The sequence below is a fragment of the Micromonospora sp. NPDC050686 genome, from assembly GCF_040654475.1.
Classification (GTDB): domain Bacteria; phylum Actinomycetota; class Actinomycetes; order Mycobacteriales; family Micromonosporaceae; genus Micromonospora.
This window is the reverse complement of record NZ_JBFAID010000017.1, coordinates 1-107,311: the sequence shown is the minus strand read 5'-3', so window position 1 is coordinate 107,311 and position 107,311 is coordinate 1. Positions and strand designations below refer to the sequence as shown.

Genomic DNA, 107,311 nt, shown 5'->3' with positions numbered 1-107,311 from the left:
CGTGGCCTCCATGGTCATCGTTGCTTCGCAACGTCGATCATGGACACCCTCGCTTCTATTCGCTGCCCCGTACCCCTTGGAATAGATCGTCTAGGCCGGCAGCTCCACCCCGGAGCGCGGCCCGCGCCGCTGCGCCGGCAGCTCACCGGCCGGCGGTCCACCCAACGCCGGCAGCTCGTCGGAGCGGCCGGGCAGCGCCGGCGCCTCGTCCGGGCGGCCGGGCAGCGCGATCGGATCGAGCCCCGGACGCGACCCGTCGCCGCGAAACTCCGCCGGCTCGTCGGCCCGGACCAGTTCGCCGACCGGCACGGCCTCGCGCCGAGGCACCACCACCGGGAACTCGGCGGTCTCCGTACCGCCCGCCGCGGCCGCCATCACCGCCGCCGCGGCCAGGTCCGCCACCCGCTTCGCCTCGGCCTTGACCCGGGCCCGGACGTCCTTGGCGTGCCGCTCCACGTGGTCGGCCGCCCGACGGGCCTCCTCCAGCCGGGCCACCTCGCCGCCCAGCTCCCGGCGCACGTCGCCGAGCTGCTGCCGGGCCTGGTTCAGCTCCCGCCCGACGGTCGCCTCATCCTCCCGCAGCCGGGCCAGCTGATCCTGGGTGACCTCCAGCTCGGACCGCACCTGGCTCAGCGTCTGCTGCCGCTCGCCGAGCTCCTGCTGCACCGAGGCGAGCTGGTCGTGCAGCAGGCTGGCCTGCTCGTCGGCGCGCTGGCGGACCTCGGTGGAGTACTGCTGGGCCTCCGCGATCAGCGCGGTCATCTGCTGCTCGGCGGCACTGTGCTGATTGGCCAACTCCTGCTCGGACGCGCTCCGCGCGTCGGCCAGCTCCTGCTCCGCGGCGGCCCGCCGCTCGTCCAGCTCCTTCTCCACGTTCGCCCGCCACTGGGCCAGCTCCTGCTGGCTCTGCGTACGGGCCGCCTGGATCTCCTGCTGGATCTGCGTCCGCGCCGCCTTGGTCAGCGCCTCGCTGGCCGCCCGGGTCTGGGTGATCTGCCGGGCGCTCTGCTCGCTGATCCGCTTCGCCTCCTGCTGGGCCCGCTCGTGCGCGGCCTCACCGTCGGCGCGCAGCTTCTCCGCCCGCTCCCGGATCGCGGCTAGCTCCGCCTCGGCGGCGGCCCGCCGCTCCTCCTCGGCCCGGTCCTGCTCGGCCCGCCGCGCGGCCAGCTGCTCCTCCAGCTCGCGCAGCGTCTCCGCGCCCCGCTCGCGCGCCTCGGCCAGCACCTTCTCCGCCTCGGCGTGCAGCTTCTCGGCCCGCTCCGTCGCGCCCTGGGTGATCTGGCCGGCCTGCCGTTCGGCGAGCTCGAGGATCTGGTCCACCATCGGACCCAGGTCACGGAACGAGGCCCGCTCCACCTGGGGCGTCCGCTGGCGCGCCTCGGCCACCTCCGCCTGCAACCGCTGCACCTGGCCGGTCAGCTCGGTGACCCGCGCGGCCGTCCGCTCCCGCTCCGCGGTGAGCCGGGCGAGCCGCTGGTCCAGGTGCTCGACGTGCCGGTCCACCTGTCGCTTGTCGTAGCCGCGCAGGGTGAGATCGAAACTCGGCCGCGACCCGCTGTCGTCGCGCACCGTGAACGGCTGCTCGCCGTGGGACATCCGCCATCCTCCGTACCGTCGAACGCCAACCGCGGCCGGCGAAAGCCGCCGGCGGACATGGCGTGGCGCCACGCTACCGCCCGCCCCCGCCGCGATTGAAGCCCCGGCCCGCCGATCGCCGACCGACCGACCGGCCGGCCGCCGCGGTCCACCGTCGCCGGTGGCCGATTGCGGCCAGGTCCACGATGGGCGCGGGCGGCCCCACCGGCCGGTCGGCGTGGTGGTGACGGTACGGCGACGGCACCGCGACGCGACCGGTGACGATCACGAGACACCCGCCCCGCCATCCTCTGCCGTGTACGGCCTGGCATCGAGGGGGGAGCGGCGTGGACTTCGTGGACTCCATGCTCGTCCGGCTCGGCGACCCGGCCACCCGCGCCGGGGTCCTCGACAACGACGCGCTGGCCAACCTGGTGGCCGCCGCCTACGACACCAAGGCGATGCCGGTCGGCCCGCCCTACGCGGCGGTCTTCGACCAGCTGACCGTCGGGTACGTGACCCCGCAGGTCACCCTCGCCGAGGGCGAGTGGATGGGCGCCGGCGGGCACGAGCGCACCGAGCTGCGGCTGCGGCTGCACGGCCTCGGGCCGGCGCCGCTGCGCGTCGACGCGCTCTGGCGGGGTGGCCTGGTGGTCCGCACCGCCGCCGCCCGGGACCGGGTCGAGGCGGTGGAGCTGGCGCTGCCCTCCTTCGACGTCGACCCGGACATCGTCGCCGACCTCGGCGCGCTGCCCGCCGACCCGACGGTGCTGGAGGCCGAGCGGCGCACCCGGCTGGCGGCCCGGGTACGCGCCGGTCTGGACCAGCCGGCCGCGTTCACCGACGCGCACCTGGACCGGCTGCTCGTCGCCGCCGGCGCCGGCAGCGCCTCCGACCTGGTCACCCGGGCCCGCGGCCAGGCCGGCACGGCGACCGTCCAGCTGCGCTACGCGCCCCCGCCGGCCGCCGCGCCGGCGCCGCGGCGGCTGCCGTTCGCCGCCGCGGTGTTCGTCCGCGCGGCCGGCTTCTCCGTCGCCGACCTGCTGGTGCAGAGCCGGCTCGCCCGCAGCCGGGCCGAGGAACTGGGGCTGGAGGTGCCGGCCACCGACGACGTCCGGCGGCGGCACCGGGTGGTCGCCGTCTGGATCGTGCCGGAGGCCACCTTCGACGACACCGCCTGGCCGGGCGGCGAGACCGGCAGCGCCCAGCAGCGGCGCGCCGACCGGTATGCCCGCGCCGGCCGGTGGCTCGCCACCGAGGGCGTCGGACTGGCCGCCGTGCCCACGTCCCGGCCCTGACCACCCTGAAGACCACGCACCGCATCCGCTGGGAGGACCCGTGCCAGTAACCGCAGCTTTCCCGTACATCGAGGTCCGGATCGTGCCACCGGCGCCGCCACTGGCGCAGCGCTCGCCCGGCGTCGTCGCCGTGGTCGGCAAGGCGCCCGCGAACGCCGACGGCGGCGCCGCCCCGGCCAACACCCCCGTGCGGATCGAGACCCTCGACGACGCGGTCACCAACTTCGCCCGCCGCAACGCCGGCAACGTGCTCCGCAACGCGCTCTACAACTCGCTGGAGCTGGCCCTCCTGCAGAGTCCGCGCCCGGCCAAGGTGTACGGCGTCAAGGTCTCCGGCGACAACTACGCCGCGGCGCTCGGCGGCCTGGAGGCGGCCGACGACGTCACCATGGTGTCGCTGGCCAACGAGGCGACCGTCGGCAACCCGGCCGCCGGGGCGAACCCGCCGACCGGCCTGCACGCGCTCAAGGCGCACGTGGAGGCGATGTCGGCGGCCGGGCAGGCGCGCATCGGTTTCGCCATGACCGACCCGGCCGGCGCGAAGAGCCCGACGTACGTGGCGGACACTGTGGCCGCCGTCGCCGGGCTGAAGAGCAGCACCAGCCGGATGATGATGGTCGCCGCCCGGGGCGCCGACGGCGACGCCGCCACGGCCGCGATGGCCGCGGTGGCCGGGCTGCCGGTGCACCACAGCATCGTGCTGAAGAAGGTCCGGGGGCTGGCCGTCCCGGTCGCCCGGCAGTACGCCCCGGCCGAGATCAAGGGCCTCTCCGAGGCCGACATCGTGCCGCTGATCGACTCCGACATGATCGTCGGGGAGAGCCTGCACTTCGCCGACGGCCGGCTGTTCACCACCGACGCCAGCCTGCTGTACATGGACCTGGTCCGCACCCTCGACCAGATCACGTTCATGCTGCGTGCCGGGCTGATCGGGCTGATCGGCGACGCGCGGATCACCAAGCCCGGGATGACCCTGCTGAAGACCCAGGTGGAGGGGATCCTCGGCCCGCTGAAGCGGTCGGCGGTGATCGACGACTACGCGGTGCAGATCCCGGTGCTGGACATCCTCAGCCTGCCGGAGTCGGCCCGGGACACCACCGACAACGCGATCGTCACCGCCGCCCGGGCCGACCGCACGGTGGACCTGGTCGTCACGGTCACCTACGGGCCCGCGGTGAGCCGGCTGCTGGTCACGCTCGTCGCCAAGTTCTGAGGAGAAACCCGTCATGGAGTGGAAGACCCGACTCGCCGTCCAGTACACGAAGGACTCGGAGACGGTCCTGATCAGCCCGATCGACTCGTTCACCCCGTCGTTCTCGCTCAACGTCGAGGCGTTGCACTCGTGCGAGGTGACCCACATGGGCGCCATCTACGCCCCGGTGACGATGAACTTCACCATGACGGTGAAGGCGATCGGGGACGTCGCCGGCCGGCTGACCAAGCTGGCCCTCGACGGGCAGCTGTTCGACATCTCGCTGCTGGAGCACACCGGCGACGACTGGTCGTTCTCGTCGTTCGTGCTGCGGGACTGCCTGATCACCAGCGCGACCCCGAGCACCGCCACCATCTCCGGCGCGCCGGCCGCCACCTTCAGCGGGTTCAGCCTCGGCGCCGAGGTGGACCCGAAGGTCGGCGACAAGTCGACGCTGCCTCGGTGAACCGTCCGGAGCGGAGGGAGGACGGCGGTGGCGACCGGTGAGGCACGTGCGGCACGGGTGACCCGTACCGGGCTGGCGCTGGTGCACGCGGGCGAGCTGGTGCTGCCCGCCGCCGGCAGCGAGGCCGAGGCGGAGCGGGTGGCCGAGGACGACCGGGCGGTGATCTCGTACCACTTCCCGGTCGAGATCGAGGTGGTGGCGGCCGGCGTCGAGCTGGACCCGGACGCCCTCGCCGACCTGGCGCTGAGCCGCCTCGCCGAACACCTCGAAGGGCGGGTGTGACCGGTGCCGGTGCAGGTGCGGATGCCCGTCCGGGTACGCCTCGACCCGCGGTCGCTGGCGCAGCGCCCCGACCGGGTCGCCGAAGCGGTGGCCGTGGCGCTGGCGCGTGCCCTGGACCGGTCCCGGCGGGAGGCGGTCGAGCCGCGGGGCGGCTACCTCGGGGTGCGTACCCTCGACCCGGTCTTCAGCTGGACGGGCGACGCCGCCGCCGGGGTGCCCGGGCCGGCCCGGCGCGACTTCGAGGCCCGGCTGCGCGCGGTGGTCGCCGACGCGGTCGACGCGGCCCGGCTCGATCCCGGCCTGCCCGAGGGAGTGGTGCTCCCGCTGAGCGAGCCCGCCGCCGAGGTGGCCGACCCGATGCGGGAGAGCGCCCTGCTGCGCACCTACGAGATCCCGTCCTACCAGGGCGGTGGCGCGCCCGAGGTGATCGACTTCAGCGACGAGCCGGCGGTGGTCGTCCCGGTGGTGCACGACTGGGTGCTCCGCCCGGCCGCCGACCTGCGCGAGCACCTGATGGACGTGATCCGCGAGGCGGTCCGGCAGTTCGGCCCGCTGCCCGCCGACGCGCCGCGCGGCCTCATCGTGAAGACCACCGACCCGTCCGGCCGCCCCGCCTGGGCGGTCGTCATCTTCACCACCCCGTGGACGACCTTCTCCTTTCCCGGCTTCGGGGAGCTGGTCCTGGTCCCCGGCCCCAACCCGCGCTTCGAGGAGCGGCCGTCCGACCCGCCCGCGGTGCCCGGCACCGCCACCCGCCAGCTCATCACCGACCGGGCCGCCCTGGTCGCCGCCACCGCCGACCTGATGGGCCCCGACATCCGGGCCCGGATCATGCGGGCCCAGCCGCAGGGCGAGACCACCAGCAACGACGAGTACCAGCGGCGGGTCGACGCCGCGGTGGACGCCGAGGTCGTCCGGCGGGTCGACGGGGTGCTCGCCGGCACCGGCGGCGCCGCACCCACCTCACTGGTGGTGGTCCGCCTCGGCGGGTCCTTCATGCTGCTGGTCAGCACCGAGAGCACCGACGCCGGCCTGCACTGGGACGGCACCGCGAACCTGCTGCCGGTCACCGTGGAACGCCCGCGTGGGCGGGCCGGCGGCGACGCCGGGGGCGGCGGGACGGCCGGCAGCGGCGGGGGCGGTTCGGGCGCGGCCGGCACCGGCGGCGCGACCGGCGCGGGCGGCAGCGGCGCGGGTGGCGGCGACGGGGACGGCGACTCCGGCGGCGCGGGTGGCCCCAGCGTCGGCATCGGCAGCGGCGCCGGCGGCGGGTCCTTCGTCTACGACCCGACCGCGCCGACCGCGCCAACGGCCCCGCCGGACAAGGAGGCCAGCCGGTTCCCGGTGGTCCGCCGCCCGGGCCTGCCCCGTGGCGAGCCGCGCGGCTGCGCCCCGTTCAACGGCGAGCCGTCCCTGGCGGAGCTGGGCTCGGCCGGCGACGGGCTGCGCCGGGCCATGGAGGACATCGCGTTCCGGCTCCAACTGGGCAAGATCTGCGAGTACCCGGCCAACTTCTGCCTCCAGGCCGCCGAGGCCCTGTTCGACCGGGCCGCCTCGATCAGCGCGTACATCAGCGTGACCGAACGCGACGGGTTCACCCAGCCGACCCCCGAGGGCGACGGCGCGCTCGGGTCGTTGAACTTCCGCCCGGTCGCCTCGCCGGCCGTGCAGTTCCTCCGCCATCTGGCCGGGGTGGTGCCGCCGCTGCACCGGCTCGCCCTGGCCGTCATGCGCACCTACGAGCAGCCGGAGCACTGGGCCAAGGTGCACGGCGGCTGGATCGACTCCCCGGCCTCCTGGGACCTGCACTTCCTACGCGAGTTCACCCCGGCCACCGAGGCGGCCGTCGGGCAGGTCCTGGTCACCGGCAGCCAGGCGCTGCTGCTGCAACTGCTGCTCAGCTCCCGGACCGGGATCAACGCCCGGATCACCAACTTCGACCGGTACGCGCCGATCTTCGAGCGGCTGCTGGTCTCCCAGCTCTCCGACTACGTCGAACTCCAGGACCTGCGGGACAGGCTGCGCCGGCACGGCACCGCCACCTGGATCCAGGACCACACCGGGTACGCCGGTGGCGCCGTCGCCGCCGCCTCGGCGGTCAACCCGGCCACCGCCTGGTTCGGCGCGGCCCGGTCGCTGTCCGGGGCGTTCCTCGTGGCCGAGTCGGCGTTCGCCACGCCCGGCGCCGCCAAGGAGATCGTCACCACCGACGGGGTGGTCCGGATCCGCGACTCGCACGGGGTGATGTGGACCGAGGCGGAGCTCGAACAGGCGATGGTGATGCAGCGCGGCCAGGCGGAGGGGATCGACCCGCTGGTCAAGCAGGTCACCGACCTGCCCGACGTGATCTGGCGGTTCCGCACCGACCCGACCGCGATCCGCCGGGAGCTGCGCCGGCTGCTCACCGAGATGAGCGACAACAACACCGAGATGATCGGCAAGGTACGCGCCGACGCCATGTTCGCCTTCCGGGCCAGCCGGATCCGGGACAACATCCCGTCCGCCACCGTCCCCGGCAGCCGGTACGCCCTGCAGGGCGTCCACCTGGTGGTGCACCAGGAACTGGGCGAGTTCTTCGCCGGCGACTCCTTCTACGCCCTCGGCATCGACGCCCTGTTCAGCGCGGAACTCGGCCGGGAAGAGCTGATCGGTTTCGGGCTCAACGTGGGCATCGTGCTGCTGTCGGTGCTCTGCCCGCCGCTGGGTTTCCTGGCCGGCGTGGTGGTCGCCGCCAACGACGTGCGGCACGCCAAGGAACGGGAACGCCTCTACGGCTCGATGCTCGACCCGGAGCTGGTGCTGACCCGCGCCGAGGTGGAGGCGGAGCTGTTCGCCGCGTACCTCGGGATGGCGCTGTCCCTGGTGCCGGAGGTCGGCACCATCGGCGGCGCGCTGGCGCGCGGCGGCCGGGTCGCCCTGCGCGCTGGCTTCCGCTCCGGGCTGCGCGCCGCCCGCGGGTACGTGGCCCGGCGGATCAGCCGGCAGATCATCGAGGCCGCCTCCCGCGACCTGCTCCAGGCGTTCATCACCGAGATCCTGATGACCGAGGTGCTGGGCCGGATCATCCAGAAGGCCCTGGAACCGGTGCTCGCCCACATCGAGCGGGAGGCGATGCTCACCCAGTCGGTCGGCGGGCCGGAGGGCGCCCGGTTCATCCTGATGGTGCTCGACCAGGAGCGGGCGGGCGCTGCCCCTGCCGCCGGGGCGGTCGGCGCCCCGGTGGTGCGGCCGTGACGCCGCCCCGCCGGTTCCGGGTCGGCCGGATGCTGGACGGCGCGGCGGTGCGTGCGGCGGCGGACGCCCACCCCCGGCTGCGCGCGTTCATGCGGACCATCGCCGAGCGCAGCGAGCGGGGCGAGCCACGTTCCCGCGCCCTGATGGAGTTCATGATCAGGCGGGTGGCCGACGACGTAGGCCAACTGCACCTGGGCAACGCCACGGTCCGGCTGGAGCGGATCCAGGTGTTGCGGGAGAACATCGCCGCCATCCTCGACCACGTCCTCGACGGTGGCGACCTGCCCGAGGGCATCCGGATGGAGACGCTGGGGGATTACTTCGAGCAGCTCAACACCGAGATGCGGGAGCTGTCCGGCCCCCGGGAAGCGATCGTCGGCGACGGCCCGCTGCCGCTGTACGACAACGCCGCGGCGTACGCCCAGTCGCTGCTGCGCGAGTTCGAGGCCGCGCAGGGCGGCCATCCCGGCGGCGTCCACGTGGAACCGTCGGCGGAACTGGCCGCGGCGTTCCACCGGCTGCCCCCAGACCAGGCGGCGGCGCTGCGCCGCGCCAGCGCGCTCGACCATCGCGGCGTGTGGCGCCGGATCTCCGCCGAGACCGAATCCGGCGCCCGGCAGGCCGGCAGGGAACTGGAGGCGGCCCTCGCCGGCCGGATGACCGCCGACGAGCTAGCCCGGCTGCGGTCGGCGCTCGACGAGATGGGCAAGGCACGCAACACCGCGTTGCAGATGAACTCGGCCCGGCTCGCCGAGGCGCTGGCCCGCCTCGGCGACGCCGACCTGCGCGCGGTGGTGGCGAGCGGGGACGTCTGGCTGCTGCAGCAGGTCGCCGCGCACAACCCGCAGGCGCTGACCGAGCTGTGGCAGAACTTCCGCCGCAACGGCGGGGCCGCCGGCGACGCGGGCGGCTTCCGGGCGTACGTCCGTAGCGAGATGACCCACTACGGCCGGGCGGCCGTCGGAGAGTACACCGCCGCCTTCTCGCTGAGCAGCATCAAGCGGTTCCTGCACGGCCCCGACGCCGACGTGCGGGTGCGCGGCATCGACCTGATCGGCATCGGCCACGACGGCTGGTTGTGGTTGATCGACGACAAGTCGCACGCTGCCGGCAGCGTCTCCTCGGTCACCGCACTTACCGACAACCTGACCACCAACCTGCGCAACAGCGCGGCCGACATCGCGGCCGTCCTGGACGACCTGTCCGCCCGGGAACCGGGCTTCGTGCCCGATCCGCAGGTGCTCGACGCCCTCCAGCGGATGCGTGACGCCGCCGCGGAGGTCGACCGGATCAACCGCACCGGCAAGCCGACCAACCGGCCGGCCCGGATCGCGCAGGCGCTGGAGGACCGGCGGCTGCGGCTGCGGGTCACCAGCGCCGCCGGCCAGGTCACCGAGCTCAGCCGGGCGCTGCGCGAGCTGGGCCTGGCTGTCGAACCCGCCGGCATCACCGTGCCATGGCCCAACCCCGGAGGGCGCTGACGATGGGCTTCACCAGCAGCTTCATGAAGTACGGCACGGTGCCGTCGGCGGTGATCAGCGACGGTGTGCTGCCCGTCCCACTGTGGGCGGTCACCGCGATCTCGCTGTCCCAGACGTACCACCTGCCGCCGATCGGCTCGACCGCGCACAAGGCGATCATGGCCACCCACGACGACACCGTCACCCTCACCGGCGTCTTCGTCGGCGGCGAGCGGTACGCCTGGAAGCTCGCCCTGGAGACGATGGCCGAGGCGAGCAAGCGGGGCACCGCGCTGGCCGCGTACTCGGGCGGCCGGTTCGGCGGGCTGATCCTGGTCACCTCGATGACCATCCGGACGGACATGCAGGTGCAGTCGCTGACCGTCTCCGCCTCGGCCGCCCGCCGGGACGTGCTCGACGTCAGCCTCACCATGGCCCACGTGCCGCGGCCCAGCCTGCTCGGCAAGCTGCTCGACGTGGCCAGCATCGGGGTCGGCGCCCTCGCCGACGGGTTGGGGTCGTGATGAGCTTCCCGATCGAGCGCTACCTGCTGCCGGAGGCGCCCTCCGGGCCGCCCGCCGGCTTCACCGAGGTGCGCCGGCCGCTCACCGCCGGCCTGCCGCAACGGATCGACCTCGGCGCCGCCGCGCACGCCGTGCTGATCCTGCCCACCGGGCTGGCCCGGCAGTGGCTGGCCGCCGACCCGCTCGCCGTGGTCACCACCTCCGCCGACGAGTCGGCCCCCCGACCGGTCCCGGCGCCCCGGCCGCTGCCGGCGCTGGGGGCCCGGGTGCCGCTGCGGCTGGTGGTCCGGCAGGGCACCCGCGTCCTCGGGTCGGTGCCGTTCGCCGCCGGCCTGCGCCGCCGCTGCGGGCCGCTGGAGGTGGTGGTGCTGGGCTGGCACCTGACCGCCGGGACGGTCCGCGGCTCCGGTGACTACGGCTCTTGGCTGGCGGTGGGCTGGCGGGCGGCCGACGTCGCGGTCGACCAGTTCGGGCCGCCGCCGATCAACGTGTTCGTCTGGCGCCGGCGGCCACCGGCCCAGCGCATCGAGTCCGAGCAGGGCGCCGCCCGGCTGCGGTACCACCACCGGTTGCTGGACAAGAAACTGCGGAGGGTCGTGCGATGACACTCACCCCGTTCCAGTCGAGCCAGGTCAACCAGGGCGCGGTCGGCAACGACGCGGGCTGGACCCTGGAGTTCCACCGGCAGACCCCGGCCGGCCTGGCGCCGCTGCCGCTGACCCTCTCCAGCAGCAGCTACTACGCCGCGATCGACGCCACGCTGGAGGAGGGGCTGCGGCCCGGCGCCTTCAAGATCACGATCGAGGGGCTGACCGACGAACACTTCGCCCTGTTACGCGCCGGCGAGGCCCCACTGGTCGCCAAGCTGCACCTGTACTGGCGGGACGCCAACACCAGCGTCGGGGCGTTCTTCACCAACCTGGTCGGCCTCAACGCCGGACCGTCCGCCGAGGAACTGCACCAGTCGCTCGTCGCCGAGCTGCGGGTCAAGAAGATCCGCCGGATCTCCGGCGACAAGACGTACGACACCGAGCTGACCCTCATCGAGCAGGCGTACGCCCGGCTCGGGCAGCGGGTCGCCACCCGCTTCGAGGCGGCGAACTTCTCCGCCGCGGTGGCCGCTATCGGCCAGCGGACCCGGGTGTCGCTCACCACCTGGGAGGCCAACCCGGACGGCACGATGACCCGCCCGACCGGGGAGGCGACCGGCGCGGAACGGGTCGTCCTCGGCCAGGGACTGCTCTACACCTCCGCGCTGGAGCGCATCGGCGAGGCGCTCGCCCACTCCCGCAACCGGTACGGCCGGTCCATGCTGCTGATCCGGGACGGCACCGTGCACGTGGGCGCGCGGCCCATCCCGTACCCGGAGGGCGAACCGAAGCCGCTCACCCTCGCCACCGGCCTGCTGGAGTGCACCGAGGACGAGCCGCGCGGCTCCGACCCGTACGCCGCCACCGAGTCGGCGGGCACCGCCGCGCCGGCCAAGCCGGCGTGGACGCTGACCTGCAAGGGCCGCCCCGACCTCAAGCCCGGCGACGTGGTCCGCTTCGACCCGCCGCCCGGCAACGAGGCCACCACCCTGGGCACCGTCGGCGCCGCGCTGCTCGGCTCGTTCGCCGCCCCGTTCGCCCCGTCCACCGGCGAGCTGGGGCCCGACGCCAAACTGCTCTACGTCAGCTCGGTGCGGCACCAGCTGTCCAAGACCGCCGGCTTCGCCACCGAGGTACACGGCGTGGAGATCCCGGCCACCGGCGCGGCGGCCTGGGACACCTGGTCCGACGCCACCCCGGCGGCCGGCGCGGAACCGGCCGCCGGTGCCGGGTCACCCGGCACCGCCGCCGCCGAGGCGGTCCGCCGGGCGGCCCGCGCCGCCACCGGCGAGGCCCGCGGGCTGGAGGTCGGCGAGGTACGGGCGGTGGCCACCAACGCCTCCGGCGCGGTCGAGCCGCCCGCCCAGACCGAGACCGTGTGGGAGGGACTGGTCCGCCCGGACGGCCGGCCCAACGGCGTCCGGCGGCTGCCGCCCCGCCGGGAACAGCCCACCCCGCTGCCCGGCGTCAGCTACCTCACCCCGTTCGCCTGGGGCGGCTGCGGCCTGGTCCTGCCCCGCTACCCGGGCACCCGGGTGGCGCTGGCCTACCGCAACGGGCGCCCCGACGACCCGGTCGACGTGGGCGCGCTCTGGCCCTCCGGCCACGCGCCGGTCTCCGAACCGGGGGACTGGTGGCTCTCGCTGCCCGTCGGGGTGGCGACGGGCGACCGGTCGTCGGTGTCCGACGGCGCGGTCCCCGCCGACCACGCCGGCAAGGTGGCCCACGACCTCACCGACGGCGACGGCAACCGGGTGATCGAGCTCGGCGAGCTGACCGTCCGGGTGGGCCGGGCCAAGCTCCAGGGCCGCGGCCACCGGCCGGCCCGGGCCGCCGACGCGGACAGCATCACCATCGAGCACGCCGGCGGCGGCTCGAAGATCGTCCTCAAGCAGGACGGGTCGATCACCATCACCGGCAAGCGGATCGACCTGGACGCCGGCAGCGGAAACATCAACCTCACCGCCGCGAACGTGGACGTCCACGTCAGCGGCTCGATGAACGTCCACTGAGGAGCAGCCGTGGCAAAGGTCCTCATCAGCTCCAGCAGCGTGACCTGCCCGGGGCAGGGCAAGGTCAGCCCGGCCGGGCGGCCCCGGCTCACCGTCGGCGGGGTCCCGGTGGTCCGGCTCGACGGCATCAGCGGCAAGTCGGTCTCCGACTGCACGACCCCGGACGACCCCAACACGTCCAGCGTGAAGTGCCGCGCGGTCGTCTCGGTCGGCGGCCCCGCCGGCAAGCTGAAGGTCGACGGGGCGGGGGTCGCGCTGGACACCAGCACCGGCAGCACCGCCGGCAGCCAACCCAAGCTGGCGTTCAGCGCCGGGCAGAGCAAGTTGACGGCGGTCTGAGATGGACCGCACCGAACGCGAACGGGAGACCGCCCGCAACCGCTACCTGGGCTGGGGGCTCGCCTTCACCGAGACCCTGCCCGGGATCGACATCGCCCGCGACATCTCCTTCACCACCGGGCCGAACGGCCGCACCCTGGACCTGGTCCGCGGGCCGGACAACGTCAGCCAGGCCCTCGCGGTCGCCCTCACCACGCTGCGCGGCGCCAACGTCTTCGACGCCGAGTTCGGCTTCGACGGCCTCAACGCCCTCGCCGAGGACCTCGAACCGGTGCTGATCCGCGAGCAGGTCCGGGTCGCCGTCATCACCCTGCTGCACCGCGACCCACGGATCCGCCGGATCGTCGACGTCAACCTCGACGACGGCCGGCTGGGTGCCGGCGCCGACCCGGCGCTGCGCGCCTCGCGCACCCTGCGGGTGGAGGTCCAGTTCGAAACCATCACCGACGACCGGCTCGCGGTGCGACTCGGGGAGCTGCCCAGTGTCTGAGCCCATCCTGCCCACCGAACCGGCCGACGTGCTCGCCGTCGACGCCGAGGCGCTGCGCACCACCGGCTCCGCCGGCTTCGGCGTCGTCGACACCGGCTTCGTACCCAAGTCCTTCGCCCGGCTGCTGGCCGAGAAGCTGGCCACCGCCCGGCTGCTCTTCGGCGACGACGTGGACCTCACCACCGGCTCGGTGCTGCGCAAGGTCTTCGAACTCGCCGCGCTGGAGGACGCCCGGCTCTGGGCCACCTGCGGCGCCGTCTACGACAACACGTACGCCGTCTCCGCCGTCGGCGACGGGCTGACCCGGCTCGGCGAGGACCTCGGGATCCCCCGGCCCGACCTGCAGGCACGCGGCACCGTCACGCTGAAGCTGGCCGGGGCGCTGCCGGCCGGGCGGACCGGGATCACCCTGCCCCGCGGGGCCCGGCTGTCCACCCCGGGCGGGCACCACGTGGCGCTGGACGAAACCGTGGTGCTCACCGCCGCCGCCCCGCAGCGCAGCCCCGCCGTGGCGGCCTTCCACCCCGGCCCGTCGCACAACCTGGACCCGGCCCGCCCCGACCAGCGCATCGACCGGTGGAACCGGGCTGACACCCTGCTGACCGACCTGGACGACGCCGAGCAGGCCGCCGGCGCCGAACTCGTCCAGATCACCCACACCACCCCGCTCACCGGCGGCGAACTCCAGGTCAGCGACGCCCGGTACCGGCAGCTGCTGCTGGCCGCGCCCCGCTCGGTGTGGACCTCCGAGGCGATCGGCCTGGCCGTGGCGACCGTGCCCGGCGTACGGCAGGTGCAGGTCTTCGACGGCCGGGGCGGGCTGGACCTCAACCAGTCAATCTTCGGCAACTTCAACTTCATCGAGCGGGTCTTCAGCACCGAACGCGACCTGGGCAACCCGTACTACTTCTCGGTGCTGGTGGCGCCCACCGCGGCGGCCATCTGGGAGGGGCCGGACGGGTTGCAGGCCGCCGTCGAGTCGGTCATCGAGGACCTGCGCCCGGTCGGCGTCTTCGCCGCCGTGGAGCGCGCCGAGGAGGTCGGCATCGGCGTCGAGGCGGACCTGGTGATCCGGGGCCTGCCGCTGCCCACCGGTTCGAAGGAGACGGTCAACGCCTCCACCGCCGCCGCCGAGCTGCGGGCCCGGCTGCACGCCCGGCTACGCCGCTACGTCGACGAGCTGCCCTTCGGCGAACCGGTCCGGGTGGCCGAGGTGATCTGGACGCTGATGAACGAGCCCGGCGTCGCCGACGTCCGGGACCTGCGGCTGGTCCGCTTCCCCGCCGACTCGGCCGTCGTGGTCACCGCCACCGCGCCCGCCGGGGACGGCGTGCAACGGCTGGCCGTGGGCGCCAACGCCGTGCTCGCCGCCAACCAGGTGCCCGTCTACGTCGACCGGGACGACCCCCGGCCGTTCCGGATCGTGTGAGGTGACCATGACCGACCTGCGGATACCGGTCGACGGGGCCGACCCGTCCGTCGAGCGCAACGTCGTCGACCAGCTGGAGGGCCCCTGGGCGGGAACCGTGCGGCGGGTGGTGCTGCCGCTCGCCGCCGACGGCACCGCCGACGTCGACTGGACCAGCCGGCACCCGCTGCTGACCGCGGTGCTGCGCCGCGACCTCGGCGAGGAGACCGTCCGGGTCCGGGTCACCCCGAACGGCGGCGGCCCGCTGCCCGCCGGGGTGTTCGCCCCCTGGTCCGCGGCCGGGGCGTCGGTCCCGGTGCTCGCCCCGGACACCGCCGCCGAGCCGCTGGTGCCCGCCTTCCGGGTCGCCGTGCTGGTCGAGCGGGCCGGCGAGAACGGCACGTACGCCGCGGTCACCGGCGCCGCCGCCCGGGACCTGGTGGAGCTGGCCGTCGTCGAGGGCAACCTGGGCCGGCTGCTGTACGCGGTGACGTACGAGAAGAACCGGCTGCGCCGCGCGCTGCGCGAGGTGCACGCGTACCGGACGCTCGGGCACGCCCGGCGGGACGCGCTGGACCGCATCGGCGCCGACGTCGGGGTGCCCCGGTTCATCGACGAGCTGGTGCACGACGACGCCACCGGCGAGGTGTACGCCCGCCGGCTGCCCGACCCGGGCCGGGAACCCGACGCCGCGTACGCCGCCCGGCTCGGCCTGTACCGCCGGTTCCTGCTGCCCACCCCCGGCGCCGTACGCCGGCTGCTGAACGGACCGGGCGCGCCGACCGACCCGAACACCGGGCTCTTCGCCGACCTGCCCGGCGGCGCCCGGTTCACCCTGCGCGAGGAGGACGACCAGTTCGCGGTGGCGGTCGCGCTGGTCGCCGTGGGCGGCGCCCAGCACCGCACCAACTTCCTCGCCCAACTGCGCCGGGACCGGCTGATCCTGCCGGCCAACACCCCGCCCAACAACACCACCCACGCCGCCCGGGCGCTGCCCGCCCGGCGGCTCGCCGAGATCACCGCGCTGCGGGCCAGCCTGCGCCAGTCGTACGCCTTCGACAGCGCACACGGCGTCGCGCCGCCGCTGGCGGTCGCCCTGGACCGCGCCGGCCGGGTCTGCCGGGCACTCGGCGCGAGCGTGACCTGGCAGGTCAAGCGGGCCCAGGACGACGCCGGCGGCAGCCGGTACGAGCTGGGCCTCGGGGTGAACCTCACCCCGCCCACCGGCGCCCAACTGGCCGACCTGCGCGGTCGGATCCTGAACACCGGCCGGGCGGTGACGGCCGACGCCACCGCCGAGGCGCTGATCGTCGCCGCCCGGGCGGCCGGGGTGCCCACCGCCACGGCCGACCCCGAGGCGGCCTGGCTGTGGCGCGCCTGCGGGCTGCCCACCGCGCACCGGGTCGACAGCGCCACCCTCTACCTGTCCCACCTACCCACCCGGGGGCTGGCCGTCACCGCCCCGGCCACCGCCGCCGTGCAGGCCGCGGTGCCGGTGCAGGCCCGGTTCCACGCCCCCGGCGACCCGGGCGGCAACGCGCTGCTGCTCGCCGGACTGGCGGACGCGGCGGCGGCGTGGACCGGAGGCGGCGAGACCGCCTGGGCCGGGCTGACCGACGCGCAGGCCCGGACCCGCTGGGCCACCGTGCCCGCCCGACCGGCGGGCCAGCCGGTGCTGCTGGCCCTCGCCGCCGCCGGGCTGCCCGCGGTCGGCGACCCCGGGCCGGTGGTCGCCGCGCTGAACCAGCTGCCCGACGAGCTGGTCGAGACCGTCGAGCTGCCCGCCGCGTTCGCCGCCGGCCTGGTCGCCAACCAACCGGCCGCGGTGCAGCGGCTGGCCCGGCTGGTCGGGGTGCTGCGGGACAACCGGCTCGCCGCCGTGCTGCCGCTGGTCGACGCCGGCAACCGGGTGCTGCTCGTGGTGAGCGTGATCGGCCTGCCGGAGGCCGGGATCAACCTGTCCGAGCGGCGGGCCACCGGCTTCCGCTGGTACACCGTCGGGCTGGGCGGGGGAGCGGGGGAGATCAAGGCGGTGGGCAGCCGCACCGTGCTCCGGCCGACCGCGCCCGGCCTGGTCGCGGTGGTGGCGCTCTCCTACGTGCGCACCGGCCTGACCGACCCGTACGAGTTCCGGGTGGAGCTGCCCGACGGGGTGGCGCTCACCCTGGCCCAGTACGAGCGGCTGATGAACGTGCTCACCCGGGTCTGCCCACTCGGCGTGGAGGTCAACACGTACGCCCTGCGCCGCGACCACGTCGACCTCGACGGGGACGGGGCGGCCGAGCCGCTGCGCCCGGCCGTGGCCCGCACCTTCCGCCAGTACCGGCAGCGCCGACAGCGCGGCGTGTACGACCAGCTCTGAGAGGACCACCATGGCCATCGAGATCAACTACGACGGGCTGACCGTCGGTGAGCTCTACGAGACCTTCACCAAAGCCGGGATCGACAAGTCCGAGGCCAGCGTCCTGGTCTCCTCCTGGATCTTCGAGAACGTCGGCACCGCCAAGCGGGTCTTCAACTACGCGGAACCGTTCCCGGCCGTCGAGCCGTCCTGCGCGCCGCCGTCGTTCGTCCGGACGTTCACGCACAGCGACTGGGTGGACGGCGAGGACGTGGTGCAGGCCGGGCAGACCACCGGGGAGCTGGGCTTCAACGAGCGCTTCCACCGCATCGAACACGACCTGGACCACCTCGGCACCGACGTGGCCAAGGCGTTCTCCTGCCTGGCCGCCATGCGGGTCAGCCTGCGCAAGCTGCTCGACGAGATCCGCGCCGAACTGAACCGGCTCAACGCCACCACGCACGACTCGGGCGCGATCACCGGCGGGCCACTGGTCGTCGACAAGTACCCGAACTATCCCCTCGCGGCGCTGGACTTCGGCCGGTACATGGGCACCACCATGTTCCTCGACAAGAAGGTGAGCGTCTGGCAGACCCGACAGGGCACCGTCGTGCTGCCGGCGGTGGAGACCGTCGGGGTGGACGCGGTCGCCGGCACCAAGCTCAAGGGCGCCGCCCAGCTCAACCGCTACTTGTTCGAGCGGGACGACCCGCGGCGGCGCTTCCCCCAGCAGGTGCGGGTCGAGGAGTTCGTCCGGGTCTTCGGCGACGAGGTGCTGACCGACGGGCGGACCGTGCGCGACGTGCTGCGGACGCTGCCCGCCGACGGGGTCTACGACAACCTCGACCGGATGGTCGTCGAGCTGGGCGAGCGGGAGGCGGCGATGGTGCGCACCACCACCGGGGCGCCGGCCGCGGTGGCTGCCGCGCTGGGCGTCGACACCGCGTTGCAGAGCGTCTCCGACGGCGACGTGGCCACGCTCACCGCGGTACCGACCCGGGCCCGGCAGGCGCTGGTCAAGGCCGGGATCAACACCATCGGGGCGCTGGCCAAGACGCCGTCGGAGAAGCTGGTGTCCATCATGAAGGAGAACCAGGTCGGCGCCACCATGGGCGACGCGGCGGAGTGGACGGCGTACGCGCAGACCCTCACCCGGCTGCGCTGAACGGGTGAGCCGGGGCACCTGTTCGGGTGCAGCCCGGGTCATGGTCGCGACACAGCGTTGACCGGCGGTCTCCGCTCGGCGGAACGTGGGAGGCCCGAGGCGGGATCACCGAAGGGCTCTCCATGGTTCCGACGCAACGTGTCCCGTACCACCTGCGGCTGCTGGGCGGCTTCGCGCTGGACCGCGACGGCCGGTCGCTGCCCAGCCCGCACAGCGTGCGCCGACTGCTCGCCCTGCTGGCCGTGCACCCGCAACGTGCCCGTGCCGAGGCGGCGGGCCTGCTCTGGCCGGACTCCGGCGAGGAGCGGGCCCGCGCCAACCTGCGTACCGCGCTGTGGCGGTTGCACCGGCTGACCCCGGTGCCGCTGGTCACCGGCGACGAACGGCTGGCGCTCTCCGACGTGGTGGAGACCGACGTCGCGGTGCTGGCTGCCACCGCCGGCCGGCTGGTCGACGGTACGGCCGTCGACCTGCGCGCCGGCCACGTCCTCGGCGGCGAGCTGCTGCCGGGCTGGTACGACGACTGGGTCCTCGCCGAGCGGGAACGGCTGCGGCACCTGCGGCTGTCCGCGCTGGAGGCGCTCGCCGCCCGGCTCACCGCCGAACGCCGCTTCGGCGAGGCGATCCAGGTAGCGCTGACCGCCGTGCACCTGGAGCCGCTGCGGGAGAGCGCCACCCGGGCGCTGATCACCGCGCACCTCGGCGAGCACAACTACGCCGAGGCGGTCCGCCGGCTGGAGGTGTTCCGGGCGATCCTGGACCGGGAGTTGGGGGTGCGCCCCACCCCGGACCTCGAGCGCCTGGTCCGCGCCGACGCCCTGCTCGCCGGCTGACGCCGCACCACCCCGGGTCCGTCCCGGCCCGCGTCCGTCCCGCCGGCCGGGGCGCCGTGGACCGCCGGGTGCTCACGGTCGAGTGGCACCCGGGCCGGCGGGTGCTCCCGTGGCGGCCCACCCGGCCACCGTCGCGCCCTGATCGCGCCGTGCCGGGCCGTACGTCGGTGGCGTGTCGGGCCGTACGTCGGTGCCGGGCCGTACGTCGGTGGCGCGCCCGGGTGCCTCTTGATGCCTACCAACTTGATGACGCAAACGAATCACGACGGCCGTCGATGCCGTCTCGTCTCGTCGGGGCCATGCCATGCTGCCTGCGAACTCGACGCGCCGACGAATCACGGCTCCTGCCGACGTGGTCGAGGATGATTCGTTCACGTCATCAAGTTGGTAGCGTGCGCGAGAGGTTCCCTCAGCCCGCGCCGCCCCGGGCCGCAGCCGCGCCGGGCCGGGCCGCAGCCGCGCCGGGCCGGGCCGCAACCGCGCCGGGCCGGGCCGCAACCGCGCCGGGCCGGGGCTCCGCCGATCGCATCGCGCCGTCGCCCCCTGCTCAGCCGGCGAACGCGGCGAGGAACCTGTCCCGGAAGGCGTCCATCGGCCAGACCGGCGCGTCCGGCCCGGGGCGCAGGCCGTCCTGCCAGCCCCAGCCGGCGATCCGGTCCAGCACCGCCGGATCCCGGGCCACCACCGTGATCGGCACCTCGCGGCCGGCGTCCGGGCCGGTGACGATCGGCGCCGGCTGGTGGTCGCCGAGGAAGACCAGCACCAGGTCGTCGTCGCCGTACCGCTGCAGCCAGGAGATCAGGACACCCACCGAGTACTCGATCGACCGGCCGTACGCCGACCGGACCCGCGCCGGGTCCTGCCAGACGGCCTCCGGCGACTCGCCGTGCGCCGGCATGCCCAGGTACGCCGCGCCGTCACCGGCCCGCGCCCAGTCGACCGGGCGGGGCAGCGGTGCCCACGGGGTGTGGCTGGACACCAGCGGGATCTCCGCCATCAGCGGGGCGTGCCCCGGCCGGCCCCGTTCCAGCCGTTGGAAGGTGGCCAGGGTGTACTGGTCGGGCATCGGCGCGTAGCTGAACCTGGGGCCCCGGTAGCCGAGCCGCTCCGCGTCGTAGTAGCGGTCGTAGGTGTAGAAGCTCCGTTGCGGCCAGGGCTGGGTGGCGGCCGGCAACACCCCGACGGTCTGCCAGCCGGCCCGCCGGAACGCCCCGTTGAGGGTGAGTCGGTCGCTGGCGAGCAGGTCGGTGTGCCGCTGCTCGTTGTCCACCCACAGCCCGGACAGCAGCGTGGCGTGCGCCAGCCAACTGCCCCCGCCGGCCGTCGGCGAGGTCAGCCACCCGCTGCGTGTGGCGAACCCGGCGGCGCGCAGCCGCTCGGTGCCGTCGTCGAGCACCCGGTTCACCCCCGGGGCGATCCGCGGGTCCTGCACCGCCACCCGCCCGTAGCTCTCCACGAACGTGACGACCACGTCCTTGCCGCGCAACCCGCTCAGCAGCCGCTCGTCCGGGACGTCCCGGAAGGCGTCCACGCCGATCCGGGCGGCGAAGGCCGCCCGGTCGTGCAGGCCCGCCCGTACCCCGGCGGCGTGCTCGTGGACGAGGGCGGTGGCGCTGGCGTCGGCTACCGCGACCCCGGGCGCGGTCCGCACGCCGAGCAGGGCGCAGACCGTCCACACGACGGTCAGCGCCGCCACCGCCCGGGTGGTGCCGGCGGGGTGCCGGCGGGCCAACCGGGTCAACCGCAGCACCGACCGGGCGGTCGCCAGCACCAGCCCGGCGGCGAGCAGTACCGCTGCCACCGCGGCGGCGATCGCACCGGCCCGGCCGACGGAGTCGGTCAGGAAGCTCAACCCGTCGTCGAGCATCGCCCAGTCCAGCACCAGGTCGAACGGCCGGGCCCGGGCCTCGAAGAAACCCATGTCGAGCAGCTTGAGCACGGCCAGCAGGCCGAGCGCCGCGCCGACCAGCGCGGCCACCACCCGGCCGGCCCGGCGGGGCAGGGCGAGCAGCAGCGCGGTGGCGAGCAACGCCTCGAGCGGGATGCGGACGAACGCGGCGGGTCGCAGCGCGTCGATCCGGTTCGGCGCGGTGAGCGCGGCCAGCACGAGCAGCGCCGCCAGGCCGGTCGCCGTCGCGGCCGCGAACCGACGACCACGGCCGGCCCGTGCCGGGTCACCGTCCGGCCCGGTTCGGGCCGGGTCACCGTCCGTTTGGGCCGGGTCACCGTCCGGCCCCGTTCGGGTCGGGTCACCGTCCGGCCCGGTCGGTTCCGCGTCGACGCCGGGGCCGGCGCCGGCCAGGCCGTCGGCGTCCACTTCGGTCCGGCGAGGGTCCGCCGGCGGCGCAGCGCCCTGGTCGGCTGGTCCGGGACCGTCGGGGATATCGGATGTCGCGTCGGTGCCCACGGCGTTCTTCCTGGTCGCAGGGGTGTGCTGGGTCAGGCGGCCTGCCGCGCCGGTGTCCGGGCCGCAGCCTGCCCCGGCACCACCGCCCCGGACCGGCCGGCCGGCGGCACGGGATGACCGGCCGCCGCCGCGGGCCGGCCGTGGGCCGTCGCCGGGTGTACGGTCGGCGGTGCGGAGTGGCCGGGGCGGGGGAGCGACCCGACGGCCTCGCGGGAGGCGCGGTGCCGCCACAGCCACCACACGTCCCGGGCGAACGACTCGACCAGCAGCGCCAGCGCCGCCGCCACCAGCAGCGCGTCCAGCGGGCCGGGCAGCACTGCGGCGGCGGCCACCACCAGGGCGACACCCTGCACGGCGGCCACCACCTTGCGCCACTGCCGCGCCGGCAGCGAGCCGCGCAGCCAGGGCAGCGGCCAGCTCGCCGCGACGAAGGCGTACCGCATGGCGCCGATCGCGAGGGCCCAGCCGCCGACGGCCGGTGCGACGTACGCGCTGAGCACCAGGATCAGGAAGGCGTCGACCTCCATGTCGAAGCGGGCGCCGAACCCGCTGGCGGTGCCGGTGCCCCGGGCCACCCGGCCGTCCACCCAGTCCAGCGCGAGCGCCACCGCGGCCAGCGACACCGGCACCGCGGCCGGCACCTGCCCGCCGGCGAGGACGTCCGCGGCCAGCGCCGTCACCCCGCCGACCAGGACGGCCCGGGCGAGGGTCACCCGGTCGGCCGGGCGCAGCCCGGGGGTGCCGTCGAGGCGCAGGCCGTGCCGCAGCAGCCCGTACTGCGCCAGGCCGTGGGCGAGCCCGACCAGCCAGCCCGTGACGCCGAGCCCCACCGCTGCGGCGAGGACCGCCAGCAGGACGACCTGGCCGGCCAGGCCGGTGACCGGGCTGTTTCGAACCGTCCGCACCGTTCCTCCGTGACTATGATCGACAAACCCCTGACCATCAACACGGAAAACGTGACCGAACGGTTCGGTCTGAAACCCGAAGGCCCGGGTGGGATGCCGACGAGGGAGGAACGAGCGGTGAGGCGACAGGCCGAGGCCTTCTGGCTCCGCTCACCCGGAGCGGGCGAGATCCGGCCGGTGCGACTGCCCGAGCCCGGCCCGGACGAGGTGCTGGTTCGGGCCCGCTACTCGGGGGTGAGCCGGGGCACCGAGACCCTGGTTTTCGCCGGCGCGGTCCCACCGAGCCAGTACGCGGCCATGCGCGCCCCGTTCCAGTCCGGCGACTTCCCGGCCCCGGTGAAGTACGGCTACCTCAGCGTGGGCGAGGTGGAGGCGGGCCCGGCCGAGCTGCGTGGGCGGACCGTCTTCTGCCTGCACCCGCACCAGAGCGCGTACGTGGTGCCGGCCGACGCCGTGGTCCGCGTACCCGAATCGGTGCCGGCGGCGCGGGCGGTGCTGGCCGGCACGGTGGAGACCGCGGTGAACGCGCTGTGGGACGCGCCGCCCCTGGTCGGCGACCGGGTCACCGTCGTCGGGGCCGGCATGGTGGGCTGCTCGGTGGCCGCCCTGCTGGCCCGCTTTCCCGGGGTCCGGGTGCAGCTGGTGGACACCGACCCGGGCCGGGCGGCGGTCGCCGCCGCGCTCGGCGTCGACTTCGCCGCCCCGGGCGACGCCGCCGACGGGCGTGACCTGGTGGTGCACGCCAGCGCCAGCTCCGCCGGGTTGCAGCAGGCCCTGGACCTGCTCGCGCCCGAGGGCACCGTGCTCGAACTGAGCTGGTACGGCGACCGCCCGGTGCAGGTGTCGCTGGGCGGCGCGTTCCACTCGGGGCGGCTGACCGTACGCAGCAGCCAGGTCGGCATGGTGGCACCCGCCCGCCGCTCCTCCCGCACGTACGCCGACCGGCTGGCGCTGGCCCTGGAGCTGCTCGCCGACCCGGTGTTCGACGCGCTCATCACCGGGCGGTCCGCGTTCCGCGAGCTGCCCGACGTGCTTTCCCGGCTCACCGCGGGCAGCCTGCCCGCGCTCTGCCACCTCATCACCTACGACGGAGAGTGACCCGTGTTCAGCGTGACCGTCCGTGACCACATCATGATCGCCCACAGCTTCCGGGGTGAGGTGTTCGGCCCGGCCCAGCGACTGCACGGGGCGACCTTCGTCGTCGACGCCACGTTCCGCCGGCCCGACCTCGACGAGAACGGCATCGTGGTCGACATCGGCCTGGCCACCGACCAGCTCAAGGCGGTGCTGGGCGAGCTCACCTACCGCAACCTCGACGAGGAGCCGGCGTTCGCCGGGGTGAACACCACCACCGAGGTGCTGGCCCGGGTCATCGGCGACCGGCTCGCCGACCGGGTGGGCGCGGGTGACCTGGGCCCGGGGGCGCAGGGGCTGACCGGCATCACCGTCACCCTGCACGAGTCGCACGTCGCCTGGGCCAGCTACGACCGGTCCCTGTGAGCGCGAGGAGTGAGCCGGGGTTGCGAGCCCCGCAGTCGCGAACGAGGGCGATCCTTTGAGCCGGGTGCACGTGGTGCTGCCCGCCGGGGTGGACGATCCGGCCACCCCCAGCGGCGGCAACACGTACGACCGGCGGGTCTGCGCGGGGCTGGCGGCGGCCGGCTGGTCGGTGTGCGAGCACCCGGTGCCCGGCGACTGGCCCCGGCCCACCCCCGCCGACCGGGCAGCGCTGGCCGGGCTGCTGGCAGCGCTGCCCGACGGGGCGACCGTGCTGCTCGACGGGCTGCTCGCCTCGGTGTCGCCGGCGCAGCTCACCCCGCACGCCGGGCGGCTGCGGCTGGTGCCGCTGGTGCACCTGCCGCGCGACGACGAGGCCGAGGCCCGCGCCCTGGCGGCGGCCACCGCGGTGGTAGCCACCAGCGAGTGGACCCGGCGACGGCTCGTCGAGGCGTACGGGCTGGCCGCCGACCGGGTGCGGGTGGCCCACCCGGGCGTCGACCCGGCGGCGGAGGTGCCCGGCTCGCCGGGCGGCACGGAACTGCTCTGCGTCGCCGCGGTCAGCCCGCACAAGGGGCACGACGTGCTGGTCGAGGCGCTCGCCGCGGTGGCCGCGCTGGACTGGCGGTGCACCTGGGTGGGGGCGTTGACCCGGGCGCCGGAGTTCGTCGACCGGCTGCGCGCCCGCCTGACCGGGGCGGGACTGTCCGGCCGGGTGCGGCTGGCCGGCCCGCTGGTCGGCGACCGGCTCGACGCCGCGTACGCCGCCGCCGACCTGCTGGTGCTGCCGTCGCGCGCCGAGACGTACGGGATGGTGCTCACCGAGGCGCTGGCGCGGGGCATGCCGGTGCTGGCCAGCGCGGTCGGCGGCGTGCCGGAGGCGATGGGCCGCGCTCCGGACGGGCGCCGGCCGGGCCTGCTGGTGCCCCCGGCGGACCCGGTGGCGCTGGCCGGGGCGCTGCGCGACTGGCTCGGCGACGCCGCGCTGCGCCGCTCGTTGCGCGCCGCCGCGCGCGGCCGGCGCGGCACCCTGACCGACTGGACGGTCACCACGGCGTCCCTGGCGGGCGCCCTGACGGAGGGTGCCCCGGCATGACCGAGGACGATCCCGCCGGCTTCGCGGCGTGGCTGCGGTTGCGGGAGGCCGCCGACGCGACCGCCCGGGCGCCGGAGTTCGTGGCGCTGCTGCGGGCCCGGCCCGTCGCCGCCGGCCCGCTGGCGGTGCACGACCTGGGCTGCGGCGTCGGGTCGGTGCTGCGCTGGCTGGCCCCGCAACTGCCCGGGGCGCAACGCTGGACCCTGTACGACCGGGACGCCGCCCTGCTGGCCCGGGTCGCCGCGGCGCCCGACCTAGTCGCCGCCGACGGCGCCCCGGTGCGGGTGCGCACCCACCGCGCCGACCTGACCCGGCTCACCGCCGGCGACCTGGCCGGCGCCGGTCTGATCACCGCCTCCGCGCTGCTGGACATGCTCACCGCCGAGGAACTGGACCGGATGGTCGACGCGTGCGCCGGCGCCGGCTGCCCCACCCTGCTGATGGTCTCGGTGACCGGCCGGGTGGCGCTCACCCCGGCGGAGCCGCTGGACGCGGAGGTCGCCGCCGCGTTCAACGACCACCAGCGGCGCACCGTCGACGGGCGCCGGCTGCTCGGCCCGGACGCGGTGGACGCCTGCGTGGCGGCGTTCGACCGGCGCGGCGTCGGCGTGCGCCGCCGACCCAGCCCGTGGCGGCTGGGCCCGGACGACGGCGAGCTGATCGCCGCCTGGTTCACCGGCTGGCTGGCCGCCGCCTGCGAGCAGCGGCCCGACCTGGCCGGGCCGGCGCGGGCGTACGCCCGGCGGCGGCTGGACCAGGTCGCGGCCGGCCGGTTGCGGGTGGAACTGGGCCACGACGATCTTCTTGCCGGCCTGGGCTGAACCGGTCGGCGTCGTGGCCCGTACCGGTGGGTGACGGTACGGCTGGGGGAGGACCGGTGGATGCGACGTGTGCCGCGCTCGTGCCCGCCGCGACGGCGCGGCCCGGGATCGGGCGGGTGCTGCGCGTCGCGGTCCGCCCGCTCGCCGGGCTGGTGCTGCTCGCCGGGCTGCTGTGGGGGGTGGGCGTCGGCCCGTTCCTGCACGGCCTGCGGCTGATCGACGGCCCGGCGGTCGCCGCGGCGCTCGGCATCGGCGCGCTGACCACCGTCTGCTGCGCCTGGCGGTGGCGGCTGGTGGCCGGCGGGCTCGGGGTGCCGCTGCCGCTGGTCGGGGCGGTGGCGCACTGCTACCGGGCGGTGTTCCTGAACGCGACCCTGCCCGGCGGGGTGCTCGGCGACGTGCACCGGGCGGTGCGCAGTGGACGCGACGCGGGGGACGTCGGCCGGGGCGTGCGGGCCGTGGTGTGGGAGCGCACGGCGGGTCAGGTGGTGCAGGTGGCGCTCGCCGCGGCGGTGCTGCTGGCCTTCCCCTCGCCGGTCCGCCCGCTGCTGCCGATGGTGCTCGGGCTGCTGGCCGCGGCCCTGCTCGGCGCGGTGCTGCTGGCCCGCTCGGCACCGGCGCGCGCCCCGGCCCGGTGGGTCCGGCCGCTGCGGGTGGCCGCCGCTGATCTGCGCTCCGGGGTGCTCGCCCGCGGCACCTGGGCCGGGGTGGTGCTGGCCTCCGTGGTGGCGGTCGGCGGGCACCTGGCCACCTTCCTGGTGGCGGCGCGCACCGCGGGCGCCACCGCGCCGCTGGCCGAGCTGCTGCCGCTGACCCTGCTGGCGCTGCTGGCGATGGCGGTGCCGGCCAACGTCGGCGGGTTCGGTCCGCGGGAGGGGGTGGCGGCGTGGGCGTTCGGCGCGGCCGGCCTCAGCGCCGCCCAGGGGGTGGCCACCGCCACGGTGTACGGGGCGCTGGTGCTGGTGGCGAGCCTGCCCGGCGCGGTGGTGCTGGCGACCCGCTGGCGGCCCGGTCGGGAGCGGGGCGGGCAGGGAGCGCGGATCGGTGGTTGAGTGGGTAGGTGACCTTGCGTCGGGTGACCGCCCCCGGCGCCGCACGGAGGAGACACATGGACCACTCGCTGCCCCTTGCCACCATCCGTACCCAGGTCTCGGTGCCCCTGCGGTTCCCCGACGGGTACGCCACCACCGGCCGGGTCTTCACCTTCGACGGACTGGTCGACGCCCGGGAGCACCTCGCGTTCGGCCTGGGTGACTTCGCGGCCGCGGTGCGGCGACAGGCGACCGGTGAGCCGCCGCTGGTCCGTCCGCACAGCGAGTGCCTGACCGGGGACGTCTTCGGCAGCCAGCGCTGCGACTGCGGGCCGCAGTTGCGGGAGGCGGTGGAGCGGATCGCCGCCGCCGGCGGTTTCCTGCTCTACCTGCGCCAGGAGGGGCGGGGCATCGGCCTCTACCCAAAGCTCGACGCGTACGCGTTGCAGGACGCCGGGCTGGACACCTACGAGGCCAACGTGGCCCTGGGGCACCAGGAGGACGAGCGGGACTACGCGGTGGCCGCGCAGATGCTGGTGGCGCTGGAGGTACGCCGGGCGGCGCTGCTGACCAACAACCCCGACAAGTCCGAGCAGCTGCGGCGGTACGGGGTGACGGTGGCCGGGCAGGTGGCGACCGGGGTGTTCCTGTCCCCGGCCAACGCCGGTTACCTGGCCGCGAAGGCCAGCCGCGGGGCGCACGTGGCCGACCTGCCCACCGTCGGCTGAGCGGCGGTGTCCGCCGTGGGCCGCCGCCCGTACGTGCTGCTCAGTTGCGCCATGTCGATCGACGGCTACATCGACGACGCCACCGACGAGCGGCTGCTGCTCTCCAACGACTCCGACCTCGACCGGGTGGACGCGGTCCGGGCGGAGGCCGACGCGATCCTGGTCGGGGCCGCCACCGTCCGCCGGGACGACCCGCGGCTGCTGGTCCGCTCGCCCGGGCACCGGCAGCTGCGGGTGGCGCGCGGGTTGCCGCCCTCACCGGCCAAGGTCACCGTGACCGGCAGCGGCGACCTGGACCCCGCGGCCCGGTTCTTCACCGTCGGCGACGCCGACAAGATCGTCTACTGCGGTTCCGCGGCGTGGGACAAGACCCGGGAGCGCCTGGGGCACCTGGCGGCGGTGGTCGACGGCGGTGAGCCGGTCGACCCGGCCCGGGTGCTCGCCGACCTGGCCGGGCGGGGCGTGGGCCGGCTGATGGTGGAGGGCGGCGCGCAGGTGCACGCCCAGTTCCTCGCCGCCGGCCTCGCCGACGAGCTGCACCTGGTGCTCGCGCCGTTCTTCGTCGGCGACGGCCGGGCGCCCCGGTTCGTCGGCGACGGGCGGTTCCCGTGGCATCCGGGCCGTCGCGCCCGGGTGGCCGAGGTACGCCAGATCGACGACGTGGTGCTGGTCCGCTACGCCCTGTCCGACCGCTGCCCGGCGGGCTGACGGGCCCCGCGGCGGCGGCCGGCGGTCCCGGAAATCCACTGTTGACCCATCGATCGATGCATGTCAGTGTGTGCTTCCCGGGTCGACCGCCGTGGCCGCCCCCGAGCCGCCTCGACCCCCACCCGCCCCGTCACCCGGGAACGGGATCGTCGGACCCGGACACCCACCCCCGCACCGAGGAGCCCCATGAGACGCACAACGTTGACCGCGGGTGTCACGCTCGCCCTCGTCGCCGCCACCACCACGGTGACGCTGGCCGCGCCGCAAGCCTCCGCGACCACCCTGGCGAAGCCGGTCACCGCGGCCGCGCCGCTGGCCGCGCTGGCCGCCCCGGACATCTCGATCACCAACGTCCAGGCCCACCTGACCCAGTTCAACAGCATCGCCACCAGCAACGGCGGCAACCGGCGGGCCGGCTCCGCCGGCTACACCGCCTCCGTGGCGTACGTGAAGGGCAAGCTCCAGGCCGCCGGCTACACGGTGACCGAGCAGACCTGCACCTCCTGCACCTACCCGGGCAGCAACCTGATCGCCGAGTGGCCGCAGGGCCCCACCGACCAGGTGGTGATGTTCGGCGCCCACCTCGACAGCGTCGCCGCCGGCCCGGGCATCAACGACAACGGCTCCGGCTCGGCCAGCCTGCTGGAGAACGCGCTGGTGCTGGCGAGCCAACGCCCGACGATGACCAAGCGGGTCCGGTTCGCCTGGTGGAACGGCGAGGAGCAGGGCCTGCAGGGCTCGAAGTTCTACGTCAACTCGCTGTCGACCACCCAGAAGGGCTACATCAAGGGCTACTACAACTTCGACATGGTGGGCTCGCCCAACGGCGGCTACTTCATCAACCGGATCACCTCCACCACCGCGGCCCCGCTGAAGGCGTACTGGGACTCGTTCGGGCTCCAGCCGGAGGAGAACACCGAGGGCGCCGGCCGCTCCGACGACTACTCGTTCAACAACGCCGGCATCCCCACCTCCGGGTACGCCGCCGGGGCCAGCTACACCAAGACCTCCGCCCAGGCCAGCAAGTGGGGCGGCACCGCCGGCGCGGCGTACGACGGCTGCTACCACCGCTCCTGTGACACCACCAGCAACATCAACACGACCGTCCTCAACCGCAGCGCGGACGGCATCGCGTACGCCATCTGGCAGCTCGCCGTCGGCTCCGGCACCCCCACCAACGACTTCTCGGTGTCGGTCAGCCCGACCTCGGGCAGCGTCGCCCGGGGCGCCGCCACCACCGCCACGGTCAGCACCGCCACGACCAGCGGCAGCGCCCAGACCGTGACGCTCTCCGCCAGCGGCGCGCCCAGCGGCGTGACGGTCTCCTTCAGCCCCTCGTCGGTGACCTCCGGCGGCACGTCGACGATGACGGTCAGCGCCTCGTCCACGGCCACCACGGGCACCTTCACCGTCACGGTCACCGGCACCGGCTCGGTCACCCGGACCGCCACCTACAGCCTCACCGTCACCGGCACCGGCGGCTGCGCCGGCGGCCAGGTGGTCGGCAACAGCAGCTTCGAGTCCGGCACCGCCCCGTGGACCGCCAGCTCGGGCGTGATCACCAGCTCGGCCAGCCAGCCGGCCCGCACCGGCTCGTACAAGGCCTGGCTGGACGGGTACGGCACCAGCCGCACCGACACGCTGTCCCAGTCGCTGACCGTCCCGGCCGGCTGCTCGACCTACACCCTCGCCTTCTACCTGCACATCGACACCGCCGAGACCACCAGCACCACCGCGTACGACAAGCTCACCGTGCAGCTCGGCACCACCACCCTGGCGACGTACTCGAACCTGAACCGCGCCAGCGGCTACCAGCTGCGCACGTTCAACGCCGCCGCGTACGCCGGCCAGACCGTCACCCTGAAGTTCACCGGGGTGGAGGACGCCTCCCTGCAGACCAGCTTCGTCATCGACGACGTGACCCTGCAGGCCAGCTAGACCCGCGCGCCGGAGGGGACGGGCCGTGCGCGGTCCGTCCCTTCCGGACGGTCGGGCATCGATTGTCGTACCCCTGGTGCAGCATGACGGCATGGTTGCCACCGCCCCCGCGCACCACCCCGACCAGCCTCGCTCCGTGCCGCTGCGCGAGGCCCGCACCCGGCTCACCCAGCTCGTCGCGCTCGCCGAGCTGACCGACGCGGTCACCGTGCTCACCCGCGACCGCGACCACCGCCCCGTCGCCGCGATCGTCCCGGCCGGCGCCGCCCGCACCGGCGCGCAGGCCCGCGCCGACGCCGACCGGGTCGCCGCCGTCACCGCCGGCTGGGCCCGGCGCCTCGACCAGGCCCACCGGCAGAGCGCCCGCCGGCACGCCGCCGAGTTGCGCGCGGTCACCGCCGCTCTCGCCGAGGCCTGGGCGGAGCTGGACCGCCGGGCCCGTCCCGGCGGCGACCCGGCGCTGGACCGGCTCCGCGCCGCCCACGCCGACCTGCTCCGCGACGGCACACCGCCGGCCGACGCCGCCCGCCCGACGGGCTGACCCGGCCCGGCGGCTCCGCGCGCGGCGCCGGTCAGCCCAGCCGGGCCAGGTCCGCCTCGGACAGCCGCAGCGCCCCAGCGGCGACGTTCTGCGCCAGGTGATCCGGGTTGCCGGTGCCGGGAATGGCCAGCACGTGCGGCCCCTGGTGCAGGGTCCAGGCCAGTCGCACCTGGGCCGGCGTCACCCCGTGTCCGTCCGCGATCTCGCGCGCCGCGGCGTCGTCGGCGACCCCGCCGCCCTCCCGCCCCTCACCGGTGATGGCGAAGAACGGCACGAAGGCGATGCCCAACTCGCCGCAGCGGCGCAGCAACGCGGCGGAGCGGCGCTGGTGCAGGCCGTACTGGTTCTGCACGCAGACCACCGGGGCGATCTCCAGGGCCTGCTCCAGGTGCTCCGGCCGGACGTTGGACAGGCCGAGGTGCCGGATCAGTCCGGCCGCGCGCAGCTCGGCGAGGGCGCCGAAGTGCTCCGCGATCGAGTCCAGGCCGGCCTGCCGCAGGTTCACCACGTCCAGGTGGTCGCGTCCGAGCTGGCGCAGGTTCTCCTCCACCTGCCCGCGCAACTGGTCCGGCCGGGCCAGCGGCAACCACCCGCCGGACGGATCCCGGCCGGGCCCCACCTTGGTCGCCACGACCAGGTCGTCCGGGTACGGCGCGAGCGCGCGGTTGATCAGCTCGTTGGCTGAGCGCTGCGCCGAGAAGTAGAAGGCGGCGGTGTCCACATGGTTCACCCCGAGTTCCCGCGCCCGGTGCAGCACGCCGACCGCGGTGTCCCGGTCACTGGGGGAGCCGTCGGCCTTCGCGGTGAGCCGCATCGCGCCGAAGCCGATCCGTCGTACGGTTGCGTCGCCGAGGGTCCACTCACCCGCCGCGGCGGCGCTGACATCGTTTCCAAGCATCCGGCGAAGCTAGGCCACCGGCCGCCCGTTGCGCAGTCGGCCGGCCACCCGATGGTGCGGCGGCCCCGGCGCTGATAGCTTTCTATTGTCGCCGAGCCGCTGCGGGCTTCGGTTCCCGCACCCCGTCGGCTGCTCGCTCGGCGCCGCCGGTGGGCGGGCGGGCGGGCACGAGCGGGGCGTCCCGGCCGGTGCCACCCCGGCCGCTCGACGTCGTCGTCTTCTGTTCGTGGTAGTCCTGCTCCACGTTGACCGACCAGACGTCGTGCTCCCTGCCGTGCGCGATGTTCTCCGCCACCAGCATGGCGGTCAGCATCGAGTGGTCCTGGTTGTTGTAGCGGTGCATGCCGTTGCGCCCCACGGGGTGCACGTTGGGCAGCTCCCGGGCCAGCCAGCCCCGGATGGCGTCCACGTTGCGCTGGTAGCGCTCGTCGTACACCGGGTAGGCCTTCGGCATCCGCACCACGTGGCCGCCCGCCACGCAGCCGGGCCGGACCAGGCCCAGGCGTTCCAGCTCGGCGGTGCCCAGCGCGATCAGGTCCTCGTCCGGGGTGCGCCACATCTCGTCGTCCTCGAAGACGAAGTACTCCAGGCCCAGGCAGGTGCGGCCGTCCTTGACCAGGTACGGCGACCAGGAGCCGAAGTTCTGGATCCGGCCCACCTTCGCCGTCGGGTCGTGCACGTAGATCCAGTTGTCCGGGAAGGAGAACTCCTCCGGGACGATCAGCGCCACGGTCAGGAAGTCGCGGTACCGCAGGTCGTCGGCGGCGGCGCGGACCTGGGGCGGGGCGGCCGGCCGGATGGCGTGCACCAGCGCCGAGATCGGCATCGTGGAGATCACGTGGTCGGCCGGTTCGGTCCGTTCGCCGTCCGCGTCGACGACCGTGACGCCGGTGGCGCGGCGTGCCGCTGGGTCCCGGTGCACGGCGGTCACCCGGCTGTTCGTGCGGACCGCGCCGCCCCGCTCCCGCACCAGTTCGGTGCACCGCTCCCACATCATCCCGGGGCCCAGCTTCGGGTACTGGAACTCCTCGATCAGGCTGGTCACGTCCGTGCGGTTGCGCCGGGGCAGCAGCGCGTTGCGCACCGCCGTGGCGAGCGACAGGTTCTTGATCCGCTGCGCGGCCCAGTCGGCCTGCAACTGGTCGGCCGGCATTCCCCAGACCTTCTCGGTGTACGTCTTGAAGAAGATCGAGTACAGCCGCCAGCCGAACCGCGCCGACACCCAGCCCTCGAAGTGCGACTGGTCCTTCGGCGGGCGCAGCCTTGCCCGGCCGTACGAGGCGACGCAGCGCGCCGCCTCCAGCAGGCCCAGGTTGCGCAGCGCGTTGCCGGCGTTGAGCGGGTAGTCGTAGAGCGCCCCGCGGTAGTAGATGCGGCTCATTCTCGGCCGGAGCAGGAAGTCCTCGTCCGGCAGGATCTCGTGCCAGAAGTCCTCGACCCGGGAGACCTTGGTGAAGAACCGGTGCCCGCCGATGTCGAAGCGCCAGCCGTCCCGCTCCACCGTCCGGCTGATCCCGCCGACCACGTCGTCGGCTTCGTGGACCCGGACCGCCTCGCCGTGCCGCAGCAGCTCGTACGCGGCGGTCAGCCCCGCCGGTCCCGCACCGATCACCAAGGTCCCGTCGCCGTCACCCATGCCGCCCCCGTCCCCCGCCTGCGCTGCGGCAGCGCCCTTACCCGTCCCGGCCCGCAACTCACCTGGCCGGCCCCGTTTTCCCCCCGGCGGCCGGAGTTCTCCGCCGGGTTCGGTGGTCGCGGGTGTGAACCGGCGCGTAACGGGGATGTCGCGCCGACGGCCCGCGCACCGACGGTCGGTCGCGGGACGATCGGGCGGGGGCGGCATGGCGGACGATCGGGCGGCACGCCCGAGCGACAGCTCCGCCCGGCTGTCGCGGCCCGGCCTCCGGGGCCGGCTGGCGGCGTCGGCCGGGCGGATACCCGAGCCGTGGGGCTTCGTGCTCGCCGCCTTTGTCATCTCGAAGACCTTGCTCACCCTGGTCGGCGTGCTGGTGCTGGCCGCCTGGGACGGGGTGTCCGGCGCGCCACCGGCCGACGAGACGTCGATGCGGTTCGAGCAGGACGCCATCTCACCGCACCGCTGGTTCTCACTCTGGTTCGCCTGGGACTCGTTCCTCTACGACCACCTGGCCCGGCTGCCGCTGGACCGCCCCTGGACCGACTTCGGCTTCCCACTGCTGTATCCGTTCCTCGCCCGGTCGCTCGCGCCGCTGCTGGGCGGCCACACCGCCTGGGCGCTGCTGCTGGTCAGCAACGTCGCCCTGATCGCGCTGCTCTACTACGCCTGCCGCCTCGGCGGTCGGCTGCTGGGGACGGGGGAGGGCGGCGATGCGGCGGGTGGGCGCCGGTTCACCCGCTTCCTGCTGCTGCTGCCGACCGCGTTCCTGTTCCAGGCGGCACTGACCGAGTCGCTCTTCGTCGGCCTGGCCCTGGCCGCCTTCTGGTACGCCGAGCGGCGCCGCTGGCTGCTGGTCGGGATCGTCGGCTACTTCCTGGCGCTGAGCCGCTCGGTCGGCTTCCTGGTGGTGCTGCCGCTGGCGCTGGTGCTGGTGAACCAGCTCGGCCGCCCGCGCGACGCCCGCGGACTCGCCCGCTACCTGCGGACCGGCTGGCCGCTGGCGCTGGTGCCGGCCGGCTGGCTGACCTTCATGGCGTTCTGTCGCTGGCAGAGCGGCGACTGGTTCGCCTACCAGCACACGCAGGAGCGGGGCTGGGGGATCCGCCTGCAGGACCCGTTCTGGGTCGCCTGGCACGGGCTGACCGGCGGACACGCCGCCGACGCGCTGCGCGTGGGGGGTGCGGTGGCGGTGCTGCTGGTGGCCGCGGTCGGGCTGCGCCGGCGGGCCGAGCTGCCCTACCTGCTCTACACGGTGATCGTGGTGCTGGTGCCGCTGTCGATGGGCCCGCCGGTCTACAAGAGCCTGCTGCGCTACCTGCTCGCCGCCTTCCCGGTGGCCCTGGTGCTGGCCCGCTGGGCCGGCCGGTCCGGCGCCGATCGATGGCTGACCGCCGGCCTGGCGGTGCTCCAGCTCGCCCTGTTCGCACTCTGGCTGACCTACTGGACACACTTCATCATCTGAGCGCGGCGGCTCGCCGACGGCGGCGGCGCGCGACACGCGTTCCAGAATGGGCGGCTCGGTCGGGTTTGCCGCGTCCGGTCGGGGGGACACCATCCCCGTTCTCGTCGACGGAGGTTGCTGTCATGGCCAACAGGTCCGGAACGCCGGCGCGCGCCGCCGCGTCTCCCGTCCGGCGAGCCGCCCAGGTGGTCGGCATCGTCTTCGTCGTGGTGGGCATCCTCGGGTTCATCCCGGGCATCACCACGCACTACGGCACCATGATGTTCGCCGGGCACGAGTCGCAGGCGAAACTGCTCGGCCTGTTCCAGGTGTCGGTCCTGCACAACATCGTCCACCTGCTCTACGGCGTGGTCGGCCTGGCGCTGGCCCGAACCGTCTCCGGCGCGCGGGCGTACCTGATCGGTGGTGGCGTCATCTACCTGGTGATCTGGCTCTACGGCCTGGTCGTCAACCACAACAGTGGCGCCAACTTCATCCCGCTCAACAACGCGGACAACTGGCTGCACCTGCTGCTCGGCATCGGCATGATCGCCTTGGGCGTGGCGCTCACCCGCCGCCCGGCCGCCCGCCGCTGACCCGCGTACCCGCCGGCGGCGCCGCGACCGACCGGTCGTGGCGCCGCCCGCCGTGCCCGGTGGGTCGGTTCCCGGGCGGCGGCTCCTCTGTCGTGCGCTCGGCAGCCGGCCGCCCGGCCCACGTCGTGGTGATGAGGTACAGCGCCGCGACGTAGCTGACCATCACCGCCAGTTCCCGCCCGGGCAGCGCCAGCCCCGCCGCGCCCGCGCCGATCAGCGCGTCGGAGAGCAGGAAGAGCGCGCCGCCGGCCGCCGCCCGCCGGGAGACCCCGACCGCGGCGGCGGCCATCAGGCTCAGCGCCAGGCTGTAGCCGAGCACCGGCAGCCGCAGCTCGCCCAGCCGCGGCCAGAGCAGCGCGTTCGCGGCGACCCACAGCGCCAGGTAGCCGGCCACGGCCGGCGCCGGTGGCCGGCGGTGCCGCCGGAACGCCACCAGCAGGCAGAGCTAGGTGCCGAGGAAGCAGCCCATCCCGGCCAGGAAGGCGGGCGTGCCGGGCAGCAGCAGCGCCACGTCACCGGCCGTGGCGAACACCAGGCCCGTCGCCACCAAATCCCAGTGCCGGCGTACGGCGAGCAGCCGGACCAGCAGCAGTGGCGCGAGCAGCGGCTTCGCCGCCCACTGCAATGCCGGCTGGTCGAGCGCGACGCCGGCCAGCTCGACCGCGACGACCAGCCCGAACAGGACGGGCCAGGCCCGCCTCATCGGACCGGCTGCCAACCGGGACGGCCGAACAGGTAGCCGAGCCGGTGCCGCCACGACGGGGCCCGGCGCACGTCGGCCCAGATCGCCGCGTACTCGTGGGTGGCGACCCGCAGCGGGTTGTAGGTGCCGATGTTCTTCGTCAGCCCGTACCGGACGGTGGTGCCTTCCGGCTCGAAGGTGCCGAAGAGCCGGTCCCAGACGATCAGGATGCCGCCGTAGTTGCGGTCGAGGTATTCGCGGTTGGCGCCGTGGTGCACCCGGTGGTGCGACGGCGTGTTGAAGACCCACTCGATCGGCCGGGGCAGCCGGCCGACCCGCTCGGTGTGCAGGAAGAACTGGTACAGCAGGCTGATCGACTGCTGGAGGAGGATCATCCATGGCGGGATGCCGAGCAGGGCCAGACCGAGCCAGAACGGCAGCGAGGTCATCGGCGTCCAGCTCTGCCGCAGCGCGGTGGAGAAGTTGTAGAAGGTGCTGGAGTGGTGCACCACGTGGCTGGCCCAGAAGAAGCGCACCTCGTGGTGGACCCGGTGGAACCAGTAGTAGGCCAGGTCGTCGGCGAAGAAGAGCAGCACCCAGGTCCAGACGCTGGTGGGGGAGAGCTGCACCGGGGCGATCGACCAGAGCGCCGCGTACAGCCCGATGGTGAGCAGCTTCCACGGGAAGCCGATCACCTGGCTGCCGGCGCCCATGGTCAGGCTGGTGGCGGTGTCGCGCAGTTCGTAGCCGCGTTCGTCGTCGTCCGGCGCGAACCGGTACGACAGCGCCTCGACGACGACGAGCAGCAGGAACGCCGGTACGGCATAGAGCACGGCGGGGATCATGCTCGGCCTTCCTTCAGGTGATGGGGGTGGTGAGGGCGGCGGTGAGCAGGTCGTACGCCTCCCGGCCGGCGTCGGCGCCGCGCCCGGTGACGATGGCCTCGGCGAGGCGGCGGTGCCCGGCGACGTCCAGCAGTTCGGCGGCGCGCCGCTCGGGCGGCACGTCGCCGACGGCCACCGCCCCGGCGACCAGGCTGTTGAACGCCAGCAGGTACGCGGTGTTGCCGGAGCCGTTGACGATCCGCCGCCAGAGCGCGATGTTCGCCTCGCCCATGGCGGGCAGGTCGGGGGCGAGCGCGGCGAACTCCTCGACCATGGCGACGAGGTTGCGCCGCAGCTCGTCCGGCGCGCGCTCGGCGCAGAGCCGGGCCGCGTCGACGCCGATGCAGGCGCGCATCTCCAGCATGTCGCGGACCAGGTTCTCCACCGGCAGCACGTCGCCGGACTGGGCCAGCGACAGGGCCAGGTCGAGGCCGGCGTGCACCCGCCAGTCCAGGACGCGGGTGGCGCCGCCCTGGCTGACCCGGACGAGGCCGAGCTGCTGGAGGCGGCGCAGCGCCTCGCGCACGGCGTGCCGGTTCACCGCGAAGGCGGCGGCCAGCTCCCGCTCGCCGGGAAGCGTGTCCTCGGGGCGGTAACGGCCGCTGACGATCGCGTCTCTGAGCTGGGCGAAGACGTGGTCGGAGACGGATGCGCGGGGGACGGGGGCGAAGGCCACGCCAGCAGTGTGACGGCCGGCACATCAACCCGTCAACTGGTTGGACCAGCTTTTCGTACCCGGGAAACGGCGGCCGGGTCGCGGGGACCGGGCCGCCGTCGCGCGCGGCTCAGGACCGGCCGCGCTCGGCCCGGTAGCGGCGGATCAGCGCCGCGGTGGACGAGTCCACGTCCGACAGGTCCGGTGCCGCGCCGGTCAGCTTCGGCGCGAGCTGGTTCGCCATCACCTTGCCCAGCTCCACACCCCACTGGTCGAACGGATTGATGTCCCAGATCGCGCCGCAGGTGAAGACGATGTGCTCGTAGAGGGCGATCAGCTGGCCGAGCGTGGCCGGGGTGAGCTTTGGCGCGATGATCGAGGTGGTCGGGTGGTTGCCGGGCATCACCCGGTGCGGCACCACCGCCGGGTCGGTGCCCTCCGCCTCCACCTGCTCCTTCGTCCGGCCGAACGCCAGCGCCGCGGTCTGCGCGAAGAAGTTCGACATGAACAGGTCGTGCATCTCGCCCAGGTCGTGGTTGGGCCGGCTGAACGCGATGAAGTCGGCCGGGATCAGCACGGTGCCCTGGTGGATCAGCTGATAGAAGGCGTGCTGGCCGTTGGTGCCCGGCTCACCCCAGAAGATCTCACCGGTGGCGTGGTCGACGGGGCTGCCGTCCAGCGTCACCGACTTGCCGTTGCTCTCCATCGTCAACTGCTGCAGGTACGCCGGGAACCGGTGCAGGTACTGCGAGTACGGCAGCACCGCATGGGTCTGCGCGCCGAGGAAGTTCACGTACCAGACGTTCAGCAGGCCCAGCAGCGCCGGCACGTTCCGCTCGACCGGCGTGGTGCGGAAGTGCTCGTCCACGGCGTGGTAGCCGGCCAGCAACTCCCGGAAGCGCTGCGGCCCGACGGAGAGCATCACCGACAGCCCGACCGCCGAGGGGAGCGAGTACCGGCCGCCGACCCAGTCCCAGAAGCCGAACATGTTCGCCGGGTCGATGCCGAAGTCGGCGACCCGCTGGGCGTTGGTGCTCACCGCGACGAAGTGCTTCGCGATGGCCGAGTCGTCGTCGGCGTCCAGCCCGGACAGCAGCCAGGTCTTCGCCTGCTCGGCGTTGGCCAGGGTCTCCTGGGTGGAGAAGGTCTTGGAGACCACGACGAACAGGGTGCTCGCCGGGTCCAGGTCGTGGGTCTTGTCGTGGATGTCGGTCGGATCGATGTTGGAGACGAAGCGGCAGCTCAACCCCGCGTCCCGGTACGCCTTGAGCGCCTCGTACGCCATCACCGGCCCCAGGTCGGAGCCGCCGATGCCGATGTTCACCACGGTGCGGATCCGCTCGCCGGTGTGCCCGCGCCACTGCCCCGAGCGCACCCGGTCGGCGAACCCCGCCATCCGGTCCAGCACCTGGTGCACGTCGGCGACCACGTCCTGCCCGTCGACGGTCAGCGCGGCGTCGCGGGGCAGCCGCAGCGCGGTGTGCAGCACCGCCCGGTCCTCGGTGGAGTTGATGTGCCGCCCGGCGAACATCGCGGCGACCCGGTCGGTCAGCCCGACCCGCTCGGCCAGGCCGGTCAGCAGGCCCAGCGTCTCGTCGGTGACCAGGTTCTTGCTGTAGTCCACGTGCAGGTCGGCGACCTCGCCGGTGAGCCGCTCACCCCGGCGCGGATCGGCGGCGAACAGGTCCCGCAGGTGGGCGCCGCGCATCGTCTCGGCGTGCTTGCGCAGCGCCTGCCATTCGTCGGTGGTGGTCACACTGGCCATCGGGTCGATCGTCTCCTTCGCCACGGGTCGCCGGCCGCGCCTCGCACTCCGCCGCCGGCTCGTCGTCCAGCCTGCCACCCGCCGACGACGGACGCGACGCGACACCGTAGACCCGCCCCGCCGGGTGGTCGGAGACCCGCCGTTGCGACCTGGACTACGGGGACTTGTCAGCCGGCGGCGACGCCGGGTCCGCGGCCGGTCAGCGCCGGCTCGGCCAGCACCGCCGCCAGCGCGAGCGCCGTCACCAGCCCGCCGGTGACGAAGGCCGCCCCGACGTCCACGGCCGACAGGATCAGCCCGCCGAGCAGCGTGCCCGCCGCGATGCCGACGTTGAAGGTCGCCGAGTTGGCCGCGAAGCCCAGCTCGGTGCGGCCCGGGGTCACGTGCAGCACCCGGGCCTGGGTGACCATGAAGACCGGCACCGCCGTTCCGCCGAGCAGCGCCAGCAGGACGATCACCGTGGCCCGGTTCTCGAGCAGCCCGAGCCCGGTCAGTGCCGCCGCCTGTCCGCCCACGGTCAGCGCCAACGCCGCCCGCGGACGGCGGTCGACGATCCGGCCGACCAGGGCCACCCCGGCGAGCCCGGCGACGCCGAAGACGGCCAGCAGTCCGCCGACCGCGCCGGCGGTGAACCCGGCGGCCCCGGTGAGCAGCCGGGTCACGTACGTGAAACCGGTGAACATGCCGGTCACCGAGACGGCGGTGATCACCAGCAGCAGCGCGAACCGCCCGCGGTGCGGCGCCGAGGCGTACGCGCCGTGGCTGCGCTCCGGCGCGCTGCTGGGCAGCAGCGCGCCCACCACCAGCAGGGCGGCCAGCGCGGCCCCGGCGAGCAGCAGGAACGGCAGCCGCCAACCGTCGCGCTGGCCGAGCCAGGTGCCGGCCGGCACGCCCGCCACGGTGGCCAGCGAGCCACCGATCGACATCACCGCGACCACCCGCCCGCGCACGGCGGGGGAGAAGAGCCCCACCGCGACCGGCGCGGTCACCGCCCAGAACACCGCCTGGGCCAGCGCCGTGGCGACCCGGGCGCCGAACAGCACCGGGTACGCCGTACTGAGGGCCCCGGCCAGGGTGGACAGGGCCAGCACGGCGAGCACCCCGCCGAGCAGCCGGCGCCGGGGCACGTCCCGGGTCAACCGGGCCAGCGGCAGCGAGACGGCGGCCACGGTCAGCCCGTACCCGCCGACCAGCCAGCCCACCCAGGGCAGCGGCACGTCGAGGTCGGCCGCGATCAGCGGCAGCAGGCCGATCGGCAGGTTCTCGGTGGTGTTGAACAGGAAGGCCGAGCCGGCCAGCGCCAGCAGCACCGCCACCCGCCGTGCCTGGCCCGCGCCGTGTCGCACCATCCCGTCCTCCCCGTGCCGGCGTGCGGGCACCCGCCGAGCCTAGGGCACCCAGCCTCGACCGGTGGCCCCGTGCGACGGCCGGTGGCACCGCGGGTCAGCGGCGACGGCTGGTGGCCTCGCGGTCGGGCGGTGCCGGGGCCAGCCCACCCGCCGCCCGGCGCAGACCGAGCAGCAGGGCCAGCAGGACCGGCGTGACCAGGAAGGCGGCCCCGAGCCCGACGGAGCGGCCGAGCGCGGCCAGCGCGGCGGGGGCGACCAGGATCGCCGTACCGGAGGCCAGCGCCCCGAGCGAGGCCGCCACCGGCGGTGACATCCCGGGGGCGGACATGAGCCCGGCCAACGTCAGCGGGTAGAGCACCGCCACCCCGAGGCCGGCCAGGACCAACCCGAGCACGGCCCAGCCGGGGCGGGGCGCGGCGGCGACCGTCACGGCCCCGAGTGCGGTGACGGCCGCGCCGGCCGCGATCAGCGGGCCGGAACGCGCCCCGCGGGACGCGGCGAGCCGGCCGAGGGCCATCCCCGCCGGGAACGAGGTGGCCAGCGCGACGGCCGCCGCGACGGCGAGGCCGGTCTGCTGCAGCCGCGCGACGGCCCAGACCGAGAAGCAGAACTCGACCGACACGGCCAGCACCACCTGGCCCCACCGCCGGGCGACGTCCCCGGGCCGGACGGCCCCGGCCGCCGGGGGGTGCGGCCCGGCGGGGTCTGCCGGTGGCGGGACCTCGGGCGTCGCCGGGTGGTGCGGGCCGGCGAGGCGTTCCCGGGTCGAGCCCCAGGGGCGGCCGGGTGGGGCGGGGTGGCGTTGCCGCGGCGCGGCGGCGATCAGCAGGGCGGCCAGCGGGGTCAGGGCAAACAGGGCCAGCCGCCCGTCCCCGCCGCGCAGGTCGGCCACGGCCAGGGCCAGCGGGGCGGTCACCGCGGCGGCGCTGGCCGCGGCGTTCACCAGGCTCAGCCGGCGGCCGGCGTCCGGGCCGCTGAGCAGCGCCGGAGTGGCCAGCACCAGCGCCGCCGCGCCGAGGCCGAGCAGCATCGCGCCGACCACCGCCGCCGGCACGGTGCCGGCCAGCGCCAGCAGCACCGCGCCCGTCCCGAGCCCGCCGCCACCCAGCCACAGGCAGCGGCGGTACCCGCCGCGCAGCAGCCACGGACCCGCCGCGGCGACCGCGACGAGACCGGCCCCGAAGGTGGACGGCAGCCAGGCCAGATCCCCGGGCGCCGCGCCGACGTCCCGGGCCAGCAGGACCAGAACCGCGCCCAGGCTGGTCACGCTGAACCCCACCGCCGCCTGGGCCGCGCCCGCCAGCCACAACACGCGGCCCGGCCGGGGGCGGCTCACCGCACCACGCGGAAGAAGGCCCGCAGGTCCGCCACCAGGTCGACCAGCTCCAGCACGGAGCCGGGCCAGCCGTGGGTGAGGACGAGGGGCAACGCCCCGGGGCGCGGCCAGCGGGTACGGGCCAGCCGCGCCCGCAGCTCGATGACGTCGGCCGCGGGCACCTGCACCCGGTGGGGTCGGATGTCGACAGGCACCGTCACTCCTCGTTCCGCTCAGCGGTCCAGCAGGTGCGCCAGCTGGACCAGGTCGCGCAGCCGCAGGTCGCCGTCGAGCCCGCGCAGCGCGGCGGTGCGCGCGCCGGCCGCCCGCCCGGCGGCCAACCCGGTTGTCGAGTCCTCCACCACCAGGCAGTGGGTCGCCGGGACGCCCAGCCGGGCGGCGGCGGCCAGGTACGGCTCCGGGTCGGGCTTGCCGGCCGCGACGTCGTCGGCCGTCACCAGCAGCGGAGGGTCGATGCCTGCGGCGGCCAGGCGGGCCTTGGCCAGTCGGGTGTCGGCGCTGGTCACCACCGCCCAGGGCAGGCCCAGCCGGGCCAGGACGGCGAGCAGGTCGGCCGCCCCGGGCAGCGCGGTCACGTCGGTCAGGTCGTCGTACTGCAACGCCAGTTGCCGGGCGGCGGCCACGGCCACGGCCGCCTCGTCGAGGTCCGGGCGCAGCCGGCGCACCGTCGTCGGCGCCGGGGCGCCGTGCGCGACGGCCAGCGCGGCGTCCGGGTCGACGTCGTGCTCGCCGGCCCAGGTCGTCCAGGCCCGCTCGACGGCGGCGTCGGAGTCGACGAGGGTGCCGTCCATGTCCAGCAGCAGGGCCGCCACGCCGCTCAGGTCCATCGTCCACCCATCCCGTCCATTATCCTCGTGCCACGAGGATAAAAGGAAGGGGCAACCGGGTGTCAACCGGGAACTTCGACGCCGGCGGAGGCGGTGCCCGCACCGCCCGCTGGCGCACGGCCGTCGACGTGGTGCGCCACCTGCGGCACCACCCCCGGCCGACCCGCGCCGACCTGGCCCGCGACCTGGCGCTGACCAGCGGGTCGGCGACCGAGATCACCGGCCGGCTGCGGCGGGCGAAGCTGCTTAGCGAGGAGCCGGCGCCGGTCGCCGGCCGGGGCCGCCCCACCACCCTGCTGCGTCCTCACCCCGAGGGCCCGCTGACCCTGGCCGTGGAGATCCGCCACGAGGAGTCGCGCTGCGCCGTGGCGACGGTGGACGGGCGGCTGCACGACGTGCGTACCCTCCGGCACGACGACGGCGGCCCCGAACAGGTGCGCGCCGGCCTCGCCGCCGCCGTGCGCGAGCTGCGCCGGCGCCACCGCGCGCGGTTGCGGGTGGTTTCCCTGGCGGTGGCCGCGACGGTACGCGACGGCCGGGTGGTGCAGTCGGCCGCGCTCGGCTGGGGCCCCGTCGACCTGGCCCCGCTCACCGCCGGCACCCACCTGCCCCTGCTGGTCGGCAACGACGCCACGCTGGCCGGTGTCGCCGAGGCCCGCACCGGCGCCACCGCCGGGGCGCGCACGGCCCTGCACCTGCTCGTCGACGTCGGCGTCGGCGGCGGGCTCGTGGTGGACGGGCGTCCCGTGGTCGGCGCTACCGGCGCCGGCGGCGAGGTCGGCCACCTGCCGCTCGGCGACCCGGGCCGGCACTGCCCCTGCGGCGCCACCGGCTGCTGGGACCTGGAGGTCGACGGGCGGGCGATCGCCCGCCACCTCGGCGACGCCCCGCCGACCGACGCGCGCGACTACGCCCACCGGATGCTGGCCCGCGCCGCGAGCGGCGACACCGGCGCCGCGCTGGCCGTCCGCCGGGTCGTCGCCGCGCTGGGGCGGGGCACGGCCGGGCTGGTCAACGCCCACGATCCCGACGCGGTGAGCCTCGGCGGCCTCGCCGGCCCGTTGCGCGCCGCCGCGCCCGACGACTTCCAGGCCGCGTACGCGGGCGGGCTGATGGCCTTCCACCGGGATCGGCCACCGCCCGTGCTGGACGCCGCCCACGGCGACCTCGGCGCGCTGCGCGGCGCGGCGGAGGTCGGCCTGGACCGGATGACCACCGGGGCCGCCCTCGCCGAGTGGCACGGGGTCGCCACCGGCGACCCCGCTCAGAGCACCTGGGACAGGAACTGACGCAGCCGGGGTTGTTCCGGCCGCTCGAAGATCGCGGCCGGCTCGCCGGCCTCCAGCACCACGCCCCGATCCATGAACGCGACCGTGTCGGCGACCTCCCGCGCGAAGCCCATCTCGTGGGTCACCACCACCATCGTCATCCCGGCGGCGGACAGGTCGGCCATCACCCCGAGTACGCCCTTGACCAGTTCCGGGTCGAGCGCGGAGGTGGCCTCGTCGAAGAGCATCACCTCGGGTCGCAGCGCCAGCGCCCGGGCGATCGCCACCCGCTGCTGCTGCCCGCCGGAGAGGTGACCGGGGCGGGAGTCCGCCTTGGCGGCCAGCCCGACCAGCTCCAACTGCTCCCGGGCCACCCGCACCGCCTCCTCCTCGCCCAGCTTCTTCAGCTTGCGCAGCGCGAGCGTGATGTTGCGCAGCACGGTCAGGTGCGGGAAGAGGTTGAACTGCTGGAACACCATCCCGATGCGCTGGCGCAGCGCGTCCGGGTCGTCGCCCAGCACGCTGCGCCCGTCCAGCAGCACGTCACCCCGGTCCGGCTCGATCAGCCGGTTGACGGTGCGCAGCAGGGTGGACTTGCCGGAGCCCGACGGCCCGATCACACAGGCCGTCCCGCCCCGCGCGACGTCCAGGTCGGCGCCGCGCAGCACCCGGTTGGCGCCGAAGGCCAGGTGCACGTCCCGGACGGCGAGGCTGACCGGGGTGGTGGTGGCGATGCTCATCAGGGCTCCTTGCGGGTCGGGACGGCGGTCTCCGGCGGCAGCGCGGTGGAGCCGGCCACGGCCAGGCCACCGTCGTCCTCCGGGTCGACGGTGACCGCGCGGCCCTGCCGCAGCCGCCGGTCGATCGCGTTGACCGCGTGGGTCAGCGGCACGGTCAGCACCAGGTAGCAGAGGCCGGCCAGCAGCAGCGCCGACTGGTTGCCGGTGTTGGCCGCGTAGTCCTGGCCGATCCGGAACAGCTCCCGCTGGCTGGCCAGCAGGCCGAGGAAGTAGACCAGACTGGAATCCTTGATCAGCGCGATCAGCTGGTTCACCCAGGCCGGCAGCACCCGGCGAATCCCCTGCGGGACGATGACCAGGCGCATCGCCGCGCCCCAGGAGAAGCCGAGCGCCCGCGCCCCCTCCAGCTGCGCCGCCTCGACGCTCTGGATGCCGGCGCGGAAGATCTCCCCGATGTACGCCGCCGCGATCAGCGACAGCGCCAGGATGCCCAGCGGGTACGGGTTCGGCCCCCACACCTGCATCCCGAACGGGGCCAGGCCGACGCCGATCAGCAGGATGGTCGCCGCCGCCGGCAGGCCGCGGAAGACGTCCGTGTAGACCCGCGCCGGCCAGCGCAACCACCGGGTACGGGAGATGCCGGCGACCGCCAGCAGCAGCCCCAGCACCGAGCCGAGCAGGGCGGCAGAGAGCGCCAGGATCAGCGTGTTCGGCAACCCGACCGTCAGCATCTCGGGCAGCGCCTCGCGCATGGAGTCCCAGTCGAAGAAGGTCTCCCACAGGGTGCTCAACGGATCCATCGTCTGCTCCTACCGCCCCGCTCGTTCGTGCGTACGTCAGGAAGCCGCCGACGCCGACGGCGCCGCGACCGTGCCGCTGCCCGGCGTGAAGTCGGCCGGGATCGGCCGGCCCGGGTAGTAGTGCTCCTGGAGCCTGGTCCAGGTGCCGTCGGCGATCACCTGGTCGAGGCCGGAGTTCAGCGCCTCGCGCAGCTCGTCGTTCCCCTTGGCCACCGCGTACGCGGTCGGGGCCGGGCTGATCTGCTTGGCCGCGACCTTGATCTTGCCGCCGCTGTCCGCGGCCGACTTGTCGCCGATCTCGGCCGGGGCGATCCAGGCGTCGGCGGTGCCGGCCTTGAGCTGGTTGATCGCGCCGTTGTAGTCGGGCACCCGCACCGGGTTCAGGCCCTCCTTGGTGGCGTAGTCGTCCTGCACGGTGCCCTGCACCACGACCACCCGCTTGCCGGCGAGCTGGTCGAAGCCGGTGATGGTCGAGGTGGCCGGCACATCCAGCCCGAAGTAGCCGAAGTCGTAGCCGTTGCCGAAGTCCACGGTCTTCTTCCGCGCCTCGGTGATGGTGATCGACGAGCTGCCCACGTCGAACTTGCGGTTGTTGACCTGGGACAGCAGCGCGGAGAAGTCCGTGCCGACGAACTCGACCTTGAGGCCGACCTTGCCGGCCACGGCGGTGAGCAGGTCGTTGTCGAAGCCGGTGAACTTGCCGTCCTTCAGGTACACGTTCGGCGGCGCGTCGGTGAGGGTGCCGGCCCGCAGCACGCCCGGCTGGAGCAGGCCGTACGGGTTGTCGGCGGAGGCGGCGGAGTCGTCCCCGCCGCAGGCGGTCAGCGCGGTGGCGGCGAGCACGGCGGCGGCGCCGAGGGCGGCCACCTTGGACAGGGCAGGCAGGAATCGCACGGGTTTCTCCGATGAATGTCGGGCGGCGCACGGGGCGCGCGCCAGGAGACGGTGCGCCGGACGAGGGCACACCGCTGCGGGTGGTACGAGGAAGGGAAGGGTTCGACTAGCGTGCGGCGCGGCGACGACAGACGCCGCTGCACACCCGCATGAAGTCGATGTGCCGCCGCTTCACCGGTGTGAAGTCCGCGGTGGAAAGAAAGCTGGACATGGTTCTCCTGCGGTCGCTGTGCTGACCTGGGAACCAGGCCACGCTTGCACCGGCGCCGTGCCGGTGCCTGGTCCTCACCCGGAGCACCCCACCGTGGAGGAGGGTTGCCGGCCAGCAAGCCGGGGCTTTGCGCTGGCGCTCATGACCTGCCTGGAAATCTAGAGCCCCGCCGGGCGATCGTCCAGCCGTTATGACCACGCTCACGGCCCGCCGGGGCGGATGCGCCTAGCTCGGGAAGCGGCCGCGGCGCCAGCGCCAGTGGCGGCCGGCGCGCAGATGGTCGACGACCGCGCGCTGCAGCGCGGTGCGGCGCGGCAGCTGGTCGAGCGGGGTGGTCAGGGTGCGGAACACGAACCGCAGCACCTCGACGTCGGCGTCGATCCCCTCCGGCTCCTCGTAGGGTTCCAGCTCGAACCTCCGCTGGAACCGGACGATGTTGGAGTCCTCGGGCAGGTATTCCCGCAACTGCGGGTCGAGCAGCCACGAGCCGCAGGAGAACTCCGGGTAGCGCTCGTCGGGGAAGTGGCGCGGGAAGAACGCGCGGGCCTCGTCGAGCGACGCCTCGACCGCCGCCGGGGTCAGCGGCCCCGCCTCGGGGATGTGCAGGCCGATGGCGGCGTCGCCGCGCTGGTGCTGCAGCCGGCCCAGCTCGTAGAGGCCGCCGCGCGCGTGCAGCGTCAACCAGCTCTGCATGACCGGCCAGCCCGCGCCGCGCATCCGCCGGTCGATCGCGAGGTTGCGGCCCAGATCGGCGAGGGTCACCCAGGACACGGCATCGGCGATGCCGTGGTCGCGGTGGTACGCCCGGACGACGTCGACCAGGGCCAGGTACGCGTACCCGTAGAGATGCCGCCAGGCGGGACCGCGTTCGCGCGGCAGCGCCGGACCGGGCGGCAGCCAGTCGTGGCCCCCGAGATCGGCGCGGACCAGGGCGGTCGAGCGGTCGAGCAGCCAGCGCAGCTCCGGAGTCCACAGCGGAGAGTCGGGGTCGGGCCAGCCCGCCATGATCTCGGCGGCGTCGTCCGGCCGCACCGCGAGCCGGTCGAGGATCGCGGGCGCGTCGGCCCTGGCGGGCAGCGGAGCCGACGGCCGGTCGCCGGCGAGCCGGTGCACGCGCTCGACCTCCTCGACGGGCACCCCGAGCCGGGCGGCGGTGTCGTCCAGATCCACGCGAACGACCGTACCGACCGCTGGGGTCGCCGCAACAGGCCCGGGCGGCCGGCCGGTCAGGGCCGTCGGGCGAAGAAGTCGGCCATCGCCCGGGTGTGCGTGGAGAAGGCTAGCTCCACCGGCTCGGTGAGCACCAGCCACTCGGTGGCCTCCGCGGTCGGCGCCGACGGCGGCAGCCCCGCGGCCGGCCGCTCCGGCAACTCGCCGAAGATCATCATGGTGCCGCCGGCCGGCGCCCCGTGCACGGCGAACAGCCGCGCGTCGGCCGCGTCCGCCACCAGTCCGGTCTCCTCCCGCAGCTCCCGGACCAGCGCGTCGGACCACTCCTCGCCGTACTCGATGAAGCCGCCGGGCAGCGCGAGCAGCCCGCGCGCCGGCTCGATGTCCCGGCGGACCACCACCAGGCCGGGGCCGGCGCCGGTGCGGACCGGCAGCAGCGCCACCGCGACCGGCAGCGGGTTACGCCAGACCGTCTGCCCGCAGGCCACGCAGACCCGCGGCCAGCCGGCCCGCGCCGGGTAGGCGACGCCACAGAAGGAGCAGTGGGAGTACGCAACGCCGGCCATGTCGCGCCACACTACCGGGGTACGGGCCCGCGCTCCGGCGCTGTCATGTTGCGGCAGTTGAACGACGGGATGGAGAGCACCGCCGGGTCGGACACTCCGCTCCAAAAAAGTTCCGACGGCGATGTCGAGAACCCGTGCCCGGCTCCGTCCCCGGGGTGAAGGTGACCAGAATGGGTCGCCACCAGCACCGAGGAGAACACGATGGCCAAGTACCTGCTGCTCAAGCACTACCGCGGCGCTCCGGCTCCGGTCAACAACGTGCCCATGGACCAGTGGACGCCGGAGGAGATCTCGGCGCACGTGCAGTACATGAACGACTTCGCGGCCCGGCTGGAGAAGACCGGCGAGTTCGTCGACGGTCAGGCGCTCGCCCCCGAGGGGACGTTCGTCCGGTACGACGGTGCGGGGCGCCCGCCGGTGACCGACGGCCCGTTCCCCGAGACCAAGGACCTCATCGCCGGTTGGATGGTGATCGACGTCGACAGCTACGAGCGCGCCGTCGAGCTGGCCGGGGAGTTGTCGGCCGCTCCCGGGGCGGGCGGGAAGCCCATCCACGAGTGGCTCGAGCTGCGTCCGTTCCTGGCGGCGCACCCCACCATCACGGAGTGACCTCTCGGATGGACGAGGCACTGCTGCGCAGCCTCACGCCGGGCGTGCTCGGGATCCTCGTCCGCCGCGGAGCCGACTTCGCGGCGGCCGAGGATGCCGTTCAGGACGCGCTGGTGGAGGCCGTGCGCGTCTGGCCGGCCGACCCGCCGCGGGACCCGAAGGGCTGGCTGGTCAGCGTGGCCTGGCGCCGCTTCCTCGACGTGGCCCGGGCGGACGCGGCCCGCCGCCGGCGTGAGGACCTCCTCGAGGAGCAGCCGGCGCCCGGGCCCGCCCCCGCGGTGGACGACACCCTCCAGCTCTACTTCCTGTGCGCCCACCCGTCGCTGACGCCGTCGTCCGCGGTCGCGCTCACCCTGCGTGCCGTGGGCGGGCTGACCACCCGCCAGATCGCCCAGGCCTACCTGGTGCCCGAGGCGACCATGGCGCAGCGCATCAGCCGGGCCAAGCGCACCGTCTCGGGCGTACGGTTCGACCAGCCCGGCGACGTCGCCACTGTGCTGCGCGTCCTCTACCTGGTCTTCAACGAGGGCTACTCCGGCGACGTCGACCTCGCCGCCGAGGCCATCCGGCTCACCCGGCAGCTCGCGGCGGCGATCGACCATCCGGAGGTGGCGGGGCTGCTCGCGCTGATGCTGCTGCACCACGCCCGGCGGGCCAGCCGCACCGCGCCGGACGGCGGCCTGGTGCCGCTCGCCGAGCAGGACCGGAGCCGGTGGGACACTGCGTCGATCGCCGCGGGCGTCGAGATCCTGCAGGCGGCCCTCGCCCGCGACCGGCTGGGCGAGTTCCAGGCCCAGGCCGCCATCGCGGCCCTGCACGCCGACGCGCCCACCGCCGAGGAGACCGACTGGGTGCAGATCGTCGAGTGGTACGACGAACTCGTGCGGTTGACCGACAGCCCGGTGGTCCGGCTCAACCGGGCGGTGGCCGCCGGGGAGGCCGACGGTCCGCGGGCCGGCCTGGCGGCGCTGGCGGCGCTGGACGAGGCACTGCCCCGGTACGCGGCGGTGGCGGCGTACCTCCACGAGCGCGACGGTGACCTGGCGGCGGCGGCACGGCTGTACGCCGAGGCGGCCCGGAAGGCGGGCAACGTCGCCGAGCGCGACCACCTGACCCGCCAGGCAGCCCGGCTCAACACCCGCCGGGGCCGCTGACGGACGCGCAGGCGGGCACGCCGATCCGTCGGCGTGCCCGCGCCGCTCACTCGACCGGCATGCCGGTGTACGCCGCAGTGGTGCGCCCGCCGGCCGCGCGTGCCCGCGCCTCGTCGGTGCCGGCGGCGATGTCCGCCTCGACCCAGGCCTCGCTGCTCTGCGTGATGAACCGGCGCGCCTCCTCGGTCGCCATCCACTCGGCGGCCTGCTCCGGGGTGATGCCGGAGCCCTTGAAGTGGTTCGAGAGCCCGAACAGGCCCATCTCCCAGCCGATGCCGACCGCGCCCGGGCCGAACTGCGTCCAGCGCTCGTCGTCGACGTGGGCGACGTGCTCCAGTTCGAAGCGGGTACGCCCGTCGTCGACCGGGTGCAGCCGTACCTCGATCCAGCTGATGTCGTCGCCCATTTCCCAGGTGGCGGCGAAGCTCTTCGGCGGGTCGCAGCGTTCGACGACGCCCCCGGCGTTGCCCTCGAACTGGTAGCGCCCGCCCAGCCGCAGGTCACCGGAGACCGGCAGGAACCAGCGGGGGATGCGTTCGGCGTTGGTGCACGCGTCCCACATGGCCTCCAGGGGTGCGTCGTAGGTGCGGCTGATGGTCAGCACCCGCGCCTCGCCGGCGGGCAGCGTACGGCGGCTCAGGCTGCGGCGGGCGGCGTTGATCTCGTGCGTCACGTCGGTCATCGTGTTCTCCTGTCGTCGGTGGATGCGGCCGTGTCGGCCTGCGCACGCCGTTCCCGCCGGCCGCGGGCCAGCTCGGTGGCCAGGGCGTCCAGGGCCGGGCTCCAGAACCGGCGGAACCCGTCCAGCCACCGGTCGACCTCCTGAAGCGGGGCCGGGTCGACGGCGTAGAGGCGGCGGGTGCCCTGCGGGCGGACGGTGGCGAAACCGTTGTCCCGCAGCACCTTGAGGTGCTGCGACACGGCGGGCTGGGTGATGCCGAACTCGGCGCCGACGCTCGCGCAGATCTCCCCGGCGGTCAGCTCGCCGTCGGCGAGCAGCTCCAGGATCCGGCGGCGTACGGGGTCGCCGAGGACGTCGAAGGCGTGCACACCGTCTTTATATCAGGCCCAGCTTATATAAGTGAAGCCTCAGGGCCGGCGGCGCGCCGCCCGGCGCGGCTCGTCGGCACCGCGCCGGGCATCAACCCGCGCCCAGCAGCACGGCGGACAGGGTGCCGGGATCGAGCTGCAGGAGCGGGCTCGACTCCCGCACGTCGGGCGGGCGAGACCGGGTGGGAGGGCGCCGCCGCGGTCGGGTCAGCCGCCGAGGCGGGCGGCGACCGCGCTGCGCAGCTCGGGCAGCCGGTCGTGCAGCAGGCCCGGGCACTGGGTGCTGTTGAAGTCCTTGTGGCCGTAGATCTCGCTGGCCGGGATGCCGTACTGCTGGCAGGTGAACGCGCAGAACAGGACCAGGCTGTCCCAGAGTGCCTGCGGGGGCTGCACGTCGAGGTAGATGCCGTCGTTCTCGATCCCGATGGCCTGGCTGTTCTGCCCGACGCAGTGCGCGCCCTGGACCATGGTCTGCCCGTGCACCAGCGCGTACAGGCTGCCGTGCCGGCCCTCGGTGAGGTGCCCGCCCCGGCTGTTGGTGAAGTGCTGGCCCGAGTCGACCCAGCCGTTGGCGTCCATGTGCAGGTCCTGGATGTCCCGGGAGTTCCGGTAGGCCTGGGCCAGGCTGTAGTCGGTGGTGTTCGGGAACGCGGTGTGATGCACGATGATCTTGTTGGGCCGGTTCTGCACGACGGTCATCGCCGCCTTCGGCGGCCGGGCGCCCCAGGTCGCGCAGTTGGCGATCACCGGCTGGTCGACGGTGGCCAGGGCCCGCGCGCCCTGGCCGTCGCCGAGTTGGGTGAGGGTGATGCCACCGGCGGCGGCGCCGAGCAGGACCGCGCCGCGCAGCACGGACCGCCGGGACAGCGGGACGGACATCGGGGTCTCCTTCCGGGGTTGGGCCGCCGAACGGGGTGGCACCGGCGGCGGGCCGGTCGGGCCCGCCGCCGGGGCCGGGGGTCAGCAGGGCCCGTTGCAGGCCAGCACCCGGAGCCGGTCCAGGTTGCCGTTCCACACGTTCTGGTCACCGGGGAAGGTGCCGGAGGAGGCCCACTGCCAGAAGGAGTACGTCGGCCAGCCCGCCGGCAGCGTGCCCACGCTGGAGGAGTAGCGGGCGATCCACAGTGGGTTGTTCGCGGCGAACTGCGAGGTGTTGCCGGTGCAGGTGGTCCACCAGTCGGTGGTGGTGTAGATGGTCGCCCAGCGGCCGGTGCGGGCCTTGTACTGGTTGACGAACGAGGCGATCCAGCTGCGCATCGAGGCCTGGCTCAGCCCGTAGCAGGTGGCGCCGTACGGGTTGTACTCGATGTCGAGCGCGCCGGGCAGCGTCTTGCCGTCCTTGGACCAGCCGCCGCCGTGGTCCACGAAGTAGTTGGCCTGGGTGGCGCCGCTGGATTTGTTGGGCAGGGCGAAGTGGTACGAGCCCCGGATCATCCCGACGTTGTAGGAGCCGTTGTACTGCTGGGCGAAGTAGGGGTTGGTGTAGCCGGTGCCCTCGGTGGCCTTCACGTACGCGAACCGGGCGCCGTTGTTCCAGGCGGCCGACCAGTTGACGTTGCCCTGCCAGCTGGAGACGTCCATGCCGGGCAGGCCGGCGGGGGCGGCGCTCGCCGGCGTGGCGGCCACGGTGCCGGCGGCGACCGTGGTGACCAGGGCGAGCAGGGTGGCGGCAGCGGCCCGCAGGGCCGTGCGCAGGGTGCGGTTCATCGTTCCTCCCAGGGATGGCCGCGGGGGTTGCGGCGGAGGCGAAAAGAACTGCCAGTATTAAGGCACACATTGAAGGTCGTCTACAAGGGCATCGATGACAATCGACGAAATGCCGGGCTGATCGGCGGGTACGTCCGACCCCGGGGTCGGACGCGCCGGAAATTCCTCGGCGGGTCGCGTCGATCCGGGGTGCCGCCGTTCGTGTGAAGGGTGAAGCTGGCACCGGGCCGGCCGACCCCGAGGAGGACACCGTGAAGCAGTACCTGATCAGCATCTACCAGCCGACCGGCCACCAGCCGCCGGACCCGGAGTTCCTGACCGGGGTGATGCGCGAGCTGGAGACCATCCGCACCGAGCTGCGCGCCGCCGGCAGCTGGGTCTTCGGCAACGGCCTGCACGCGCCGGACACCGCGACCGTGCTGCGCCCGAAGGACGGCGAGGTGCTGGTCACCGACGGCCCGTACGTCGAGGGCAAGGAGTACCTGGGCGGCTTCACCATCATCACCGCCCCGGACCTCGACGCCGCGCTGGAGTGGGGCCGCCGGTACGCCCTGGCGACCACCCTGCCGATCGAGGTCCGGCCGTTCCAGGGCGAGGCCTGACCGGCGCCATGACCGACGGCGACGCCGTGGAGCGGGTGTTCCGCGCCGAGTACGCCCGCGCGGTCGCCGTCCTGGTCCGCCTCCTCGGCGACATCGACCTCGCCGAGGAGGCCGTCCAGGAGGCGTTCGCCACGGCGGTGGACCGCTGGCCGTCGACCGGGGTGCCGCCCAGCCCCGCCGGCTGGATCATCACCACCGCCCGCAACCGAGCCGTGGACCGGCTGCGCCGGGAGGCGTCCCGGCCGGCCCGGCACCGGGAGGCGGCCCTGCTGCGCATCCCCGACGACGACACCACCGAGGAGGGGCCGGTGGCCGACGACCGGCTCCGCCTGATCTTCACCTGCTGCCACCCGGCGCTGAACCCCGCCGCCCGGGTCGCGCTGACCCTGCGCCTGTTCGGCGGGCTGAGCACCGCCGAGGTCGCGCGCGCCTTCCTGGTCGCCGAGCCGACCATGGCCCAGCGGCTGGTCCGGGCCAAGGCGAAGATCCGCGACGCCGGCATCCCGTACCGGGTGCCCCGGGACGCGGACCTGCCCGACCGCCTCGACGCCGTCCTCGCCGTGATCTACCTGATCTTCACCGAGGGGCACACCGCCACCGCCGGTGATCGGCTGGCCCGCGCCGAACTGTGCGCCGAGGCGATCCGGCTCGGCCGGCTGCTCGCCGAGCTGATGCCCGACGAGCCGGAGGCGCTCGGGCTGCTCGCCCTGATGCTGCTCACCGAGTCGCGGCGGGCGACCCGCACCGGCCCCGACGGGGCGCTGGTGCCGCTGGCCGAGCAGGACCGCGAGCACTGGGACCGGGAGCTGATCCGCGAGGGGCAGCAGCTGGTGCGCCGCTGCCTGCGGCGGGACCGGCCCGGGCCGTACCAGATCCAGGCCGCGATCAACGCCGTGCACAGCGACGCCCCGGACGCGGCGGGCACCGACTGGCCGCAGATCCTCGCCCTCTACGACCACCTGCTGGCACTGCGTCCCGGCCCGGTCGTCGCGCTGCACCGCGCGGTGGCGGTCGCCGAGGTGGCCGGGCCGGCCGAGGCGCTCGCCCTGGTCGACCGGCTCGACCTGGACGCGTACCACGTGTTCCACGCCGTCCGCGCCGACCTGCTGCGCCGCCTCGGCCGCCGGGCCGAGGCCGTCGCGGCGTACGACGCGGCGATCGACCGCACCGACAACTCCGCCGAGCGGGACCACCTGCGGCGGATCCGTGACCTGACGAGGAGCCGACGATGAGCGCACCGCGAGTACTGCTGGACGGGCTGGCCTTCGGGGAGTCGCCCCGCTGGCACGACGGGCGACTGTGGGTCGCCGACTGGGGCGCGGGGGAGGTGCTCACGGTTGACGCCGAGGGGCGGGCGACCGTGGTGGCTCGGGTCGACGGGCTGCCGATCTGCCTCGACTGGTTGCCGGACGGGCGGTTGCTGGTGGTCGCCGGCGGCGCGGGCCGGCTGCTGCGCCGGGAACCGGACGGCAGCCTCGTCGACCACGCCGACCTGCGGTCGCTGGTGGCGCATCCGTGGAACGAGGTGGTGACCGACGCCCGGGGCAACGCGTACGTCAACACCATCGGCTTCGACTTTCCCGGCGGCGAGTACGCGCCGGGCGGCATCGCCCTTGTCACGCCGGACGGCGCGGCCCGGATGGTCGCTGCGGACCTGGCGTTCCCGAACGGCATGGCGCTCACCCCGGACGGGAGCACCTTGATCGTCGCCGAGTCGTACGCCGCCCGCCTCACCGCGTACGACGTCGCCGCCGACGGCTCGCTCTCCGGCCGGCGGGTGTGGGCCGCCGTGCCCGAGTCGGCCCCCGACGGCATCTGTCTCGACGCGGACGGGGCCGTCTGGTACGGCGACGTGCCGAACCGGTGCGCGGTGCGGGTGGCCGAGGGCGGCCGGATCCTGGACCGGATCGCCCTCGACCGGGGCTGCTTCGCCTGCGCCCTCGGCGGCGCCGACGGCCGCACCCTGCACCTGGTCGCGATGGAATGGGCCCCGCAGACGTTGGCGGGCGGGCCGCGGACCGGCCAGGTGCTGACCGTCGCGGCGCCCGCGCCGGCGGCGGGCTGACCGTGCGGATGTTCAGCGGCGGGGTGGGGCGCCGCCCGCCGGCCCGGTGGCGGCGTCGCGCGGGTCGCCCGCCAGGGTACGCAGGACGCGGGCCAGGTCGGCGCGGTCGGCGGCGCTGAGCTCGCCGAAGAGGCGCTGCGCCGCGGCGGTGCGGGCGTCGCGCACCGCCCCGCCCACCCGGGTGCCCTCCGGGGTCGGGGCGACCAGGGTGGCGCGCCGGTCCTGCGGGTCCGGTCGGCGCTCGACCAGCCCGCGCTGCTCCAGTTGGTCGACGACCTCGGTGGCGGAGCGCGGGGCGATGCGCAGGTGCTCGGCGAGCCCGCCCAGCCGGATGGCCCCGTGCCGCATCAGCACCTGCAACGCCCGGCCCTGCGCCGGGGTGATCTGCCACGGTTCGAGCGCTTCCCGGGACCGCTGCCGCAGCCCGCGGGCGACCTCCCAGAAGAGCTCGGCCAGGGGTTCCGGCTCGTCGGGCGGTGGCGCTGCGGTCACGGGAATACCGTATCAGCTCTTCATGTTGTCACCTCATGGTGAGGTAACCTCACCATCGGTCGACAGGAAGAGGCACTCGTTGGAAACCCACTCCCCGTACACCTCGCAAGGCCGCCGGGGCGGCGGCCCGGTCGCCGTCACCGCCGTCGAGAAGGCCCAGGCGCGCGACGTCTCGCTGCGCCGCGTGGCGCGGCTCTTCACCGACCACCGCGGGCGGATCGCCGCCGTCACCGCGATCATCGTGGCCTCCTCGGTGATCGCCATGGCCGCACCGTTCCTGCTGCGTGCGGTCATCGACCGGGCGCTGCCCGAGCGCGACCTGACCCTGCTGAGCCGGCTGGTCGCCGGCATGATCGTCGTCGCCGCCGTCACCGCCGTCCTGGGCGTCGCGCAGACCTGGATCTCCACCCGGGTCGGCCAGGAGGTCATGCACCGGCTGCGCACCGACGTCTTCGCCCACCTGCAACGCCAGTCCGTCGCGTTCTTCACCCGCACCCGCACCGGCGAGGTGCAGTCCCGGATCACCAACGACATCGGCGGAATGCAGTCGGTGGTCACCTCCACCGCCACCGCCATCGCGTCCAACCTGACCACGGTGATCGCCACGGCGGTGGCGATGGCCGCGCTGTCCTGGCGGCTCTCCCTGGTCTCCCTCGTGGTGCTGCCCCCGGCGATCTGGTTGACCCGCCGGGTCGCCCGGCTGCGCCGGACGATCACCGCGCAGCGCCAGCGGGAGCTCGCCGACCTCAACGTCACCGTGGAGGAGGGCCTGTCGGTCAGCGGGATCCAACTCAGCCGCACCCTCGGCGCCGGCCCCGCGCTGGTCGACCGGTTCACCGCCTCGTCGGCCCGCCTGGTCGACCTGGAACTCCGCTCCGAACTGGCCGGACGCTGGCGAATGGCCTCGATGAGCATCGTCTTCGCGACCATTCCCGCGGTCATCTATCTCAGCGCCGGCCTGCCGGGCACCGCCGGCACGCTGAGCATCGGCACCCTGGTCGCCTTCACCGCCCTGCAGGGCGCCCTGTTCCGGCCGCTGACCGGCCTGCTCAACGTCGGTGTCTCGCTGACCGCCTCGCTGGCGCTCTTCGCCCGCGTCTTCGAATACCTCGACCTGCCCGTCGAGGTCGACGACCCGCCGCGCCCGGTGACCGTCGAACCGCGGGCCCTGCGCGGGCACGTCCGCCTGACGGACGTGACCTTCACCTACCCGGGCAGCGACACCGCCGCCGTCGCCGGGGTGAGCCTCGACGTGCCGGCCGGCGGCAGCCTGGCGCTGGTCGGCGAGACCGGCTCGGGCAAGAGCACCCTCGCCGCCCTGCTCACCCGGCTGTACGACCCGAGCGCCGGCCGGATCACCGTCGACGGGATCGACCTGCGCGACCTGCGGCTGGCCGACCTGGCCGCCGTGGTCGGCGTGGTCAGCCAGGAGAGCTACCTGCTGCACGCCACCGTGCGGGAAAACCTCCGGTACGCCAGACCCGACGCCACCGACGCCGAGATCATGGCGGCCGCCCGGGCCGCCCAGATCCACGACCTCATCGCCGGGCTGCCCGACGGCTACGACACCATGGTCGGCTCGCGCGGACACCGATTCTCCGGCGGCGAACAGCAGCGCCTCGCCATCGCCCGTACGCTGCTGCGCAACCCCCGGGTGCTGATCCTCGACGAGGCGACCAGCGCGCTGGACACCGAGACCGAACGGGCCGTCCAGCGGGCCTTCGACGCCCTCGCCGACGGGCGCACCGTGATCACCATCGCGCACCGGCTCTCCACCGTCCGGCACGCCGACCAGATCGCGGTGCTCGACCACGGGCGGATCGTCGAGGCCGGCAGCCACGAGTCGCTGATCGCCCGCGCCGGCCGCTACGCCGCCTTGGCGGCGTGACCCGGGCGACCGCGCAACCCGCGCCGGCGGCCGGCGCGGCTCAGCCCGGCAGGTGCCGGACCCGGGGGTCGGCCAGCGCGCGGGCCGCCGCGGCCAGCACCCCGTCGGCGCACATCGTCGGAGCGCCGACCAGGAACTCCTCCCGGTCCATCCACTCGACGTGCTCGACGCCGGGCCGCTCCAGCAGCGACTGGTCCAGCGACCAGGGCGCCTCGTCGGAGTAGCAGCCGCGGGCCTCGTCGCCGACCCACAGCCCCCAGTGGAACGGGCCGAGCCGGTCCGGCCCCGCGTCCGACTCGTCGTACGACTCCAACCAGCGGTCGCCGGGGGCGGCCGGCCGCACCCCCACCTCCCGCCCGTGGATCAGGTCGGTGAGCCGCACCGGCGGCGCGCCGGTCCCGTCCACCGGCAGCAGCAGGTCGGTCAGGTCGTCCACGTGTTCCGGGCAGGAGCACTCCGGCCGCCGCGGTGGGATCCACCCGTCGGCGGGAGGGGTCGTCGAGGAGAACATGGCGGCATCGTAGGCGGCCGATGGCCCTGCGTGGTGTCCCGCGCACACCCCGCGTGGAAGCCATGATGAACAATCTGCCACCAGGGCGGGATGCTCGCCTACCGCCAAAAAGCCCCAAAGGCGCTGGTCGATGCCGGTGCCACCGAGTAGCGTCGCGGTTCACGGAGAGTAGTGGTGGGTGAGGTCGACATGCCACTGCAGAGGAACGACGCGCGCCCGGTGCCCCGGCCGGCCGGACTGGTGCCGCCGGCCGCCCCGCTGTCCGGGGTGACCGAACTGCGGCTGCACGGCGTCGGGGGCACCACCCCGGAGAGCCTCCTCGCCGACGACGCGCCGCAACTCGTCTCCGGCGACCGGGTGGCCGGCTTCTACCGCACCGCCGACAGCCGGGGCCGGCACGTCGAGGCGTACTCCTGGGGTGGGTTGACCTCGCGCAGCGCGAGCCGGGTGCTGTGGTTGCTGCTGCTGCCGTTCGCGCTGGTCAACGTGGCCGGCTGGATGTGCATGCCGGCGGCCTGGCGGCGGCCGTGGCGGTTCCTGGTGCACCGGGCGGTGGTGCGCTGGGCGGCCCTCGGGCTCACCGTCAACCTGCTGTTGCTGGTGGCGATGACCTCGATGGACGTGGTCGCCTACCAGTGCGGCGGCCGGCCCGACTGCCGGGACCGGTGGTGGCTGCGCTGGCTGGACGCCCCGGTGTTCGCCGCGCACCCGGCCCACCGGGTGCTGGTCGGGGCGGCGCTGCCGCTGCTGGTGGCGCTCGGGCTGAAGGCGCTCAGCGGGCGCTCGCTGGCCCGCTACGAGCAGGTCTCGCCGCCGCAGGACCGCCGGACCGGCCGGCCGCCGTGCGACGTCACGCCGGCCCGCCCAGGGGCCGGGCTGGCCGACCCGGACTTCTGGAACGGTGGCCGCAGCGTCGCCGCCCTCGCGTCGGTGCACCTGGGCGTCGGGCTGGCCTTCGTCGGCTGGCTCGCCGGGCACACCGTACGGTCGCTGCCCGGGGCGACCCGGCCCGGCCTGGCCACGGCGGTGACCGTCGTCGCGGCGCTGGCCGCGTCGGCCGCCGTGGTGCTGGCCGCCCGGTCCCGGGTGCCCGCGCCGGCCGCCCACACGGTGGTCGCGCTGGGCGGCCTCGCGTTGGCCGGCGCCGTGGTGCTGGCGCTGACCCAACCCGCGTACGGCCCGACACCGGCCGGGCCGCTACCCGGCATGCGCGGCGGGATCAACTGGGCCTACGGGTTCTGCCTCGGCGCCACGCTGTCGGTGCTGCTGTCGTTCGCGGTGAACGGGCACCGCCGCGGCCGGTTCCGGATCGCCGGCCCGTTCGTGGTGACCACCCTGGCCACGGTCATCCTCAACGCGGTCGGCATCGGCACGATGATCCGGGTGGCCGACCTGCTCGGCCGGGTACCCAACCCGGGCGCCGGGGCCGGCGGCGCAGACCGGCTCTTCGTCTACGGCATCGTCTACGCGCTCACCCCATACCTGACCCTGCTGCCGATCGCGATCCTGCTGGGCTTCGCGCTGGTCGAGGCGGTCACGCTGGCACTCGCCGCGACACCCGCGCGCCGGCGGGGCGTCCACGACGCGTACGCCCCGGTGCCGCCGCCGACGGCGGGGGAGGCGGGCCCGTGGGACGCCAGCGCGCTGGACCCGGCCGCGTCCCCGCCCCGGGCGCTGCGCGGCGGCTGGACCGCCCGGATCGTCCGAGCCCGCCGGCTGGCGGCGATGCCGCACGACGCGGACCGGCCGCTGACCCTGATGGCCGCGACCGCGTTGCTGGTCGGTGGGTACGTGCTGGTGACCGTCTGGGCCCGGCACCAGCTGCCCTGGGCGCCGCGCTGGGCGCTGACCGCGTCCACCTGGCTGGCCACCGCCGCGCCGCTGGTCGTGCTGCTGCTCATGCGGCAGGGCTGGCGCGGCCTGGCCAGCCGCCGCCACCTCGGTGTCCTCTGGGACGTGGCCACCTTCTGGCCGCGCGCCTACCACCCGCTCGCCCCGCCGTCGTACGCCGAGCGGGCCGTGCCGGACGTGCAGCGCCGGCTGTGGCGGCTGCACGACAACGCCGGCGGCGCGGTGGTCGTCGCGCACAGCCAGGGCAGCGTGCTGGCGGTGGCCGCGCTGCTGCAGGAGTCGGGCCGCCCGCACCGCGACGGCCGGCCCACGGACCGGGTCGCGCTGGTCACCTTCGGCAGCCCGGTGACCACGCTGTACGGCTGGGCGTTCCCCGCCTACTTCGGGCCGGACGCGCTGGGTGCGGGCCGGCCGCGGACCTGGCGGTGGCGCAACTTCTGGTACCCGACCGACTACATCGGCGGACCGGTCCTCCCCGATGCCCCGGGGATCGACCAGGAGCTGACCGACCCGCCGAGCTGCTGGTACGTCTACGGCCAGGACCCGCCGGCGCCGGGCCGGCACTCCGGCTACTGGGGCGACGAGCGGGTCTGGGCGGTGGTCGACCAGTACGCCGACGAGCTGCCCCTGCCGGACGGGCACGTGTCCCGATCTGATCACCCGATCCACCCATCGGCCGATCTAAATAAGGCGATTGGATGATGTTTACCGGAACTTGCATGTGGTGCGGCTGCCGTTGACCGGCTCTCAGGGATCTCCAAGACTCCGATGTGGAACGTCGCCTAGCTGGGGCGTTCCGCCACTTCACGGGGGAACTCCGCACGGTGACCGGGCCGGCCCGGTCGCCGTCCCAGTTTGTGTCGTGGTCGCTCATGCCCTGCCCACCCGCACAGCTGGGAGTCCCGGATGTCAGATCCGCGGTTCGGCATGTGTGGCCAACAAGGCGACGTATGGCTACTACCGGGCGGCTGCCGAACTGATCGACGTATCGTCCAAGCCCGGAAAGTCCGTCTTCTGGTCCGGTCCGGGTTCCCGGGACGCCGCCGAGGCATTCGCCAGGAAGACTGGCCGTACCACCCTGGAGATGACTCCGGGAGGCAAGTGACTGGACGGCAAGAACCTCGGCAGCAGGCTCTCCAAGGACCAGGTCGGCAAGGTGTGGAACACGGTCTCCGAGCGGTACGCGGCCCAGGCGTCCGGCCAGGTGACCGCGTTCACGCGGGGATACTGGCGCGACGCGGTGTTCTGGAAGACGGAGCTGCCGGCCCTGAAGAACAATCCGCTGGTGACCGGGATCGACATCATCAGTCGGGGGCTCAAGTGAGGCAGACGGCGAGGGCCGGCCGCCAGGACGGAGGAGCAATGACGGGAAGTGTCCGAGGGTGGCTGCGCAGGCAGTTCGGCGGGGAGCCGTCCCTAGCCGGAGCGCCCAGGGACCGGCACCCGGTGCTGGGGGACACCCCGGCCGCTGAGGCGCTGCGGGCGTGGCTGCTCACCCGGGCCAAGCTCGAAGAGGTCTTCGCGCCGTTGGAGCAACGGCTGGGCGCCGGGGTGGACCGGGCGGCGCTGACCGCCCTGCGACACGAGGAAAACCTGGCGTGGCAGGAGTATCGGACCCGTCGGCTGGAGGGGGAGTCCCAATGAGCGATCGGGACGTGCTCGACGCGCTCAGCGGGATGCAAGCCGCCGCAGAGGACATCGATGCGATCCTCGACGCGGCCCGCGACAGCCGCGGAGAAGTGGACCCAATGCTGGTCGACGTCGAGCGGATCGAGCGGCACCGGGAGCAGTATCGAATCGCGCTGGACTACTTCCTGGAGTCGTACCGCGGCTGAGGCCGCAGCCGTCGCCGGGCCCACCGATTCGGGAGCCCGGCGACCGGCCCGTTGCCTCCTACGGTCGAGGCGGTCCGCGGTGGTGGACGCGCGCCCACCCTGGGCGACGACCCGCACGGCGGCCAGCGCGTACGGTTCGACTAGCGGCTGGGTCGTACTGATGGCGGTCTTCGAGTGGTTCGGGAAGCTGGACGGAGGTGTTCCCGGTCTTGACTTCTGAAACCACCCAGCGGGACAGGGTCGAGCGGTACGCCGAGACGGAGTTCGGCTTCCTCGTGGAGTGTTCCGGTGCCGCTCTCAACCGGGAGAGCGACGGCGACCGGACCGTTCTGGCCTATCTCCTGCCGGACGTCTTCGTGGAAGTCGAGTTGGACTGGGTCGAGGCCGCCGCCTTCGCTCTGGTCGGTAGCCCGACCGGTGGCGGCCGACCCGGCGGGTACAACGTGGACGAGAAGGGCCGCAAGGTCCGGTGGCATCTCGTCCAGGCGGTCGAGCGGAGTCCGGACGGGGCGGAGCTTGCCGCCCGGTTGCGACGGGTGACCCGGGAATCCGGGCCGGAGGCGATGGCGAGCCAGCTCGACGCCCTCGCGGCGGCCGTCCGACAGGTGTTGCCCGACCTGCCGGAACTGGTCCGACGGCTGGCCTGAGCCACGGCGCCCAGGCGGTGCGGGCCATTCGATCGGGGCATTCCCGGTCGGGTGGCCCGCCCGCGACCCGTGGAAGATCAGCGGGCGTCGCAGAGCGCCGAGAGTCCGTCGAGCATCCGTTGCAGGCCGAACTCGAACAGCGTGTCGAGCGTAAGGTTCACGTCGTCACGGGCGGAGATGCCGGCCAGGATCGGGAACGACCCGGCCCGCAGCGCGGCCGCGAGGATGCCGTGCTGCTCGCGGAGCCACTCGTCGTCGGTCAGGCCGGTGTCCTGTTCGGCCTCTGCCTCCCGCTCCAGACTCACCGCGGTGCCGCGGACGAAGTTGGCGACGGTAGCGGCCACGTGGATGAGCGTGGTGGAATCCAGCCCCCGGTCCGCGACCGCGCCCATGGCCCACTCGGTGTGGGCCATCGCGTGCGGCGTCAGCAGCGGCCGGGTGAACGACACCACGTGTGCCAGCCACGGATGCCGCCGGTACATCGCCCAGTGGGTGCGGCACAGCAACTCCAGCCTGACCCGCCAGTTCGCGGTCGAGTGGACGGGCAGGGGGTGCTCGGCGAACGCCGCGTCCGCCATCAGCGTGACCAGGTGGTCCTTGCCGCGTACATGCCGGTAGAGGGCCATGGTCGCCACGTCGAGTTCGGTGGCGATCCGGCGCATCGTGGTGGCGGCCAGCCCGTCGGCGTCGGCGATCGCGGTGGCCGTCCGTACGATCCGGTCCCGGAAGGCGTCGGTGTCGCCCCGGTGCGGAAGCGCCGCGGATCGCGGGTTGCCCGGGCGGCGCACCCGCCGGGCGGCGACGACCGTGCCGACACCAGGCCGGGTCTCGATCAGCCCCTCGTGCCGCAGCGCGGCGAGTGCCTTGCTGGCGGTGGCCATGGCCACACCCCATTCGCGTACGAGCTGGCGCGTCGAGGGCAGCCGATCGCCGGGCGTCAACTCGCCGACGGCGATCCGTCGGTGCAGTTCCCCGGCGATCCGCGCGGACGCCGGCTCCGTCCCATCCTCCGACCGCACTAGTGCACCTCCGCTCTCTCCGCTGCTGCCTTGTCCGCGCACTAGTGCGTTGTTGCGGGCCTTCGGCGCGGGATCGGAGGCTACCGCGGATGGAGCGTACCGCGTTCACAAAGACCGGAGGCACAAGGTGAACACGTCGAAGAAGCGATGGCTGGCCCTGACGGCCCTCGCCGTCGCGGCGCTGGCTCCCGTCGGAGCGGCGGTGGCCGGAACGACCCGACCGGAGCGCGGGCCGGAGCTGGTCAACACCACCCAGGGGCCGGTGCGCGGAACAGTGGCGGCCGACCACCGCTCGTTCCTGGGCATCCCGTACGCGGCCCCGCCCGTGGGTGCGCTGCGCTGGCGGTCGCCCCGTCCCGCGGCGGCGTGGCAGGGCACCCGGGACGCCACCCGGCCCGCGCCGGGATGCGCCCAACCGGAGGGCATGCCGATGGACCGGCCCAGTACCGCCGAGGACTGCCTGTACCTGAATGTCACCACCCCGGCGGCCCGCCCCGACGGGAAACCGCTGCCGGTGGTGGTCTGGCTGCACGGCGGGCACTTCTTCCTCGGCCAGGGCGACACCTGGGGCGGGCGCACCATGGCCGCCGAGGGGAACGTCGTCGTGGTGACGGTGAACTACCGGCTGGGCGCGCTCGGCTTCCTCACCCACTCCGAGGTGGGCGGATCCGGCAACTTCGGGCTGGAGGACCAGCAGGCCGCGCTGCGCTGGGTACGCGAGAACGTGGCCGCCTTCGGCGGCGAACCGCGCAACGTCACCCTGGCCGGGCAGTCCGCCGGCGCCACCAGCGTCTGCGCCCACCTCACCGCGCCCGGCTCCGCCCGCCTGTTCCACCGGGCGATCCTGCAGAGCAACTCGTGCAGTACGCCGCTGCCCACCCGGGCGGCCGCGAGGGCCGGCGCGGACGTCCTGGTGAAAGCCGTCGGTTGTGACCGGGAGGCGGTCGCGGCCTGCCTGCGGAGCCGCTCGCCGCAGCAACTCGTCGAGGCCGCCGGATATCCCGGCCAGTCCGGCTGGGAGTCCGGCCCGGTGCCAGACGGCAGCGTGCTGCCGGTCGACCCGGCCGGGGCGGTGGCCGTCGGCCGGTTCCACCGGGTGCCGGTGCTCATCGGCGCCACCCGGGACGAGTACCGCGCCCAGGTGTGGGGGATGGAGCGCACCGGCATGCTCTGCGCGCCCGGCGCGGAGATGCCCTGCCCCCTCACCCCGGGGCAGTACCGGGAGCAGATCCAGGCCACCTTCGGCGACCGCGCGCCACGCGTCCTCGCCCGCTACCCGCTGGCTAGGTACGACACCCCGGCCGAGGCGCTCTCCGCCGCCATGACCGACGCCCAGTACGCACGACCGATCCTGGACACCGCTCGCGCCTTCAGCCGGTACGTGCCCACCTACATGTACGAGTTCGCCGACCGGAACGCGCCGTTCTTCACCCAGGCGGCACCGGTGAGCTTCCCGGTCGGGGCCTACCACACCGCCGAGTTGCCGTACCTGTTCGCCGTCGACTACGTGCGACCGTTCTCCACCGGGCAGGAACGGCTGTCCGACGTGATGGTCGGGTACTGGGCGGCGTTCGCCCGGCACGGCGACCCCGACCGGGCCGAACAGCCGTCCTGGCCTCGGTTCGACCCCCGGTCCGGTCACGTGCAACGGCTTTCACCCGGGGATGAGGGCGTCGGGCGTACCGACTTCGCCCGGGGACACAACGTGGCGTTCTGGCGGGCGCTCGGCGACTGATCTCCCGCCGCGTTGTCGGCCCAGGTCCGGTCGTGTTGACTCAGGCCGGGGCGTGAGAGAGGCCGATGGATGCGGAGTAACCACGGTTCGGCCGGCGGGACCGGTGGCGCTGCGGCGCTGCCGGTGCCGTCGGGCTGGACGGGGCGGCAGATGTCCGTAGCCTTCATCGCCGCGATGATCTTCCTGACCCTGCTCGTCCTTGGCATGGCGGTCGGCGTGCTCTTCGCTGTCCGCTCCGGTGACGCGGGCGAGGTGACCGTCTACCACGCGCTGGCCTTCTATCACGCCCATCCTGACCTGCGGCCCGAGCTGGGCACACCCGCCGCGCTGGACCGGATCGCGGCGGGGCGGGCGGCGGTGCCGCGGTGAGGCCGGACGGGCTCGGGCGGATCGTGGGTACCATCATCGGCGCGGCGAGAAGTTGGCGCGAGGGCCGATGACCACACACCCGCACCGGTGCCCGACGACGGCGGGCTCGGCGATGATGTGGACTCTCGCCACGACGTACCGCAGGGCCTGGCTGGCCGGGCAGGCGGTGGTCTGCACCGATCATCTCCTGCTGGAACTGGGCCGGCGCCTACCGTCGCTGAAGGAGCAGTTCGCCCCGCTCGCCGCCCTGATCACCGATCGCGTCGGCCAGGGCTGGCTGGGCGACGACGAGCCGGTCGCCGCTGTGCCGGCCGCCACCGATTCCGAGCGGGAGGCGAGCGCGATCCTCCGTGAGGCGGGCTGGCGGGCCCGGGAACCGCGCCTGCGTTCCAGCGCGACCCCACCACCGGCCTGGAGCGCGGCGGTCTGGGAGGTCACCCGCTCGGCGCTGGCGGACGCCGGATCGGTCGGGGTCACCGACGCCCACGCGATGCACCTGGTGCCGGGGCTCCTCGCCGATCCCGGGCACCGGTCTCGCCGGCTGCTCGACGCGGTCAACCTGGATGCCGAGCGGGTGATGGCGCGGATGCCCGTCGGAGTGAGCGTCCGCGAGGCCGGTGAGCCGATCGACGACCTGGTGAAGACCTTGAAGCTCCTGGGTGTTCTGGACAGCAGGTATCCGCTGCCGGCCAGGATTGCGGGGGGACTCCTGCGCGTGGCGCGACCACGGCCGGAGGGGCCGGTGCTGAGGGTGGTCGAGCAGGAGGCGCTGCGGGCGGCTGTCCGGCTGGGTGCGCCCGAAATCGGCCCGGAGCACCTGCTCGTCGGCATCACCGCCGTGCACGAACAGCTCGGCATCGCGGGTGAGCGGCTCCGGTCGGACTTGGTCCCCGCCAACAGGGCGGGGGAGCTGTTGACGCGCCGGGGGATCGACGGTCCGTCGCTGCGGCGGCAGTTGGCCCTTTCGGCGGCACACGGCGGGGGCGCTCCCGGCCTCCGGGCAGCGATCGACGATCCCGCACGGAGCCCGTCCACCACGGCCGCGCTTGACCGGGCCGAACGGTACGGCACGGGGTCGCGTTGGACCGGCACGAGTCACCTGCTGCTCGCCCTGTTGACCGAGTCGGGCGAGGTCATCGATCCCCTCCTGAATGCGATGCGCGTCGCGGCCGGGAAGCTCCGCGAGGAGGCAACCCGGGACGTTGGGCATCCCGGTCCACGTGGGACGTAGCCACCGTGACGGCCGGGGTGCTACCGGACGATAGCTATTGGACTGTCACTTTCTGCTTGTTGTAGTTCTTGCTGTTGCCGTCCGGCTTGTAGTTGCTCTCCACGTTGCCGGCGATGTCGACCGAGAACCAGTTCACGGTGGTGGTGCCGTTGACCGTGAGGGTCTGGTTGCCCTCCCGCATTCCGGTCTACCTCGACATGCCTCCGTAAGCGCATGTGCCGAAGTTCCAGTAGAGGTGGTCCACGCGCTACGTGTAGCGGCGGATGACACTACGCAGGAGGACCTCTCGGCGAGCGCGGTCGGTACGGGCCGCCGCGGTCCCGGCCGCTCGCAAGCCGGTCCCCAAGAAGAAGACCGCGGTCCCGGCCACCCACTGGGTGCTTGCGCGGCGCCCTGCGGTCCCGGACGGTCGCAAGCCGGTCTCTGCCCGCACCGGCGCGGTCCGGGACCGGACCACCGCGGTCCCCGCCACCGGGGGCCAGGACCCGACGGTCCGGGACCGACGCGGCACCGGCCGCCCGGTCCGGGACCGCGGCCCGGACATCAGCGCGCTGGTCCCGACGGGCCGGGCCGCCGCCCGCACCCTCGCCGAGCAAGGGCTGCCGCTGTCCCGCAAGGCCCTCGCCCACCACCTACGCGCGGACGGGCACCAGCTGTCCAACGCCACCGCCTCAGCACTCTTGCGCCTCCTGCGCGCCGAGGCCACCCCTGCGGCTCTGACCCATCAGGAGGCGGCGTGAGAGCACCACGGCCCGCGTCGTCTGTCAGAAACGGTTTCTGTCAGGCAGGCCTGTCAGGTGGCCTCCGGTCTGACAGAGCCTGACCCCGACCTGGCAGCACACACCGGCCGGCCCATCACGGCGCCACCGCCGGGGCCCGTGTCGCCTCTGCGCCTGCGTCCCGGTCCTCGAAGGAGCAACGAGCATGCCGCCCCAGCCCAGCTATCCCGACCTGTTCCGTCGACGGTGGCACCGTCGCCCGTCACTCGTCGTCTCGCACCGGCGTCGCCGGGTAGGTGTGGGTGGCCGTGTGGGGGTCGGTGTGGGTGTCCGTTGCACCGTGCGCCTTGACACCGACCCCCGAACCGACCCCCCGACGCCACTGACAACCCAGGTCAGGGCCGCTGCCGCTGGCCGGTGCCGGATCCCGACACACCCTGTGTGGGGTGTCTCCCCCCGGGGGCGATGTGCGTAACAGACGGCCGCCAGCTGCGGACCCGCTGCTGCGGCTGCAGCTTCGCTCGTGGCTGTGCCATGGTGATCGAGCAGGTTGGCTTCGGTGCAAACGAGCCAGTCGGCTGAGGCGACGCATCACTGAGGTTCCCCCCGGGAGGTGGACACCGGGTTATGCCGCGATCTGGTGCAGCGTAGTCGGTGTGATGGCCTGTTCGTAGTCGGCGGGGCTGAGGTAGCCGAGTGCGGAGTGACGGCGCCGGTGGTTGTAGAAGGCGATCCAGCGGAAGACGTCGCGGCGGGCGTCGGCCTCGGTGGCCCACCGTCGGTGGTCGACGTCGAGTTCACGCTTCAGGGTGGCGAAGAACGCCTCGGCCAGGGCGTTGTCGTACGACGAGCCGATGCGCCCCATCGAGCGGCGGATGCCGTGCCGTCGGCAGGCGTCGGCGAAGTCGCTACTGCCGTACTTCCGCGGTCGCTGTGGAAGATCACGCCGTCGGCTCGGCCGCCGCGGGCGGCGACCGCCGCGTTGAGGGCATCGATGACCAGGGCGGTGCGTATGTGGGTGTTGATCGACCAACCGATCAGCCGGCGCGTGGCGATGTCGATGACCGTGGCCAGATACAGCCAGCCGGTCCCGACGCGCAGGTAGGTGATGTCACCACACCACCGCTGATCTGGAGCGTCGGCGGTGAAGTCCCGGCCGATCAGGTCCGGCGCTGGCGGGGCGGCCGGATCCGGGATGGTGGTGCGTTTGCGGCGGCGCAGGTGCCGGCCCACCACGTCGCGCTGCCGCATGACCCGCTCCACCCGCTTGCGGTTGACCCGCACACCCCGAGCACGCAGCTCGACGGTCACCCGCGGCGACCCGTAGGCGCCGCCGGAGTCGGCGTGGATGGCCTTGATCTGCTCGGCGAGAGCATCCTCGGCGGCAGTGCGTTCCTGGCGGGTCGGCTCGCTGGCGGCCCACCGGTAGAACCCGGAGCGGGACACCGCCAGGACCCGGCACAGCCGCTTGACGCCGAAGGTGGCGCGGTGGGTGGAGATGAACCGGAAGCGGCTGGTCACCGATCCATCTCCTTCGCGAAATAGGCGGCTGCCTTGCGCAGGATCTCCTTCTCCTGCCGCAACTCCGCCACTTCACGCCGCAGGCGGGCGATCTCGGCGTCCTTATCCGCCACCGACAACCCGTCCCCACCCGAGGCGGTCGCCGCCGCCCCGGTCCGGCGTTCCGCGGCGCGGACCCAGTTCCGCAGCGTCTCGTGACTCATCCCCAGCTCACGGGCCACCTGATTGATCGGCCGCTGCGACGAACGAACCAGGTCAACCGCGTCACGCCGGAACTCTTCCGTGTACTTCGATGGACGCCCCAACGGGGACACCCCTTCCTCTGGACCAACATCCAGTCTCAGGGTGTCCACATCTCAGGGGGAAGCCCACACACCGGTCCCGACAATGCGGCCCGAGTTGGGTACGGCCGCCACGCTGGAGCGGATTGCGGCGGGGCGGGCGGCGGTGAGGCCGGACGGGCTCGGCTGGATCGTGGGTACCGTCATCGGCGCGGCGAAAAGATGCCGCGAGGGCCGACGGTGGCCGCCGACCTGCGGGTCGGCGGCCACCTAGATGCGATCGGACGGTGGCTACTGGACGGTTATCTTCTGCTTGTTGTAGTTCTTGCCGTTGCCGTCCGGCTTGTAGTTGCTCTCCACGTTGCCGGCGATGTCGATTGAGAACCAGTTCACGGTGGTGCTGCCGTTGACCGTGATGGTCTGGTTGCCCTCGCGCATCCCGGCCAGGGCCAGCTTCGGGGAGTCGTAGGTCGGCCGGCTGCCGTCGGTCGTGTAGTAGACGTTCGCCGGCTCGCTGGTGCTGAAGGTGAAGGTGGTGGCGCCCGGCTCCTGCTTCACGATCTGCACCGTGCTCGTCGGCTGGATCTTGTCGGTGGCGTACGCCCGGGCCACCTCGAGGATGGCGATGTTGCCGTTGGCGAACTCCATCGCCTCCTCGTGCCCCTCGGCGAACGGTGGCTGGAAGCCGACCGCGGTGAACCGCTTGGTCGTCGGGTTGTAGATGTCCGCGCCGACCTCGAAGTCCCAGCCGATGATGCCCCGGTTGTACCAGTGCTCGTCGGCGCTGTTGCCGGCCGCCGAGTAGAGCACGTCGGTCACCGGTCCGGTGCGGCCCGGCCAGATCGCCGTGCCGCGGTACTCCTGCACCCGGGAGAGGATGTAGTCCGAGGAGGTCCAGAAGTACGCCTCGGTGCCCTGGTCCACCCGCGGCAGCACCTCACGCCCGGCGGTCTTGTACGCCCCCGGCGGCCACATGAAGTAGCCGCCGTAGGAGTGGGTGTTCATCGAGAGCTTGATGTTCGGGAAGGTGTCGACCAGCCAGACCTCGTTGCGCGCCTCCGGCTCGGACAACTCGCTCGGGCCGGCGTACGTGTCGCTGGTGCAGCTCGTCGCCGAGGCACCGTTGTAGCCGTCGAAGACGGAGCCGACCGAGAAGTTCCGGTTGATGTCCACGCCCCAGGCGTTGCGGTTCGCCGGGTCGGCCGAGGACGCCGGGCAGTAGTTGGTCATGTTCCGGCGCTGCATGTTGTAGTCGTACATGCTGTAGTGCGCGCCGTCCGGGTTGACCACCGGCAGGATGAAGATGTCCAGGTCATCGACGATCTTGCGGGTGTTCGGGTCCTTGGCGTAGTTGCGCAGCAGCCGCTCGGCCGACTCCACGCAGACCAGCGGGGTCACCCACTCCCGGGCGTGCTCCTGGCAGTAGAGGAAGACGCCGACCTTCGAACCGTCCCGGTGCTTGCCGATGCGCAGCACCTTCATCTGGAACGGATCGCGGGACACGCTGGCCGGTGCCTTCAGGTTGTCGGTCAGCCGGGTGACCCCGGCCGCCGCCACCACGCCGGCGCCGGCATTGCCCCGGTAGGTGCTGGCCGTGAGCAGCTTCGCGGCGTCGGCGTTGCCGTTGACCGCGGCAACCACCTGGGCCGCGGTAGTGGTGATCGTGCCCGCGCCGTTGGTGGCCAGGCTCACCGTGACGTTCGTGCCGGCCACGCCGACGGTCAGCGGTGCGTTGGCCGCGCCCGGGTTGACCAGCGACACGGTCAGGTCGTTGCCGCCCGCCGAGCCGTACGCCTTGGAGGAGACGTAGACGATGCTCGCCGAGGCGGTGCCGAACTGCGCCTGCGCCTGCCGCCGGTAGCCGTTCGTCTGGTACGGCATGTCGATCAGCTGGGTGAGCTTCGGGAACTCCGCGGCCAGCCCGGTGAAGCGTGCGGTGATCTCGGTCGGGTCCATGTAGTGGTCGACGAAGTCCGACACGTACGGGTGCTCGCCGGTGACCTTGCGCGGGCTGCCCAGCCACTTCGCCACATCGACCGTCACCGAGCCGCCCTTGCTGCTGGTGATGGTGGCCTTCGACGGCGCCGCGTCGATCGCCACCGGGTTGCTGAACCGGTGGTACATGTACTGGCCGGCGTCGGTGAACCGGGACATGGTGGCGGTGCCACCGGAGCCGATCTCCGTACCCGGTCCGCTGTCCCAGCTCGCCGTCAGCACCGTCGTCGAGTCGGTGCCGGCGCTGGACTTCACCTCGATGTTCAGGAAGAGCTGGTTGTCGAGGCTGGAGAACCACTCGGAGCGCAGAACTGTCAGGGTGTCGGTGCTGGCCGCCACCGCCGCCAGGGCCCGCATGGTGGCGGACCGCTCGGCCACGTTCTCCGCGTAGTCGCTCTGGTCGGAGATGGCGTCCTGGACGTCGAAGCCCTGGTCCCGCAGCGCCTGACTCTCCTCCGGGCTGAGGATCGCGTGCACCTCGATGCCGTTGTCGACCGGCTTGACGTACTCGGCGAGGTCGACGCCGAGCTCGTTGAGCCGGTCGATGCCCGACTTGTCGGCGACTACGATCCGCATCAAGCCGACGCCGTTCTGTTCACCGCTGGACGACCGGGTGGGGGGCACCGCGTCGTCGGGCGGCACCGCGAGGCCGGGTGCGCTGAAGGCGAGGGCCAGCGGTAGTGCGAGCAGGGCCAGCCAACGGCCCGCTCTTCTTGTACGCCTCATGAAAAGTCCTTCCAGGCGATGGGGGTTCCCGAGGGGCCGCTCAGTCGGGGGTCGGCCGGCATGGGCTCGGGGCTGCTATAGCGTCCGAATTGTGAGCTGCCTCTCATCGGGAAGCAACATCCGGATGGTGGGCCCGCACGATGGGCCGGACTGAAGCGAACGATCATCCCGACGGGGGTGTCCGCACCGTCAACATCCTGGTCCGAGTGGGTCGAGTCGCCCTATCGGCCCACCGGAGACGCGCCAGGCCGCAATCGGTCGTCCTTGCCGGTCCGGGGTGGGTGCGGCTCGGCCGGCGTGCCGCAGACCCGGCCGGCTGAGCGTTGCGGCAAACTGACCCGGCATGAGCCCAGTGAGCCGGAACCGGCGGCGCAACGGCAAGAGGCGATCGGTTCGCGGCGGCGCGCCGCTCGTCGTGGTCGGCGAGCCATCGGAGTGCGACTGCCCCTACTGCGCCGACGCCCCGCCCGGCGACGTCGGTGCCCTGCTGCCGGAGGCGATCGACGTCGGCGCCGTGCAGGACCCGGTCGAGGTGGAGATCGCCGCCGCGATGGTGCTGGCGGTCGTGTCCGCCATGGGTCCCGACTTCGACGCGGCGGTGCGGGAACAGTTCGTGCCGTCCGTCGAGGCGCAGGCCACCCCGTCGGCACGGGCCATGCTGTCGGGGATCGCCTCGGTGGCCGACGGCGAGACGGGTCGGGCCGCCGCGGCGGCGGCGCGCCGGCTCGCTGACGCCGGTGTCGACGCGCCGCCCTGGCTCACCGAGCTGGACGTGCCGGTCGCCGCCCAGGAGTGCCACCGCTTCGTCCATGCCGACGACGGAGCGGTGATCGTGCTGATGGCCCGGTTCGAGCGGGCGGGCCGGACGTACGCGGTGTTCGTCCCGATCGAGGACGTCGAGTGCGGGGCTGCCCACGACATCGTCCTGGGGGACCCGGACGGATGGGACCGGGCCCGGGCGACCCTGCTGGCGAACCTGCGCGCCGACGGTGTCGACGTCGTGACCGAGCCGATGCCGCCGGCGGACTTCCGCCGTGCCGTGGAGGACGCGCTGGACGCCCGCGCCGACCATGACCGCGACGACGAGGCACTGGACGACATTCTCGAGGAGGAGGACGGCCCCGGCTACGCCGCGCTGGCCCTGCTCCTGCGCAGTTGGCTGCGAGCGCTTCCGGCCACCCGGCGCGATCGGCGCGGCCACCGGCACGACGAGTCCGACGCCGCCCGACTGTTCGGCCTGCTCGGCCTGCTGGCCACGACCCCGAGCGGACGGGCCGTACCGGCCCCGCGCCGGGCCGCCGGGCCGCCAGCGAAGCGGAAGAAGTCCGACGGGCCCGCGCCGATCTATCAGCTCAAGGTGGGCCTGCGGGGTGCCCGCCCGCCGATCTGGCGGCGGCTCGAGGTGCCCGCCGACGTCAGCCTCGTCCGGCTGCACGACCTGATCCAGGTCGCCTTCGGCTGGACCGACAGCCACCTGCACGCCTTCGAGACCCCGTACGGCGCCTTCGCCCGCCGCGCCGACCCGGAGCTCGGCCACCGCGCCGGGTCGCGGGTCACCCTGGAACAGGTCGCACCCGCCGCCGGGGACAAGCTGCGGTACACCTACGACTTCGGCGACGGCTGGGAGCACGACATCCTGGTGGAGAAGGTCCTGGACCGGGTGGCGTCGGTGGCGTACCCGCGCTGCGTCGGCGGGCGCCGGGCCGGGCCGCCGGAGGACTGCGGCGGCGTGTGGGGGTACGCCGAACTGGTGGAGATCCTCGCCGACCCGACCCACCCGGAGCACCGGGACCGCCTCGACTGGCTGGACCTGGACGACCCGGCCGACTTCGACCCGGCCCGGTTCGACGCGAAGGCGGTGACCGCGAGCCTGCAGCGGGTGCGGTGACGGGTGCGTACAGGCGCACCGGCCGCGACAAGGTGCTCAAGGTCGGCCCCTCCGATGAGAAGGGCGCCCGGCGCAAGGCGAAGTCGTGACGGCCGATGGTGGAGTCACCGGGGCAGGCGCTGATAGGTCGCGGGTGCCAGTCGTGGCTGCGCGAGCAGCCCCGGGACGGGCGTGTCACGGAGGAAGGCGCGGACCGCGTTCTGGTAGCGGGCCGGCTCGTCGACGTACACGTCGTGCCCGGCACCGAGCAGGTAGCAGAGCTGCGCGTTGGGGAAGACGTCCAGGTAACGCAGCGCGGATTCCCACGTCAGGTAGTCGCACTGCCCCTTGACGACGAGCGTGGGGACCGCCGACATCCGGAGGTCGCGGGCCCGCTGCGCCGGAGAGCGCCGCATGTTCTCGGGTACGTGGTTCGCGTAGAAGCCGAGCCCGTGCAGGCGCGGAGCCGCCCGGCCGGGACAGTGCATGGCCGGCTGGAGCGCGGCGTACACGCGGTCCTGACGGGCGTCGAGTTCACGGTCGCCGGCGAAGGCGTGCGCGGCGGCCGGGTCGACCTTGGTCAGGGCGTACGCGAGCAGCGCTCTGGGCGGGGCCAGGAGGGCGTACACCCGCCGTCGCGCAGCGTCGTCGAGCCTCGACTGCGGCGCGCCGCCCAGGCCGTCCTGGTCCAGGTCGCCGGGGGACGACACGACGAGCCGGGCAACGCGGTGCCGAAAGCGGACGGCATAGGTGGCGGCCAGGAACGCACCGTAGGAGTGGCCGACCAGGATGACCTGATCGGCTCCGATCCGCTGGCGGACCTGCTCCAGGTCCCCTACCGCCTGGTCGACGGTGTAGCCGGCGGGATCAGCCAGTCGTGACGAGCCGCCCGATCCGCGCTGGGCGTAGGCCCACACGTCGTGGCCGTCGTCGGACAGCGGACGCAGGGCGGCCAACTGGCCGGCGAGGTCCGGCACACCCGGCCCACCGTGCAGGACCACCACGGGTGTGCGCGGTGCGCTGCCGGGCCGGGCGCGCACCACGCCGTACGCCAGCCGCGCGCCGTCGGGCATGGTCCACCCGCCGGCGCCGGGTGGCGCCGGGGCCGGTCGGACCGGGTCACCCAGTGGGATCAGCACCGCGGCCAGTGCCACGATCGCCGCCGACGCACCGACGAGGGGACGCGCTCCGGGCCGCCCCGACCCGCGGCGACGGTCGACCAGCCGGCGGACCCACCACCACACCAGCACACCGGTGAGCGGGCCCGCGGCCAGGAAGAGCGCCGGAACGGTGGTCACGGCCGCGGTGGCGAGCGTGGCCGCGACCCCGACGAGGGTGGCCCCGAACGCCACCGACAGCCGCAGCACCGCCGCCACCGCCCGACGCAGAGCCCTTGACCGGCGGTGGGCCCCCGGACCTCCGCCGTTGGGTTCGGCCGGGTCGACTGGGCTGTCCGGATGCGTCTGCATGTCCCCGATCCTCGGGCGCGGAGCTGACGTACGCCATCTTCCGATCGGCGTACCTTCCGGCGGGCCGGGTGCGCCGCGGGTCACCGGGCCACACCCGTCTGCCAGGCCCACGCCGCGATGCCGACCCGGTTGCGCACCTGCAACTTGGCCTGGATGTTGGCCGCGTGCGTCTTGACGGTCCCGGCCGAGAGGTGCAGCTCCCGGGCGATCTCCGGGTTGGTCTTGCCCTGGGCGATCTGGCAGGCGATCTCCACCTCGCGTTCGGTCAACCGGTTGCCGCCCGGCTCCGCGGCGGGCGTCGCCTTAAGACGCCGCAGGAGCCGTACGGTCACCTCGGGGCTGAGCAGCACGTCACCGGACATCGCCGCGCGCACCGACTCCACCAACAGGGTGGGTCCCGACCGTTTGAGCAGGAACCCAGAGACGCCGTACGCGAGCGCCTGCGTCACGTACTCGTCGAGGTTGAAGGTGGTCACCACGATGACCCGGACCTCGGGGCCGTCACCGGCGGACATCAGCCGCCGCGCCACCTCGAGCCCGTCCAGGCGGGGCATCCGGACGTCCACCAGCAGCACGTCCGGGCGCAGGTGCCGCGCCAGGCCGATCGCGGCGACACCGTCGGCGGCCTCGCCGACGACGACCATGTCGGGCTGGGCGTCCAGTACGAGGCGGAAGCCGCTGCGGACGTCCCGCTGGTCGTCGGCGACCAGGATTCGGGTTCTCTGCTCAGCCATCGGGATCGCCGCCCCGGCCGGGGCTCGTGGCCGGCAGTTCAGCCCGCACCGCCCAGCCACATCCGTGCGGACCGGCGACGAAGGTGCCGCCGAGTGCGCGGACCCGCTCATCCAGGCTGGCCAGTCCCCGGCCCGACGAGGACCGAGCGCGCGGCAGGCTGCCGGCAGCGGTGTCGCCGCCGTTCACGACGGACACTCGCAGGCACCGGTCCCGCCCGGCGGAGACCTCGACGTCGATGCTGGCCGCGGTCCGCGCGTGCCGGCGTACGTTGGTCAGTGCCTCCACGACAATGCGGTACGCCGTTGCCGTGACCGGCGGGGGGATGTCGTCGACGTGCTCGGGTAGTGCGGCCAGCCGCAGCTCGGCCCCGTCGAACTCCGACCGGAACCGGTCGATCACTTCCGGCAGATCGGGCAGCCCTCGGCGGATCGCCGATCTCGCGCAGCCGTTACGGTCGCCGTCCAGCTGCAGCATCTCCACCGCCTGGTCCAGTGCTTCCAGGGCGCGCAGTCCCGCTGCCTCGACGCGCTGCAACGCGGCGAGCATCCGCCCCGGGTCGGTCGCCCCCGCGTACTGGGCGGCCTGCGCCTGGACCACCATGCCGGTCACGTCATGGGCGACGAAGTCGTGCAGGTCGTGCGCAAGCTCCAGACGCTGCGCCCGCCGGGCCGTGTCGACCGACCGTACGAGCCGCAGGGCCGCGAACCTGAGATAGCCGCCCACGGCCGCGGCCCCGATCGGGCCGAGCGCCCAGAGTGCGCAGGCGGCCACGGTGCCGAACAACGAGGCGGGCGGCAGGAACCGCAGGATCCATGCGGTGGCTGCCGCGCTCGTGACGGCACCGACCGCGGCGGCCTGGGGTGCCGGGCTCCAGCGCACCACCAGAGCGAGCAGGATGAGCAGCGCGCCGACCTCCAGCATCCCGAACAGGCCGGCGGCGACGCTCCCGACGTAGGCCGAGCCGACAGCGGCCGCGGTGGCGGCCAGCGACCCGGCCGCCGCCGCCGCGACCGGCCAGGCGACCCAGCCACGGACGCGGGGCCAGCCGACCAGCACCACCGCCGCCGCGCATACCGCGAAGGACAGCGGTACGCCGGCGACGTAGCCCAGCTCCCGCACCGCGAACACGGCGAGCGGAACCACGCTCGCGGTCGCGGTCAACCCGAGCCAGTTCCGAGGTCGCATCGACACAGGGCGAGTGTTCATCGCACGGCACCGGCTCCACGCTGGTGCAACTCCTCGACGGCGTCGGCGATCCGCCCCGCCCCGTCCTCGGCGCCGATGCGGGACGACACCTGTCGCGCCCGGTCGCGGTACGCCGGCCGGGACACCATCGCCTCGATCGCGGCGGCGAGCCGGTCGGCGGTGAGGCGCCGCATCGGTATCGGCGCGGGGCCGGCTCCCATCGCGGCCACGCGCGCCGCCCAGAACGGCTGGTCGAGCAGGACGGGCACGGTCACCGCCGGTATCCCGGCCCGCAGACCGGCGGCGGTGGTGCCCGCACCGGCGTGGTGGACAACCCCGGCCAACCGCGGAAACAGCCAGTCGTGCGGAATCTCATCCACGCAGAAGATGTCGTCCTGGTCTCCCGGTGCCAGGCCGGCCCAGCCTGAGGCGACGATGCCGCGTACCCGAGCGCGCCGCAGGGCCGACACCACGAGTTCGCCGACCCGGGCGGTATCGGCCACCCGCATGCTGCCGAAGCCCACGAAGACCGGTGGGGCACCGGCATCGAGGAACTCGACCAGTCTCGCCGGGGGCCGCCATTGCCGCGGCCGGTGCGGCCACAGGTAGCCGACGACGTTGCGCCACGGCGGCCAGTCACCGGGCTGCGCGACGACCTGGCGGCTGAAGCCGTACGCCACCGGCCAGCGTTCGGCGTCCATCCGCCGGAACATCCGTCCGGCGCGCTCGGCAGGCAGGCCGAGGCTGGCCCGCAACTCGCGCACCACTGCGGCGAACGGCCACTGCCCCGCGCTGCGCAGCGCACCCGCCAACGCCCGATTGCCCCAGCCGCCGAATGACCTGCTGGTCAGTACACAGGGGGCGAACTCCCTGGTCGGATCCATCGGCTGCAGGAACACACCCATGCTGGGGATGCGCATGGCTTCCGCGACGTGGTAGCTCAGCCAGCCGAGCGTCGAGGTGAGGACGAGATCGGCGCCGTCCACGGCGGCGACGGTGGCCTCCGCCATCTGCCGCCACCGGCTCGCCCACAGCCGGACGCCGCGTCCCAGGGCAGCCGGGGACGCGCCGTCCGCTCGTTCGCCCGGTGGCGGGTGCAACGCCGCCCTGGGGTCGAAGGGCAACGCGGCGAAGGCCGCTCCGCTGCTCGACACCAGACCCGCGAAGCCCTCGTGGGCGGCGATCGTCACTCCGTGCCCTCGGTCCCGCAACGTCTGCGCCAGTCCTGTGTACGGAGCAACGTCACCATGACTGCCGACCGCGACGATCGCCACCTTCACCGCTGCCGTCTCCCTTCTACCTGTGAACCGTTCGGGCTTCCTTCGACAGGAAATCCGGCGTGCCGCCCGGCGACGTGACCCGCAGGGCGTCGGTGCCGGCGGCGTCGCCCCGCCCGCAGCGGCGGCAGGCACCACGCCGGCGCAGGTAGTAGGCGATCGTGGCGGCGCCGAGCGCCACACCCCAGACGAGGCACAGGATGCTCGGCGCGTTGAGGGCCCAGGTGTCCCGGCTGATCTCCATCCGGAAGTTCATCAAGCCGGCCGGGATGAGAACGACGGCCACGATCGAGGCGGGCACGACAGCGAGGGCAGGCGGGACGGGCCGGCCGGCCCGGAACCAGATCCAGCGGGGATACCTCTCCCCCCACCGGCTGACAAGACCGTGCGTGAGCACCCCACCCAGCATCGACGCGACCGCGCAGCCCAGTCCGACCTCGAGCATCCCCGGCGTGTCCTGCATCATCCGGAGGAAGTCGTCGGTGATGCCGAGCGGATAACCCAGATACCAGGCGATCCGCGTGGCCTCGTACGGCAGCGGCGCGAGGCAGGACACCACGACGGCCCAGCCGCCCCACCGGCGCAACCGCTCGTGGGAAACGCCTCCTCCCCCCGGCCCGTCGGCGCGACCGCAGTGGCCGCAGGAGGCCCGCCTGCGCCGTTGATAGGCGAGGGTCGCGGCTGCCCACAGGAGCCCGCCCACGAAGATGATGATCAGGTTCGCCCGGTGCCAGTACAGGATGTCGCCGAGTCCGTCCTGCTGCCCCGGCACCCCGGTGAACGCGAAGACCAGAAACAGCGGCGCGAACGCCACCAGAGCGAGCAGGAAGTAGTCGGGAACGACGAGCGTCAACACGGCCGCCATCGTCCATCCGAAGACCAGCAGAGCCCTGGCCGCTCTGCAGTTCCCGGCCAGCCGTGCCATCGCCACCCCGACCAGCGCACCCGTGAACCCCAGAACGGCCATGATCGGCGCTACGACCTCGGCTCGGCTGCCCTCCAGGACAGATCCCGACACCCGCGTCACCTCGACCGGTGCGAAGGGAAAGTTCGCGCCGCCCGTCGCCCAGTAGAGCCCGAGCAGGCCGTACGCCAGCGACCAGACGGCCGCGGCGTATCCCGACCACTGCGGCCAACGACCCATCCATCGATACACCCATTTCATCCATCCAGCGTCCGGAGCGCCGACCCGCGACGGCCATCCGCCCAATGGCAGATAGACCTCCTTCGCGAGCGGTCCGCTCCGCCGACCGGCCTAGCTTCAGCCCCGCCGGCCACCGGTGCCCTCCCCCCGGCGGGGGAACCCGCTTCTCCCTGCTGGGGAGGCAGCTCACCGTCGTTCTCCGCCACTGTCGAGGGCGCGATGCCAATCGGGGGCCGACGGGACCGGGGCGAACCTGCCCCTCCCGCCGGTCGGCAGACGTCGGCGATTCACCGGCGCACGAAGGGCGCTGCAGGCGCCCCGGCGAAAGGGCGACAACGAGATGTGGAGCATCGGAGACGAGGCGCTCGCCGGATGGCCTGGCGGGGCGCTCGCCGCGGTACGGGCTACGGCCGACGCGGTGGTGAGCCCGTACGCCCACCAGACGCGGGCGGCGCTGGCCGGGCTGCCGGACGGCCCGGCGCGGGACGCGTTGCGCGACCTGTGCGACCTGGTGCTGTCCGGCGGACGCGCGGCGCTCGCCGGATGAGCGGGGACGGGAAGCGGCGGTGGACGCCGGACCGGAGCGTGCCGCGCTCGATGGTGGCGCTGCGATACGGCCTGATCGCGGCGATCCTGCCGTACCTGGTGCTCAAGGTGCTCTGGGTGGCCGGGGTGATGGTCGGTGTTCCGGACTCGTCACCGGCGCATGACGGGTGGCAGGGGGCGAACCTGGCCACGCTCGCGCTGGACGTCGTCGCGGTCGGGCTCGCCCTGGCGTTCACGCAGCGCTGGGGTCGGCGGTTGCCCGCCTGGTCGGTGCTCGTACCGGCGTGGATCGGCACCGGCTTCCTCACCCCCGCCGCGGTGCAGGTTCCGGTCGGGTTCGTCTACTCCCTACTGACCACCGGCCAGCCGGTGCGCATGACGGACGGCCTGGTCGAGGACTGGACGTACACGGTGGTCTACTCGTCCTTCGCTCTCCAGGGCGTACTGCTCGCGGCGGCATTCGCCGGGTATGCCCGCAGCCGCTGGGGAGACCGGTACCGGTCCGCGGCCGACGGTGAGCCGAGGTCCACACACGGAGTGTCGATGGTCCTGGCGGTAACGGGTGCCGCGCTGGCGGCCGTCGTGGCCGGGTTGCGGTTGTCGGCTGCACTGGGTACGCCTGACGACTGGCGGGCCGACGGTTGGCCTGCCCTGGTCCGCCTCGGCGCCGGGGTGGAGGGCCTGCTGGCCTGCTGCGCCGGCGCCGGGATCCTCGCGCTGGCCGCGACCAGCCGCACCGGTCGGCGCCTACGACCGGGGATCGCGGTCCCGCTCGCCTTCGTCGGCTCCGGCACGATGACGGCGTACGGGTTGTTGCGGACCATGGCCGCTCTCGCCGCCCTGCCGTTGTCCGACCTCACCGGGCCGGTGCCCCGGCTGACGGAGTTCACCGCGGTCCTGGCGGGCGTGGTCGTCGGAATCACGGGCAGCTACCTGCTCGCCGAGGGGCACGCCCGGGCCGGTGTATTCCCTACGTAGTGGACGCCGGTTCGGAGAGCCTTCAAACGCCCGACCCTGGTTGCGGGTCGCTTCATGGCATCGAGTCGTGTCAATGACAAACTAACGTCGGTTACCGGACGCGCTCGGATGGTTCCGATCCGTCACGACGGCGGGCATGCTGTGCCTGGCGCTTCGAAGAGCGCCGATGTCATCTGTGGGAGGAGAAGAATGCATCTTCCGAACTTCCGGCGTGTGGCCACGGTAGCCACGTCTGTCGGACTTGCAACGGCGTTGGCCCTGTTGGGCGCCGCCCCCGCCCAGGCGGCACCAGCGGGCGCCGCCAACGACGTATCGGTCAGCACGGCGGCCGCGAGCGCGTCTGTCGCGGCGCGGAGCGGACTGCGGGTCGCCGACCAGGCCAGCAGCTACTGGACGCCGGAGCGACTGCGTACCGCCAAGTCGGCGGACGCGCTGGTGGAGAAGGCCGGGGCAACGTCCGGCGTGGGCTTGCGGGCTACCGGTGCGGCCCGGTCCACGCCGCCCGCCGCGCCCAAGGTGTCGGCCGCCCCCGGGGGCCGGGCCTCCGCCGCCGGCCCGATCACCACCCTGGTCAACGCCTCCACCACGGTGGGTAAGGTCTTTTTCTACAATCCAGCGGACGGCAAAAACTACGTCTGCTCGGCGGGCACGGTGAACAGCGGTTCCAAGTTGCTCGTGATGAGCGCCGGGCACTGTGTGCATGGCGGCAGGGGCGGCCAATGGATGCAGAACTGGATCTTCATCCCCTACTACAACTATGGTGCCGAACCGTACGGCCGATGGTCGGCAAAGTATCTGACCACGTTCAATGCCTGGATCAACGACAGCAACCTTGACCGGGACGTGGCCTACATCACCATGTGGCCGAATGGCTCGGGTCAGCGACCGGTGGACGTGGTCGGCGGAAATGGCCTCTCGGTGAATTACAGCTATGAGCAGGCGGTCACCATTCTGGCCTATCCGGCGGCGCCGCCGTACGACGGCGGGTGGCAGCAGTACTGCCAGGGCACCACGTACCGGCCGGGGATATGGCCGTTCCAGGAGAACAAGATCGCCCTCAACTGTGGCTTCACCGGCGGCTCCAGTGGCTCGGTCTGGCTGCGGCTCTACAACGGCTCCTTGGGCTACGTCAACGGGATCATGAGTACGTTGGGCAGCGGCGGGGTGAACAAGAGTTCGTACTTCGACACCGCCGTGATGGACGTCTTCAACTCGGTGGCGAATCGCACCTGATTCACCCCGACCGGGTGACGCCCGCCCCTGACCGTGATCCGGCGGATCCGGTCGGGGGCGGCGCGCGTCCAACAAGCAGACCGTCGCGCCCCACTGGGAGCGGTTGATCAGGCTGGACCGTGTCGATGGAGAGGGGCGAGACATGAAGTTGCGCTGGGTTGCGGCGGCTGGTGTGGCCGTCGCGGTCATCGTGGTGGCCGTCGCGGTCGGGGTGGTGACCGCACTCGGTTCCGCGCCGGAGGAGCAGTCGCCGGCCCCGTCGAGCACCGGCGCCGACCCGGGCACGACAAGCACCCGGCTGCCCGTTCCGGACGATTCGTACTGGGATCCGGCTCGGATGGCCAGCGCCCAGCCGGCCCCGATGCCCACCGACTGAATATCGGGTACGGTCCGACTCGGATCGATCATGGATAGGCCCGCCGCAAGCGCGGTTGGGCTGGTGCTGCCGGAGCGGATTCGGGCCGGAGATCGGCTTTCCGTACAGGGCGCGTGGCCGATGCCGAGGCGTGGTGGAGGCCGGCGAGTCGGACGTAGATCTCGCGTTTGGCGGTGGCGTCGCCACGGCGGTTGAGGACGTAGCCGGCCAGCCAGATCCAGCCGGGGTACGTCGGGTGGTCGTCGACGGAGACGACGCGGAAGGTGAGGGCGCGGTCGCCGGCGAACTGGACCGAGGCGCGGCCGTCGATGCGCAGCAGGTCCCCAGGGCTGGGTGGCCCCACCATTACCAGGGGCCCTCGTTGCGCCGGCATTCCCGGGCGTGCCTGGTCTGCCAGTCGCACAGCGCCCGCTTGAGCCGTTCGTTCTCGTCGCTGAGCAGGCGTACTTGCCGGCACAGGTCGGTCAGCTCGTCCGCGACTTGGGCCAGGAACTCGCGTACCTGATCGGGGTCGACGCCCCGGCGGCGTGGGTCGAAGGTGCGGGTCCGCACCTCATGCGGAGTCAACCGGGCCGGGTGGCCGGTCCCGTAGAGCCGGCCGGATCGATACACCTTGGCCACGACGGTCCTTTCCGGGGCAGGGGGCAGCGCGGAAGGTCGGTGCGGTGGGTCTGGAAGGGCGGGTCGTCCGCACGCCGGCCGCGGACGACCCGCCCGCTCCGCCGCCGCAGCCCGGGTTCAGCAGTACGACCGCGGAGCAGTCCGGTGGGCCGGGACGGGCACGCGCACCCGCCCCGACCTGGGGATGAGCCGAACTCGTTGCCACGCGAGGACCGGCTCGTGGTCAACCATATATGCCTAAGTTGCAAGAAGCAACGCTCGGTTGTCTGTCCAGTGCGTGTCGTGATCAAATTGGCGTGCCACGCGAGGAGTGCCATGCCACAGACACCGGACTACATCCGGATCTCGGACGAGATCATTAGCGATCTGCGCCAAGGGAAGGTGCAGCCGGGGGACAAGCTGCCCTCGATCGCAGAGATGGGCGACCGCTTCCAGGTCAGCTCATCCACCATCCAACTGGTCTACGTCCGCCTGGAAGCGCTACGGGTGATCCGCCGGCACCAGGGCAAGGGCATCTTCATCACCGACCCGAAGACCTGGATGCGGGAACCCTGACAACACGGCAATCAATCGTTCGGGCGATTGCTGCGAGATCAACTCTTCGGCACTCTGTCCAATGTGAAGGCATTCGTGGGCGTGACCGATGAGAGGTGGTATCGCTTCCTGGCCGCCCGACCGAGCCTCAATGAGGTCAACTTCTGGCGGCCGTCGGGGGGTGGCTTCCGGGCGCTCGTCGCAGGCGAACCGTTCTTCTTCAAGGCCCACTATCCCTTGAACCGGATGGTGGGCGGGGGATTCTTCAGTGGCTTCACCCAACTGAGGATCTCCGAGGCCTGGGAGTTGTTCGGTGAGGCGAACGGGGTGGCCAGTCTCGATGAGATGCGCCGGAGCGTCGGGCGATATCGCAAGCAACCGATCGGGATTGACGAGGACCCGACCATCGGATGCATCTTCGTCCGGGACACCATGTTCTTCCCGGACGAGTCGACGGCCGACCCACCTCCGATGTTTGCCCCGAATGTCGTCCAAGGCAAGACCTACGACCTGTCCGACCCGTCGATTGCGGACTACTTCAACCTGCTGATCCACCGCCTGCTCGGGACGGCGGTGGAACTGGACCCCAGCGAACCCTGGCATCGCCCGGGACCGGTCTACGGTGACCCGCGGCTGGTACCCCAGCGGCTCGGTCAGCAGTCCTTCAAGGCCGTGGTGCTCGGCGCGTACGGGCGTCGTTGCGCGATCACCGGGAATCGGGTCCAGCCGGTGCTCCAGGCGGCGCACATCCGCCCCCTGCCCAAGGGCGGCGAACACCGGATCGACAACGGCCTGCTTCTCAAGTCGGACGTACACATCCTCTACGACCGGGGCTATCTCGGCGTCGATCCGAAGCACCGCCTTCTGGTCAGCCCTCGCCTTCGCACCGAGTTCGGCAACGGCGAGCAGTTCTATGCCAAGGCAGGCGAACAGATAGCCCTCCCGGAGCGGCGACGTGATCGGCCCAGTGCCGAGTTCCTGGAGTGGCACCTCGATTCGGTCTTCAAGGCCGCGTGAAGCCCGTCGGCGGACCGACGCCGCCGCCGAGCACCCTCTTCAGGTCGGCGCGCTCCTGGTAGCGCGCCCCCGTCACCCCGAGCATTCTCGAAGCCTCCACTTGACCAACTGATCGTCCGCGAACAGGCACCGGTCGGCGGCGACTCCGGCGCGCCCGGCAGCGATCTCGTAGATCTCGCGGTCGGGCTTGGCCGCCCCCACCTGGGCGCCGCTGACGATGTGGTCCGCGAGATCGGCCCGGCCCACCGACTCAGGGTCTTCTTCCAGATCCAGGGTCGCGTTGGCCACCAGGCCGAGCGGCATGTGCGCTGACGGCGGGTCTGCCCGCGTTCGGAGGTCAGCCCAGTCGTTGTAGGCGGTGCTGACAAGTTCCCGACTCCATGGAGGTTCCTGTCCCGTCAACGGGGCGCTTAGAGTCTTCACGTGATCGACCGAAAACCCCCTGACTTCTGGCCTGCGGCAGCAGGTCAGGAAGCTGCGAAGGACCTGCAGGAGCAGGTCGAATCGGTCGATCACGTGCGCCTCAACTTCCGGGGCGAGTACAACCACACCTTCAAGAATCACGACGGCATCCTCGCCAGGACGATCACCAGGCTGCACCTCACAGACGAGGCGCTGACTTCGAGGCGCCCGCCGACGGCCACCAGCGGCCGGAGGGCGAGGCAACGAACAGAGCAGGCGGCGTCGCCGTTCGCCCTCCTGCACCTCAGGAGCTGACAATGGATAACGAGATTCAGCTGATCAGTGACGGCGACGGGCTGGCGGTGATTGGTGATGCGAGGGCTGTCGAACGCTTCCTCGTCTCCGAGGGACTGCCGTCGAAGGACCTCGGACTGCACCGGCTCGGATCCGTCCTCAACGCCGGGGCCACGGCAGCACAGGCAGGCTCCGAGATTGCCGCCCATTCGGGCCGTTGGGTAAAGCTGACCAAGGAGTCCGCACAGATCGTCCACAAACATGGCCTGATGCCCACTAAGACACCAGGCGTCAGCCACGCGATGGTGGGGCAGCGGGGCTCGATCAAGTCATGGCTCCAGATCGACAAGACGTCGGTGGTGGGCAACCCGGCGCTGCTGGCCGGCGCTGCCGGCATCATGGCTCAGCTCGCGATGCAGCAGAGCATGAAGGAGATCACCGACTATCTCGCCGCGATCGACGAGAAGGTCGACGATGTGCTCCGCGCCCAGAAGGACTTTGTGTTGGCCCGCATGATCGGCGTCGGCTTCGTCATCGAGGAAACCCTGACCATCCGCGAGGCGAGGGGCCGGGTCGACGAGATCACCTGGTCGAAGGTGCAGGCCGCACCGACGGCCATCGCAGAAACCCAGGCGTACGCGTTGCGCCAACTCGACGCGCTCGCGGAGAAGCTGGAGCGCAAGGCCACGATCGGCGATCTCGCCAAGGCGGCCAGGGAAGCAGAGTCGAAGGGACGCGAGTGGCTAGCTGTCCTGGCGCGCTGCTTCCAGCTCCAGGACGCGGTCGCCGTGCTCGAACTCGACCGGGTACTGGACGCGTCCCCAGAGGAGTTGGACGGGCACCGCCTCGGACTCAAGACTGCCCGGCAGAACCGGCTGGACCTCATCTCACGGTGCACCGAGCACCTGATGGCCCGCATGGATGCGGCCGCCGGCACGGCCAACACCAAGGTACTGCTGCATCCGATGGACTCCCCGGCTGTGGTGCAGTCGAGCAACCATGTCACGACCGCCGTGATCGACTTCCACGGGCGGCTCGGGATCGACAGCGATCGCCAGTCATCGGAGACGAGACGATGGGCGGACGCGGCCAAGGAAGTGCGGGACAAGGCGCTCGACACGGGAGCAGACGGCGTCGGTGCCGCGATGCGTCTCGGCAACGAGACCCTCGACCGGGCCAAGTGGGCGAGGGGCAAGCTCTCCAGCCGGATCGCCGAGCGAGCGCTCCGTCGGCGTGGGGACGACGAGGAAGACTGACCTGGCCCTGTCTTGGGGCCGGTCAGCGAGACCCTAACCGGGCCGCCAGTCCGCCGCCCGCTGGACCGCGCGACTTTCAGGGGTGCAACTGGTGACGGAGACAACGGGAAGTCGAACGTGGCCGAGGGGCCGGGCACGGTGTATGGAATTTCCGGGAGCCGTCGGGTTCCCCACAGCGTCGAAGCGGCATGACCAACATTCGAGGCAGGTGGGCAGCGCTCGTTCCGCTGCTCCTGCTCACCGCTTCCTGCGCCCAGCAGGCCGGACCCAGCGCCGCGGACGGTGCGGGCTCAACCTCCTACCCCGCCGACGTGCCGGTGGTCCGGATCGACTACACCGGTGGGTTCGTGCCGCCCGCCGTGGTGGCCACCCGACTTCCTGGGCTCAGCGTCTACGGTGACGGCCGGGTGATCAGCCAGGGGCCGGTCCCCGCGATCTATCCCGGCCCGGCCCTGCCCAACATCCAGGTCGGGAAGATCGGCGCCGCCGAGATTGCGAAGCTGGTCGAGCAGGCGCGCGCCGCCGGGGTGGGCACCGCCGTCGATCTGGGCACCCCAACGATGACCGACGTGACCACCACCCGATTCACCGTTCGGGGCCCGGTCGGCGTCGAGGAGGTGGAGGTGTACGCCCTCCACGAGGCGACCGGCCCCGAGGCCGGCCTGACCGCCGAGCAGCGGGCCGCCCGCGACAAGCTGCGCGCCTTCGCCGACAGCCTGACCAACCCGACGGGCGCCACGACCCAGCCGTACCAGCCGACCGCCGTCGCGGCCGTCGCCCAGCCGTGGGTGGCTAACGAGGAAGACCAGAAGCAGGCCGAGGTGGCCTGGCCCGGCCCGGCTCTGCCCGGCGCCAGCCTCGGTGACGGCCTCGGACTGGGCTGCGTGGCGGTCACCGGTTCGGCCGTGCAGCAGGTTCTCGACGCCGCCGCCAAGGCCAACACGGCGACCCCGTGGACCTCCGGCGGGAAGCGCTGGACAATCACCCTCCGGCCGCTGCTGCCGGACGAGACCGACTGCGCGAGCCTGTCCGCCGGCCGCTGACGTGAACCGGGCGGTCGGCCTGTTCGCGGGCCGACCGCAACGGACGGGGCGGGAACACGTGCGCCTGCCGGGCGTCAACGAGGGGGGCTCTGGACGGGCTCAAGCTCAGCGTCGCACTGTCGCATCGGCTGGCCGTGGCCATCCTGGCCACCCGCCTGGCGGACGTTCCGGCAGCGCAGGCGGTCCTCGCCGAACCAGTGTGGCTGGCGCACCTGCCTGCTGTGGAAGCCGGAGCGAGCGGTCCAGGAGCAGGCGATCAGGCGGCGGGGCCGACTGGCTTTGGGCCGGAGTCGCTGGCCGCCGCACCGGACGCCTCGGCCGCTCCGGCCTGCTCGGGTGGGGCGACCTGCTCGGCTGGCTCGGCCTGCTCGGCTGGCTCGGCCTGCTTGGCTGGCTCGGCCTGCTCGGATGAGTCGGCCTGCTCGGTCTGCTCAGCCGGCCTGGCCTGCTCGGGTGGCCGGACCGTGGATTCGTCAGGGCCGGGCCCGAACCGCAACAGAGGCCAGAAGGCGTCCTGGGCCCGGTGCCGCTGTTCCAGGAGTTTCCGGGCCCACTCCGCGGCGGTCTGCTGGTCCTCGCTCATCCGCCGTACCGCGCCCCGTAGGTGCTCCCTGATCTCCTGGTCGATGTCGTCGCAGTTCGGGCCGTCGGTCATCTCCTCCAGGATGGCCACCCAGCACCGGTTCAGCCGCTCGGCGTGCCGCGCCCGCCGCAGCTGCACGTCGTACTGGGCGTCGAGTTCGACCACCTGTGTCCAGTGCGGCTGGAGGGCTTCGCGCACCCGCTCGTCGAGGCGTACCCAGACGTCGGGCCGGCAGGTGATCACGGTGCCGCCGCGCGGGAAGCTCCACCGGCGATGCGCGATCGCCTCCTGCAACGCCACCTCCAGCTCGCCGGCTTGGTGCGGGGCGAGCTTGCGGGCCTCCCCGGCGGCGAGGCGGGTGAGGGTGAGCATCACCTGTCCACGGATCTGCTGGGCATGCCAGGCCAGCAGGTCGGGCCGCATGTCCGGCGCTGACCAGGTGAGGGTGGCGCGGACGGTGAAGTGGAAGACGTACCCCTGAGCGGGCACCATGATCTGCCCGGAGCCGTCCCGGTGCTCGGCGGTAATCGGGACACGTGGGGAAGGGGGTGGGCTGGCCGGTACGTCGGTGATCAGCTCCTGCCAGGCGGCCACCAGGTGCTCCCGGGCGGTCCGCCACTTTCGGCTGATTTTGCGGGCGAGCACTGCTCGGGCGTTCGGCGCTGCCGCCGGGTCCGCGTCCGCAGGGCGTGGACGGCCGTCGGACGGCGGCTCGGGGCCGGCGGTCTCGGGCATGGCACCCCCTCCCGTCGCCTGTCATGCCGGTGCAGGGCCCGGGATGCGAGGCGTGTGCGACAGACGTCCGAAAGGGGTGGTCGGCCGGCCGGACGTGGCGCGCCGGGGCCGGTCGCCTCAAGCTAGCAAGCGGTCGCCGCTGCCGCGGATCGCCGCGCGGGCCGGGATGCCGGAACATGTGCCACGTCGCGGGCGGCTGGTGCGGAGCCGCCCGCGACGGGTGTCGGTGCCGATCAGGCCGGGTCGGGCGGCGGGACCACGATCGCCCGCTTGAGGATCTTGCCGGTCGGGCCCTTGGGCCGGGCGGGCACGATCCACACCTGGCGCGGGTACTTGTACGCGGCCAGCTGCCCCTTGACGTGCTCGCGCAGCTCGTCGGGGCTGGCCGAGGCGCCGGGGCGGAGCGCGACCACGGCGACGACCTCCTCGCCGAGCGTCCCGGTGCGGGTCAGGATCGCGGCGACGTTGCTCATCGTCGCCACCTCATTCGGCCGTCAGGTGCCGGACGATCACGGCCGCCGGGCCGTCGGTCATCAGGATCGTGTAGTGGTTGGCGTCGACCAGCTCGGTGACCAGGTGCGGGGCCAGGCCGCGCCAGTGCTCGACCAGCGGCGCGGGCAGCATGCCGGGCTCCTGGCCGAACATGCCGCGCGGGGCGTGCAGCAGCACGGTGGGCACGGTCAGCTTGCGCAGGTCGTCGCCGAAGGAGGCGGCCTCGGCCAGCAGGTCCCGCCCGTCGGCCCGGACGGCCGCGCCGTCCACCCGGGACCGCACCGCGCCCTCGGGACCGGTCGCGTCGTACCGGACGTACGCGGTCAGGTCGTCGTTCCACTCGGCGGCCAGCGCCGGGTGCGCCCGGAAGAAGTCGACGTACGCCTGCACGGACGGGTACGTCTCGTCCAGCCGGGCGATGGCCGGGCCCAGCGTGGCGGCGAGGATCGCGTCCAGGTCGGCGCCCCCGGGCACCGGCAGCGGCAGGCCGCCGTCGACGAGGACCAGCCGGGTGAACAGCTCCGGCCGGCGCGCGGCGGCGCGCAGGGCCGCGTACGCCCCCATGGACTGCCCGACCAGCGCGACCGGCCGTCCCTGGCCGAACTTCGCGGCGGCGGCGCAGATGTCCTCGGCGTGCCGGGACATGCCGTACGGTCCGGGCAGCGTGTTGCTGCCGCCCCGGCCGCGCAGGTCCAGCGCGATCAGCGTCCAGTCGTCGGGCAGTTGCCGGGCGACGGACCGGAACGCCATGCCGGAGGCGGTGATGCCGTGCGCGGCGATCGCGATCTTCGGGCCGGTGCCGAACCGGAGCGCGGTCAGCGCGCCGTCGGGCACCTCCACCTTCACTTGTTCCATCGGTCAACCTTCCGTGCGGGGGTGCCGGTCGGCCGCGGGGGAGCGGGCGCCGACGAGTCGTAGGGCGAAGCCGACGAAGGCGTCGGCCACCTGGTCGCGGGTGTACGGCTGGTCGGGGCCGAACCAGTTCGCCACCCGCAGGCCGAGGCTGCCGACGGCGATGCCGGCCAGCGTCACGTCGGCCACGTCGAGGACGCCCTCGGCCGCGCCGCGCTCCAGGGCGGCCAGCAGCAGCCGGCGGGCGTCCTCGCGCAGTGCCAGCGCGGGTGCGGCGCGTTCCGGGCTGAGGGCGTGCAGTTCGTGGTTGGCGACCAGCGCCAGCAGGGGATAGTCGGCGTGCAGCAGGACCTGGGCCCGGACCAGCGCGGCGAACTGCGCCACCGGGTCGCCGGCGGCGGCGCCGGAGGCCGCCCGCAGCCGGGTGAGCAGCTCCTCGTGCCCGAGCCGGACCAGCTCGGCGAGGACGTCCTCCTTGCCGGGGTAGTGGGCGTAGAGGGTGGCGGAGTTGATGCCGACCTCGCGGGCGATGTCGCGGATCGAGGCGCCGAAGAAGCCGCGCTCGGCGAAGAGCCGCAGCGCCGCGTGCAGGATGCGCCCCCGGGTGCCGGCCGGGGTCACGCCGTCGGGCAGCTCGGCGGCGACCGCGCTGAGCCGGCGCGGGTTCCACGACATCTGCGTCACCGGCCCGACCGCCTTCACGTCACCCAACCGAACGATTGGTTGACACGGTAGACCATCCGGATGGATAGTGACCACCATCACTTTCCCAACCGATCGATTGGCAGCCATCCGTCCCGACAGAGGAGTAACGGCCATGCCCGATCCGGTCCCCGCCCGGCGCGTCCCGTCCCGACCGCGCCGGCTCCTCACCACCGCCCTCGCCGTCCTGCTCGCCCTGGTCGCCGCGCCCGCCGCCCCCGCCCGGGCGGCCACCGGCACCTGGTTCGCCGGCACCTACACCAGCCTCGCCGGCATCCGCGACTACCACGGCTACGTGCCGTCGAGCTACCGCCCGGGCACCCCGATGCCGCTGCTGGTGGCGCTGCACGGCTGCACCGAGAACGACGTCGGCTTCGACGTGCTGACCGGGCTGAGCGCCCTGGCCGAGCGGCGCGGGTTCCTCGTCGTCTTCCCCGACCAGTCCACCCTCGCCAACCCCGCCCAGTGCTGGAACTGGCCGCTGTCGAACAACCAGCACCGGGGCCGGGGCGAACCGTCGATCATCGCCGGCATCACCGGGCTGGTGCGCTCCCGCTGGACCGTCGACCCCGCCCGCACGTACGTCACCGGCGTCTCGGCCGGCGGCGTCATGTCGGTGATCATGGCCGTGACGTACCCCGACCTGTACGCGGCCGCGGCCACCGTCGCCGGCTGCGAGTACGAGTGCGACGTGCTGCGCCTCCGCTCGCCCGACCAGGCCGGGCTGGACGCCTGGCGGGAGATGGGCGCCCGGGCCCGGCCGGTGCCGGTGCTGGTCTTCCAGGGCAGCGCCGACCCGGTGGTCGCGCCCGTCACCGCCGACCGGATCGTCGGGCAGTGGGCGCAGACCGACGACCTCGCCCTCGACGGGCTCGACGACGGCGACGTCACCGCCACCCCGAGCCGGGTCGAACGCGGCCAGGTCCCCGGCGGGCGCACGTACGCCCACTCGGTCCACCACGGTCCCGAGGGCACCGTGCTGATCGAGAAGTACCTGATCGACGGGGCGGGCCACGTCTACCCGGGCGGCTGCTCGTGCAGCCTGTACGGCGACCCGACCGGCCCGGACGCCAGCGGCCTGAGCTGGGACTTCTTCCTGGCCCATCCCCGCCGGTGACCGCGCCGGTGGCTCGGCGGGCCACCGGTCCGGCCCGGGCCACCGGAGGGCGTCAGCCGATCCGGGAGGCCACCTCCAGCGCCGCCCGCACCGGATCGCCCGACCACCGGCCGGCGAAGCCGTCCACCAGCCGCCAGCCGGCGCGCAGCAGGGTCCGCTGCCGCTCCACGTGTGCGGCCACCCCGTCCGGGTGCACCGTGCAGATCACCCCGACGGCCGCCTCGCCGTCGCCCACACAGAGGTCCACCCGCCACCGCCCGACCGGATAACCGGCCCGCACCGGCAGCCCCAGCCGGCGCAGCTCGGCCGCGAGCGCCGCCGCCCAGCGCTGCTCCGGTGCGCCCGACAACCCAGCATCCGGCGGGCCGGACGAGGCGTCGACCGCCGAAGGGCCCTGCTCGGCGTACCGGAGGTAGTCGCCGACCAGGCCCTCGGCGGCGGTCAACGAGGTGACCACGGTCAGCCGGCGCCGGGCCCGAGTGACCAGCACGTTGAACAGGTTGGGCTCGGCCACGAACCGGTGCCGGGCCGGCGGGTCGCCGTCGACCAGCCCGAGTGAGGCGATCACCAGCGCCGCCTCGCTGCCCTGGAAGCCGTGCACCGTGCCGGACCGCAGCCCCAGCCGCTCGATCTCCTCCGCGTCGTAGCCGGACAGCAGCGCCGCCTCCAGCGCGTCGGCCTGCGCCCGGAACGGGCTGACCACCGCGATCCCGCCCGGCGGCGGGTCCACGGCCAGCTTGCGGACCAGGTCGAGCACGGCGTCCACCTCGGCCCGGTTCACCCCGTCGACCACCCTCGCGTCGGCGACCCGGAGCACGTCGATGACGTCGGCGCGCTCGTTGCGCGGATGCCGGGTGACTAGCTCCAGCCGGCCGGCGTAGAACCGGCGGGCGGAGAACTCGATCAGGTGCGGCGCGGATCGGTAGTGCTCACCGAGCCAGGCCACCGGCGCCGCCCCCGCCGCCACGTCGAACGCGCTGGAGCGGCGGACGTCCAGGCGGTCGGCCAGCGCGGCCAGCCCGTGCCGGTGCAGGGTGGCCGCGACGTCCACGTCGGCGACGAAGGAGACGAACCGCAGCTGGCGTGGATCCCCGGCGACCAGCGCCCGGCGGGCCCGGGCCAGCACCGGCGCCGCCCGGAGCTGGTCGACGTGCGCCGCCTCGTCCAGCACCACCAGATCGAACATGCCGGGCACCGGGGGCAGCAGGTCCTCGGTGTCGGTGACCGTGCCGACCCAGAGCGGCAGCGCCCGGACCAGCCCCGGGGCGTCCAGGTCGGCCAGCAGTTCCCGCCGGCGGTTGCGCCCTGCGCGTAGCGCCGCGCCGAGCGCCGCCGCGCTGCGCCGGGCCGGACCGTCCCACCGGTGCGCGCCGGCCGCCCGGTTGCGCATCGCCGTGCCCACCGCGACGGCGAGCGCGTCGTCGGCCGCCACCAGCGCCCGCCAGGCGGCGGCCAGGTCGGCGCCGCCGGTGGCGGCCAGCCGCGCCGCCGCCCGCACCGCGGTCGCCGCCCGCACCGCCGAGCGCAGCCGATCCACGGGTACGTCCGCCGCGGCGCCGGTCAGCCGCGCCAGCCGGCGCCGGGCCCGGGTCCGCCGCCACCGCTGCCACCAGCCGTCCCCGTCGGCCTCGGACGCGGCCAGCGCGGCGCGGGCCGCCGGCAGGTCGGCGTCGGGGTCGAACAGCCGCGGCGCGGCGGCGGTGAGCGCGGGCAGCAGCGGCTCCCAGGTGGGCAGCTCGGCGGCGGACCGCTCACCGTCCAGCACCTCGGCGATGCCGGCCCGGATCGTCGCCACCCGGTCCCGGGCGGCGACCACCGCCGCCGCGTCGGCCCGCAGCCGCTCGTCGTCCGGACCGGCAGGCGCACCGGCGGCCAGCTCCCCGGCGATCGCCTCGCGCCGCTCCGCGTCCCCGAACAGCACCGGCGTTGGACCGGGCTGCCGGCGCAGCAGCTCGCCCAGCACGTCGGCCGCGTGCACCGACCGGGTCGCCACCAGCACCGAGCCGCCCCGGTCCACCACGTCCAGCGCGGCGGCGACCAGGGTGTGGCTCTTGCCGGTGCCGGGCGGGCCGGAGACCACCACCAGCGGCTCGGTCCGGGTACGCCGCACCACGTCCCGCTGGGCCGCGTGCAGCGGCAGCGGCGACAGCACCTCGCCGTCGTCGGCCGGCCCGGCGACCTCCGGCGGGGCGTCGGCGTACACCCGGGCCAGCGCGGTGTCGGCGAGCCCCGGCCGGCCCGCCCAGCTCAGCAGGGTGTCGCGCAGCCCGCCGGCCACCACGTCCCGGCTGACGAAGAGCGCGGCGGTGGTGATCCCGACCAGCCGGCCGTCGTCGATCCGGCCGGGCGCCCGCGCGCTGACCTCGGCCACCGTCAGCCCGGCGGCGGTCGCCGCGGTCCGCAGCCAGGCCGCGGTGCCGGGCGCGCCCGGCCAGCCCGGCTCGGCCAGGCCCGGCGCGGTCTCCAACCGGGACGCCAGCGCGCGGTCGGCGATCAGCGCGGTGAGCTCCAGGTCGCCGGCGGGGATCACCCGGTAGCCGCGCAGCGTCCGCTCCAGCCGCACCGGTTGGGTCAGCAGCGGCGTGCGGACCCGGCGTCGCCCGGCGTCGGTGTCCACCCCGCCGACCACGAAGGCCAGCCCGCGGCGCAGGACCCGCTCGTCGCGGTGCAGGGTGTCCAGGGCGGCGAGCCGGTCCAGCCGGGCGTCGCGGGGCGCGCGGTCGGGGGCGGGCAGCCAGACCAGGGGACGGCCCGGGCCGGACACGTCGAAGACCCGCTCGGCGCCGGCCGGGGCCAGGTCGGCGAGCGCGGACAGGATCGTCGCCGGCTGCATCGCCCGCCGATTCTGCCGTACGCCGCAAAGCCGCGCGGACCGCGCCGGGCCCGGCCGCCGGGCCGCCCGGACCGGGGCCGCCCCCGGCGGCCGGGCGGTGCGGCGGGTCAGCCGGGCTGGTCGAGGATCGCGGCGAACCGCTCCTCGGCCAGATCGAGCTGGGCGAAGATGTGCCGCTTCACCGCCGCCGACAGCGGGGTGTCCGGCCGGCCGATCAGCTCCCGGAAGACCGGCACCAGCGGGCGGTACTTCGCCGCCGAGCGGGCCACCTTGGGCCCGACGGTGTGGATCACGCCCACCCCGTTGTCGGTGAAGTCGGAGACCTTGATGACCCGGGCCCACGGCTCCGCGTCCAGGCTGGCCGCCACGTGCTCGCGATACTGCGTGTGCCGGTCCCGGCCCGGGTCGTACACCGGGTTGGTCACCGCGGCGACCAGGCGGGCCACCCGCGGGCCGAACCGGGCCGCCAGCGTGGCCAGCGCCGCGGCCCGCGCCTCGTCGCCGGCCGCGCCCGCGCCGGCCAGCTCGGCGGGGTGGTCCTCCACCGCGTCGTGCAGCAACCCGGCGACGATCACGTCGACGTCGCGCACCTGGTAGTGGTGCATCATCCGGATCGCCACCCGCAGCAGGTGGTTCAGGTACGGCTCGCGGACCCGCCGGTCGTCGCGGTGCAGGTCGGCGGCGAGGTCGAGCGCCTCGGTGAGCCGGTCCCGGTCGCCGGGACCAAACGCCCCGATCTCCAGCCGGAAGCGCTCCAGCAGGCCGGGCTCCCCGTGGATCTCGGTGATCGCGTGCATCGGCATGGTCGCGAGGTACGCGGGGAAGTCCATGGATCACTTATAGCGGATCTTCACTGCCGAGCGGGGCTGCGCCGTCACCGGTTCGGCGGGTGTCGCGGCAACCGCCCGATCCGGACGCCTCGCGGACACCCCGCGCGGAACAATCGCGGCATGGACCGGTTGCCGGAGCTGCTGCTCGCCCTGCCGCCGGCCCTGGTCCTGGCGCTGGTCTTCCTGCTGCCCGCCCTGGAGGCGTCGACCTTCCTCGGCCTGGTCGTGCCCGGGGAGATCGCCGTCCTGGTCGGCGGGGTGCTGGCCCACGAGGGCCGGCTGCCGCTGTGGGCGGTGGCCGGGGCGGCGCTGGCCGGGGCCGCCGTCGGCGACCAGGCCGGCTACCTGGTCGGCCGCCGGTACGGCCGGCGCCTGCTGGACCGGGTTCCCCGCCGGTTGGTCGGCCCGGGGGAGCTGCGCCGCGCGCTCGACCTGGTCCGCCGGCGCGGCGCGCTGGCGGTGGTGCTGGGGCGTTGGGTGGCGGCGCTGCGCGCCCTGGTCCCCGGCCTGGCCGGGCTGAGCGGCATCCGGCAGCGCACCTTCACCCTGGCGAACCTGACCGGCGGCGCGCTTTGGGCCGTCACGGTGAGCGTGCTCGGCTACCTGGCCGGGGCGTCGTACCGGCTGCTGGAGCGGCGGCTCGGGCTCGGCGGCGAGGCGCTGCTCGCGGTGGTGGTCGTGGTCGTGGTGTTCCGCGTGTGGCGGCGCCGGGTCGCGGCCCGGCGCGACGGCTGACCCCGCCGGTCAGCGCGGTGGGCGCCCCTGCACCCGGTACGCGATCGCCTCGTGCCAGGTGTGCGGGTAGACGCCCACCTCGAAGTAGCGGCGCACCCGGTCGATCGGCGCGTGCGCGTGGTCGTGGTAGAGCAGCCACACCGGGGCGACCGTGAACAGCACGTAGTTGGCCGCCACCAGCGGCAGGTAGAGCGGGCCGAGCAGCCGGGCCTGGAGGATGTGCACGTCCTCGTGGCGCTGCACCCCGGGGCCGGCGCCGGCGCAGACCGTGCCGAGCGTGGTGGCGTACCGGGGCCAGACGCCCTCGACCAGATTGACCCGGCCCCGGTGCCGGCAGGCGTCCCGGTCCAGCCGGTGCCCGGCGGCCAGGTGCCCGGCGAGGTACGCGGCGCCCAGCACCGTGTTGGGCAGGCTCCAGGTGTGGTCGACCACGAAGAGCGCCCCGCCCCGCGCGTCCGGCCGGTACGACCGGGCACCGGCGACCGCCCAGCCGAACGGGGCGCCGAGCAGCAGGCCGGCCGCCGCGCCGACCGCCGCCCCCGCCGGGCCGCCGAGCCAGCCGCCGAGCACGACGCCCAGCAGGGTGTGCACGGCGGCGGTGACGATACCGAAGACCATGGGTCACCTCCGGGCGGTCGCTGGACTCCAGTGTGCGTCCGGGTGCGGGACGGGTGGAAGTGGCGCCGGCGGTCGGGTGCGCGACGCGGGTTCCCACCGGCGGGGGAGGCGCCCCGGGAGCCGGCGGTGGCAGGCTGGCCGGACCGCACCGCACTGCACCGCACCGCGAGGAGTCTCATGTCGCACCCGGCTCAGCGCACCGCCCCGAAGATCGAGCTGCACGTCCACCTGGAGGGCACGCTGCGCCCGGCGTTGCTCGCCGAGTTCACCGGCGACGGCCCGCCCGCCCCCGGCCCGCCGTACGCCTTCACCGACCTGTACGGCTTCATCGAGATCTGGAACCGGGTCACCGCCTGCCTGCGCGGCCCCGAGCAGTACCGGCGGGCCCTGCTGGCGTACGCGGCGGAGGCCGCCGGGCACGGCGCGGTCTACCTGGAGCCGATCGTGGACGCCGAGGAGCGCCTGGGCGGGCCGGCGGCCTGGGCCGACGTGCTGGCGGCCTGCTGCGACGCCGCCGCGGAGGCGCGCGACCGGCACGGCGTCGAGATCGGGTTGACCCCGCAGGTGTTCCGGGGGCAGGACGTCGAGGTGGCCGAGGAGGCCGCCCGGGTGGCGACCCGGTTCGCCGGCCGGGGCGTGGTCGGGTTCGGCCTGTCCGGCGCGGAGGGACGGTTTCCCACCCTGCCGTACGCCGGGGTGGCCCGGATCGCCCGCGACGGCGGCCTGCCGTTCGTCCCGCACGCCGGAGAGGCGGCCGGCCCGGCGGCGGTACGCGAGGTGCTGGCGATGGGCGCGGTCCGGATCCGGCACGGGGTACGCGCGGTCGAGGACCCGCGCCTGGTCGACGAGTTGGCCGCCGCCGGCACCGTGCTCGACGTGACCCCGACGTCGAACGTCCGGCTCGGCGCCGCCGCGCCGGACCGCCCGCACCCGCTGACCGTGCTCACCGCCGCCGGGGTCCGCTGCTCGATCTCCACCGACGATCCGGCGATCTTCGACGTCACCCTCGCCGGGGAGTACGCCGTGGCCGCCCGGCTGGGGGTGGACGGTGCCACCGCGTACGCCTCGGGCCTGGCCGGGGCGCTCTGCGACGCCGCCACCCGGGACCGGCTGGCCGCGCTCGGCCGGCGGGCGTACGGGCCGGCTGAGCCCGCCGCGCCCGCGCCGGCCACGGCGGCCGACCGGTCCGCCGTGGCCGGTCGGTGAGCGGTGCCGGCGCTGGGCGGGTGTAGGGCTATGCCCCCGGTCCGCCGCCGATCGGCGGCGGTGGGCCCGGGTCGGGGGTGACCCGGAAGACCGGGAAGCGGTCGGCGACGCCCGCGAAGTCGGCGACGGCGGCGTGCCGGTCCACCGGGACGTGCGCCCGGGCCCCCGGTGCCAGGGCGAGGTATCGGCGCAGGATCGGCGGCCGGTCGGCGACCGGGATCTCGTCGAGCCGGACCGGTTCCCGGCGGCCGTGCCGCAGCACCGCCCGGCCACCCGCGGCCCGGACGTTGTGGACCCAGTTGGCCTCCGTGCCGAGCATGGAGACCAGGTAGCGGCCGCCGTCGTGGTCGGCCACCACCACCGGCACCGCGACCGGCCGGCCGGACCGCCGGCCCGGAACCTCCAGGGTGACCCAGTGCGCCGGCGCCAGCCCGGTGGAGAACTGCCACGCGGCCAGCGTGTTCATCAACCGGGCCAGCCGGTTCGGCCGGCCAGCGCGGTACATCCACCGCAAGTGCCGGCGGATCAGCCCACCGCCCGCACCGCCAGTCACGCCCACGGCGACCTTCTCGCGTCGAAGGAGCCTGTCACCTCCATTACGGACCCGGCCGGGCAGCGCCCGGAAGGGCCGAGCGGCCCCCGTCGGATCCCGGCCACCGCGTCGGGCTCGCGGGCCGACGCCCGCGCCGGTCACGTCGCCGGCGGGGTCCAGTCGGCGTACCGGGCCATCGCGCGCAGCGTGGCGCGCGGCGGGGTGAGCCGCAGCAGCGTGGACCGGGCGGCCACCGCGAGCGGGTTGCGCAGCTGCGGGCCGTACCGGCCGGCGCGCAGCGAGGCCCGGGCCACCTCCTGGCTGCGGGGGCGGCGCTGCCGGTCGTAGCCGGCCAGCGCCTCCGCCAGGTGGGCGGGTCCGCCGGCGCAGGCCGCGCCGAGCACGACGGCGTCTTCCAGGGCCTGCTGGGCGCCCTGCCCGAGGTACGGGGTCATCGCGTGCGCGGCGTCGCCGAGCAGCGCCACCCGGCCCCGCACGTACGACGGTAGCGGCTCGGCCAGGTGGTGCAGGTCGTGGCGGAGCACCGCCTCCGGCGCGGTGGCGTCCAGCAGGGCCGGGATCGGGTCGTGCCCGGAGCCGAAGCGGCGCCGGACCTCGGCCAGCTCGTCCGGGGCGTGCCCGCCGGGCGGGGCGGTGACCGCCGCGTACCAGTAGACCCGCCCGTCGCCCATCGGCACGATGCCGAACTCGGTGCCCGGTCCCCAGGTGACTTCGGTCGGCAGCGGCTCCGGCCAGGTCAGCACTGCCCGCCAGGCGGTGGAGCCGGCGTACGCCGGGGGTGGGAGGTCCGGCCAGAGCCGGGCGCGCAGCGCGCTGCGCAGGCCGTCGGCGCCCACCACCAGGTCGCCCCGGACCGTGGTGGTGCCGTCCGCGTGGTGGTGGCGCACCTCGCCGGTGGTCGGGTCGACGTCCTGCACCCGGGCGCCGGTGACCAGGGCTCCCGGCGGCAGCGCGGCGCGCAGCAGGGCGTGCAGGTCGGCGCGGTGGATGCCGACCGCCCGGGTGCCGAGCATCCGCTCGAGCTGGGGCCCGTCCACCCTCGACAGCCACCGGCCGGTGCGGTCCCGGAGCCCGCCGGGGGTGTCGGCCCGGCCGCGGGCGCGGACCGCGGCGCCGAGGCCGAGGGCGTCCAGCGCGCGCAGGCCGTTGGCCATCAGCGACAGCCCGGCCCCGATCTCGCCGGGCGCCGCGGCGCGTTCCAGGACGGTGACCCGCCAGCCGTGGCGGTGCAGCGCCACGGCCGCCGCGAGCCCGCCGATGCCGCCGCCGACCACGATCGCCTCACCCTTGTCGCCCATGTCGCCGCCTCCCCGGTTCTTCTACAGCCGTAGAAAGTCATACTACAGCCGTAGAACAACGGGTGGGGAGGCGTACATGAGCGGTCGGGCGGACCGGGTGGCGTTGCTGGCCGACGCGGCCATCGCGCTGCTCGCCGGGGGCGGTATGCGGGCCCTCACCCACCGGGCCGTCGACGCGCGGGCCGGCGTACCGCTCGGCACCACCTCGGCCTACCTGCGGACCCGGCAGGCGCTGATCGAGGCGGTGGTGCGCCGCCTGGTCGAGCTGGACCGGATCGACCTGGCCGCCCACGCGCTGCCCGCCGACCCGGCCGCCCCGGCCACCGCGCGGCGGCTCGACGCGGCGGACCTCGACCGGCTCGCCACCGGCATCGCCGAACTGCTGGACCGGTGGCTGACCGCCGGGCGCGACCGGACCCTGGCCCGGTACGCCTGCCTGCTGGAGGCGGTGCACCGCCCGGAGCTGCGCCGCATCCTGGAGCACGGCACGGTGCTGCGGGTGCAGGCCCGGGACCTGCTCGCCCAGGCGGGCGCCGCCGACCCCCGCCAGCAGGGCGACCAGTTCGTGGCGTTCGTCGACGGCCTGCTCTTCGACCGGCTGGTCGGCGCCGGCGCGCTCGGCGCCCCGCCGCCGGGCAGCCCGGCGAGCCGGGCCGACCTGCGCGCGGGCGTCCGGGCCGCGCTCCGGGCCTTCACCGGCACCTGACCCGCGGCTCGGCGGCTCGGCTGCCCGTGGGATCCGGCTCGCCTCGCGCGGAACGGCCCCGATGCGGACCCGGCCTGGCGACCGCGCCCGGCGAGGAGCACCCTGGGTGGGTCGATCAACCGGCAGGAGGCGCGATGAGGCGGTGGCGGTGGCTGCGTATCGGCCTGCGGCGGCTGCGGCGAGGCTGGCTGCCCGTGGTGGAGGCCACCCTGGCCGCGACGATCGCCTGGGTGCTGGCCACCCGGCTGGTCGGCCACCCGCAGCCGTTCTTCGCACCCGCCGCGGCGCTGATCGTGCTCGGCCAGGCCCGCGGCCAGCGGACCCGCCGAGCCGTCGAGGTGGTGCTCGGAGTGGCGGCGGGCGTGCTCGTCGCCGACCTGGTGGTGCAGGCCCTCGGCCCGCGCACCACCTGGACCGTCTTCACCGTCATCCTGCTCACCGTCACCCTGGCCGTGGCGATCGGCGCGAGCAGCGTCACCGTGGTGCAGGCCGCCGTCTCCGCGCTCTACCTGGTCGTGGTCTCGCCGCCGACCGAGTCGCTGGTGCCGTTCCGGTTCGTGGACGCGCTGATCGGCGGCGCGGTGGCCCTGGCGGCCAGCCAGCTCATCGACGCCCGGCGGCCGCTCGCCCCGCTGGTCGCCGAGTTCCGGCAGACGTTCCAGGAACTGGGCGACCTGCTGGACGAGATCGCGTCGGCGCTGGAGCACGACGACGAGCCGGCCGCCCTCGCCGCGCTGCAGCGGGCCCGCCGGGCCGACGCGGCGGTGCAGCGGCTGCGCGACGCCGTGCTCGCCGCCGGCGAGGCGGTCCGGCTCAACGTGCGGCGCCGCCGGCACCTGGGCCGGCTGCGCTCGGTCGACGCCTCGATCCGGCAGATCGACTACGTGGTCCGCAACGTGCGGGTGCTCGCCCGAGCCGGGGTCACCCTCACCCGGCACCCGGCACCGATCCCGGCCGACCTGGCGACCGCCGTCCGCAGCCTCGCCGAGGCGGTCCGGGCCGGCGGCGAGGCGCTCGCCGTCGACCTCACCGGCGCAGACGAGGACGCCGACCGGCACGCCGCGCGCGCCGAGGAGGCCGCGCTCGCCGCCGTACGCCTCGCCGGGCGGCTCTTCGCCCCGGCACCCACCCTGCCGCTCGCGATGCTCATCGGGCAGGTCCGGGCCACCGCGATCGACCTGCTGCGCGGGCTCGCCGCCGACGACGACCCGACGGTACTGGACCGGGTCGACGAGGCGATCGGCCTGGCCACCCGCTGAGGGCGCGGCCGGGTGTCGGGGCCGGCGGTCCCTCGGGCCGCGTTCGCCGTCGCCGGCCGTCCGGGCCGTGGTGCCCGGCCGGGCCGGTCCGGTCAGGGCAACCGGGTGCGGCGACCCGCGACGCTCGACAGCCACTCCACCGCGTGCTGCCGGATCTCCGCCGGCACCTCGTGCCCGCCGTCGAACTCGTGATAGTCGACCTGATAACCGAAGGTGTGCAGCCGCGGCACCAGCCGGCGGCTGCACACGTCCACCGGCAGCACCCGGTCGTGGACGCCGTGCGAGACGAAGATCCGCGGCCGGCCGTTGGTGAGCATCGGCGCGGCGAACCCGGGGGAGAAGGCCAGGACCGCCGCGAACAGGTCACCGTTGGTCAGGCCGAGGCTGAGCGCGTACGACGCGCCGTCGGAGAAGCCGCCGACCAGCACGCACTCCACCGGCCAGGAACGGAACGCCGCGTCCAGCATCAGGTCGATCCGGCGTACGTCGGGGCCGAAGCCCTCCACGATCAGGTCCCAGCTGCTCGCCGTGGCCTGCGGGGCGACCAGCAGCAGCCGGTGCCGGTCGGCCAACGGCCGCAGCAGGTCCAGCCCCTGCTCGGCGGTGCCGCCCGCGCCGTGCAGCAGCAGCGCCAGCCGGTACGACCGGATCGCCCCCGCCGGCGCGTACGCGACGCCCAGCGGCTCGCCGTCGGGGCCGGTCAGCGGCACCAGGCCGGTGCCGCCCGGGGCCACCGGCGGGACGACCCGGGCCGTCAACCGCCCGTGCCGGGGGTTCTCCTCCGGCTGCCGGTGCGGCGGCGCGGGCTCGGACACGTCGACTGTCTCCTCCGGCTCGGACGGCGGTCCCGGCCGTCTACCCCACCCACCCCCGCTTAACCGTCGCCCGCCCCCCGCCGCCCCGCCCGCCGCCGCGGGCCCCGCCGCCCGCGGCGGCGCGCCGGGTGTTAAGCGGGGGCCCCGCTACCGGAGGCGTTAAGCGGGGGCCCCTCCTTACACCTCAGGCGCTTTCGCGGGGGATGAGGACGGAGGGGAAGGAGGTGATCGGGGCGGCCCTCGCCCCCTCCGCCAGGGCGGTGGCCGCCGCCGCGGCGATCCGGCCCACCGGGTGGCTGGCCGTGGTCAGCGCGGGCGCGGTCAGCGCGGCCAGCGGGATGTCGTCGAAGCCGGCCACCGCCACGTCACCGGGAACCTCGACGCCGTGCCCGCGCAGCCCGGCCAGCACGCCCAACGCGGTCGGGTCGCTCACCGCGAAGATCGCGTCGGTGTCCGGCCAGCGCCGCATCGCCTCACGGGCCGCCGCCCGCCCCCGCTCGGCGGTGAAGTCGCCGGGCAGCAGCCGCACCGGCAGGCCGGCGTCCCGGGACAGCCGCTGGTACGCCCGTGCCGACCGGTCGGTGCAGGGCAGCCAGCGGGGGCCGGCGACCATGGCGATCCGGCGCCGGCCCGAGGCGTACAGGTGGTGCAGCACCTGGGTGGCACCGCCGCCGTTGTCCACGTCGAAGGAGGGCACGTCGGCCGAGCCGACGCCGAGCGAGGCCACCCGGCCGCGCAGCGACCGGGGCAGCGCCGCCAGCAGCGGTTCGGTGGTGTTCACCAGCACCACCCCGCGTACGCCCCGGTCCTCGGCGATGCGGTGCAGCGCGTTCGAGCCGGCCAGCGGCAGCCAGTGCAGCGACACCCCGAGGCCGTACGGGCCGCCCACCCGGGCCGCGTTGGCCACCACCTGCTCGACGTACGGGTCGTCGAGCACGGCCTGGCTCTCGCCGCAGACCGCCACGGCCAGCCGTACCCCGGCGCCGCGGACCAGGGCGCGGGCGGCCGGGTCCGGCACGTACCCGAGCTGGTCGGCGGCGGCGGTCACCCGGCTGCGCGCCGCGGTGGAGGCGAAACCGGTGCCGGCGATCACCCGTGACGCGGTGGACCGCGACACTCCGGCCAGTCGGGCGACGTCCTCCAGGGTCGCCGGGCGGCCCGCCCGTGTCGTCATCGGTCCTCCCCGTGCCCGCGCCCCCGGCGCGGCACCTCGCCCGCCGGGCCCTCTGCATCATGCCTGGACTGTGACGCGGTTGGTAAGGGGCGACCCCCGGGTTGAGGTGGTAGCGCTCTCAGGTGTGGGATCGTTCCCAACACCTGGTCCGCCCCCCGGACCACCCCTGGACGAGAGGACCGACCAGCCGTGAGCCGCACCGACGCGCCGGTGATCGATTCCGGAGCCGGCCCGTTGACCCCGGGCCGGGTCCGCGCCGCCCGCACCGGCGTCGCCGTCGTCTTCGCCCTCAACGGGCTGGCGGTGGCCTCCTGGTTCGCCCGGGTCCCGGCGGTCCGCGAGGCGCTGGGGCTCAACCCGGGCCGGCTCGGCCTGCTGCTGCTGGCCATGTCCGCCGGCGCGCTGCTGGCGCTGCCCACCGCCGGCCTGGTCACCCAGCGGCTCGGCGCCGCCCGGACGGTACGCGGCGCGGTGCTGCTGGTCGGGGCGGGGCTGGCCGGCATCGGCGTGGCGGCCGGGCCGCTCGGCTCGCTGCCCGGGGTGGCGGTGGCGCTGTTCGCCATCGGGTACGGCTCGGGCACCTGCGACGTGGCGATGAATGTCGAGGGCGCGGTGGTCGAGCGGCGGCTCGGGCGTACGGTGATGCCCCGCTTCCACGCGGCGTGGAGCCTCGGCTCGGTGGCCGGGGCGGCGCTCGGCGCCGGGGCGGCCCGCTGGGGCGTACCCCTCGCCGCCCACCTGACCGTGCTGGCCGCCGTGGTGCTGGTCGGCACGTTCGCCGGGGCCCGCGCCTTCCTCCCGGCCGACCCGGCCCCGGCGGGCGCCGCCCGGCGCGGCAGCGGGGTGCTCGCCGCCTGGAAGGAGCCGCGCACCCTGCTGATCGGCGCGCTGGTGCTGATCATGGCGTTCACCGAGGGCAGCGCCAACGACTGGGTGGCCGTCGCGTTCATCGACGGGTACGGGTTCAGCGAGGCCGCCGGTGCGGCGGTCTTCGGCGTGTTCGTGACCGGCATGACGCTCGGCCGGACCCTCGGCACCATCGCGCTGGACCGCTGGGGGCGGGTGCCGGTGTTGCTGGGCACGATCCTGCTCGCCGTCGTCGGGACCGGCCTCACCGTGCTGGCCGGTTCCGGCCCGCTGGCGGTCGTCGGGGTGGCCCTCTGGGGCGTCGGCGCCTCCCTCGGCTTCCCGGTCGGGATGAGCGCCGCCGCGGACGAGGAGGACCGGGCGCCGGCCCGGGTCAGCGTGGTGGCCGCCATCGCGTACACCTCGTTTCTGGGCGGCCCGCCGCTGCTGGGGATGCTCGGCGACCGGGTCGGCATCCTGCACGCTCTCATGGTGGTGTCGATCCTGCTGCTGCCCGCGCTGGCCCTGGTCCCGGTCACCCGACCGCCGGCCGGCCGCTGACCGGCTCCGGCACGGCGACCCGGCCCACCGCGGACGATCCCGCTGGACCGTCGGGGTGGTCAGGGGCGCAGCCAGACGCGCAGCGGCCCGGTGACCCGGAAGCCAGCCCGGGCCGCGGCGGCCAGGTCGGCGCCGGCCTCGTAGCCGACCAGCGGAACGCCGGGCGGGGCGGCCCGGCAGACGGCCGGCCACAGCGGCGGGCCGCCGAACACGTTGGACACGCCGGTGACCCGGTCGCCCCGGGTCAGCACCGCGCCCCCGGTCACCGAGCCGTCCGGGGCGTAGCGGGCCAGCACGGTGACCCGCGGGTCGGCCAGCAGCGCCGGCCGGAACACCGGGCCACCGCCGTGCGCCGCCGCCCACCCGGCCAGCCCGGCGGCCGACGTGACGGGGGTCAGCGCCGGCCCCGGGGCGGGGTCGGCCGGCGGGCGGTGAATCCATTCGGCGGTGAACAGGAGCCGGTAGCCGTACCGGGTGAGGTCGAGGTCGGCGTAGCTGTCCTTGACCGAGGCGCCCGGCCCGTCGTCGATCCGGGCGAGCAACGCCGCGGCGTCGACCCCGCGGCGCAGCGTCACCGCGTCCGGGTAGCGGGCGGGGGAGCGGCGGGGCACCGACCAGGCGTCGGCGTCGGTGACGCCGGGCTGGCCGTGGGTCGCGCAGACCGCAGCGCACCACCGCGCGTTGTCCCGTACCGCCGCGTCCCACCAGTCCACCGGCGCAGCCTAGACGATCTATTCCAAGGGTTCAGTGGTCGTACGCGGTCAGTGAGCGGAGTACGGGTTGGTTGGTGTGCCAGTTGTGCCAGATCACGGC

At 74.2% G+C, this 107,311-nt stretch carries 104 protein-coding genes, 2 pseudogenes and 1 riboswitch; of the genes and pseudogenes, 58 read left to right on the top strand and 48 right to left on the bottom strand.

Annotation, left to right across the window (positions count from 1 at the left end):
• Positions 1 to 90: 90 nt before the first annotated feature.
• Positions 91 to 1,596, bottom strand: coding sequence for a hypothetical protein (locus AB0H57_RS14690; RefSeq protein WP_357506440.1), 1,506 nt, complete (start codon positions 1,594 to 1,596; stop codon positions 91 to 93).
• Between the two features lie 326 nt (positions 1,597 to 1,922).
• On the opposite strand from AB0H57_RS14690, the gene AB0H57_RS14685 reads away from it, so the two are divergent.
• The 15 genes from AB0H57_RS14685 (at position 1,923) to AB0H57_RS14615 (ending at position 19,209) form a co-directional block, all read left to right on the top strand.
• Entirely contained in the window at positions 1,923 to 2,873 is a 951-nt protein-coding gene (locus AB0H57_RS14685) for a hypothetical protein (protein ID WP_357506438.1), read from the top strand.
• A gap of 40 nt (positions 2,874 to 2,913) precedes the next feature.
• Positions 2,914 to 4,086 (top strand): hypothetical protein, encoded by a 1,173-nt coding sequence (locus AB0H57_RS14680; protein WP_357506436.1) that lies wholly within the window; start codon positions 2,914 to 2,916, stop codon positions 4,084 to 4,086.
• A gap of 13 nt (positions 4,087 to 4,099) precedes the next feature.
• Entirely contained in the window at positions 4,100 to 4,531 is a 432-nt protein-coding gene (locus tag AB0H57_RS14675) for a hypothetical protein (protein ID WP_357506434.1), read from the top strand.
• A 27-nt stretch (positions 4,532 to 4,558) separates the two neighbouring features.
• On the top strand, positions 4,559 to 4,813 hold the full coding sequence (locus AB0H57_RS14670) for a hypothetical protein (protein ID WP_357506432.1): 255 nt from the start codon (positions 4,559 to 4,561) through the stop codon (positions 4,811 to 4,813).
• Positions 4,814 to 4,816: 3 nt separating this feature from the next.
• Entirely contained in the window at positions 4,817 to 8,047 is a 3,231-nt protein-coding gene (locus tag AB0H57_RS14665; RefSeq protein ID WP_357506430.1) for a hypothetical protein, read from the top strand.
• Positions 8,044 to 9,528: a hypothetical protein gene (locus tag AB0H57_RS14660; protein WP_357506428.1), complete on the top strand. Its 1,485-nt coding sequence runs from the start codon at positions 8,044 to 8,046 to the stop codon at positions 9,526 to 9,528. The genes AB0H57_RS14665 and AB0H57_RS14660 overlap by 4 nt, the downstream gene beginning before the upstream one ends.
• The gene (locus AB0H57_RS14655) at positions 9,504 to 10,031 is read left to right on the top strand and encodes a hypothetical protein (protein WP_357506426.1); all 528 of its coding nucleotides are present in this window, start codon (positions 9,504 to 9,506) and stop codon (positions 10,029 to 10,031) included. Before AB0H57_RS14660 ends, AB0H57_RS14655 begins: the two co-directional genes overlap by 25 nt.
• The gene (locus tag AB0H57_RS14650) at positions 10,031 to 10,636 is read left to right on the top strand and encodes a hypothetical protein (RefSeq protein ID WP_357506424.1); all 606 of its coding nucleotides are present in this window, start codon (positions 10,031 to 10,033) and stop codon (positions 10,634 to 10,636) included. Before AB0H57_RS14655 ends, AB0H57_RS14650 begins: the two co-directional genes overlap by 1 nt.
• A complete protein-coding gene (locus AB0H57_RS14645) occupies positions 10,633 to 12,633 on the top strand; it encodes a hypothetical protein (protein WP_357506422.1) in 2,001 nt (666 codons plus the stop codon). The genes AB0H57_RS14650 and AB0H57_RS14645 overlap by 4 nt, the downstream gene beginning before the upstream one ends.
• A 9-nt stretch (positions 12,634 to 12,642) precedes the next feature.
• Positions 12,643 to 12,972: a hypothetical protein gene (locus tag AB0H57_RS14640; protein ID WP_357506420.1), complete on the top strand. Its 330-nt coding sequence runs from the start codon at positions 12,643 to 12,645 to the stop codon at positions 12,970 to 12,972.
• 1 nt (position 12,973) lies between these two features.
• Entirely contained in the window at positions 12,974 to 13,462 is a 489-nt protein-coding gene (locus AB0H57_RS14635; protein ID WP_357506418.1) for a hypothetical protein, read from the top strand.
• Entirely contained in the window at positions 13,455 to 14,891 is a 1,437-nt protein-coding gene (locus AB0H57_RS14630) for a hypothetical protein (RefSeq protein ID WP_357506416.1), read from the top strand. The genes AB0H57_RS14635 and AB0H57_RS14630 overlap by 8 nt, the downstream gene beginning before the upstream one ends.
• Before the next feature lie 7 nt (positions 14,892 to 14,898).
• Positions 14,899 to 17,232, top strand: coding sequence for a hypothetical protein (locus AB0H57_RS14625; RefSeq protein WP_357506414.1), 2,334 nt, complete (start codon positions 14,899 to 14,901; stop codon positions 17,230 to 17,232).
• A gap of 10 nt (positions 17,233 to 17,242) precedes the next feature.
• Positions 17,243 to 18,376, top strand: a complete 1,134-nt coding sequence (locus tag AB0H57_RS14620) for a hypothetical protein (protein WP_357506412.1) — start codon at positions 17,243 to 17,245, stop codon at positions 18,374 to 18,376.
• Between the two features lie 122 nt (positions 18,377 to 18,498).
• Positions 18,499 to 19,209 (top strand): BTAD domain-containing putative transcriptional regulator, encoded by a 711-nt coding sequence (locus AB0H57_RS14615; protein ID WP_357506410.1) that lies wholly within the window; start codon positions 18,499 to 18,501, stop codon positions 19,207 to 19,209.
• A 547-nt stretch (positions 19,210 to 19,756) separates the two neighbouring features.
• Here AB0H57_RS14615 and AB0H57_RS14610 read toward each other — a convergent pair.
• Positions 19,757 to 21,526 carry a sulfatase-like hydrolase/transferase gene (locus AB0H57_RS14610; RefSeq protein WP_357506408.1) on the bottom strand — a complete coding sequence of 590 codons (1,770 nt, stop codon included), beginning with the start codon at positions 21,524 to 21,526 and terminating at the stop codon, positions 19,757 to 19,759.
• Between the two features lie 122 nt (positions 21,527 to 21,648).
• Positions 21,649 to 22,521: a CDP-alcohol phosphatidyltransferase family protein gene (locus AB0H57_RS14605; protein WP_357506406.1), complete on the bottom strand. Its 873-nt coding sequence runs from the start codon at positions 22,519 to 22,521 to the stop codon at positions 21,649 to 21,651.
• A gap of 117 nt (positions 22,522 to 22,638) precedes the next feature.
• On the opposite strand from AB0H57_RS14605, the gene AB0H57_RS14600 reads away from it, so the two are divergent.
• The 9 genes from AB0H57_RS14600 (at position 22,639) to AB0H57_RS14560 (ending at position 30,881) form a co-directional block, all read left to right on the top strand.
• The gene (locus tag AB0H57_RS14600) at positions 22,639 to 23,619 is read left to right on the top strand and encodes a dehydrogenase (RefSeq protein ID WP_357506404.1); all 981 of its coding nucleotides are present in this window, start codon (positions 22,639 to 22,641) and stop codon (positions 23,617 to 23,619) included.
• A 3-nt stretch (positions 23,620 to 23,622) separates the two neighbouring features.
• Positions 23,623 to 24,021, top strand: coding sequence for a 6-carboxytetrahydropterin synthase (locus tag AB0H57_RS14595; protein ID WP_357506402.1), 399 nt, complete (start codon positions 23,623 to 23,625; stop codon positions 24,019 to 24,021).
• A gap of 55 nt (positions 24,022 to 24,076) precedes the next feature.
• Positions 24,077 to 25,114, top strand: a complete 1,038-nt coding sequence (locus tag AB0H57_RS14590; protein ID WP_357506400.1) for a glycosyltransferase family 4 protein — start codon at positions 24,077 to 24,079, stop codon at positions 25,112 to 25,114.
• Positions 25,111 to 25,935: a class I SAM-dependent methyltransferase gene (locus tag AB0H57_RS14585; protein WP_357506398.1), complete on the top strand. Its 825-nt coding sequence runs from the start codon at positions 25,111 to 25,113 to the stop codon at positions 25,933 to 25,935. The genes AB0H57_RS14590 and AB0H57_RS14585 overlap by 4 nt, the downstream gene beginning before the upstream one ends.
• Before the next feature lie 80 nt (positions 25,936 to 26,015).
• The gene (locus AB0H57_RS14580; RefSeq protein ID WP_357506456.1) at positions 26,016 to 26,987 is read left to right on the top strand and encodes a lysylphosphatidylglycerol synthase transmembrane domain-containing protein; all 972 of its coding nucleotides are present in this window, start codon (positions 26,016 to 26,018) and stop codon (positions 26,985 to 26,987) included.
• 56 nt (positions 26,988 to 27,043) lie between these two features.
• Positions 27,044 to 27,694, top strand: coding sequence for a GTP cyclohydrolase II (gene ribA / locus AB0H57_RS14575; RefSeq protein ID WP_357506396.1), 651 nt, complete (start codon positions 27,044 to 27,046; stop codon positions 27,692 to 27,694).
• Positions 27,695 to 27,709: 15 nt separating this feature from the next.
• A complete protein-coding gene (locus AB0H57_RS14570) occupies positions 27,710 to 28,402 on the top strand; it encodes a dihydrofolate reductase family protein (protein ID WP_357506454.1) in 693 nt (230 codons plus the stop codon).
• 186 nt (positions 28,403 to 28,588) lie between these two features.
• Positions 28,589 to 30,340: a M28 family metallopeptidase gene (locus tag AB0H57_RS14565; RefSeq protein WP_357506395.1), complete on the top strand. Its 1,752-nt coding sequence runs from the start codon at positions 28,589 to 28,591 to the stop codon at positions 30,338 to 30,340.
• A gap of 91 nt (positions 30,341 to 30,431) precedes the next feature.
• The gene (locus AB0H57_RS14560; protein WP_357506393.1) at positions 30,432 to 30,881 is read left to right on the top strand and encodes a type II toxin-antitoxin system Phd/YefM family antitoxin; all 450 of its coding nucleotides are present in this window, start codon (positions 30,432 to 30,434) and stop codon (positions 30,879 to 30,881) included.
• A 31-nt stretch (positions 30,882 to 30,912) separates the two neighbouring features.
• On the opposite strand, the gene AB0H57_RS14555 is transcribed toward AB0H57_RS14560, so the two are convergent.
• Both AB0H57_RS14555 and AB0H57_RS14550 read right to left on the bottom strand, forming a co-directional pair.
• Positions 30,913 to 31,779 (bottom strand): aldo/keto reductase, encoded by an 867-nt coding sequence (locus AB0H57_RS14555; protein ID WP_357506391.1) that lies wholly within the window; start codon positions 31,777 to 31,779, stop codon positions 30,913 to 30,915.
• Between the two features lie 82 nt (positions 31,780 to 31,861).
• The gene (locus AB0H57_RS14550; RefSeq protein ID WP_357506389.1) at positions 31,862 to 33,415 is read right to left on the bottom strand and encodes an NAD(P)/FAD-dependent oxidoreductase; all 1,554 of its coding nucleotides are present in this window, start codon (positions 33,413 to 33,415) and stop codon (positions 31,862 to 31,864) included.
• Positions 33,416 to 33,620: 205 nt separating this feature from the next.
• Here AB0H57_RS14550 and AB0H57_RS14545 point away from each other — a divergent pair, with 205 nt between their 5' ends.
• On the top strand, positions 33,621 to 34,877 hold the full coding sequence (locus AB0H57_RS14545; protein ID WP_357506387.1) for a hypothetical protein: 1,257 nt from the start codon (positions 33,621 to 33,623) through the stop codon (positions 34,875 to 34,877).
• Between the two features lie 122 nt (positions 34,878 to 34,999).
• A complete protein-coding gene (locus AB0H57_RS14540) occupies positions 35,000 to 35,452 on the top strand; it encodes a DUF4383 domain-containing protein (RefSeq protein WP_357506385.1) in 453 nt (150 codons plus the stop codon).
• Here the strand turns inward: AB0H57_RS14540 and AB0H57_RS14535 are convergent.
• The 8 genes and pseudogenes from AB0H57_RS14535 to AB0H57_RS14500 all read right to left on the bottom strand — a co-directional run bounded on the left by AB0H57_RS14535 (position 35,424) and on the right by AB0H57_RS14500 (position 42,950).
• Positions 35,424 to 36,155, bottom strand: a pseudogene (locus tag AB0H57_RS14535) (lysoplasmalogenase). The gene AB0H57_RS14540 and the pseudogene AB0H57_RS14535 sit on opposite strands and share 29 nt — an antisense overlap.
• Complete coding sequence (locus tag AB0H57_RS14530; protein ID WP_357506383.1) at positions 36,152 to 36,979, bottom strand: sterol desaturase family protein; 828 nt, start codon at positions 36,977 to 36,979, stop codon at positions 36,152 to 36,154. Before AB0H57_RS14530 ends, AB0H57_RS14535 begins: the two are co-directional and overlap by 4 nt.
• 13 nt (positions 36,980 to 36,992) lie before the next feature.
• On the bottom strand, positions 36,993 to 37,694 hold the full coding sequence (locus AB0H57_RS14525; RefSeq protein ID WP_357506381.1) for a GntR family transcriptional regulator: 702 nt from the start codon (positions 37,692 to 37,694) through the stop codon (positions 36,993 to 36,995).
• A 109-nt stretch (positions 37,695 to 37,803) separates the two neighbouring features.
• Complete coding sequence (gene pgi, locus AB0H57_RS14520; protein WP_357506379.1) at positions 37,804 to 39,438, bottom strand: glucose-6-phosphate isomerase; 1,635 nt, start codon at positions 39,436 to 39,438, stop codon at positions 37,804 to 37,806.
• 167 nt (positions 39,439 to 39,605) lie between these two features.
• Positions 39,606 to 40,817, bottom strand: coding sequence for an MFS transporter (locus AB0H57_RS14515; RefSeq protein WP_357506377.1), 1,212 nt, complete (start codon positions 40,815 to 40,817; stop codon positions 39,606 to 39,608).
• A gap of 64 nt (positions 40,818 to 40,881) precedes the next feature.
• Positions 40,882 to 42,123 (bottom strand): MFS transporter, encoded by a 1,242-nt coding sequence (locus AB0H57_RS14510; protein ID WP_357506375.1) that lies wholly within the window; start codon positions 42,121 to 42,123, stop codon positions 40,882 to 40,884.
• Positions 42,120 to 42,317 (bottom strand): epoxide hydrolase N-terminal domain-containing protein, encoded by a 198-nt coding sequence (locus tag AB0H57_RS14505; protein WP_357506373.1) that lies wholly within the window; start codon positions 42,315 to 42,317, stop codon positions 42,120 to 42,122. The genes AB0H57_RS14510 and AB0H57_RS14505 overlap by 4 nt, the downstream gene beginning before the upstream one ends.
• A gap of 18 nt (positions 42,318 to 42,335) precedes the next feature.
• Positions 42,336 to 42,950, bottom strand: coding sequence for an HAD-IA family hydrolase (locus AB0H57_RS14500; RefSeq protein ID WP_357506371.1), 615 nt, complete (start codon positions 42,948 to 42,950; stop codon positions 42,336 to 42,338).
• A gap of 59 nt (positions 42,951 to 43,009) precedes the next feature.
• Between AB0H57_RS14500 and AB0H57_RS14495 the strand changes: the two genes are divergently transcribed.
• The gene (locus tag AB0H57_RS14495; protein ID WP_357506369.1) at positions 43,010 to 44,239 is read left to right on the top strand and encodes an ROK family transcriptional regulator; all 1,230 of its coding nucleotides are present in this window, start codon (positions 43,010 to 43,012) and stop codon (positions 44,237 to 44,239) included.
• Here AB0H57_RS14495 and AB0H57_RS14490 read toward each other — a convergent pair.
• From AB0H57_RS14490 to AB0H57_RS14470, 5 genes are all read right to left on the bottom strand, one after another.
• The gene (locus AB0H57_RS14490) at positions 44,215 to 44,952 is read right to left on the bottom strand and encodes an amino acid ABC transporter ATP-binding protein (RefSeq protein ID WP_357506452.1); all 738 of its coding nucleotides are present in this window, start codon (positions 44,950 to 44,952) and stop codon (positions 44,215 to 44,217) included. The genes AB0H57_RS14495 and AB0H57_RS14490 overlap by 25 nt on opposite strands.
• A 5-nt stretch (positions 44,953 to 44,957) precedes the next feature.
• Positions 44,958 to 45,758 carry an amino acid ABC transporter permease gene (locus AB0H57_RS14485; RefSeq protein ID WP_357506367.1) on the bottom strand — a complete coding sequence of 267 codons (801 nt, stop codon included), beginning with the start codon at positions 45,756 to 45,758 and terminating at the stop codon, positions 44,958 to 44,960.
• Positions 45,759 to 45,794: 36 nt separating this feature from the next.
• Entirely contained in the window at positions 45,795 to 46,652 is an 858-nt protein-coding gene (locus tag AB0H57_RS14480) for an ABC transporter substrate-binding protein (protein ID WP_357506365.1), read from the bottom strand.
• 246 nt (positions 46,653 to 46,898) lie between these two features.
• Positions 46,899 to 47,010: riboswitch (SAM riboswitch) on the bottom strand.
• A 78-nt stretch (positions 47,011 to 47,088) separates the two neighbouring features.
• The gene (locus tag AB0H57_RS14475; protein ID WP_357506363.1) at positions 47,089 to 48,033 is read right to left on the bottom strand and encodes an acyltransferase domain-containing protein; all 945 of its coding nucleotides are present in this window, start codon (positions 48,031 to 48,033) and stop codon (positions 47,089 to 47,091) included.
• 56 nt (positions 48,034 to 48,089) lie between these two features.
• Positions 48,090 to 48,599 (bottom strand): NUDIX domain-containing protein, encoded by a 510-nt coding sequence (locus AB0H57_RS14470; RefSeq protein ID WP_357506361.1) that lies wholly within the window; start codon positions 48,597 to 48,599, stop codon positions 48,090 to 48,092.
• 201 nt (positions 48,600 to 48,800) lie between these two features.
• Here AB0H57_RS14470 and AB0H57_RS14465 point away from each other — a divergent pair, with 201 nt between their 5' ends.
• Positions 48,801 to 49,208 (top strand): YciI family protein, encoded by a 408-nt coding sequence (locus AB0H57_RS14465; protein WP_357506359.1) that lies wholly within the window; start codon positions 48,801 to 48,803, stop codon positions 49,206 to 49,208.
• Between the two features lie 8 nt (positions 49,209 to 49,216).
• Positions 49,217 to 50,362 carry a DUF6596 domain-containing protein gene (locus AB0H57_RS14460; protein WP_357506450.1) on the top strand — a complete coding sequence of 382 codons (1,146 nt, stop codon included), beginning with the start codon at positions 49,217 to 49,219 and terminating at the stop codon, positions 50,360 to 50,362.
• A gap of 46 nt (positions 50,363 to 50,408) precedes the next feature.
• Here AB0H57_RS14460 and AB0H57_RS14455 read toward each other — a convergent pair whose 3' ends face one another.
• The 4 genes from AB0H57_RS14455 to AB0H57_RS14440 form a co-directional block, all read right to left on the bottom strand.
• Positions 50,409 to 51,044 (bottom strand): SRPBCC family protein, encoded by a 636-nt coding sequence (locus tag AB0H57_RS14455; RefSeq protein WP_357506357.1) that lies wholly within the window; start codon positions 51,042 to 51,044, stop codon positions 50,409 to 50,411.
• On the bottom strand, positions 51,041 to 51,412 hold the full coding sequence (locus AB0H57_RS14450; RefSeq protein WP_357506355.1) for a metalloregulator ArsR/SmtB family transcription factor: 372 nt from the start codon (positions 51,410 to 51,412) through the stop codon (positions 51,041 to 51,043). The genes AB0H57_RS14455 and AB0H57_RS14450 overlap by 4 nt, the downstream gene beginning before the upstream one ends.
• A gap of 207 nt (positions 51,413 to 51,619) precedes the next feature.
• On the bottom strand, positions 51,620 to 52,291 hold the full coding sequence (locus AB0H57_RS14445; protein WP_357506353.1) for a peptidoglycan recognition family protein: 672 nt from the start codon (positions 52,289 to 52,291) through the stop codon (positions 51,620 to 51,622).
• An 81-nt stretch (positions 52,292 to 52,372) separates the two neighbouring features.
• Entirely contained in the window at positions 52,373 to 53,119 is a 747-nt protein-coding gene (locus tag AB0H57_RS14440) for a lysozyme (RefSeq protein ID WP_357506351.1), read from the bottom strand.
• Positions 53,120 to 53,370: 251 nt separating this feature from the next.
• Between AB0H57_RS14440 and AB0H57_RS14435 the strand changes: the two genes are divergently transcribed.
• The 3 genes from AB0H57_RS14435 to AB0H57_RS14425 are packed head-to-tail and all read left to right on the top strand — an operon-like array spanning position 53,371 to position 55,786.
• Positions 53,371 to 53,721 carry a YciI family protein gene (locus AB0H57_RS14435; protein ID WP_357506349.1) on the top strand — a complete coding sequence of 117 codons (351 nt, stop codon included), beginning with the start codon at positions 53,371 to 53,373 and terminating at the stop codon, positions 53,719 to 53,721.
• Between the two features lie 8 nt (positions 53,722 to 53,729).
• Positions 53,730 to 54,953 carry an RNA polymerase sigma factor gene (locus AB0H57_RS14430; protein WP_357506347.1) on the top strand — a complete coding sequence of 408 codons (1,224 nt, stop codon included), beginning with the start codon at positions 53,730 to 53,732 and terminating at the stop codon, positions 54,951 to 54,953.
• Complete coding sequence (locus tag AB0H57_RS14425) at positions 54,950 to 55,786, top strand: SMP-30/gluconolactonase/LRE family protein (protein WP_357506345.1); 837 nt, start codon at positions 54,950 to 54,952, stop codon at positions 55,784 to 55,786. Before AB0H57_RS14430 ends, AB0H57_RS14425 begins: the two co-directional genes overlap by 4 nt.
• Positions 55,787 to 55,798: 12 nt before the next feature.
• On the opposite strand, the gene AB0H57_RS14420 is transcribed toward AB0H57_RS14425, so the two are convergent.
• A complete protein-coding gene (locus tag AB0H57_RS14420) occupies positions 55,799 to 56,278 on the bottom strand; it encodes a MarR family transcriptional regulator (protein WP_357506343.1) in 480 nt (159 codons plus the stop codon).
• Positions 56,279 to 56,357: 79 nt separating this feature from the next.
• On the opposite strand from AB0H57_RS14420, the gene AB0H57_RS14415 reads away from it, so the two are divergent.
• Entirely contained in the window at positions 56,358 to 58,166 is a 1,809-nt protein-coding gene (locus tag AB0H57_RS14415; RefSeq protein ID WP_357506341.1) for an ABC transporter ATP-binding protein, read from the top strand.
• 40 nt (positions 58,167 to 58,206) lie between these two features.
• On the opposite strand, the gene AB0H57_RS14410 is transcribed toward AB0H57_RS14415, so the two are convergent.
• On the bottom strand, positions 58,207 to 58,677 hold the full coding sequence (locus AB0H57_RS14410; protein WP_357506339.1) for a hypothetical protein: 471 nt from the start codon (positions 58,675 to 58,677) through the stop codon (positions 58,207 to 58,209).
• A gap of 189 nt (positions 58,678 to 58,866) precedes the next feature.
• Between AB0H57_RS14410 and AB0H57_RS14405 the strand changes: the two genes are divergently transcribed.
• The 5 genes from AB0H57_RS14405 (at position 58,867) to AB0H57_RS14385 (ending at position 63,010) form a co-directional block, all read left to right on the top strand.
• Positions 58,867 to 61,230 carry a hypothetical protein gene (locus AB0H57_RS14405; protein WP_357506337.1) on the top strand — a complete coding sequence of 788 codons (2,364 nt, stop codon included), beginning with the start codon at positions 58,867 to 58,869 and terminating at the stop codon, positions 61,228 to 61,230.
• A 454-nt stretch (positions 61,231 to 61,684) separates the two neighbouring features.
• The gene (locus AB0H57_RS14400) at positions 61,685 to 61,852 is read left to right on the top strand and encodes a hypothetical protein (RefSeq protein ID WP_357506335.1); all 168 of its coding nucleotides are present in this window, start codon (positions 61,685 to 61,687) and stop codon (positions 61,850 to 61,852) included.
• A gap of 38 nt (positions 61,853 to 61,890) precedes the next feature.
• Positions 61,891 to 62,172 (top strand): hypothetical protein, encoded by a 282-nt coding sequence (locus AB0H57_RS14395; protein WP_357506333.1) that lies wholly within the window; start codon positions 61,891 to 61,893, stop codon positions 62,170 to 62,172.
• Positions 62,169 to 62,363, top strand: coding sequence for a hypothetical protein (locus AB0H57_RS14390; protein ID WP_357506331.1), 195 nt, complete (start codon positions 62,169 to 62,171; stop codon positions 62,361 to 62,363). The genes AB0H57_RS14395 and AB0H57_RS14390 overlap by 4 nt, the downstream gene beginning before the upstream one ends.
• 209 nt (positions 62,364 to 62,572) lie before the next feature.
• Positions 62,573 to 63,010 carry a hypothetical protein gene (locus AB0H57_RS14385; protein WP_357506329.1) on the top strand — a complete coding sequence of 146 codons (438 nt, stop codon included), beginning with the start codon at positions 62,573 to 62,575 and terminating at the stop codon, positions 63,008 to 63,010.
• Positions 63,011 to 63,087: 77 nt separating this feature from the next.
• Here the strand turns inward: AB0H57_RS14385 and AB0H57_RS14380 are convergent, their stop codons facing one another.
• On the bottom strand, positions 63,088 to 64,029 hold the full coding sequence (locus AB0H57_RS14380; protein WP_357506326.1) for a TetR/AcrR family transcriptional regulator C-terminal domain-containing protein: 942 nt from the start codon (positions 64,027 to 64,029) through the stop codon (positions 63,088 to 63,090).
• A gap of 127 nt (positions 64,030 to 64,156) precedes the next feature.
• Here AB0H57_RS14380 and AB0H57_RS14375 point away from each other — a divergent pair, with 127 nt between their 5' ends.
• From AB0H57_RS14375 to AB0H57_RS14365, 3 genes are all read left to right on the top strand, one after another.
• A complete protein-coding gene (locus tag AB0H57_RS14375) occupies positions 64,157 to 65,764 on the top strand; it encodes a carboxylesterase/lipase family protein (protein WP_357506324.1) in 1,608 nt (535 codons plus the stop codon).
• Positions 65,765 to 65,914: 150 nt separating this feature from the next.
• Positions 65,915 to 66,133 carry a hypothetical protein gene (locus AB0H57_RS14370; RefSeq protein ID WP_357506322.1) on the top strand — a complete coding sequence of 73 codons (219 nt, stop codon included), beginning with the start codon at positions 65,915 to 65,917 and terminating at the stop codon, positions 66,131 to 66,133.
• 67 nt (positions 66,134 to 66,200) lie between these two features.
• A complete protein-coding gene (locus AB0H57_RS14365) occupies positions 66,201 to 67,364 on the top strand; it encodes a Clp protease N-terminal domain-containing protein (RefSeq protein WP_357506320.1) in 1,164 nt (387 codons plus the stop codon).
• Between the two features lie 34 nt (positions 67,365 to 67,398).
• Here the strand turns inward: AB0H57_RS14365 and AB0H57_RS14360 are convergent, their stop codons facing one another.
• A complete protein-coding gene (locus tag AB0H57_RS14360; protein WP_357506318.1) occupies positions 67,399 to 67,545 on the bottom strand; it encodes a hypothetical protein in 147 nt (48 codons plus the stop codon).
• An 82-nt stretch (positions 67,546 to 67,627) separates the two neighbouring features.
• Here AB0H57_RS14360 and AB0H57_RS14355 point away from each other — a divergent pair, with 82 nt between their 5' ends.
• Entirely contained in the window at positions 67,628 to 68,104 is a 477-nt protein-coding gene (locus AB0H57_RS14355; protein WP_357506316.1) for a hypothetical protein, read from the top strand.
• 604 nt (positions 68,105 to 68,708) lie between these two features.
• Here the strand turns inward: AB0H57_RS14355 and AB0H57_RS14350 are convergent.
• A pseudogene (locus AB0H57_RS14350) lies at positions 68,709 to 69,909 on the bottom strand (IS3 family transposase).
• 267 nt (positions 69,910 to 70,176) lie between these two features.
• Positions 70,177 to 72,606 (bottom strand): M14 family zinc carboxypeptidase, encoded by a 2,430-nt coding sequence (locus tag AB0H57_RS14345; RefSeq protein ID WP_357506314.1) that lies wholly within the window; start codon positions 72,604 to 72,606, stop codon positions 70,177 to 70,179.
• Positions 72,607 to 72,949: 343 nt separating this feature from the next.
• Between AB0H57_RS14345 and AB0H57_RS14340 the strand changes: the two genes are divergently transcribed.
• On the top strand, positions 72,950 to 74,494 hold the full coding sequence (locus AB0H57_RS14340; protein WP_357506312.1) for a plasmid pRiA4b ORF-3 family protein: 1,545 nt from the start codon (positions 72,950 to 72,952) through the stop codon (positions 74,492 to 74,494).
• A 104-nt stretch (positions 74,495 to 74,598) separates the two neighbouring features.
• Here AB0H57_RS14340 and AB0H57_RS14335 read toward each other — a convergent pair whose 3' ends face one another.
• From AB0H57_RS14335 to AB0H57_RS14315, 5 genes are all read right to left on the bottom strand, one after another.
• Positions 74,599 to 75,942, bottom strand: a complete 1,344-nt coding sequence (locus AB0H57_RS14335) for an alpha/beta hydrolase (protein WP_357506310.1) — start codon at positions 75,940 to 75,942, stop codon at positions 74,599 to 74,601.
• A gap of 80 nt (positions 75,943 to 76,022) precedes the next feature.
• A complete protein-coding gene (locus tag AB0H57_RS14330) occupies positions 76,023 to 76,676 on the bottom strand; it encodes a response regulator transcription factor (RefSeq protein ID WP_357506308.1) in 654 nt (217 codons plus the stop codon).
• A complete protein-coding gene (locus AB0H57_RS14325; protein ID WP_357506448.1) occupies positions 76,669 to 77,862 on the bottom strand; it encodes a histidine kinase in 1,194 nt (397 codons plus the stop codon). Before AB0H57_RS14325 ends, AB0H57_RS14330 begins: the two co-directional genes overlap by 8 nt.
• Positions 77,863 to 77,879: 17 nt before the next feature.
• The gene (locus tag AB0H57_RS14320) at positions 77,880 to 79,136 is read right to left on the bottom strand and encodes a glycosyltransferase (RefSeq protein WP_357506446.1); all 1,257 of its coding nucleotides are present in this window, start codon (positions 79,134 to 79,136) and stop codon (positions 77,880 to 77,882) included.
• Between the two features lie 22 nt (positions 79,137 to 79,158).
• Positions 79,159 to 80,004: a hypothetical protein gene (locus tag AB0H57_RS14315; RefSeq protein WP_357506306.1), complete on the bottom strand. Its 846-nt coding sequence runs from the start codon at positions 80,002 to 80,004 to the stop codon at positions 79,159 to 79,161.
• A gap of 619 nt (positions 80,005 to 80,623) precedes the next feature.
• On the opposite strand from AB0H57_RS14315, the gene AB0H57_RS14310 reads away from it, so the two are divergent.
• The 4 genes from AB0H57_RS14310 to AB0H57_RS14295 all read left to right on the top strand — a co-directional run bounded on the left by AB0H57_RS14310 (position 80,624) and on the right by AB0H57_RS14295 (position 83,416).
• A complete protein-coding gene (locus AB0H57_RS14310; protein WP_357506304.1) occupies positions 80,624 to 80,830 on the top strand; it encodes a hypothetical protein in 207 nt (68 codons plus the stop codon).
• Positions 80,827 to 81,807 carry a hypothetical protein gene (locus tag AB0H57_RS14305; protein WP_357506302.1) on the top strand — a complete coding sequence of 327 codons (981 nt, stop codon included), beginning with the start codon at positions 80,827 to 80,829 and terminating at the stop codon, positions 81,805 to 81,807. The genes AB0H57_RS14310 and AB0H57_RS14305 overlap by 4 nt, the downstream gene beginning before the upstream one ends.
• Before the next feature lie 189 nt (positions 81,808 to 81,996).
• A complete protein-coding gene (locus AB0H57_RS14300; protein ID WP_357506299.1) occupies positions 81,997 to 83,040 on the top strand; it encodes a hypothetical protein in 1,044 nt (347 codons plus the stop codon).
• Between the two features lie 142 nt (positions 83,041 to 83,182).
• On the top strand, positions 83,183 to 83,416 hold the full coding sequence (locus AB0H57_RS14295; RefSeq protein ID WP_357506290.1) for a hypothetical protein: 234 nt from the start codon (positions 83,183 to 83,185) through the stop codon (positions 83,414 to 83,416).
• Positions 83,417 to 83,444: 28 nt separating this feature from the next.
• On the opposite strand, the gene AB0H57_RS14290 is transcribed toward AB0H57_RS14295, so the two are convergent.
• Together AB0H57_RS14290 and AB0H57_RS14285 are read right to left on the bottom strand one after the other, a co-directional pair.
• Positions 83,445 to 83,762, bottom strand: coding sequence for a hypothetical protein (locus AB0H57_RS14290; protein ID WP_357506288.1), 318 nt, complete (start codon positions 83,760 to 83,762; stop codon positions 83,445 to 83,447).
• Positions 83,762 to 84,037 carry a DivIVA domain-containing protein gene (locus AB0H57_RS14285; RefSeq protein WP_357506286.1) on the bottom strand — a complete coding sequence of 92 codons (276 nt, stop codon included), beginning with the start codon at positions 84,035 to 84,037 and terminating at the stop codon, positions 83,762 to 83,764. The genes AB0H57_RS14290 and AB0H57_RS14285 overlap by 1 nt, the downstream gene beginning before the upstream one ends.
• A 315-nt stretch (positions 84,038 to 84,352) precedes the next feature.
• On the opposite strand from AB0H57_RS14285, the gene AB0H57_RS14280 reads away from it, so the two are divergent.
• Both AB0H57_RS14280 and AB0H57_RS14275 read left to right on the top strand, forming a co-directional pair.
• Positions 84,353 to 84,592: a winged helix-turn-helix domain-containing protein gene (locus tag AB0H57_RS14280; protein ID WP_357506284.1), complete on the top strand. Its 240-nt coding sequence runs from the start codon at positions 84,353 to 84,355 to the stop codon at positions 84,590 to 84,592.
• A gap of 63 nt (positions 84,593 to 84,655) precedes the next feature.
• Positions 84,656 to 85,588 (top strand): HNH endonuclease, encoded by a 933-nt coding sequence (locus AB0H57_RS14275; RefSeq protein WP_357506282.1) that lies wholly within the window; start codon positions 84,656 to 84,658, stop codon positions 85,586 to 85,588.
• 72 nt (positions 85,589 to 85,660) lie between these two features.
• Here AB0H57_RS14275 and AB0H57_RS14270 read toward each other — a convergent pair whose 3' ends face one another.
• Complete coding sequence (locus AB0H57_RS14270; RefSeq protein WP_357506280.1) at positions 85,661 to 85,891, bottom strand: hypothetical protein; 231 nt, start codon at positions 85,889 to 85,891, stop codon at positions 85,661 to 85,663.
• 120 nt (positions 85,892 to 86,011) lie between these two features.
• Here AB0H57_RS14270 and AB0H57_RS14265 point away from each other — a divergent pair, with 120 nt between their 5' ends.
• The 3 genes from AB0H57_RS14265 to AB0H57_RS14255 all read left to right on the top strand — a co-directional run bounded on the left by AB0H57_RS14265 (position 86,012) and on the right by AB0H57_RS14255 (position 88,583).
• Positions 86,012 to 86,305 (top strand): hypothetical protein, encoded by a 294-nt coding sequence (locus tag AB0H57_RS14265; protein WP_357506278.1) that lies wholly within the window; start codon positions 86,012 to 86,014, stop codon positions 86,303 to 86,305.
• Positions 86,306 to 86,307: 2 nt separating this feature from the next.
• Complete coding sequence (locus AB0H57_RS14260) at positions 86,308 to 87,540, top strand: hypothetical protein (RefSeq protein WP_357506276.1); 1,233 nt, start codon at positions 86,308 to 86,310, stop codon at positions 87,538 to 87,540.
• A gap of 188 nt (positions 87,541 to 87,728) precedes the next feature.
• Positions 87,729 to 88,583: a hypothetical protein gene (locus AB0H57_RS14255; RefSeq protein ID WP_357506274.1), complete on the top strand. Its 855-nt coding sequence runs from the start codon at positions 87,729 to 87,731 to the stop codon at positions 88,581 to 88,583.
• 256 nt (positions 88,584 to 88,839) lie between these two features.
• Here AB0H57_RS14255 and AB0H57_RS14250 read toward each other — a convergent pair whose 3' ends face one another.
• The 4 genes from AB0H57_RS14250 to AB0H57_RS14235 form a co-directional block, all read right to left on the bottom strand.
• Entirely contained in the window at positions 88,840 to 89,901 is a 1,062-nt protein-coding gene (locus AB0H57_RS14250; RefSeq protein WP_357506272.1) for a hypothetical protein, read from the bottom strand.
• Positions 89,902 to 90,134: 233 nt separating this feature from the next.
• The gene (locus AB0H57_RS14245; RefSeq protein ID WP_357506270.1) at positions 90,135 to 90,374 is read right to left on the bottom strand and encodes a hypothetical protein; all 240 of its coding nucleotides are present in this window, start codon (positions 90,372 to 90,374) and stop codon (positions 90,135 to 90,137) included.
• A gap of 10 nt (positions 90,375 to 90,384) precedes the next feature.
• On the bottom strand, positions 90,385 to 91,248 hold the full coding sequence (locus tag AB0H57_RS14240) for an alpha/beta hydrolase (protein ID WP_357506268.1): 864 nt from the start codon (positions 91,246 to 91,248) through the stop codon (positions 90,385 to 90,387).
• A gap of 3 nt (positions 91,249 to 91,251) precedes the next feature.
• The gene (locus AB0H57_RS14235; RefSeq protein WP_357506444.1) at positions 91,252 to 91,947 is read right to left on the bottom strand and encodes a TetR/AcrR family transcriptional regulator; all 696 of its coding nucleotides are present in this window, start codon (positions 91,945 to 91,947) and stop codon (positions 91,252 to 91,254) included.
• A gap of 115 nt (positions 91,948 to 92,062) precedes the next feature.
• Between AB0H57_RS14235 and AB0H57_RS14230 the strand changes: the two genes are divergently transcribed.
• Positions 92,063 to 93,064, top strand: a complete 1,002-nt coding sequence (locus AB0H57_RS14230; protein ID WP_357506266.1) for a PHB depolymerase family esterase — start codon at positions 92,063 to 92,065, stop codon at positions 93,062 to 93,064.
• 52 nt (positions 93,065 to 93,116) lie between these two features.
• Here the strand turns inward: AB0H57_RS14230 and AB0H57_RS14225 are convergent, their stop codons facing one another.
• Both AB0H57_RS14225 and AB0H57_RS14220 read right to left on the bottom strand, forming a co-directional pair.
• A complete protein-coding gene (locus AB0H57_RS14225) occupies positions 93,117 to 95,897 on the bottom strand; it encodes an AAA domain-containing protein (protein WP_357506264.1) in 2,781 nt (926 codons plus the stop codon).
• Between the two features lie 107 nt (positions 95,898 to 96,004).
• Positions 96,005 to 96,727, bottom strand: a complete 723-nt coding sequence (locus AB0H57_RS14220) for an HD domain-containing protein (protein ID WP_357506262.1) — start codon at positions 96,725 to 96,727, stop codon at positions 96,005 to 96,007.
• A gap of 120 nt (positions 96,728 to 96,847) precedes the next feature.
• Between AB0H57_RS14220 and AB0H57_RS14215 the strand changes: the two genes are divergently transcribed.
• Positions 96,848 to 97,462, top strand: a complete 615-nt coding sequence (locus AB0H57_RS14215) for a DedA family protein (protein ID WP_357506260.1) — start codon at positions 96,848 to 96,850, stop codon at positions 97,460 to 97,462.
• A gap of 9 nt (positions 97,463 to 97,471) precedes the next feature.
• Here the strand turns inward: AB0H57_RS14215 and AB0H57_RS14210 are convergent, their stop codons facing one another.
• Positions 97,472 to 98,080: a glycine zipper family protein gene (locus tag AB0H57_RS14210; protein WP_357506258.1), complete on the bottom strand. Its 609-nt coding sequence runs from the start codon at positions 98,078 to 98,080 to the stop codon at positions 97,472 to 97,474.
• A gap of 177 nt (positions 98,081 to 98,257) precedes the next feature.
• Here AB0H57_RS14210 and AB0H57_RS14205 point away from each other — a divergent pair, with 177 nt between their 5' ends.
• Positions 98,258 to 99,286, top strand: a complete 1,029-nt coding sequence (locus tag AB0H57_RS14205) for an adenosine deaminase family protein (RefSeq protein WP_357506256.1) — start codon at positions 98,258 to 98,260, stop codon at positions 99,284 to 99,286.
• Positions 99,287 to 99,314: 28 nt separating this feature from the next.
• Here AB0H57_RS14205 and AB0H57_RS14200 read toward each other — a convergent pair whose 3' ends face one another.
• Together AB0H57_RS14200 and AB0H57_RS14195 are read right to left on the bottom strand one after the other, a co-directional pair.
• Positions 99,315 to 99,839, bottom strand: a complete 525-nt coding sequence (locus tag AB0H57_RS14200) for a nitroreductase/quinone reductase family protein (RefSeq protein ID WP_357506254.1) — start codon at positions 99,837 to 99,839, stop codon at positions 99,315 to 99,317.
• A gap of 137 nt (positions 99,840 to 99,976) precedes the next feature.
• Positions 99,977 to 101,137, bottom strand: coding sequence for an FAD-dependent monooxygenase (locus tag AB0H57_RS14195; RefSeq protein ID WP_357506252.1), 1,161 nt, complete (start codon positions 101,135 to 101,137; stop codon positions 99,977 to 99,979).
• Positions 101,138 to 101,213: 76 nt separating this feature from the next.
• Here AB0H57_RS14195 and AB0H57_RS14190 point away from each other — a divergent pair, with 76 nt between their 5' ends.
• On the top strand, positions 101,214 to 101,843 hold the full coding sequence (locus tag AB0H57_RS14190; protein ID WP_357506250.1) for a TetR/AcrR family transcriptional regulator: 630 nt from the start codon (positions 101,214 to 101,216) through the stop codon (positions 101,841 to 101,843).
• Between the two features lie 134 nt (positions 101,844 to 101,977).
• The gene (locus AB0H57_RS14185) at positions 101,978 to 103,102 is read left to right on the top strand and encodes an FUSC family protein (protein WP_357506248.1); all 1,125 of its coding nucleotides are present in this window, start codon (positions 101,978 to 101,980) and stop codon (positions 103,100 to 103,102) included.
• Positions 103,103 to 103,194: 92 nt separating this feature from the next.
• On the opposite strand, the gene AB0H57_RS14180 is transcribed toward AB0H57_RS14185, so the two are convergent.
• Complete coding sequence (locus AB0H57_RS14180) at positions 103,195 to 103,917, bottom strand: phospholipase (protein ID WP_357506246.1); 723 nt, start codon at positions 103,915 to 103,917, stop codon at positions 103,195 to 103,197.
• 184 nt (positions 103,918 to 104,101) lie between these two features.
• Positions 104,102 to 105,091, bottom strand: coding sequence for a LacI family DNA-binding transcriptional regulator (locus AB0H57_RS14175; protein ID WP_357506244.1), 990 nt, complete (start codon positions 105,089 to 105,091; stop codon positions 104,102 to 104,104).
• 210 nt (positions 105,092 to 105,301) lie between these two features.
• Here AB0H57_RS14175 and AB0H57_RS14170 point away from each other — a divergent pair, with 210 nt between their 5' ends.
• Complete coding sequence (locus tag AB0H57_RS14170) at positions 105,302 to 106,498, top strand: MFS transporter (protein WP_357506442.1); 1,197 nt, start codon at positions 105,302 to 105,304, stop codon at positions 106,496 to 106,498.
• A 59-nt stretch (positions 106,499 to 106,557) separates the two neighbouring features.
• Here the strand turns inward: AB0H57_RS14170 and AB0H57_RS14165 are convergent, their stop codons facing one another.
• Positions 106,558 to 107,211, bottom strand: coding sequence for a hypothetical protein (locus AB0H57_RS14165; protein WP_357506242.1), 654 nt, complete (start codon positions 107,209 to 107,211; stop codon positions 106,558 to 106,560).
• Positions 107,212 to 107,311 lie beyond the last annotated feature (100 nt).

Coding starts and splice junctions, on each gene's coding strand:
- AB0H57_RS14340 (WP_357506312.1), top strand. CDS start 72,950: ATGAGCCCAGTGAGCCGGAACCGGCGGCGCAACGGCAAGAGGCGATCG.
- AB0H57_RS14195 (WP_357506252.1), bottom strand. CDS start 101,137: ATGGGCGACAAGGGTGAGGCGATCGTGGTCGGCGGCGGCATCGGCGGG.
- AB0H57_RS14555 (WP_357506391.1), bottom strand. CDS start 31,779: ATGCTTGGAAACGATGTCAGCGCCGCCGCGGCGGGTGAGTGGACCCTC.
- AB0H57_RS14240 (WP_357506268.1), bottom strand. CDS start 91,248: ATGGAACAAGTGAAGGTGGAGGTGCCCGACGGCGCGCTGACCGCGCTC.
- AB0H57_RS14190 (WP_357506250.1), top strand. CDS start 101,214: ATGAGCGGTCGGGCGGACCGGGTGGCGTTGCTGGCCGACGCGGCCATC.
- AB0H57_RS14635 (WP_357506418.1), top strand. CDS start 12,974: ATGGACCGCACCGAACGCGAACGGGAGACCGCCCGCAACCGCTACCTG.
- AB0H57_RS14460 (WP_357506450.1), top strand. CDS start 49,217: ATGGACGAGGCACTGCTGCGCAGCCTCACGCCGGGCGTGCTCGGGATC.
- AB0H57_RS14230 (WP_357506266.1), top strand. CDS start 92,063: ATGCCCGATCCGGTCCCCGCCCGGCGCGTCCCGTCCCGACCGCGCCGG.
- AB0H57_RS14225 (WP_357506264.1), bottom strand. CDS start 95,897: ATGCAGCCGGCGACGATCCTGTCCGCGCTCGCCGACCTGGCCCCGGCC.
- AB0H57_RS14455 (WP_357506357.1), bottom strand. CDS start 51,044: ATGACCGACGTGACGCACGAGATCAACGCCGCCCGCCGCAGCCTGAGC.
- AB0H57_RS14650 (WP_357506424.1), top strand. CDS start 10,031: ATGAGCTTCCCGATCGAGCGCTACCTGCTGCCGGAGGCGCCCTCCGGG.
- AB0H57_RS14655 (WP_357506426.1), top strand. CDS start 9,504: ATGGCCCAACCCCGGAGGGCGCTGACGATGGGCTTCACCAGCAGCTTC.
- AB0H57_RS14565 (WP_357506395.1), top strand. CDS start 28,589: ATGAGACGCACAACGTTGACCGCGGGTGTCACGCTCGCCCTCGTCGCC.
- AB0H57_RS14255 (WP_357506274.1), top strand. CDS start 87,729: ATGACCAACATTCGAGGCAGGTGGGCAGCGCTCGTTCCGCTGCTCCTG.
- AB0H57_RS14345 (WP_357506314.1), bottom strand. CDS start 72,606: ATGAGGCGTACAAGAAGAGCGGGCCGTTGGCTGGCCCTGCTCGCACTA.
- AB0H57_RS14220 (WP_357506262.1), bottom strand. CDS start 96,727: ATGGACTTCCCCGCGTACCTCGCGACCATGCCGATGCACGCGATCACC.
- AB0H57_RS14270 (WP_357506280.1), bottom strand. CDS start 85,891: ATGCCGCTCGGCCTGGTGGCCAACGCGACCCTGGATCTGGAAGAAGAC.
- AB0H57_RS14315 (WP_357506306.1), bottom strand. CDS start 80,004: ATGGCGGCCGTGTTGACGCTCGTCGTTCCCGACTACTTCCTGCTCGCT.
- AB0H57_RS14245 (WP_357506270.1), bottom strand. CDS start 90,374: ATGAGCAACGTCGCCGCGATCCTGACCCGCACCGGGACGCTCGGCGAG.
- AB0H57_RS14175 (WP_357506244.1), bottom strand. CDS start 105,091: ATGACGACACGGGCGGGCCGCCCGGCGACCCTGGAGGACGTCGCCCGA.
- AB0H57_RS14205 (WP_357506256.1), top strand. CDS start 98,258: ATGTCGCACCCGGCTCAGCGCACCGCCCCGAAGATCGAGCTGCACGTC.
- AB0H57_RS14310 (WP_357506304.1), top strand. CDS start 80,624: ATGTGGAGCATCGGAGACGAGGCGCTCGCCGGATGGCCTGGCGGGGCG.
- AB0H57_RS14250 (WP_357506272.1), bottom strand. CDS start 89,901: ATGCCCGAGACCGCCGGCCCCGAGCCGCCGTCCGACGGCCGTCCACGC.
- AB0H57_RS14300 (WP_357506299.1), top strand. CDS start 81,997: ATGCATCTTCCGAACTTCCGGCGTGTGGCCACGGTAGCCACGTCTGTC.
- pgi (WP_357506379.1), bottom strand. CDS start 39,438: ATGGCCAGTGTGACCACCACCGACGAATGGCAGGCGCTGCGCAAGCAC.
- AB0H57_RS14365 (WP_357506320.1), top strand. CDS start 66,201: ATGACCACACACCCGCACCGGTGCCCGACGACGGCGGGCTCGGCGATG.
- AB0H57_RS14615 (WP_357506410.1), top strand. CDS start 18,499: ATGGTTCCGACGCAACGTGTCCCGTACCACCTGCGGCTGCTGGGCGGC.
- AB0H57_RS14185 (WP_357506248.1), top strand. CDS start 101,978: ATGAGGCGGTGGCGGTGGCTGCGTATCGGCCTGCGGCGGCTGCGGCGA.
- AB0H57_RS14540 (WP_357506385.1), top strand. CDS start 35,000: ATGGCCAACAGGTCCGGAACGCCGGCGCGCGCCGCCGCGTCTCCCGTC.
- AB0H57_RS14500 (WP_357506371.1), bottom strand. CDS start 42,950: ATGGACCTGAGCGGCGTGGCGGCCCTGCTGCTGGACATGGACGGCACC.
- AB0H57_RS14430 (WP_357506347.1), top strand. CDS start 53,730: ATGACCGACGGCGACGCCGTGGAGCGGGTGTTCCGCGCCGAGTACGCC.
- AB0H57_RS14280 (WP_357506284.1), top strand. CDS start 84,353: ATGCCACAGACACCGGACTACATCCGGATCTCGGACGAGATCATTAGC.
- AB0H57_RS14485 (WP_357506367.1), bottom strand. CDS start 45,758: ATGGATCCGTTGAGCACCCTGTGGGAGACCTTCTTCGACTGGGACTCC.
- AB0H57_RS14305 (WP_357506302.1), top strand. CDS start 80,827: ATGAGCGGGGACGGGAAGCGGCGGTGGACGCCGGACCGGAGCGTGCCG.
- AB0H57_RS14530 (WP_357506383.1), bottom strand. CDS start 36,979: ATGATCCCCGCCGTGCTCTATGCCGTACCGGCGTTCCTGCTGCTCGTC.
- AB0H57_RS14470 (WP_357506361.1), bottom strand. CDS start 48,599: ATGGCCGGCGTTGCGTACTCCCACTGCTCCTTCTGTGGCGTCGCCTAC.
- AB0H57_RS14440 (WP_357506351.1), bottom strand. CDS start 53,119: ATGAACCGCACCCTGCGCACGGCCCTGCGGGCCGCTGCCGCCACCCTG.
- AB0H57_RS14585 (WP_357506398.1), top strand. CDS start 25,111: ATGACCGAGGACGATCCCGCCGGCTTCGCGGCGTGGCTGCGGTTGCGG.
- AB0H57_RS14390 (WP_357506331.1), top strand. CDS start 62,169: ATGAGCGATCGGGACGTGCTCGACGCGCTCAGCGGGATGCAAGCCGCC.
- AB0H57_RS14370 (WP_357506322.1), top strand. CDS start 65,915: ATGTCCGTAGCCTTCATCGCCGCGATGATCTTCCTGACCCTGCTCGTC.
- AB0H57_RS14675 (WP_357506434.1), top strand. CDS start 4,100: ATGGAGTGGAAGACCCGACTCGCCGTCCAGTACACGAAGGACTCGGAG.
- AB0H57_RS14425 (WP_357506345.1), top strand. CDS start 54,950: ATGAGCGCACCGCGAGTACTGCTGGACGGGCTGGCCTTCGGGGAGTCG.
- AB0H57_RS14215 (WP_357506260.1), top strand. CDS start 96,848: ATGGACCGGTTGCCGGAGCTGCTGCTCGCCCTGCCGCCGGCCCTGGTC.
- AB0H57_RS14325 (WP_357506448.1), bottom strand. CDS start 77,862: ATGCGACCTCGGAACTGGCTCGGGTTGACCGCGACCGCGAGCGTGGTT.
- AB0H57_RS14210 (WP_357506258.1), bottom strand. CDS start 98,080: ATGGTCTTCGGTATCGTCACCGCCGCCGTGCACACCCTGCTGGGCGTC.
- AB0H57_RS14335 (WP_357506310.1), bottom strand. CDS start 75,942: ATGCAGACGCATCCGGACAGCCCAGTCGACCCGGCCGAACCCAACGGC.
- AB0H57_RS14295 (WP_357506290.1), top strand. CDS start 83,183: ATGAAGTTGCGCTGGGTTGCGGCGGCTGGTGTGGCCGTCGCGGTCATC.
- AB0H57_RS14260 (WP_357506276.1), top strand. CDS start 86,308: ATGGATAACGAGATTCAGCTGATCAGTGACGGCGACGGGCTGGCGGTG.
- AB0H57_RS14290 (WP_357506288.1), bottom strand. CDS start 83,762: ATGGTGGGGCCACCCAGCCCTGGGGACCTGCTGCGCATCGACGGCCGC.
- AB0H57_RS14410 (WP_357506339.1), bottom strand. CDS start 58,677: ATGTTCTCCTCGACGACCCCTCCCGCCGACGGGTGGATCCCACCGCGG.
- AB0H57_RS14545 (WP_357506387.1), top strand. CDS start 33,621: ATGGCGGACGATCGGGCGGCACGCCCGAGCGACAGCTCCGCCCGGCTG.
- AB0H57_RS14550 (WP_357506389.1), bottom strand. CDS start 33,415: ATGGGTGACGGCGACGGGACCTTGGTGATCGGTGCGGGACCGGCGGGG.
- AB0H57_RS14625 (WP_357506414.1), top strand. CDS start 14,899: ATGACCGACCTGCGGATACCGGTCGACGGGGCCGACCCGTCCGTCGAG.
- AB0H57_RS14405 (WP_357506337.1), top strand. CDS start 58,867: ATGCCACTGCAGAGGAACGACGCGCGCCCGGTGCCCCGGCCGGCCGGA.
- AB0H57_RS14355 (WP_357506316.1), top strand. CDS start 67,628: ATGACACTACGCAGGAGGACCTCTCGGCGAGCGCGGTCGGTACGGGCC.
- AB0H57_RS14465 (WP_357506359.1), top strand. CDS start 48,801: ATGGCCAAGTACCTGCTGCTCAAGCACTACCGCGGCGCTCCGGCTCCG.
- AB0H57_RS14445 (WP_357506353.1), bottom strand. CDS start 52,291: ATGTCCGTCCCGCTGTCCCGGCGGTCCGTGCTGCGCGGCGCGGTCCTG.
- AB0H57_RS14620 (WP_357506412.1), top strand. CDS start 17,243: ATGGCCATCGAGATCAACTACGACGGGCTGACCGTCGGTGAGCTCTAC.
- AB0H57_RS14395 (WP_357506333.1), top strand. CDS start 61,891: ATGACGGGAAGTGTCCGAGGGTGGCTGCGCAGGCAGTTCGGCGGGGAG.
- AB0H57_RS14330 (WP_357506308.1), bottom strand. CDS start 76,676: ATGGCTGAGCAGAGAACCCGAATCCTGGTCGCCGACGACCAGCGGGAC.
- ribA (WP_357506396.1), top strand. CDS start 27,044: ATGGACCACTCGCTGCCCCTTGCCACCATCCGTACCCAGGTCTCGGTG.
- AB0H57_RS14360 (WP_357506318.1), bottom strand. CDS start 67,545: ATGCGGGAGGGCAACCAGACCCTCACGGTCAACGGCACCACCACCGTG.
- AB0H57_RS14690 (WP_357506440.1), bottom strand. CDS start 1,596: ATGTCCCACGGCGAGCAGCCGTTCACGGTGCGCGACGACAGCGGGTCG.
- AB0H57_RS14645 (WP_357506422.1), top strand. CDS start 10,633: ATGACACTCACCCCGTTCCAGTCGAGCCAGGTCAACCAGGGCGCGGTC.
- AB0H57_RS14560 (WP_357506393.1), top strand. CDS start 30,432: ATGGTTGCCACCGCCCCCGCGCACCACCCCGACCAGCCTCGCTCCGTG.